This window comes from Streptomyces sp. NPDC088725, from assembly GCF_044751305.1.
In the GTDB taxonomy this organism is placed as follows: domain Bacteria; phylum Actinomycetota; class Actinomycetes; order Streptomycetales; family Streptomycetaceae; genus Streptomyces.
In genome coordinates this window covers 115,343-230,685 of sequence record NZ_JBIVLO010000001.1, presented here as the reverse complement: position 1 = coordinate 230,685, position 115,343 = coordinate 115,343, and the positions used below count along the sequence as shown (strand labels likewise).

93 protein-coding genes, 4 pseudogenes and 1 riboswitch (2 of these 98 running past the window's edge) are annotated in these 115,343 nt (G+C 69.2%); of the genes and pseudogenes, 35 read left to right on the top strand and 62 right to left on the bottom strand.

All coding sequences use genetic code 11. The features are described from left to right. Together ACIP6N_RS00935 and ACIP6N_RS00930 are read left to right on the top strand one after the other, a co-directional pair. Positions 1 to 15, top strand: partial view of a DnaB-like helicase N-terminal domain-containing protein gene (locus ACIP6N_RS00935; RefSeq protein WP_401811787.1) — the end only. It extends 1,098 nt beyond the left edge of the window; 15 of the gene's 1,113 nt are visible here — the last part of the coding sequence; its start codon lies off the left edge, out of view; the stop codon is at positions 13 to 15. 61 nt (positions 16 to 76) lie between these two features. Then, a complete protein-coding gene (locus ACIP6N_RS00930; protein ID WP_401811785.1) occupies positions 77 to 1,450 on the top strand; it encodes a DUF317 domain-containing protein in 1,374 nt (457 codons plus the stop codon). A gap of 172 nt (positions 1,451 to 1,622) precedes the next feature. On the opposite strand, the gene ACIP6N_RS00925 is transcribed toward ACIP6N_RS00930, so the two are convergent. After that, positions 1,623 to 2,513, bottom strand: coding sequence for a DUF5655 domain-containing protein (locus ACIP6N_RS00925; protein WP_401811783.1), 891 nt, complete (start codon positions 2,511 to 2,513; stop codon positions 1,623 to 1,625). Between the two features lie 604 nt (positions 2,514 to 3,117). Here ACIP6N_RS00925 and ACIP6N_RS00920 point away from each other — a divergent pair. Next, on the top strand, positions 3,118 to 4,116 hold the full coding sequence (locus ACIP6N_RS00920; RefSeq protein ID WP_401811782.1) for a DUF4365 domain-containing protein: 999 nt from the start codon (positions 3,118 to 3,120) through the stop codon (positions 4,114 to 4,116). Positions 4,117 to 4,180: 64 nt separating this feature from the next. On the opposite strand, the pseudogene ACIP6N_RS00915 reads toward ACIP6N_RS00920, so the two are convergent. Together ACIP6N_RS00915 and ACIP6N_RS00910 are read right to left on the bottom strand one after the other, a co-directional pair. Beyond that, a pseudogene (locus tag ACIP6N_RS00915) lies at positions 4,181 to 5,130 on the bottom strand (transposase); the annotation flags it as partial. A 145-nt stretch (positions 5,131 to 5,275) separates the two neighbouring features. Continuing rightward, entirely contained in the window at positions 5,276 to 7,369 is a 2,094-nt protein-coding gene (locus ACIP6N_RS00910; protein WP_401811780.1) for a PaeR7I family type II restriction endonuclease, read from the bottom strand. Between the two features lie 312 nt (positions 7,370 to 7,681). Between ACIP6N_RS00910 and ACIP6N_RS00905 the strand changes: the two are divergent. Together ACIP6N_RS00905 and ACIP6N_RS00900 are read left to right on the top strand one after the other, a co-directional pair. Continuing rightward, positions 7,682 to 8,559, top strand: a pseudogene (locus ACIP6N_RS00905) (IS5 family transposase). Between the two features lie 94 nt (positions 8,560 to 8,653). After that, positions 8,654 to 9,577 (top strand): transposase family protein, encoded by a 924-nt coding sequence (locus ACIP6N_RS00900; protein WP_401811778.1) that lies wholly within the window; start codon positions 8,654 to 8,656, stop codon positions 9,575 to 9,577. 54 nt (positions 9,578 to 9,631) lie between these two features. On the opposite strand, the pseudogene ACIP6N_RS00895 reads toward ACIP6N_RS00900, so the two are convergent. Beyond that, a pseudogene (locus ACIP6N_RS00895) lies at positions 9,632 to 10,098 on the bottom strand (transposase); the annotation flags it as partial. A 144-nt stretch (positions 10,099 to 10,242) separates the two neighbouring features. Continuing rightward, positions 10,243 to 10,428, bottom strand: a complete 186-nt coding sequence (locus ACIP6N_RS00890) for a transposase (protein WP_401812590.1) — start codon at positions 10,426 to 10,428, stop codon at positions 10,243 to 10,245. 478 nt (positions 10,429 to 10,906) lie between these two features. On the opposite strand from ACIP6N_RS00890, the gene ACIP6N_RS00885 reads away from it, so the two are divergent. The 7 genes from ACIP6N_RS00885 to ACIP6N_RS00855 all read left to right on the top strand — a co-directional run bounded on the left by ACIP6N_RS00885 (position 10,907) and on the right by ACIP6N_RS00855 (position 33,363). Beyond that, positions 10,907 to 12,130, top strand: a complete 1,224-nt coding sequence (locus tag ACIP6N_RS00885) for a hypothetical protein (protein ID WP_401811777.1) — start codon at positions 10,907 to 10,909, stop codon at positions 12,128 to 12,130. A gap of 988 nt (positions 12,131 to 13,118) precedes the next feature. Beyond that, positions 13,119 to 13,841: an IS630 family transposase gene (locus ACIP6N_RS00880; RefSeq protein ID WP_401812589.1), complete on the top strand. Its 723-nt coding sequence runs from the start codon at positions 13,119 to 13,121 to the stop codon at positions 13,839 to 13,841. 158 nt (positions 13,842 to 13,999) lie between these two features. Next, positions 14,000 to 15,187, top strand: a complete 1,188-nt coding sequence (locus ACIP6N_RS00875) for a serine/threonine-protein kinase (protein ID WP_401811776.1) — start codon at positions 14,000 to 14,002, stop codon at positions 15,185 to 15,187. A gap of 143 nt (positions 15,188 to 15,330) precedes the next feature. Then, on the top strand, positions 15,331 to 18,495 hold the full coding sequence (locus ACIP6N_RS00870; RefSeq protein WP_401811775.1) for an SNF2-related protein: 3,165 nt from the start codon (positions 15,331 to 15,333) through the stop codon (positions 18,493 to 18,495). Then, positions 18,495 to 24,188 (top strand): hypothetical protein, encoded by a 5,694-nt coding sequence (locus ACIP6N_RS00865; protein WP_401811774.1) that lies wholly within the window; start codon positions 18,495 to 18,497, stop codon positions 24,186 to 24,188. Before ACIP6N_RS00870 ends, ACIP6N_RS00865 begins: the two co-directional genes overlap by 1 nt. Beyond that, a complete protein-coding gene (locus ACIP6N_RS00860) occupies positions 24,185 to 31,033 on the top strand; it encodes a DEAD/DEAH box helicase (RefSeq protein WP_401811772.1) in 6,849 nt (2,282 codons plus the stop codon). The genes ACIP6N_RS00865 and ACIP6N_RS00860 overlap by 4 nt, the downstream gene beginning before the upstream one ends. Then, positions 31,033 to 33,363 (top strand): UvrD-helicase domain-containing protein, encoded by a 2,331-nt coding sequence (locus ACIP6N_RS00855; protein WP_401811770.1) that lies wholly within the window; start codon positions 31,033 to 31,035, stop codon positions 33,361 to 33,363. Before ACIP6N_RS00860 ends, ACIP6N_RS00855 begins: the two co-directional genes overlap by 1 nt. Positions 33,364 to 33,848: 485 nt before the next feature. Here ACIP6N_RS00855 and ACIP6N_RS00850 read toward each other — a convergent pair whose 3' ends face one another. From ACIP6N_RS00850 to ACIP6N_RS00820, 7 genes are all read right to left on the bottom strand, one after another. Further along, on the bottom strand, positions 33,849 to 34,955 hold the full coding sequence (locus ACIP6N_RS00850) for a hypothetical protein (RefSeq protein WP_401811769.1): 1,107 nt from the start codon (positions 34,953 to 34,955) through the stop codon (positions 33,849 to 33,851). A 314-nt stretch (positions 34,956 to 35,269) separates the two neighbouring features. Beyond that, a complete protein-coding gene (locus ACIP6N_RS00845; protein WP_401811767.1) occupies positions 35,270 to 36,664 on the bottom strand; it encodes a glutamine synthetase family protein in 1,395 nt (464 codons plus the stop codon). Then, complete coding sequence (locus ACIP6N_RS00840) at positions 36,664 to 38,181, bottom strand: amino acid permease (protein WP_401811765.1); 1,518 nt, start codon at positions 38,179 to 38,181, stop codon at positions 36,664 to 36,666. The genes ACIP6N_RS00845 and ACIP6N_RS00840 overlap by 1 nt, the downstream gene beginning before the upstream one ends. 170 nt (positions 38,182 to 38,351) lie before the next feature. Then, entirely contained in the window at positions 38,352 to 39,353 is a 1,002-nt protein-coding gene (locus tag ACIP6N_RS00835) for a hypothetical protein (protein ID WP_401811764.1), read from the bottom strand. A 472-nt stretch (positions 39,354 to 39,825) separates the two neighbouring features. Further along, positions 39,826 to 40,236, bottom strand: coding sequence for a RidA family protein (locus tag ACIP6N_RS00830; RefSeq protein ID WP_401812588.1), 411 nt, complete (start codon positions 40,234 to 40,236; stop codon positions 39,826 to 39,828). A gap of 41 nt (positions 40,237 to 40,277) precedes the next feature. Beyond that, a complete protein-coding gene (locus ACIP6N_RS00825) occupies positions 40,278 to 41,405 on the bottom strand; it encodes a mandelate racemase/muconate lactonizing enzyme family protein (protein WP_401811763.1) in 1,128 nt (375 codons plus the stop codon). Beyond that, complete coding sequence (locus ACIP6N_RS00820; RefSeq protein ID WP_401811762.1) at positions 41,392 to 42,228, bottom strand: creatininase family protein; 837 nt, start codon at positions 42,226 to 42,228, stop codon at positions 41,392 to 41,394. The genes ACIP6N_RS00825 and ACIP6N_RS00820 overlap by 14 nt, the downstream gene beginning before the upstream one ends. Before the next feature lie 41 nt (positions 42,229 to 42,269). On the opposite strand from ACIP6N_RS00820, the gene ACIP6N_RS00815 reads away from it, so the two are divergent. Beyond that, positions 42,270 to 43,232 (top strand): ROK family protein, encoded by a 963-nt coding sequence (locus tag ACIP6N_RS00815; protein WP_401811761.1) that lies wholly within the window; start codon positions 42,270 to 42,272, stop codon positions 43,230 to 43,232. 26 nt (positions 43,233 to 43,258) lie between these two features. Here ACIP6N_RS00815 and ACIP6N_RS00810 read toward each other — a convergent pair whose 3' ends face one another. From ACIP6N_RS00810 to ACIP6N_RS00790, 5 genes are read right to left on the bottom strand one after another with little or no spacing between them, the layout of a single operon-like run. Next, positions 43,259 to 44,077, bottom strand: a complete 819-nt coding sequence (locus ACIP6N_RS00810) for an ATP-binding cassette domain-containing protein (RefSeq protein WP_401811760.1) — start codon at positions 44,075 to 44,077, stop codon at positions 43,259 to 43,261. Next, positions 44,074 to 44,892: an ATP-binding cassette domain-containing protein gene (locus tag ACIP6N_RS00805; protein ID WP_401811758.1), complete on the bottom strand. Its 819-nt coding sequence runs from the start codon at positions 44,890 to 44,892 to the stop codon at positions 44,074 to 44,076. Before ACIP6N_RS00805 ends, ACIP6N_RS00810 begins: the two co-directional genes overlap by 4 nt. Next, on the bottom strand, positions 44,889 to 45,803 hold the full coding sequence (locus ACIP6N_RS00800; protein WP_401811757.1) for an ABC transporter permease: 915 nt from the start codon (positions 45,801 to 45,803) through the stop codon (positions 44,889 to 44,891). The genes ACIP6N_RS00805 and ACIP6N_RS00800 overlap by 4 nt, the downstream gene beginning before the upstream one ends. After that, positions 45,800 to 46,744, bottom strand: a complete 945-nt coding sequence (locus ACIP6N_RS00795; RefSeq protein ID WP_401811756.1) for an ABC transporter permease — start codon at positions 46,742 to 46,744, stop codon at positions 45,800 to 45,802. The genes ACIP6N_RS00800 and ACIP6N_RS00795 overlap by 4 nt, the downstream gene beginning before the upstream one ends. After that, the gene (locus ACIP6N_RS00790) at positions 46,741 to 48,315 is read right to left on the bottom strand and encodes an ABC transporter substrate-binding protein (protein WP_401811754.1); all 1,575 of its coding nucleotides are present in this window, start codon (positions 48,313 to 48,315) and stop codon (positions 46,741 to 46,743) included. The genes ACIP6N_RS00795 and ACIP6N_RS00790 overlap by 4 nt, the downstream gene beginning before the upstream one ends. Before the next feature lie 54 nt (positions 48,316 to 48,369). Here ACIP6N_RS00790 and ACIP6N_RS00785 point away from each other — a divergent pair, with 54 nt between their 5' ends. Continuing rightward, positions 48,370 to 49,203: an IclR family transcriptional regulator gene (locus tag ACIP6N_RS00785; protein ID WP_401811753.1), complete on the top strand. Its 834-nt coding sequence runs from the start codon at positions 48,370 to 48,372 to the stop codon at positions 49,201 to 49,203. After that, complete coding sequence (locus ACIP6N_RS00780; RefSeq protein ID WP_401811752.1) at positions 49,200 to 50,249, top strand: serine hydrolase domain-containing protein; 1,050 nt, start codon at positions 49,200 to 49,202, stop codon at positions 50,247 to 50,249. Before ACIP6N_RS00785 ends, ACIP6N_RS00780 begins: the two co-directional genes overlap by 4 nt. A gap of 22 nt (positions 50,250 to 50,271) precedes the next feature. On the opposite strand, the gene ACIP6N_RS00775 is transcribed toward ACIP6N_RS00780, so the two are convergent. Further along, positions 50,272 to 50,790: a MarR family winged helix-turn-helix transcriptional regulator gene (locus tag ACIP6N_RS00775; protein WP_401811751.1), complete on the bottom strand. Its 519-nt coding sequence runs from the start codon at positions 50,788 to 50,790 to the stop codon at positions 50,272 to 50,274. Positions 50,791 to 50,942: 152 nt separating this feature from the next. On the opposite strand from ACIP6N_RS00775, the gene ACIP6N_RS00770 reads away from it, so the two are divergent. From ACIP6N_RS00770 to ACIP6N_RS00755, 4 genes are all read left to right on the top strand, one after another. Beyond that, on the top strand, positions 50,943 to 51,137 hold the full coding sequence (locus ACIP6N_RS00770; RefSeq protein ID WP_401811749.1) for a ferredoxin: 195 nt from the start codon (positions 50,943 to 50,945) through the stop codon (positions 51,135 to 51,137). Between the two features lie 81 nt (positions 51,138 to 51,218). Then, positions 51,219 to 52,451, top strand: a complete 1,233-nt coding sequence (locus tag ACIP6N_RS00765) for a cytochrome P450 (protein ID WP_401811748.1) — start codon at positions 51,219 to 51,221, stop codon at positions 52,449 to 52,451. 76 nt (positions 52,452 to 52,527) lie between these two features. Next, entirely contained in the window at positions 52,528 to 53,730 is a 1,203-nt protein-coding gene (locus tag ACIP6N_RS00760) for an NAD(P)/FAD-dependent oxidoreductase (RefSeq protein WP_401811746.1), read from the top strand. 389 nt (positions 53,731 to 54,119) lie between these two features. After that, a complete protein-coding gene (locus tag ACIP6N_RS00755) occupies positions 54,120 to 54,578 on the top strand; it encodes an ATP-binding protein (RefSeq protein WP_401811745.1) in 459 nt (152 codons plus the stop codon). Here ACIP6N_RS00755 and argF read toward each other — a convergent pair whose 3' ends face one another. The 13 genes from argF to ACIP6N_RS00690 all read right to left on the bottom strand — a co-directional run bounded on the left by argF (position 54,579) and on the right by ACIP6N_RS00690 (position 69,640). Next, a complete protein-coding gene (argF, locus tag ACIP6N_RS00750) occupies positions 54,579 to 55,595 on the bottom strand; it encodes an ornithine carbamoyltransferase (RefSeq protein ID WP_401811744.1) in 1,017 nt (338 codons plus the stop codon). A gap of 172 nt (positions 55,596 to 55,767) precedes the next feature. Continuing rightward, positions 55,768 to 57,000, bottom strand: coding sequence for an arginine deiminase (locus tag ACIP6N_RS00745; RefSeq protein WP_401811742.1), 1,233 nt, complete (start codon positions 56,998 to 57,000; stop codon positions 55,768 to 55,770). A gap of 66 nt (positions 57,001 to 57,066) precedes the next feature. Then, the gene (locus ACIP6N_RS00740; RefSeq protein WP_401811740.1) at positions 57,067 to 59,703 is read right to left on the bottom strand and encodes a polynucleotide kinase-phosphatase; all 2,637 of its coding nucleotides are present in this window, start codon (positions 59,701 to 59,703) and stop codon (positions 57,067 to 57,069) included. Then, positions 59,700 to 61,268: a 3' terminal RNA ribose 2'-O-methyltransferase Hen1 gene (locus ACIP6N_RS00735; protein WP_401811739.1), complete on the bottom strand. Its 1,569-nt coding sequence runs from the start codon at positions 61,266 to 61,268 to the stop codon at positions 59,700 to 59,702. Before ACIP6N_RS00735 ends, ACIP6N_RS00740 begins: the two co-directional genes overlap by 4 nt. Before the next feature lie 46 nt (positions 61,269 to 61,314). Continuing rightward, the gene (gene mmuM, locus ACIP6N_RS00730; RefSeq protein WP_401811737.1) at positions 61,315 to 62,208 is read right to left on the bottom strand and encodes a homocysteine S-methyltransferase; all 894 of its coding nucleotides are present in this window, start codon (positions 62,206 to 62,208) and stop codon (positions 61,315 to 61,317) included. 451 nt (positions 62,209 to 62,659) lie between these two features. Beyond that, a complete protein-coding gene (locus ACIP6N_RS00725; protein ID WP_401811736.1) occupies positions 62,660 to 63,583 on the bottom strand; it encodes an LLM class F420-dependent oxidoreductase in 924 nt (307 codons plus the stop codon). 68 nt (positions 63,584 to 63,651) lie between these two features. Then, complete coding sequence (locus tag ACIP6N_RS00720) at positions 63,652 to 64,122, bottom strand: DUF6099 family protein (RefSeq protein ID WP_401811735.1); 471 nt, start codon at positions 64,120 to 64,122, stop codon at positions 63,652 to 63,654. Between the two features lie 159 nt (positions 64,123 to 64,281). Continuing rightward, positions 64,282 to 64,767 carry a nucleotide pyrophosphohydrolase gene (locus ACIP6N_RS00715; RefSeq protein WP_401811733.1) on the bottom strand — a complete coding sequence of 162 codons (486 nt, stop codon included), beginning with the start codon at positions 64,765 to 64,767 and terminating at the stop codon, positions 64,282 to 64,284. Then, complete coding sequence (locus ACIP6N_RS00710) at positions 64,751 to 65,899, bottom strand: AAA family ATPase (protein ID WP_401811731.1); 1,149 nt, start codon at positions 65,897 to 65,899, stop codon at positions 64,751 to 64,753. Before ACIP6N_RS00710 ends, ACIP6N_RS00715 begins: the two co-directional genes overlap by 17 nt. A 55-nt stretch (positions 65,900 to 65,954) precedes the next feature. Further along, a complete protein-coding gene (locus tag ACIP6N_RS00705; RefSeq protein ID WP_401811730.1) occupies positions 65,955 to 66,353 on the bottom strand; it encodes a cell division protein SepF in 399 nt (132 codons plus the stop codon). Between the two features lie 236 nt (positions 66,354 to 66,589). Continuing rightward, positions 66,590 to 67,201: a TetR/AcrR family transcriptional regulator gene (locus tag ACIP6N_RS00700; RefSeq protein WP_401811728.1), complete on the bottom strand. Its 612-nt coding sequence runs from the start codon at positions 67,199 to 67,201 to the stop codon at positions 66,590 to 66,592. Positions 67,202 to 67,238: 37 nt separating this feature from the next. Further along, entirely contained in the window at positions 67,239 to 68,501 is a 1,263-nt protein-coding gene (locus ACIP6N_RS00695; protein ID WP_401811727.1) for an MFS transporter, read from the bottom strand. A gap of 458 nt (positions 68,502 to 68,959) precedes the next feature. Next, positions 68,960 to 69,640 carry a ribonuclease H gene (locus ACIP6N_RS00690; protein WP_401812587.1) on the bottom strand — a complete coding sequence of 227 codons (681 nt, stop codon included), beginning with the start codon at positions 69,638 to 69,640 and terminating at the stop codon, positions 68,960 to 68,962. Between the two features lie 297 nt (positions 69,641 to 69,937). Between ACIP6N_RS00690 and ACIP6N_RS00685 the strand changes: the two genes are divergently transcribed. Further along, a complete protein-coding gene (locus ACIP6N_RS00685) occupies positions 69,938 to 70,414 on the top strand; it encodes a MarR family winged helix-turn-helix transcriptional regulator (protein ID WP_401811726.1) in 477 nt (158 codons plus the stop codon). 181 nt (positions 70,415 to 70,595) lie between these two features. On the opposite strand, the gene ACIP6N_RS00680 is transcribed toward ACIP6N_RS00685, so the two are convergent. Then, the gene (locus ACIP6N_RS00680; RefSeq protein WP_401812585.1) at positions 70,596 to 71,060 is read right to left on the bottom strand and encodes a DUF6194 family protein; all 465 of its coding nucleotides are present in this window, start codon (positions 71,058 to 71,060) and stop codon (positions 70,596 to 70,598) included. 64 nt (positions 71,061 to 71,124) lie between these two features. On the opposite strand from ACIP6N_RS00680, the gene ACIP6N_RS00675 reads away from it, so the two are divergent. Next, entirely contained in the window at positions 71,125 to 71,847 is a 723-nt protein-coding gene (locus ACIP6N_RS00675) for a MerR family transcriptional regulator (protein WP_401811724.1), read from the top strand. Positions 71,848 to 71,945: 98 nt separating this feature from the next. On the opposite strand, the gene ACIP6N_RS00670 is transcribed toward ACIP6N_RS00675, so the two are convergent. After that, positions 71,946 to 72,554 carry a hypothetical protein gene (locus ACIP6N_RS00670; protein WP_401811722.1) on the bottom strand — a complete coding sequence of 203 codons (609 nt, stop codon included), beginning with the start codon at positions 72,552 to 72,554 and terminating at the stop codon, positions 71,946 to 71,948. A gap of 42 nt (positions 72,555 to 72,596) precedes the next feature. Here ACIP6N_RS00670 and ACIP6N_RS00665 point away from each other — a divergent pair, with 42 nt between their 5' ends. Beyond that, positions 72,597 to 73,016, top strand: a complete 420-nt coding sequence (locus tag ACIP6N_RS00665) for a contact-dependent growth inhibition system immunity protein (RefSeq protein WP_401811720.1) — start codon at positions 72,597 to 72,599, stop codon at positions 73,014 to 73,016. 563 nt (positions 73,017 to 73,579) lie between these two features. Then, entirely contained in the window at positions 73,580 to 73,885 is a 306-nt protein-coding gene (locus tag ACIP6N_RS00660) for a YrhB domain-containing protein (protein WP_401811719.1), read from the top strand. Positions 73,886 to 73,966: 81 nt separating this feature from the next. Here ACIP6N_RS00660 and ACIP6N_RS00655 read toward each other — a convergent pair. Beyond that, positions 73,967 to 75,159 (bottom strand): annotated as a pseudogene (locus tag ACIP6N_RS00655) (IS3 family transposase). A 136-nt stretch (positions 75,160 to 75,295) separates the two neighbouring features. Here ACIP6N_RS00655 and ACIP6N_RS00650 point away from each other — a divergent pair. Continuing rightward, a complete protein-coding gene (locus ACIP6N_RS00650) occupies positions 75,296 to 75,595 on the top strand; it encodes a transposase (protein WP_401811718.1) in 300 nt (99 codons plus the stop codon). Further along, positions 75,592 to 76,476 (top strand): IS3 family transposase, encoded by an 885-nt coding sequence (locus ACIP6N_RS00645; RefSeq protein ID WP_401811717.1) that lies wholly within the window; start codon positions 75,592 to 75,594, stop codon positions 76,474 to 76,476. Before ACIP6N_RS00650 ends, ACIP6N_RS00645 begins: the two co-directional genes overlap by 4 nt. A 310-nt stretch (positions 76,477 to 76,786) precedes the next feature. Here ACIP6N_RS00645 and ACIP6N_RS00640 read toward each other — a convergent pair whose 3' ends face one another. The 4 genes from ACIP6N_RS00640 to ACIP6N_RS00625 form a co-directional block, all read right to left on the bottom strand. After that, positions 76,787 to 77,179 carry a type II toxin-antitoxin system death-on-curing family toxin gene (locus ACIP6N_RS00640; RefSeq protein ID WP_401811716.1) on the bottom strand — a complete coding sequence of 131 codons (393 nt, stop codon included), beginning with the start codon at positions 77,177 to 77,179 and terminating at the stop codon, positions 76,787 to 76,789. Beyond that, complete coding sequence (locus ACIP6N_RS00635; protein ID WP_401811715.1) at positions 77,176 to 77,370, bottom strand: ribbon-helix-helix protein, CopG family; 195 nt, start codon at positions 77,368 to 77,370, stop codon at positions 77,176 to 77,178. Before ACIP6N_RS00635 ends, ACIP6N_RS00640 begins: the two co-directional genes overlap by 4 nt. Positions 77,371 to 77,794: 424 nt before the next feature. Continuing rightward, positions 77,795 to 79,147: a class I SAM-dependent RNA methyltransferase gene (locus ACIP6N_RS00630; protein ID WP_401811714.1), complete on the bottom strand. Its 1,353-nt coding sequence runs from the start codon at positions 79,145 to 79,147 to the stop codon at positions 77,795 to 77,797. 155 nt (positions 79,148 to 79,302) lie between these two features. After that, the gene (locus ACIP6N_RS00625) at positions 79,303 to 81,351 is read right to left on the bottom strand and encodes an APC family permease (RefSeq protein ID WP_401811712.1); all 2,049 of its coding nucleotides are present in this window, start codon (positions 81,349 to 81,351) and stop codon (positions 79,303 to 79,305) included. A 226-nt stretch (positions 81,352 to 81,577) separates the two neighbouring features. Here ACIP6N_RS00625 and ACIP6N_RS00620 point away from each other — a divergent pair, with 226 nt between their 5' ends. Together ACIP6N_RS00620 and ACIP6N_RS00615 are read left to right on the top strand one after the other, a co-directional pair. Continuing rightward, a complete protein-coding gene (locus tag ACIP6N_RS00620) occupies positions 81,578 to 82,246 on the top strand; it encodes a potassium channel family protein (protein ID WP_401811711.1) in 669 nt (222 codons plus the stop codon). Continuing rightward, a complete protein-coding gene (locus tag ACIP6N_RS00615) occupies positions 82,246 to 82,917 on the top strand; it encodes a potassium channel family protein (RefSeq protein ID WP_401811709.1) in 672 nt (223 codons plus the stop codon). Before ACIP6N_RS00620 ends, ACIP6N_RS00615 begins: the two co-directional genes overlap by 1 nt. A gap of 144 nt (positions 82,918 to 83,061) precedes the next feature. Here ACIP6N_RS00615 and ACIP6N_RS00610 read toward each other — a convergent pair whose 3' ends face one another. From ACIP6N_RS00610 to ACIP6N_RS00580, 7 genes are all read right to left on the bottom strand, one after another. Further along, entirely contained in the window at positions 83,062 to 83,847 is a 786-nt protein-coding gene (locus tag ACIP6N_RS00610; protein ID WP_401811708.1) for a DUF3159 domain-containing protein, read from the bottom strand. A 3-nt stretch (positions 83,848 to 83,850) separates the two neighbouring features. Further along, a complete protein-coding gene (locus ACIP6N_RS00605; RefSeq protein ID WP_401812583.1) occupies positions 83,851 to 84,201 on the bottom strand; it encodes an OB-fold nucleic acid binding domain-containing protein in 351 nt (116 codons plus the stop codon). 126 nt (positions 84,202 to 84,327) lie between these two features. Continuing rightward, positions 84,328 to 85,017, bottom strand: coding sequence for a response regulator (locus ACIP6N_RS00600; RefSeq protein ID WP_401811706.1), 690 nt, complete (start codon positions 85,015 to 85,017; stop codon positions 84,328 to 84,330). A 58-nt stretch (positions 85,018 to 85,075) separates the two neighbouring features. Beyond that, entirely contained in the window at positions 85,076 to 87,622 is a 2,547-nt protein-coding gene (locus ACIP6N_RS00595) for an ATP-binding protein (RefSeq protein WP_401811705.1), read from the bottom strand. 132 nt (positions 87,623 to 87,754) lie between these two features. After that, the gene (locus tag ACIP6N_RS00590; RefSeq protein WP_401811703.1) at positions 87,755 to 88,531 is read right to left on the bottom strand and encodes a DUF3710 domain-containing protein; all 777 of its coding nucleotides are present in this window, start codon (positions 88,529 to 88,531) and stop codon (positions 87,755 to 87,757) included. 1 nt (position 88,532) lies between these two features. Continuing rightward, entirely contained in the window at positions 88,533 to 89,057 is a 525-nt protein-coding gene (dut, locus tag ACIP6N_RS00585; RefSeq protein ID WP_401811701.1) for a dUTP diphosphatase, read from the bottom strand. Then, positions 89,054 to 89,674: a PaaI family thioesterase gene (locus ACIP6N_RS00580; RefSeq protein ID WP_401811700.1), complete on the bottom strand. Its 621-nt coding sequence runs from the start codon at positions 89,672 to 89,674 to the stop codon at positions 89,054 to 89,056. The genes dut and ACIP6N_RS00580 overlap by 4 nt, the downstream gene beginning before the upstream one ends. A 58-nt stretch (positions 89,675 to 89,732) precedes the next feature. On the opposite strand from ACIP6N_RS00580, the gene ACIP6N_RS00575 reads away from it, so the two are divergent. Beyond that, positions 89,733 to 90,191: a DUF3093 domain-containing protein gene (locus tag ACIP6N_RS00575; RefSeq protein WP_401811698.1), complete on the top strand. Its 459-nt coding sequence runs from the start codon at positions 89,733 to 89,735 to the stop codon at positions 90,189 to 90,191. Positions 90,192 to 90,220: 29 nt separating this feature from the next. Here the strand turns inward: ACIP6N_RS00575 and ACIP6N_RS00570 are convergent, their stop codons facing one another. The 4 genes from ACIP6N_RS00570 to ACIP6N_RS00555 form a co-directional block, all read right to left on the bottom strand. Next, entirely contained in the window at positions 90,221 to 91,165 is a 945-nt protein-coding gene (locus tag ACIP6N_RS00570; RefSeq protein WP_401811696.1) for a hypothetical protein, read from the bottom strand. 12 nt (positions 91,166 to 91,177) lie between these two features. After that, entirely contained in the window at positions 91,178 to 91,474 is a 297-nt protein-coding gene (locus tag ACIP6N_RS00565; protein ID WP_030350183.1) for a DUF4193 domain-containing protein, read from the bottom strand. A gap of 405 nt (positions 91,475 to 91,879) precedes the next feature. After that, a complete protein-coding gene (locus ACIP6N_RS00560; protein ID WP_401811694.1) occupies positions 91,880 to 93,112 on the bottom strand; it encodes a sensor histidine kinase in 1,233 nt (410 codons plus the stop codon). 5 nt (positions 93,113 to 93,117) lie between these two features. Further along, on the bottom strand, positions 93,118 to 93,771 hold the full coding sequence (locus tag ACIP6N_RS00555; protein ID WP_401811692.1) for a response regulator transcription factor: 654 nt from the start codon (positions 93,769 to 93,771) through the stop codon (positions 93,118 to 93,120). Positions 93,772 to 94,139: 368 nt separating this feature from the next. Here ACIP6N_RS00555 and ACIP6N_RS00550 point away from each other — a divergent pair, with 368 nt between their 5' ends. Then, positions 94,140 to 94,313, top strand: coding sequence for a hypothetical protein (locus tag ACIP6N_RS00550; RefSeq protein WP_401811690.1), 174 nt, complete (start codon positions 94,140 to 94,142; stop codon positions 94,311 to 94,313). A gap of 138 nt (positions 94,314 to 94,451) precedes the next feature. Here ACIP6N_RS00550 and ACIP6N_RS00545 read toward each other — a convergent pair whose 3' ends face one another. Both ACIP6N_RS00545 and ACIP6N_RS00540 read right to left on the bottom strand, forming a co-directional pair. After that, positions 94,452 to 95,273 (bottom strand): inositol monophosphatase family protein, encoded by an 822-nt coding sequence (locus ACIP6N_RS00545; protein WP_401812582.1) that lies wholly within the window; start codon positions 95,271 to 95,273, stop codon positions 94,452 to 94,454. A gap of 45 nt (positions 95,274 to 95,318) precedes the next feature. Next, on the bottom strand, positions 95,319 to 96,446 hold the full coding sequence (locus ACIP6N_RS00540) for a ferrochelatase (RefSeq protein WP_401811689.1): 1,128 nt from the start codon (positions 96,444 to 96,446) through the stop codon (positions 95,319 to 95,321). A gap of 109 nt (positions 96,447 to 96,555) precedes the next feature. On the opposite strand from ACIP6N_RS00540, the gene ACIP6N_RS00535 reads away from it, so the two are divergent. Then, on the top strand, positions 96,556 to 97,809 hold the full coding sequence (locus ACIP6N_RS00535) for an MFS transporter (protein ID WP_401811687.1): 1,254 nt from the start codon (positions 96,556 to 96,558) through the stop codon (positions 97,807 to 97,809). Next, on the top strand, positions 97,763 to 99,088 hold the full coding sequence (locus tag ACIP6N_RS00530) for a D-arabinono-1,4-lactone oxidase (protein ID WP_401811685.1): 1,326 nt from the start codon (positions 97,763 to 97,765) through the stop codon (positions 99,086 to 99,088). Before ACIP6N_RS00535 ends, ACIP6N_RS00530 begins: the two co-directional genes overlap by 47 nt. Before the next feature lie 85 nt (positions 99,089 to 99,173). Here the strand turns inward: ACIP6N_RS00530 and ACIP6N_RS00525 are convergent, their stop codons facing one another. Next, complete coding sequence (locus ACIP6N_RS00525) at positions 99,174 to 100,109, bottom strand: hypothetical protein (RefSeq protein ID WP_401811683.1); 936 nt, start codon at positions 100,107 to 100,109, stop codon at positions 99,174 to 99,176. Between the two features lie 454 nt (positions 100,110 to 100,563). Here ACIP6N_RS00525 and sepH point away from each other — a divergent pair, with 454 nt between their 5' ends. After that, entirely contained in the window at positions 100,564 to 101,619 is a 1,056-nt protein-coding gene (gene sepH / locus ACIP6N_RS00520) for a septation protein SepH (protein ID WP_401811681.1), read from the top strand. A 97-nt stretch (positions 101,620 to 101,716) separates the two neighbouring features. On the opposite strand, the gene ACIP6N_RS00515 is transcribed toward sepH, so the two are convergent. Next, positions 101,717 to 102,541, bottom strand: coding sequence for a sulfurtransferase (locus ACIP6N_RS00515; protein ID WP_401811679.1), 825 nt, complete (start codon positions 102,539 to 102,541; stop codon positions 101,717 to 101,719). Between the two features lie 218 nt (positions 102,542 to 102,759). Here ACIP6N_RS00515 and ACIP6N_RS00510 point away from each other — a divergent pair, with 218 nt between their 5' ends. Then, positions 102,760 to 103,536, top strand: coding sequence for a VOC family protein (locus tag ACIP6N_RS00510; RefSeq protein ID WP_401811678.1), 777 nt, complete (start codon positions 102,760 to 102,762; stop codon positions 103,534 to 103,536). 117 nt (positions 103,537 to 103,653) lie between these two features. On the opposite strand, the gene ACIP6N_RS00505 is transcribed toward ACIP6N_RS00510, so the two are convergent. Then, positions 103,654 to 104,052, bottom strand: a complete 399-nt coding sequence (locus ACIP6N_RS00505; RefSeq protein ID WP_401811676.1) for a winged helix-turn-helix transcriptional regulator — start codon at positions 104,050 to 104,052, stop codon at positions 103,654 to 103,656. A 141-nt stretch (positions 104,053 to 104,193) separates the two neighbouring features. Between ACIP6N_RS00505 and ACIP6N_RS00500 the strand changes: the two genes are divergently transcribed. Then, a complete protein-coding gene (locus ACIP6N_RS00500) occupies positions 104,194 to 105,066 on the top strand; it encodes an SDR family oxidoreductase (protein ID WP_401811674.1) in 873 nt (290 codons plus the stop codon). Between the two features lie 34 nt (positions 105,067 to 105,100). On the opposite strand, the gene ACIP6N_RS00495 is transcribed toward ACIP6N_RS00500, so the two are convergent. From ACIP6N_RS00495 to ACIP6N_RS00480, 4 genes are all read right to left on the bottom strand, one after another. After that, positions 105,101 to 105,751 (bottom strand): thymidine kinase, encoded by a 651-nt coding sequence (locus ACIP6N_RS00495; RefSeq protein WP_401811673.1) that lies wholly within the window; start codon positions 105,749 to 105,751, stop codon positions 105,101 to 105,103. Positions 105,752 to 105,787: 36 nt separating this feature from the next. Further along, the gene (locus ACIP6N_RS00490) at positions 105,788 to 106,999 is read right to left on the bottom strand and encodes an alkaline phosphatase family protein (RefSeq protein WP_401811672.1); all 1,212 of its coding nucleotides are present in this window, start codon (positions 106,997 to 106,999) and stop codon (positions 105,788 to 105,790) included. Further along, positions 106,999 to 107,595 carry a DUF5998 family protein gene (locus ACIP6N_RS00485; RefSeq protein ID WP_401811671.1) on the bottom strand — a complete coding sequence of 199 codons (597 nt, stop codon included), beginning with the start codon at positions 107,593 to 107,595 and terminating at the stop codon, positions 106,999 to 107,001. The genes ACIP6N_RS00490 and ACIP6N_RS00485 overlap by 1 nt, the downstream gene beginning before the upstream one ends. 69 nt (positions 107,596 to 107,664) lie before the next feature. Further along, complete coding sequence (locus ACIP6N_RS00480) at positions 107,665 to 110,493, bottom strand: GNAT family N-acetyltransferase (protein ID WP_401811670.1); 2,829 nt, start codon at positions 110,491 to 110,493, stop codon at positions 107,665 to 107,667. A gap of 124 nt (positions 110,494 to 110,617) precedes the next feature. Here ACIP6N_RS00480 and ACIP6N_RS00475 point away from each other — a divergent pair, with 124 nt between their 5' ends. Further along, positions 110,618 to 110,899: an HPr family phosphocarrier protein gene (locus ACIP6N_RS00475; protein WP_401811669.1), complete on the top strand. Its 282-nt coding sequence runs from the start codon at positions 110,618 to 110,620 to the stop codon at positions 110,897 to 110,899. Positions 110,900 to 111,048: 149 nt separating this feature from the next. Here ACIP6N_RS00475 and ACIP6N_RS00470 read toward each other — a convergent pair whose 3' ends face one another. The 4 genes from ACIP6N_RS00470 to ACIP6N_RS00455 form a co-directional block, all read right to left on the bottom strand. Next, complete coding sequence (locus ACIP6N_RS00470; RefSeq protein ID WP_401811668.1) at positions 111,049 to 111,738, bottom strand: GntR family transcriptional regulator; 690 nt, start codon at positions 111,736 to 111,738, stop codon at positions 111,049 to 111,051. 155 nt (positions 111,739 to 111,893) lie between these two features. Continuing rightward, on the bottom strand, positions 111,894 to 112,688 hold the full coding sequence (locus tag ACIP6N_RS00465) for a M23 family metallopeptidase (RefSeq protein WP_401811667.1): 795 nt from the start codon (positions 112,686 to 112,688) through the stop codon (positions 111,894 to 111,896). A gap of 10 nt (positions 112,689 to 112,698) precedes the next feature. After that, positions 112,699 to 112,870, bottom strand: a riboswitch (cyclic di-AMP (ydaO/yuaA leader). Between the two features lie 169 nt (positions 112,871 to 113,039). Beyond that, on the bottom strand, positions 113,040 to 114,422 hold the full coding sequence (locus ACIP6N_RS00460) for a M16 family metallopeptidase (RefSeq protein ID WP_401812580.1): 1,383 nt from the start codon (positions 114,420 to 114,422) through the stop codon (positions 113,040 to 113,042). 17 nt (positions 114,423 to 114,439) lie between these two features. Further along, positions 114,440 to 115,343, bottom strand: partial view of a M16 family metallopeptidase gene (locus ACIP6N_RS00455; RefSeq protein WP_401812578.1) — the 3' portion only. 467 nt of this gene lie beyond the right edge of the window; 904 of the gene's 1,371 nt are visible here — the last part of the coding sequence; the start codon falls outside the window, past its right edge; the stop codon is at positions 114,440 to 114,442.

The following is a 115,343-nucleotide window of genomic DNA, read 5'->3' as shown; positions in this document are numbered from 1 at the left end:
CGCAGTTCCCGCTGATCCCACCCGTCGGCGGCCGGACCTCTGCGGTCCGGCCGCCGGCAGAAGAGAGCCACCCTTCGTGACGACACCCTCCATCGACGCGCACGTCCGCCTCGACAACCACCCCACCCACTCCAGTGCAGTGACCGCCGTCCTGACCGGCCCCCAGGCCCACATCGCGCACAGGGCTCTGAAGGCTGACGGCTGGGTCGCGGTCGCCGAGAACACCCTCGTGCTGGTCCGCATCGACAGTGAGGAGCCCTACTGGGCGGAGAAGGCCGTCCAGGCCCTGAACGCCGAAGGCATTACAACCGAGTTCACCCCCGAGCTGCGCGAGGCGATCGACGAGGACTGGACCTGGGTCGACTACCCGATGCCCTGGTGCACCCGCAGCGAGATCCGCGAGGTCTCCGACGAGGCCCAGAAAATCTATGACGACATCCGCCACGGCAATCTCCTCATCCACGCCCACGCGCGGGACAGCCACACCACCGTCGCGGTCGGCACCTACCTCAGCGGCGGAAAGAGCGTCTACCTCCACGGAGAGAATCACCTGCGCCAGATCGCCAGGACATACGACTCACCCGCCCAGGCCCTGGTCGCTTTCGAGGAGTACCACGGCGTCACCATGCGCCCCGGACCGGCTCCTATGACGGACACTGAGCGTGCCGCCGCCCAGGCTCGAACCTCACTCGCCGTACCCGCCGTCGAGCCTCAGCCTCCGCGCCCAGAGCTGGAGACCGTTCCCGCGTACGCCGCCGAGGCCGGCGACCACGACGCGCTCCTGGACACGTTCCTCGACGCACACGGAGACTGGGAGAAGTGGAGGACCTGGTCCGACGAGACCACCCACGCCATCCATGAGTCCCAGACCCTGCGCATCGAGCGCACCCATGAAGCGGTCCCTGGTCAGACCGGCTGGGCGGTGGCCGCCTACGAGACGCCCGTCTCCGAGCGTATGTGGTTTCTCAACGCGAGCGGCGCGACTCCCGCCCCCGTGCTGCAGGGACTGCTGGATCACCTCGCCGACAGCGACGGCTGGGACACCACCCTCGGCACCCCGGTGAACGAAAAGACCGTCACCGCCGCCACGCAGCCCCTTGCCGACGCCGGGTGGGAACACACCGTCGACGGGCGCTGGATCCGCTGGACGTCTCCCGCCGGGGACGCGGGAGTCCAGTTCGATGCCTTCGCCGCCCGGCACCACCCGAACCAGAGCCTTGCCACCTGGACCGTCTGGGCCGGCCCGAGCCTCGACCACCCCACGTGGACCCTCACCGCGTCCCCGCACACCCCCAGCTCACTGCTGGCCGACCTCTCTGAGAACCTCGCCCACGGAACCGGCACCCGCCAAGTGCGGGCCGCAGGCCGCGAACGCGGGACGAGCCTCGGCGCCACACCCTCGGCCATCCCCGTGGCCAAGTTCGGCTCTGCGCCCAGCCGTGCACGCTGATCACCGGTATGTCAGAGCGGCGCAACATAGCGGGGGATCGCCGGTTAGCCAAACCGGCGATCCCCCGCATCATTGATAGTCCACCGCCACGACCTGCCCGTACGTCGAAAGGCACCGCCCAGACGACTACAGCCCCATCGCGGAACGCTCATGGCCAAGGGCCGTCAAGCGATCACGCCGCTGCGTAACTCGCCCGGAACAGATCCTGGGCACGCTCGATGTCCTTCGGCGTGCGGAGCTGCACCTCCAGATCGCCCGTCCCGTGGTGGCCGAGCCCGGTCACGTCCCGGGTGAAGCCGGGAACGAGGTCGACATCCTTCGGGGCGACCTTCAGGTAGACGAGGAGCTTGCTCCGCTGCGGCGGACAGACGCAGGCGAAGTTCCGCAACCGCTGATATGCCCGGTACTGCTTGCGCTGAACTCGGTTCACACCGTCCCCGAGCCCAAGCAACGCCTCGTCGACCGCGTTCGCCAGCTCGACCAGCTCAGTGCTCTGAACACCGGCTGCCGCCCGAGCGACCGCCTGCCGACGCGCCCGCCGCGCTACCGGTGTCGCCCCGCTGACGGACGCCACGGTCTCCAGTCCGAACAGGTCGCTGCCGAAGAGCCGGTAGCGGACCAGGTCGATGCTGCGCCGGTGCTCGCGTACGGCGTGTACGTCGTAGCGCGTGAAGTCGCCCGCGATACAGATCAGGCGCGGTCCGCTCCACAGCACCTGGGCCGCGGCCGTCGCCCCGAGCCGGTCGCGGACCAGGTGCTCGAACTCCGCCCGGTGGTCCATCAGCCACGAGAGGTAAAACAAGCCCTGGTTGATGACGCCGGCGTCGACGCCCCGCTTGTACTCGACGATGACCGGCGACCCGTTCTCATCGATTCCGAGCGAATCGATCCGCCCCGCGTGGACCGGCCCGGTGCCGTACTCGCTCGCCAGGAAACGCACGCCCAGCAGCGCCTCCATGTGCCCTTCGACAAGGCACTGGACATCCGCCTCGACTTCAGCAAGATGCGGCGCGACCTCAGTCACGCCGCTATTCATCGTGTGGAACAGCTTCAGGCCCGACACCTTCCCCTCCTCGGTTCGAAAGGCACCAACGCCGAGCCGGGTCAGGGTATTTCCGCGAGGGGCGTCGAGTGTGTGAGGCAGCGAGCCTACGTCCTCGCGGACGTTGGCCGTCCTCAGCCTCCCCTTGTTGGCCTGCTCCCGGCATTCGAGCTCCGTCAGGGCGGTGTGTTCTGCGTCGCGCTTCGTCGTGATGAACTCGCGCAGCGCCTGTAGTTGTCGAAGCCAAAATCGCCGAGCAACTTCTTCACAGAGGCTCGTCCGCTCTGTGTCTTCTCATGGGCCGTCAGCCGCGACAAATCCTCTTGCGTGACCATACCGCCAGCCGTGCAACCGTCGTCTTCGGGCTTGCTGGTGTCGCCCTCGGGAGAAACTGAGGATCGGCCAGATCGGCCGCCCGTCACGACAGCGCCTGACCGGTTCGAGCGGGTTGGGGAGCGAGGGGCACGTCATGCGTGGACTATCCACAGGTCTCCAGCGCCCCGCGCCTCCGATCAGTGGCGCGAGCGCGGGCTTCTGTCCAGTTCAGACCTGGGGTACCACGCCGAGGCCAGATCACTGTCAGCGCCATCCCGTATCCTGACGGTCGTCGATCGAAGGGGGACCAGTGTCAACTGTCCGCTCTAGCCGCCGCATTGAGAGGGCAGGCGTCAATGCTCTTCGCGCACTCCTTGAAGAAAACGATCACATCGTTCAGGAGATTGACGGAGGTAACGATCACGGCGAGGACATGATCGTGAATTTCACGCGCGGCGGGAAGCGCACAGGCTGCTGGATCGCCATCCAAGTAAAGAGCGGCAAGACATACAAACGCAAAAATGGGTACGCGATTCCCATCGAAGACCACTTCGACGATTGGCGCCAGAGTCGAATCCCAATCATCGGAGTCGTCTATGACATGAAGAAAAGGGAGCTCTTCTGGGTAAACCTGACAGAAAAACTTAAGACTGACGATCAACACCCCGGCTGGGTACAAATATCGAATACGTCACGACTTTCGGAAGAGACAGTTCTTCAGTTCTACACGGATATCGCATTCTACGTCGGGGACACCAGGATGCAGATTCGCGCGGCGACTCAAGAAGATGCGCTAACCGAAGCCGTCCGCGCCAGGCAGGGGCTGGACCCTCTGACAGCACCCAACCCCTTATTCGAAGGATTGGCCGACTTCGCACTACGTCACGAAGAGCGGCTTGAGATCATCGCGAAAGACCTGCGACGCTCTCTCCCACTGGTGGCCTTGGTCACGATTATGACGTGGGAGTGGCCTCGCCAAATACACTTCGCCGAGGGATCTGCGGCTCTAAGTCCGACCCTATGGGTACTCAACCTCTACATCTTTATGTTCTTTATGGCACTGACTATATATTTTGAATTCCGAGCCGGGCGATTCCCCAAAGAAACCTGGAGATGGCTTTCGCTCATCGCGAGCAACTTCCTTTGGATTCCATTCATAGATCCCGATGGAGACCGCGGCTGGTGGGGAACTTCCTGGATCACAGCCGGGATCATCACACCTTTCATCGGAATGATATTGATGTTTGCCGGTTTCGTTCGTTTCGCTCTCGACCGAAAGAAAAACCGACACGCTCAAGACGCTCGATAAGCCGCCAAGTCCCCTCGTTTTTCTTCCACATCCGACGATGGGGACACAAAGCTAAGCTTGTTGTTTAACCAGTTCGCCGGGGTTTGGTGCCGACCTTGTGGTGGGCCGGTCGCTGGCATGTCTCGCTGCCGGTGAGGACTCGTCCCACCTCGTGCCGGGGCGCGGGTCGCCGGTTCTTCGAGCCCGGCAGGCGTCCGGGGCCGGTTGTGATGGGTTTCCGTGCACCGGTCGTCGTGCGGAGGTTCCTGAACCGCGGCAGACGCGGGCCGGGGTTGAGTTTGTGCGGCGGCGTCGGCTTCTCCCACGGTCGGCGGAGGTCGGTGGAGAGTGGTCGGGCGAGGCGGAGCTGGGTGTGGGCGGCGATGATCAACCAGGTCCAGCGGTCGGCGGCGGCCGATAGTCTGCTTGAGCATGCGGAAGGTGTGCTCGATTTCGAACCTTCGCAGGAACGCCTGCCGGCAGCGGTCGACCTCGGCCGGGGTGGCGCCGGTCCGTGACCACCACAGCCAGACCGGCTTGTTCACCGCGCCGGACGGCAGGTACTCGACGGAGCAAGGTCGATGACAGTGCCCTCGATGATGGGCAGCGGGCCGTCGTGGTCGAGCCAGGAGCCCGCTGGGCAACCTGGGACGCAGCCGGTTCCACGCCTGTGCCGTGGCTTTGCCGTAGGGGCGGGTGCCGTTGACCGTGACGGCCTGCTCCTCGCCCCCCGGTTGAAGGGTCGCCGAAAACGAACTCCCCGCCGTGCTTGGGTGGCCGTCCGCCCTTCGGGTTGGCCAGGAGCAACTCTTCCCGCGAGGGCGCCGCGCGGCGCAACACCCGGCCCGACAGAGTCCGGCCCAGAATCTCGACCGGCCGGCCGGACAGCAGATGGGCGATGCGCGGGGCGTCGTATCCGGCGTCCAGCACGATCAGGATCTCCGGGTCGCCTTCGGTCCACTGACCTGCGGTGACGAGCCTATCGCCTACCTCGCGGACCTGGCGGGCAGTGACAGCGGCCAGGTAGGCGCCGGGGGCTTAGTTCTTCGTTAAAGCAGCCTGCGCGGTGACCGTGCGTGAACTGTAGCTCCATCGGCTCAATGTTCCACCGGTCTCCTTGAGCAGGGGATCATCCCTTTGGGCGGATGCGATACCCGGGCGGGCTCGTTCGCGCACTTTGCTAAAGTGGTCTCCCACCAACGGTCCGGACAGCCTGCCGTATGCCCAGGTCGACAGCTTGCTCGTCGGCTAGTTCCGCGAAGTGACGTGCTGAGTCCGGATGGTCTCGCAACGCGGATGCCACGATGCTGGCGGCGTCTCCGTCCAGCCAGCGCAACCAGGGGCGGATCGTGTACTGCGGGTCCCACTGGTTCCAGGACCCATCCCACTTGCACATGGTACGAACGGCCTCGTCTAGCAGGTCCCATTCACTCCGTTCAGCCGCGTAGGCGGATACAGCGTGGAGCCAGGAGATGGCACGCCCTGCCTCACCGAACTGCACTCGCCTCGTGCCGACCCCACCTACATGTGCCGAGAATGCGCGCATGAGTGCATTGGCCTGTTGGGGGTTGCGGGAGAGGGGCGGTGCTGCCAGATCGGGAGGGAGCTGAGTCAGAACGTCCAGATGCAGGTCATAGTCATCTGGATAGTCCGAGATGAGTACGAGCAGTGCGTCGATGGAGGCGGAGTCACCTGCGCAGGCGGCGGCGAGTAGTGGTGCAGCCTGCTCAGCAGGTGGGCCTTGGGGCACACTGAATTCCCGTGCGATCAGAGTGAGCAGTTCTTCGACACTCTGGGGCCTCAGTGTGGGGTCCGGCTGCGTAGCGGCCCTAACAATGCTGCGCCATGGGCCGGCGGGTGGGAGCAAGACCACGTTCGCCTGGGGCGCCTTGCCGGTGAGCGCCCAAGCGATTACTCGTCCAAGGCTGTAGATGTCGCTGGCGTGAGTGGTGGCCTCATGAGGGTCCACGGACAGTTCGGGGGCGGAGAACCCTTCGGTACCGATGTAGTGACCTGTCCGACCGGGCATAGTTGTTTGCCCCCGAGGGCGACGCCCGATTCCCCAGTCAGCGAGGACCCAACGCCCTTGTAGACGGAGGATATTAGAGGGCTTGATATCGCGGTGCACCCAATCCCGCTTGTGTGCTTCTCCCAACACGGATGCCATCGCATAAACCAGGTCGCGCAGCCGCTCAGGGTCTCGGAGTTGTTCGTGATAATCTTCTGCGGTCGCATCAGCCAAAGGCATTACGAACCAAGCACCATCTGGCTCGGCATCAAGCACAGGCATGGCGTGTGGATGGGTGCTCAGTAGGCGGGATATCTCGATCTCGCGCCGCATTCGAGCGGCAGCGAGATTTCGCATGGAGCGGCGGCGCTTGAAGGCTACCTCCGTCTGTGAAGACTTGTGAACGGCGCGAAATACTTGCGCCTGGGCGCCCTCTCCTATCGGCAGTCTGTCGAGCGCATAAGCGCCACGATCTCCGTGCGCATTACGGATTACCTCCTTATAGCGGTAGAGGTCTTTCGAGGTGACTTCAGATAGGGCATATGGTGCGTGTATTGATGTCGCGGTCGAAGTTTTCGCAGACAGTGCCGCGACATACGAGAGTACTCGCGTGACGAGGGCGTCGATGAACCCGTTGACTGGCATGTCTGGACGGGGTTCTTCAAGCGATGGGTTTTCGTCTGTACTTGCAGATACGTAGGCGATCCCATCGTAGAGTCCGTCGCTGCGGAACTGGGCAAATGTTTCGCCCAGTTGCTCCTTATAGGAGGGACCCCAGACGGTTTCCGTGGTGGAACCCCGGGATCTCCGGGTGGGCCTATTCGCTCCTTCACCCTCCTGGATTATGAAGAATAGGCCAAGGTAGGGGCGGAATTTCTCGATGCTCTGACCGTCATGCTGCCTGACAGCAAAGGCATTTCCTGTGAGCTCCTGGATCCGGTTATTGAAATTATTTCCGTAGCCTGGTCCGCTGAGGGATCTAAAGGTGACGGCGGCAAGTGGGATGTCGTCCCTGAATATAGATATGTCCCATGCGGAACGGCCGAGACCATAGGAACCCGGCAATTCTGCAGCCCGGCCGATCCGGATCCACGCTGAGTCAATGCCGCGCGTGGTAAGAGAGTCGACTACGGCTGCCACCAGCGCGCCGTACGGGTTACTCACTCTTACTTGTTGGGTGTCGCGTCTCTCACGCATCACCCAGATAGTTCGGGCTGCTTCCTTAACCAGCTCGGTCATCGCTCCCCGCTCAGCATTGATCGTCACTACTGCCAAGGAGGCTACAGATCAGGTCCGACACGGAGCTGAGCAGTCCGCGTTCGCTGGGTATGGTGACCACGGCAAGCGCACGAGACACGCGTGGCAGAGTCGGGCGAATCGTCTGCACGAGGCCGCTCAACACGGAAGGCGCGGAGGCCCGAACCCGATGGCCCGGGCCTCTCGATTCTCCGCCAGCGCTGACCAGCGTGGCCGCCCGAAACCCTCGGCTCCGGCCCTCAGAACTCCGGCCGGCGCCCCGCTCTTCCGGCCCGTCGCTAGGGTCTGTGAGTAGATCTTGTTCGGTGATGATCACCTGTTGTGGGACGTGGGGATCTGACGAACGGCCAGTGGGCCCGGCTTGAGCCGTTGCTGCCTTCAGGCATCAAGCCGGGCCGCCCGCCGGTGTGGACGCGGCGGCAGTTGATAGACGGCATACGGTGGCGGACGCGTACTGGTGCCCCGTGGCGGGACGTACCGGAACGCTACGGGCCGTGGGACCGGACCTATGACCTGTTCCGGCGCTGACAACGGGACGGCACCTGGGCCCCCGGATCGGGGGCCCAACTCCAGGCCGAGGCGGACGCGGAGGGCCTGATCACCTGGGACATCAACGTCGACTCAGTGGTTTGCCGGGCCCACCAACACGCCGCCGGGGCGGCGAAAAGGGGGATCTCCAGAAGGAGCCGCCCGGCGGAGTCTTCGACGAGCCGGCCGACCACGGACTCGGACGGTCCCGCGGCGGACTGATCAGCAAGTTCCACCTGGCGGTCGAGCAGGGGCAGAAGCCGCTGTCGGTGGTGATCACGGCCGTTCAGCGAGGTGATTCCCCGCAGTTCGAGCCGGTCTTGGAAGCGATCAGGGTGCCGCGGCTGGGCCTCGGGCGGCCGCGTAAGCGACCGGACCGAGTACGGACCGACAGGGCCTACGACTCCCGCAAGAACCGCACCAACCTGCGAAAAAGCGGCATCAAAGCGACGATCCCGGTTCCTGCGGACCGAGTCCGCAACTGGCAGAAACTCGGCTCCCGAGGCGGCCGATCGCCGAAGTTCGACAAGGCCGACTACAAACAGCGGCACGCGGTCGAGTGCGGCATCAATCGGCTCAAGCGCCATCGCTCGGTCGCCACGACATACGACAAACTCGCCGTCCGCTACGAGGCGACTGTGCTGGACGCAGTCCTCAACGAATGGCTGTGACCAGCACTTTCACAACACGCCCTAACGAGCTCGTGCACGGTTAGCGGTGAGACGTCGGTCTCGGATCGTCGATCATGGTTGTGTGGTGGGGAACGTGACGCGCACAGCGATCATCAGCGACCAAAAGATCACGTGCCTGTCGGCAGCTGTGATCGCTGAACTCGTGGCCGAGGTGGGACCGTTGTGGCATGAGCGGCACCAGGCCAGGCTTGCGTCCCGGCCGCGGAAGCGTGCCGTGGGCGCCGGCGCGAAGCACCGCATGGTCTTCATCGACCGGCTCCTGGCCACGCTAGTGCACCTTCGCCACGGGGTCACTCATGACGTGCTGGCATGCTGGTTCGGCGTGGACCGCTCGACTGTCACCCGGGCCATCGGCGAGGTGCGGCCCCTGCTCGCGGAGCGAGGATGCACCATCAGCCCCGGCGTGCGGCTGCGAACCCTGGCCGAGGTTGTTGACCATCTGGGCCAGGCCGGGAAGACCGGCATCATCGACGGCACCGAGATCCGTGTCCGCCGCCCGGCTGTCGGCCGCAAGGACCGGGAAAAGTTCATCTCCGGCAAGAACAAGCAGAACGCCGTGAAGGCCATGGTGTTCACCGACGGGGACGGGCGACTGCTGTTCTGCAGCCCGACCAGACCCGGAAGCTGCGCGGACATCACCCACGCCCGCGAGTTAGGGCTGGTCAAACTCCTGGCCGACGGTCCAGCAGTCGAGATCCTTGCCGATGCCGGCTACCAAGGACTCGGAGCACAGACCGGCGGACGCGTCGTGACACCGCCGCACCGCAAGTTCAAGAAGAATGCCCCGGACTGGTACGAGGAAATGCACGAGCGCCAGCGCAAGGCCCACTCCTCACGCCGCATCCGGGTCGAGCACGGCATCGCCCACCTGAAGAACTGGCGGGCGCTGGCCCGTCACCTCGGCCGTCGCGAGCACATGGACGACACCGTCCAAGCCATCGCCGGCCTGCTGTCCCAGCAGCAAACCGCAGACCGGATCCACGCTTGGCAGACGTGAGCGCCGATGCTCAACCGACGCCTTCGACGTCTCACCGCTAACCGTGCACGAGCTCGTTAGGCGGACCGCGTCCAGAACGCGGACCAGGAGGTGTGCCCCCTCTCCAAGGCGACAACGACCGAGTAGGGCCAGCCCGGCATCATCTGGTGTTTGGCGTTGCCACGACCGTAGGTGTGTCAGAACGAGCGGTCCGGCACGATTCCGGCGTCCGGTCGCAGCCACGGCGAGACGTCCGCCGCCAACCCCAGCCGATCGTCCGCGGCACGGGGCAGCGGGCACCCCGGCTACGGCTCACCGGAGCCGGGCGCGGCCGCGGTTGAGACCGGCGTACAGGGAACCGTGGCCCGGTTAGTTCTTGGGTGCCAGCGCGAGATCCACGAGCAACCGCACCGGCCCGTCGGTGCACAGCACCGCGTCCGTCAGCTCGAACAGGGCGCCCGCGCGGGCGGGGAGGCACCGTAGAAGTCGGTCCGGAACCGCGACAACACAGTCAGGGACTCGACGCGGACAGCGTCATGCAGCGGACTCCCCCTCACGGCCTTAGCGTGATCAAAGCGTCTCGACGACGCACGTGATCGCACTAAGGCCGCACCGGCGTCGCATCACCCGTCAGCGGCCAACGGGCCGCCAACTAGCACTTTAGGGAAGGATGTTAGGCATCAGGCTTACTTCCAGGTGCGTCCGGCGGGGGTCTGACGGGCGACGTATTCACGGGTGAGGGCGTCGCTGGACATGCGGACGAGAGCGATGCGGTAGAGGGCTGAGTTCGCTCCGCGGTCGCCGCCCCGGAAGAGGCGGTGGCGGTTGGTCCTGCCGCTGGAGGCGGGGACGGGTGCGACGCCGCGAAGGATACCTCCGTGCGCAGGCGATCACCGTCCCGTGGGCGTTCAGGGACGCGATCGCCGCAGCGTATCCGGCGGCCGTCGTGGAGAACTCGGCGTCGGCGACATGGTCGCCTCGTTCGGTGATGACACCGACGTAGATCGTGTCCGCGTGGGATTCCACTCCGCCGAACACGCGTCCAGTTTGGTGGCGGGCGTGATCGTCACTGTCATCATGTCAGCTGCTTTCCCGGGTCTGCGGCGACGCCGGCCGGGTGGGTCAGACAGGACATTGGGGGCCTCTGGCCAAGCTCCTATCAGTTCATGTTCCACCTGGCCGGGGCCATGGAGAACGGGTCTCGGCAACCGGACACAACGGTCGCAGGACAGCCCAGCAGGACGTCGGTCAGACCCTGAGTCACGACCACCGGAATCCGCTATGAGTACCAATGTCAGACCCTACCCGTAGCGTTGCGACTCCTACTCGTGGCGGCTGCCGGGAGCACCGATGGACGACGACCTTCAGATTGACATCGACGAAGACCTCTTCCGCAACCCCGTCTATTACGAACGGGCTGGCCGCAACCTCGACCTGGACCGCCCCGACCTTGGCGTCCCGCAAGGCCAAGACCTCCTGAACGTACTCCTGCGCATGAGAAGACGTGTCCCCGTCGAAAAGCGCGGGCTCATCTGCCCCGACTGCCGGGACCTCCGCGGCCGACGCGTCCCCATGTACCTCGTCCAGCGTGACGGCGTATGGCTTGCCTCCCACTACCGGAAACCCGGGGAGAAGCCCATCAGCCACGAGTCCGACGAGCACCTCGCCCGCAAGGAACGCGTCGCGAAGGACTCCGAAGATCACGGCTTTCGGGCCGACATCGAGTCGCAGACCGCCGACGGGCACGCGCGCCTCGATGTACGCATCAGCGGCGCCAATGGCATCGTCCTGGGCTACGAGCCTCAGATGAGCACCCAGACGGCCCGCGGAATGCGTGCACGGGAGGGCTTCCGGCACCGTGGTGGTATTCGGTCGGTCTGGGACTTCGCCGACCCCGATCACGCAGGCATCGGAACCGTCCCTTACGTCCGCACGCCCAACCTGCCGGCCTCCGTCATCCGCGTACAGAAGAACCCCATCGCGGTCCAGGACGGCAACTTCGTCCTGGAGGAGGGCCAGTGCAGCCAAAGCGGCGCGCTCACCCGGTGTCCGGATAAGCTCTACGACCCGGAGAACCCCACCGACGCCGGATACTGCGGGGGCTGGCACCGCGTCCTCATGCCCGCCCATCAGTCGAGCACCTTCACAGGAGAAGGCGGCCTGACCCTCACCCGGTTCATCGTGGAAGCTGCTGCCGGTGAGCGGATCCCGTTCCAGCGGGGCGGCCACCACGGTTGGCTACCCGCACAGCAGTGGCAGCAGTACCTCGAGGCGAACGGGCCTACCCTGCACGACAAGGAGCGCCAGCCATCCGTACGACAGGGGGACCGGCGCGACAGGTGCACCGAGGATCGTCCGGCCTCGGAGGTGCGGGCTGAACCGAAGCAGAGACGTGGCAGCCGCGCGATCGTCCTTGAGTCCCGCCCCCGGGAAACCGAGGCCGCCAGGGTTCCGGTCGACGCGTCGGGTCAAGCGATCCCGCTCTGCCGCTTCGGTTGCGGCCAGCCCGCAAGCCTTCCAGGACCCGAAGGGTTGCCCGAGCACTTCTCGTGCCGCAGGAAGCATGAGGCGTGATCTATCGGCCACCGCTGACCGCCCCTCGCTGCGCCACCTGGCGCCAGAGCCCCCTGCCCGGTTTCGGTGGGGGCGTCGGGTTTTCGCACAGACCATCCGAGCAGGTCAGCGATCAAGTGTCCCTCGTCGTGGCAGTCACCGAGCTCGCTGGTCTCCCTCGTCGATCATCAGGAGCCCACGATCCGCATAGCAGCGGCCAAGTGCCAGTGACTCGACATCCGCGTTCCAACGGCATCGTCGACAACGAGGCATTCGCGGAACCCGCGCTAACGCTCGTCAGGGCGAACCATCGATGTACAGGATCCAGGCCACAACACGCTGCCTCAACCCTCGCTGAAGCCGAAAGGGCGTCCGCCAGCGGTGGGAGCCCTCTGGGACTTTCCTGGGACTTCCGGCCCCATCAGCCTGCACGAGCGTGAAATAGCCGAAAGGACATTCGCACAGGTCAACGACCATCGGCCGCCCATCGTGCCAGGTCACCGCGCTCGATGGTCTCTTCCGCGACATCTGACCGGCGGGGTGTGTGCCCCTTGAGCCTTAGGGGCACAACACCGCAGCATCCCATCTGACCTGCGAATACTTACCTTCCCTTCACTGATCACTGTTGCTTTTCAGTACCTTGTGCAACGCACGTGCAAGATGATCTTGAATGCCTGGCTAGTGTCTCGTTAGTGCTGGCATGGAGTTTTCCGTGGAACAGGCTGCCGAGTTGCGGGAGTTGGTGAGCAGTCGGGATGTGCATGTGGATGTGGCCACGCGGGCCCGGATCGTGCTGTGGTCGGGCGAGGGGCGGCGACGCAAAGAGGGGCGCGGGTGATTGCTCTGACGCGTACGGCGCCGCTGGCCCGCACCGGGCAAGCCGCACCGCAGCGGCACGTTCAAGATTTTCAAGGACCCCGCGTTCGCGGAGAAGGTCGCCGACGTGATCGGCCTCTACCTCGCCCCGCCCGGTGGCGCGGTTGTGCTCTCGATCGACGAGAAGACGTAGATCCAGGCGCTGGACCGAACCCAGCCGGTACTGCCAGTCACCTTCGCGGCCACCGGGAAGCGCACCCACGACTACGTGCGGCACGGCACCACGAACCTGTTCGCCGCACTCAACGTCGGCACCGGCGAAGTGATAGGCGAGTGCAAGCCGAGCCGGAACGGAAAGGGCTTCCTGGCCTTTCCGAAGCAGGCGGTGAAGCCGCATGCAGGGAAGGAGATCCACGTCGTTCTGGACAACCTCTCCACCCACACCACGCCGGAAGTGAAGGCATGGCTGGCCAAGAACTCCCACGTCCACTTTCACTTCACCCCCGTCGGGTCTTCCTGGATCAATCAGATCGAGACCTGGTTCGGAATCCTGACCCGGCAGTCGATGCGCCGAGGCACCTTCGCCAGCGTCAACGTCCTGATCACGCAGATCCGCAACTACATCGACTCCTGGAACTCCGAAGCCAGGCCATTCACTTGGACCGCAACCGCCGACGAGATCCTGACGAAGGTCCACCTCGTCCAGACCAACATCAAGAAGCTCGTCGCAAACAACTCAAAGTGGTGCAAACGGGATCACGAGACACTAGTTCTGTCAGACGCGTACCGCCTTCACTGGGATGCCGAGCAGCGCCTGGCCTTCAACGGCCGCAGCGGCCTCACCGAGCCCCATAGCGACACCCTCACCGCGGCGGGACCTGCGCGAGCGGACGGCGTTCGCCGACCTGCTTCGTAAGTACGTTGGCTGACCCCCGTCGGCCAACTCGTCGGTCCTTGACGTCTGCGCACGTCAAGGGAGAGAAACCCGCCCCGTTCCCGTGACCGCAGGGATAGGGTGACCTTCGGTGATGCTGCAACACGGTGACGCGGTCGCGAGAGGGTGATTCAGAGAACATGGCAGAGGTGCCCACGCAGATCGGCCGCTACGTGGTCGAGCGCGAGCTGGGCTCGGGGGGCATGGGAGAGGTCTACCTGGCCTATTCCCCCGGCGGGGACCCGGTCGCGGTGAAGGTGATTCGACGGGATCGCCTCGACCAGGCCACGCGCGCCCGATTCGAGAAGGAAGCGCTCATCGCGCGCACGGTCGTGGGTACGAACCGAGTGGCACGCTTCCTCGATGCCGATCCGTACGCCGAGCAGCCCTGGATGGCCGTCGAGTACGTCCCAGGACATACGGTTCACGAGCAAGTACAGGGCCGGGGCACGCTCCCTACCCCGCTCGTCGCCAGTCTCGGAGCATTGCTGGCCGAAGGGCTCGAAGCAGTTCATAAGGTGCGCCTGCTCCACCGCGACCTCAAACCGCAGAACGTCATGCTCAGCGAGTACGGTCCGATATTGATCGATTTCGGCCTCGGGGCCTTCGTTGACGCCGACAAGGACAACCTGACGCAGGCCGGGATGATCATTGGCACCATTCGGTGCATACCTCCCGAGCAAGCGCTCGCCCGCACCAAGCCGAAAGAACCTGCCGATGTGTACGGACTCGGCACAGTGCTGCTCTATGCGGCGACCGGTCATTACCCTTACGAGGGCGCGGACTGGCTCGGAATCGCCGCCCAGGTGGCGGACGAGGACCAGTCCCCAAATCTGGCCGGGCTGCCTGATGCCCTCCTCCCGCTGATCACAGCGATGCTGGCGTACGCGCCGGACGACCGTCCCGTGCTGGCCGAGGTGACCCGGCAGTGCGTGGCCCTCGTTGAGGGTGCGGGGCTCTCGGCGGCACAAGCCCGCCATGCACTGGTAAGTGCGACGACCTCCGCCGAGGACAGTGCCCGCGCGACGCGGGACAACGGCCCCTCCTCCTCGGTATGGGAACGCATCGAACAGTTCACGGCCCCGCTCGGCGATACCGGCACTGCGGACGAGGATGACCAGGACAGCCCGCTCGACCGTCCTCTCCCGGTCTCAGAAGGTGCCGGCGCTGAGGCGCCCCCCGATCTCACGCAAGACATCGTGCGGGAAGCCGAGAAAACTCCCGATCCGGAGCCGCCGACCCAGAAGCCGAGGCGAGGTCGGAAGCCGGCCTCCCTGACGGTTTCCGAGGACCTGCGGAAGCGGTACGCGATGCAGTCCGCGCTGTAGGTCGGCTACCAGGCGCATCGTCCGCCGGCGGCAGTGTCAGTGCGCTGCGGTAGAACGGCGGCAGACGATCGAGTCGCCGTACCTCACCTCCGGGTTTCTCCGGAGCGCATGTGAAACAGCAGGATGAACGAATGGAGCGGTACGTGACCAGCGTGACGGAGACCGGCGACGGTCAGGGCGCGTTCGACACGGAGGAAACAGCGGATGAAGCCGTGGAATCCGCCGCTCCCGGCCCCACAGGTACCGCCTCTCTGACCCGCCTGGCCAAGTACGCGCCGGGCGCGCAGGTCCGGGTCCGCGACGAGCAGTGGCTGGTCAAAACCGTTACGCCGGTGGGTGACGAGGACTGGATGGTCGAGGCCACCGGAGTCTCCTCCTTCGTCCGCGGGACCGACGCCGTCTTCTACGACAAGCTCGACCACATCGAGGCCCTCGACCCGAAGAAGACCCTTCTGGTACCGGACGACTCACCGAACCACCGCAAGGCCCGCCTCTACCTGGAGGCGGTCATCCGCAAGACCGCGCTCCCGCAGACCGAGCACGGTCTCGCGCTGGCCGACAACTTCCTCATGGACCAGCAGACCCACCAGCTGCGCCCCGCCGAGCTGGCCTTGTCCAAGGAGAATCCGCAGCCGCGGGTCCTGATCGCCGACGTGGTGGGGCTGGGAAAGACCCTGGAGATCGGCATCCTGCTCGCCGAGCTCATCCGCCGCGGACGCGGCGAGCGCATCCTGGTGGTCACTCCGGCGCACGTCCTGGAACAGTTCCAGCGCGAGTTGTGGACCCGTTTCTCGATCCCGCTGGTCCGCCTGGACTCCACCGGTATCCAGCGCATCCAGCGGGACATCCCGGCCGGTCGCAACCCGTTCGCGTACTTCAAGCGCGCGATCATCTCCGTGGACACCTTGAAGAGCGACGTCTACGCCCATCACCTGGAGAACTCCCACTGGGACGCGGTGGTCATCGACGAGTCGCACAACCTGGTCAACCGCGGCACCAAGAACAACGACCTCGCCCGCGCCCTGGCCGAGCACACCGACGCGCTGATCCTCGCCTCCGCGACTCCACACAACGGTGCGACGGAGTCCTTTGCCGAGCTGATCCGGATGCTGGACAAGACGGCGATCGCGAACACGTCGGAGTACGAAGTGAAGGACCTCGGCCACCTGTACATCCGGCGGACCAAGACCGATCGCGAGGTCCGCGATTCCCTCAAGGGCAAGTGGGCCGACCGCGGCCCGTCCCGGCCGGTGGTCTGCGAGGCCGGGCCGAAGGAGCGGGCGGTCCTGGAAGAGCTCGCCGCGCGATGGACACCGCGCGATCCGGCCGCTTCCTCGGTGTGCGCGGACACGATGGTGGCCTACAACCTGCTGAAGTCGTTCCTGTCCTCGCACCGGGCCTTCCAGGACTCGGTCGTGGCGCGGCGGAAGGTCCTGGAGGCTCCCCTCAAGGTCAGGAGGGGGCAGGACCCGGCGGCCCGCGAGGCCGAACGCCGTATCGAGCGCGAGGCCATCGTGGATCTTGAGCGCCTTGCCGCCGGCATCGGCAACGACGACTCCGCGAAGCTCGAGGCACTGGTCCGCGAGCTGAAGGAGATCGGTGTGGGTCCCGGGTCCGACATGCGGGTCGTGGTCTTCTCGGAGCGCATCCCCACCCTGAAGTGGCTCGCCGAAGCGGTCCCGTCCAGGCTCGGTTTCCGGGCCGGGACCACGCTGGAGGAGTCCGTGGCTGAGTCGAAGCCTTGGCTGGCCTACGGCGGCGCGGTCCAGGTCATGCACGGCGAGGCCAGCAACGAGGACGAGCAGAAGGACATCGTCTCCAAGTTCGGGCTGAAGACCGACCCGGTCCGCGTCCTGTTCACCGGCGATGTCGCCTCCGAAGGCGTCAACCTGCACCAGCAGTGCCACCAGCTGATTCATTACGACCTTCCGTGGTCGCTGATCCGCATCGAGCAGCGCAACGGACGTATCGACCGTTACGGGCAGAGCAAGGCCCCTCAATTCCGGGCCCTGGTCCTCACCGGCGATGTGGAGTGGCGCACGGGTGAGAAGGACGAGCCGCTGTATCTGGACGACCGCCTGGTGGGCTCCAAGCTTCTGGCCCGTGAGGAGGAGGCACACCGGATCGAGGGCTCGGCTGAGGCCGTCACCGGTATCTACCGGGCGAAGGAGGAAGAGGACCGTCTGACGCGAGACTTGATCTCCGGGCGGACGGTCGAGGAATCCATCCAGAAGTCCAGCGGCGGCGCGAAGGCGATGCTCGGCCGGCTGATGAGCAACGTCGGCACCAAGAAGCCGACCGACGACGTGCCCGTTGCCACGGTGCCGAGCCTGTTCGGCGCCGCCGGTTCCACGGCCGCCTACTTCGACGAGGCGTTGCGCCAGACGTACTTCCCCGACAAGCCGGAGAACGTGCTCAAGCTGCGCCGTGAGGACGACGGCACGATCGCCTTCGAACCGCCGCCGGACCTGGTGTACCGGCTGAAGTCGCTGCCCAAGTCGTACCTGACCGACCAGGGCATCCTGCCGACCGCGAAGAAGGAGGGCCGACTGCGGCTCACCTTCGACAAGAGGCTCGCGGCCAGGCGTCTCGAGGTTGCCCGGGAGACCACCGAGAGCCAGTGGCCCAATGTCAGTTACGTGTCGGACGTCCATCCCGTCCTGGACTGGGTGACCGACAAGGCCTTGGCCGCCCTCCGCCACGACCAGGCGTTCGTCCTCGCCTTCGCCCCCGATCTCGAAGCGGCCGGAAAGCTGGACACGCGGCTGCCGGCCGACCTGGCCGGTCCGGTGTATCTGGTCCAGGGCATCCACTCCAATGCCGTGGGCCGCCCCACCGTCGTGGAGTGGATGGCCGTCGTCGGCCTGCCCACCGCACCGCGCGTTCTACGCATCGACGACGCCTTCCTCGCCGCGTGCAATGTCGGCCCGAAGATGCCCGGACGCGCCGCCCCCGCCGACCGCGAGGGGCTCCAGACACTGGTGCCGGCGGCCGTCGACGCGGCGACCGGATTCCTCACCGACCGGGCGGCGGAGTACAAGGAGGCGATCGACGCGGTGCTCGCCCCGTACGAGAAGCGGGTCGCCCGGTGGCAGCAGGACGCCCTGTTCGCCGCCTCGGCCCGCTCGCAGAAGGCCAAGCAGGACGTGAACCTCACGGCGAGCCGTCGCAAGTCCATGATCCGGTCGCTGCGGACCTCCGGAGCGCCGATGCTGCGCCTGCTCGGTGTCCTTGAACCGCTGTCCGCGACGCCTGCTGGCGTCACCGATGTATCCGCCGCGCCTGTTGCCGGAGAGACGATCGCCTGATGAGCACCGACTTCGACTCCTTCTCCAACCGCGGCGAGTACCTGTCCGCGTTCTACTTCGCCGAGCAGCTCGGCGACGGCCTCAAGAAGGGCATCTTCGCCGCCTGGGCTGATCGAGAGAGCGACGAGCACGACACGCGCCCCACGCCGCGCGAGTCGGTGCGGGCACTGCGCTCGACGTACCTGGACGAGAAGTACCGCGGCTTCTTCGCCGAGCAGGCCAAGGCCGACGAGCAGGACGACGAGTACCCGGACGCCGCGGCCTTCGAGGCCCGCCTCAACACCTACGGGGACGAGGAGTGGTGCGAGCGCGTTCAGGACTGGCACCGGCAGGTCCTCGCCGCGCTCGGCTTCCCCTCCGTCTCGGCGGAACCCACCGCACGGACCGTGACCGTACACCGCGCCGGGCGCGAGCACGAGGTGACCGTGGCCTGGCACGGCGACGGCATCGTGGCCCTGGACTGCGGCTGGTCGGCGAGCAACGACACGGCGCTCGACGCCGGCGGGTACGGCCGACTTCTCCACCCGCTGCGGGCGGGCAGCGGTGAGAGTTACGAGACCGGACAGGCGCTCGCCACCTGGTTGTTCCAGAGCGAGCTGGGTGAGGAGGGCGGCGCGGCCCCACGGTTCGTCCTGCTGCTGTGCGGCGGCGTCATCCTCCTTGCCGACCGCCACGCCTGGGGCGAGGGCCGCTACCTCTCCGCCAACCTCGACGCCGCCCTGGAGCGCAACGACCGCCGCCAGCACGGCGAACTCGCCACGATCGCGGGCCTGTTCAGCCACGATGTGCTCACGTCGTCCGAGGACGGCAAACCGCCGGCCATCGACGCGCTGGTCAAGTCCTCCCGCGACAACGCGGTCGGCGTCTCCGGAGAGCTGCGCGAAGGACTCCAGAAGTCCGTCGAGATCATCGCCAACGCGGTCCTTGAGCGCCTGGAGGAGTCCGGGCTCGACCCGCGCGACATCGAGCGCCCGGACTTGTCGTTCGCCCGGCAGCTCACCCGGGAGTCGCTGCGCTACCTCTACCGCATCTTGTTCTTGCTGTACGCCGAGGCCCGTCCCGAACTGGGTATCCTGCCCGCCGACGACGGCTCCTACGAGGCCGGCTACTCGATGGCGCGCCTGCGTGAGCTGGTCGAGCGCGACGAACTGTTGACCGAGGAGACGGCTCGTAACGGCTTCCACCTGCACGCCTCGCTGGACGTCCTCTTCAAGAAGGTCAACAACGGCTACCGGCCCTACGGGACCGAGCCGAACGACGAGCTGCCCGGCGACGACGAGGACACCCGTCGTCGAAAGGCGAAGTACCGGAGCGAGGACCGCGGACTACGCTTCGAGCCGCTGCGCAGCGAGCTGTTCGAGCGTGACTCCGTCCGCCTCATCGGCAACGAGACCCGCGACCCGCGCAGCGACGAGGACAGCGAGCCGGTCTGGCTGGACCTGCGACCGCGAAACGGCGCCCTGCACGAGGTGCTGCGTCTGCTGACCCTGAAGAAGGCCGAACGGGCCGGAGGTCGAACGGGCTTTATCTCCTACCGAAATCTCGGCATCAACCAGCTCGGGGCCGTGTACGAGGGGCTGATGTCGTACACCGGCATCATCGCCGAGGAAGAGCTGTGCGAGGTCGCCAAGGGCGGCGACCCGGCGAAGGGCTCCTGGCTGGTGCCCTCGCAGCGGCTCAAGGAGTACCCCGAGAACACCTGGGTGACGTACGACGACCGGGACGCGGTGAAGGGGCTGCGCGGTCCGAAGAAGTACCCGCCGGGCCGTTTCGTGTACCGCCTGGCGGGCCGTGACCGGGAGACATCCGCCTCGTACTACACGCCCGAGTCACTGACGAAGGTCACCGTCGAGCTGGCGCTCAAGCACCGGCTCGACCAGGAGCGCGACGCCGACGGAAACGTCGTGAAGACGCGTGCCTCGGAGCTGCTCAAGTACCGGATCTGTGAGCCCGCGCTGGGCTCGGGGGCATTCCTCAACGAGGCGATCAACCAGGTCGCCGAGGAGTACCTGCGGCGCCGGCAGGACGAACTGGGTGTCTCCGTACCGACGGGCGACGCGCTGACGGAGAAGCAGAAGGTCAAGGCCTACATCGCCCTGCACAACGCTTACGGAGTCGACCTCAACGCGACCGGCGTCGAACTGGCCGAGGTCTCGATGTGGCTGAACACCATGCATCCCGGGATGCGGGCCCCATGGTTCGGGCTGCATCTGCGGCGCGGCAACTCGCTGATCGGTGGACGGCGGGCCGTGTACGCGGCGGGGGACGTGGCCCCACTGAAGGGCAAGGCCCCCTGGCTCAACGCCAGGCCGCTCGCGCCGGAACCGCTGCCGTTCCTGACGGATGGAGCCAAGCAGCCGCTGCCGGACGGGGCGGTGCACCAGTTCCTGCTGCCGACACCGGGATGGGCGGCGGTCACGGGCGCGAGCGGCGACGCGAAGAAGCTGCTCGTGCAGCTGGCCGACGGCGGGGTGAAGGATCTCGCGGAGTGGAAGAAGGGGATCCTCAAGACGCCTGCACGGCGGCTGAACAAGAAGACCGGCGAGCCGATCCTCGACCGGAAGTCCGGCGCCGAGGCGGCCTCGCAGTACACGCGGCTGCGGGATGCGGCGCAGCGGGCGGAGTACCTGTGGTCTCTGGTCGTCAAGCGGATGGAGTTGTCGGAGCGCGAGATCGCCCGCAGCATCGACGTCTGGGGCGCGGACACGAAGGACGAGGAGTTCGCCTTCCTGCGGCGGGGCGAGGATGAACGGGACGGTGGTCCTGGCGGCATCCGGATGTCGAAGGAGAAGGTGTATGCGGACCTGTTCCGCGCGGCGGGAACTCCGTACTGGCGGCTCAAGCGCGTCATGGACGCGTGGTGCGCGCTGTGGTTCTGGCCGGTCGGGAAGGCGGGGCTGCTTGACGGGTCGGACGACGTGTATGCGGGTGCGCCGGTGGTGGGGAGTGAGGGCGCCGGCAGTATCGGCGACCTGATCGAGGCGATGTCCACGACGGTGGCGCCGCTGGGTGATGCGGTGCCACCCGTCGAGGCCGCGTCGGCGACTGGGGCTGCGGTGACCGCGCCTCTGTCCCCGCCCATGCCCACAAGCGTGCCGCGCTTCGTGGAGAACACCATGCTCTTCGCCATGGAGGGCGACCAGATCTCGATGTCCGACATCGAGGAGTCCTCCGACGGCGTGGTCCACGTGGAGGTCAAGGAGGTCGGCCCGTCGAAGACGACGGTGAAGACCAGGAAGCAGCCCGCCCCCGACCTCTCCCGCCCTGCTCGCCGCTCGCTCATCGCGCTGAAGGACCTCAACGACTGGCTGGACTTCCTGGAGGCCATGCTCGGCCGTGGACCGGTGCCGGACGCCGGCTCGCTCATCGGGTCCCTCAACACGCTGGAGGAGCTCAGCAAGTACGAGCAGCTCATCCAGAATGAGACAGAGATGGACATGGACCAGCGGGAACCGGAGGCACGCTTCCCCTGGATGGGTGCGGTCCGTGATATCGCCGAGGACCAGGGGTTCTTGCACTGGGAGTTGGATTTCGCGCTGGCCTTTGCCGAGGGTGGCGGGTTTGACCTTCAGGTGGGGAATCCACCGTGGGTGCGGCCGGAGTGGAAGGAGAACTCCGTCATCGCGGAGTTCGAGCCGTGGTTCATGCTGACGGAGAAGCCAGCGACGGCTGAGAGGAACCGGCGGCGGAAGGCGGAGCTGGCGAAGCCCAAGGTGACGGCGTACGCGCTGGGCGAGGCGACTTCGACGGTTACGACTGCGGATTACCTGGCCGCGCCCCAGGTGTACCCGTTGATCTCGGGGAGTCGGCCTGACCTGTACCGAGCGTTCATGTGTCAGGTATGGGCGCACGCAGCAGCAGTTGGAAGTGCGGGGCTAGTCCATCCGGATACCCACTTCAACGGGGACAAGGAGGCCACACTGCGAGAGGCGGCGTACCGACGACTGCGAGTGCACGGCGACTTCGTCAACTCGGGAAACCGCTTCTTCCCGCCGCCTGTTGGCAGATCCAGCCACTTCGGTGTGCACATCTACGGCGAGCACGGCGAGATCGACTTCCAGCATCTGTCCTGGCTCTTCTCCGTTGACACGCTTCGAGATTCCGGCACGCACGATGGCAGCGGTGACGCGCCGGGCGTCAAGTACGCAGGTGACTGGGATGAGCGGGCGCACAGCACCCGAGTCGTTCGCGTGACCCCGCACACCTTGGGCAGGTGGCAGCGGCTCGCCGGAGAGCAGGACGTTGATGTCGAGAAAGCGCGCCTGCTGACGCCAGTAAGCACAGCGGAAGACCCCGCGATCGACGCACTCGCGGACTATCCACTACGATTCGGGAGCTTCGACCCCCAGATTTTCGAGGGCTTCAACGAGACAAATGCCAAGAAGTCCATCAACGGCCCTGGCAAAGACACCCAGCTCATTGAGCACAACACGGACCACGATGACCGTGAGGACTATAAGGCCGAGTCCTGGGATGACGTCATCCTCAAGGGCCCCCAGCTCGGGGTCGCCAATCCGTTCTTCAAGCAGCCCAGCCAGGGGGGCGGCGAGGTACTCGGACTCAACCACGTCGAGCTGGCGTCGGACGCAGTACCGGAGTCGGAGTACCGCCGCGTGGCAAACAGCAACACGTATCTCGGCGCGCAGGAACAGTGGCTGGACCATATCGAGTTGGCGCGGCTACAGAGTTCCGATAGGGAAGTCAGGGAAGCGCGGGCCCGACTCGCACAAGAGTTGGAGTGCTCGCCTGCGCAAGTAACCACCGAGGCGTTGAACGAGGAGCTCCTCACCCAGGCGACGAAGCCGTACACGTCTTGTTACCGCCTCGCTTGGCGCAATCAAATCGCGCCGGATACCGAGCGCGCCTTGTACGTCGCGCTGCTGCCTCCGCGAGTAGCCCATCTAGGGGGCCTCAGGAGTGCCGTGGCAACTACGCCTATGGACACGGTCTTGGTGAGCGGTATGTGGTCTTCACTCCCGCTGGACTATTTCCTTCGGACGATCAACGTCTCTCACCTGCATGTGACACGGTCTAAGTCACTGCCGGCCCCCCACTCCGACCACCCTCTAGCCTCGGCCCTCCTCCTCCGCACTCTCCGCCTCAACTCCCTCACCACCGCCTACGCCGACCTCTGGCAGGAGCTCCACGACCCCGCCTGGTCCGCCTACGAGCCCTGGGCCCGCCCCTGGCCGCGCATGGCGACCGAACTCCACGCTGTCACCCCCACCTGGCAACGCGACACCCCCCTCCGTACCGAGTACGCCCGCCGCTCCGCCCTCGTGGAGATCGATGCGCTCGTCGCTGTCTGGCTCGGCATCGACGCGGACACGCTCGTCACCATGTACCGGGCCCGCTTCCCGATCATGCAGGACTTCGACTCGGTCACCTGGTTCGACTCCGCCGAGCGCAAGATCGCCGGGAATCGGTACACCTTCGGCCACGGTCAGACCAGCGACCACTGGAAGGCCTTCGAGAAGTACCAAGCCGACCCCGCCTTCAAGGCCTACCAGGCCGACCCCGCCAACAACCCCGCCCCCGAAACCCCCGTCCCCGACGGCTACACCGCCCCCTTCTACAAGGCCGAACGCGAGACCGAAATGCGCGAGGCCCACGCCTACTTCCAGAAGCGTCTCGATGCCGCCGTCGAGGCCGGCAAGTGGGACCCGGCAACGCAGGAGGTGCCCAAGCCGTGAGGCCGACGCTCGAGGCGCGGGGGCTCAAGGAGAGCCTGCTGCAGTACCTGTCCACCACCTACGCGCTGACCGACGAGGGCGCGCGCCAGGCGTTGCACCGGTTCCTGGGGGACGAGAACTCCGGGATGTTCCGGGGGCCGTTCCTCCGCTTGCGCACGCCGTTCGTCGCGGCCGACGCGTCCTGGACCAGGTATCTGGACTGGCGGCGGACCGACGGCTGGACACCGTACGCGCATCAGGCGAAGGCCTTCGGGCGGCTGTCCTCGGCGGGTGGTCGTACGCCGAAGCCCACCCTCGTGACGACCGGAACCGGTTCCGGCAAGACGGAGTCGTTCCTCTATCCCGTACTGGACCACTGCGCCCGCGAGCGGGCGGCCGGCCGGGCCGGGGTCAAGGCCGTCATCCTCTACCCGATGAACGCGCTCGCCACCGACCAGGCCCAGCGCATCAACGAGCTCCTGTGCGAACACGAGGCGCTGAAAAAGGTGCGGGCCGGGCTCTACATCGGCGACAAGGCGGCGACGCACTACGACCGGGTGTACACGCGCCGCTCGGACATGCAGATCTCGCCGCCCGACATCCTGATCACGAACTACAAGATGCTGGACCTGCTGCTCCAGCGGGCACAGGACGCCCCGCTGTGGGCGGACGCGGATATCCGGTACGTGGTCGTGGACGAGTTCCACACCTACGACGGCGCGCAGGGCACGGACGTCGCGATGCTCCTGCGCCGCCTCGCCTCGGCGGTCGGGGTGTCGGAGAAGGGCCGTCCACTGGGGCGGATCTGCCCGGTGGCGACCTCGGCGACGCTCGCCTCCGACAGCACGGACCAGGACGGGGTCCGCCAGCTGCTCGACGTCGCGACGCAGGTGTTCGGTACGGAGTTCGACGTGTCCTCGATCGTCGGGGAGCACCGGCAGACGGTGGACGAGTTCGTGCCGCCGAGCGGCTTCGATCCGATGCTGCCGATCCCGGTTCCGGACGAGTTGGCCACCCTCCCTGACCCCTCACTCGGCCAGGAGGAGTTCCTCGCGGTCGTCGAGGCCGTCACCGGCACCCGCGAGACCGACCCGCTCGTGCTCGGCGGCCTGTTGAAGAAGCACATGCTGACCTCGGCGGTGATGCATGCCCTGGACGGACAGGTGCGGACCGTGCCCGAGGTGCTGGACCTGATGTGGCGGCGGGGCGCGTTTTCCTGGGGCCAGACGATCACCCGGCAGCCGGAGGTGGCGGCGTCCGCCCTCGCCCGGCTCCTGGCGCTGCTCTCGGTGGCTCGTGATCCGGCCTCCACGACCGAGCGGCCGCGGCCCTTCGTGCAGGTCGAGGTGCATCAGTGGGCGCGGTCGGTGTCGCGGGTCGTACGCGGTGTGCTGCCGTGGCCCAAGGCCGAGTTCCAGTGGGACTCGGCCGGTTCCGCCCACCATTCGGGCGAGCAGCCGGCCCGTACCGCCCCGGTGACGACGGCGACCACGGGCGCGGCCGCGAACCTGTTTCTGCCGGCCGTCTACTGTCGTGACTGCGGCCGTTCGGGCTGGGCGGTGTTCTCCCCGGAGACCGACGACGCGGACGTACAGGTCGACACGCACAAGATCCGGCGAGCCTCGGTCAGCCAGGACAAAATGCGGGTCCGGAACCTGATCGCGGCCACCGAGAAGGAGGCCCAGGAGGGCTCCGGTGCCGCCCCGATGGAAGAGGCCGGACGCGGTGCGGGCCGCGGCGATACCGCCCTCGCGGCCACCAGCGCCGGGCAGTTGCGTGTACTGGACGGGCCGAAGCGTCGCCTGCGGCTGCCCGATCCGGTCGAGGACTACGACCAGGAGACCGGCGCGCCCCGGTTGGCGGGCTCCGACTCGGCCTTCGTCCTCGTCTACCTCGGGGACACCGCGACCACCGCCGCAGAGGACGACTGGTGCCCGGCCTGCGGCTCGCACAACGCGATCCGCTTCCTCGGTACCGGTGCCGCCGCCCTCGCCGCGGCCTCGGTCACCCAGCTGTTCACCGGCGGCGAGATGGACCGGGCGCAGGGTGAGGACAAGACCCTGATGTTCAACGACTCGGTGCAGGATGCCGCACACCGGGCCGGATTCGTGGCCAGCCGCTCGTACACCTTCTCCCTGCGCGCACTGTTCAAGAAGCACCTGTCGGAGGAGACCCCGACCGCGCTGCACGACCTGATCGCCGACGTGGTCGCGGCGACCACCGACCGCGAGACCCTTGCCGCCGTCGTCCCCACCGACCTGCACGACTTCAAGGGCGTCAAGCGGCTCCTGTCCGGTCAGGGGCGAGGCGGGGACAGGAAGACCTGGGAACTGATCGGCGAGCGCTTCGCGTTCGAGGCGCTGATGGAGTTCGGCTTCCGCTCCCGCAACGGCCGCACCCTGGAACTCACTCGCACCGCCGCCGCCCACGTGCGCATCGAGGACCCTGCCGCCGCGATCGCCCTGGTCAAAGCCGCGCACACCGAGCCGTACGGGCGCGGCGGCGGGCTGCCGGTCATCGAACAGGACGACGCCCGCTACCTCGGGTTCCTGCGGATCTTCCTGGAGCGGCTGCGGACCCGGGGCGCGATCGGTCACAAGTGGCTGGAGGGGTACCTCTCGGAGGCCGGTACCAGCCGGTACTTCATCTGGGGCAAGCGGCCTCCCGGTATGCGCGCCTTCCCCAAGGGCATCGCGGCCCCGGTGTTCCTGCTCAGCGCCCCCAGGACGAGGAGCGAGTTCGACTTCGCGACCGGACGTCTCTCCTGGTACGAGCGGTGGGCGCAGCGCACGCTCGGGCTGCCGCGAGAGCAGGCCGCGGAGTTCTGGTCGCGGCTGCTGCCCGCGCTGGTCGAGGCGGGCCTGCTCTCGGTGCGCACTCCAACCGACGGCAGCCTGCGCGTCTACGGTCTGAAGCCGGGCGCGATCGACGTACAGCTGTTGAGGGACGCCGAGGTGAACGAGGCGTTCGTCCGCTGCCCGGACTGCTTCTGGGAGCAGACCGTCCACCCCGGCCTACTCGCGCAGTGGGACGGGCAGCGCTGCCCGTCCTACCGCTGCCGCACCGGCCTGCTCGTCGCGGGCGACCGGCCCGAGGGGCTCGGCAAGCACCAGCGGGACCGTAACTACCGCGAGGACTACTACCGCAGGCTGTACCGGAAGGCGGGCACGTACCAGGTCATCACGGCTGAGCACACGGGCATGCTGACCCGGCCGGAGCGGGAGCGGGTCGAGGCGGCGTTCAAGGACGGCAGCGGGTTCAAGGATCCCAATGTGCTGTCCTGTACGCCGACGCTCGAAATGGGCATCGACATCGGCGACCTGTCGGCCGTCGTGCTCGCCGCGCTGCCCAGGCGCGCTGCCAACTACGCCCAGCAGGTGGGCCGGGCCGGGCGCCGCACCGGAAACGCGTTCCTGCTGACCATCCCCGACCGCAGCCGCCGAGACCTGTACTACCTGGAGCAGCCGCGCGAGATGATCGCCGGGCAGATCGTGCCGCCGGGCAGTCACCTGTCGGCCATCGAGATCCTGCGCCGCCAGTACCTCGCACATCTCCTCGACCTCGCCGCGCGGGGCCGGCTGTCGCGCGCTGACGGCCGTCCGCTGCCCGCGGTCGTACGGGACGCCCCGGCCCTCTTCGGCCCCTCCGGATACCTCGCCGATCTCGTCGAAGCGGCGCTCGCAGACGCTTCGAACCTGGTCGAGGGGTTCCTGGACCTGTTCCCCGTCGGCGTCAACGAACAGGCCGCCGACGACCTGCGGGCCTTCGCCGGGCGAGGGCTGCGCAGCGCGGTGGAGCGGGCCGAGCGACAGTGGCTCCACGCCGAGGAGGTGCTGCGGCGGCGACTGCGGTACATCGCGGAGGCCCGCGACGAACTCCACGACACCGAGGACGAGCAGCGCGACCGCAAGGCTGAACTCGACGCAGAACACCGGGCGCTCGGCAAGCGCCTGAGCAAGCTCGGGCTCATCACCGCCCAGCAGGCCCTGTGTGATCTCGGGCTGCTGCCGAACTACGCGCTCATCGACTCCGTCACCACCCTCAACGCGACGCTGTACTGGGTCGACGGTATGGATCCGCACACCGGCCGGGACCGCTTCGACTCCAAGATCCGCTCATACGACCGGCCCCGGCGCTATGCCCTGTCCGAACTCGCTCCCGGCAACACGTTCTACGTCAATGGCTACAAGCACCAGATCACCGGCATCGACATCGGCAGCCCCTCTCAGCCGGACTGGAAGGCCTGGCGCTTCTGCCCGGAGTGTGGCTACGTCCGCACCGAGGACGCCCAGGACGACCGCTCGCCATGCCCGCGCTGCGGCAGCACCGGGATCGCGGACGACGGCTCCTGCCTGCACCAGGTCATCGAGCCCAGGACCGTCACCTCCCGCGACAAGCGCGAGGACGCCCGTATCGGCGACGACAAGGACGACCGGGAACAGCGCTATTACACCGTCATCGACGCGGTGGACATCCCGCGGGAGGAGATCAAGCACGGCGCGTCCTGGCGGCACGCCCACCACACCTTCGGCGTCGACTACTGCCGCAAGGCGGTGATTCGCCGCATCAACGTCGGCCCGATGCGGTTCGACAGTCAGAGCGAGGACGAACTCGCCGGGCAGGACGTCCGCATGGCCCCGTTCTACGTGTGCACCGCGTGCGGGGCGGCGACCGCCGACGGCAAACCGGTCTTCGATCACGCCACCGACGCCTTGGACTCCTCGGCCGCCCGCAACCCGAAGGTCAAGCACCATCAGCCGTGGTGCCCGCTGCGGCGTGGGAAGAAGCCCGCTACCGTGCCCCAGCAGTCGGTGCTCCTCGCCCACCAGCTGAACACCGAGGCGCTGCGGGTGCTCCTTCCGGCGGCCACCGTGCTCGTCGAGGAGAAGATCTACTCCTTCAAGGCCGCACTGCGGCTCGGCGTCGACCGGCAGTTCGGCGGCGACCCCGCGCACCTGGACACCACGCTGGCCCGTATGCCCGACCAGGCCACCGGCGAGAAGCGCCACTTCCTGGTGCTCTTCGACCGGCTGCCCGGCGGCACAGGATATCTGGACCGGCTGACCAACCCCGGCGACTTCAAGGAGACGCTCCTCAAAGCCCGTGCCACGCTCCTCGCATGCCCCTGCAAGGACGAGGGTCTGCGGGCCTGCCACCGCTGTCTGCACCGCTACACCGAGGAACGCCACCAGGACGTCGTCTCACGCCACGAAGCCCTGGAGATCCTCGGTGACCTCCTCGGCCCGGTCGACGAGAACGGCGAGGCACTGCGCGACGCCGACGGCAACCCCGTCGACGGCTGGGCTGTTACCAAGGTGGCGTCCACCGAACTGATCGGCCTGGACAAGCAGGTCGAGTCCGACCTGGAGGCCCGCTTCCTGGCCGCCCTGCGCAAGTGGAGCGAGAACCAGGACGACGCCGCACTCGACGAGAGTGGAACGAACAGCGGTTACCTTCGCTTCACCGGTTCCAACGTCAGTGCTGGAGAGGCCGCCGATACCGGGTCCGTACGCTCGACCGGCTGGCGGCTCACCGCCCAGCGCAACATGGAGCACACCCGCACCGACTTCACCTTCGAATCCACCGACGGCCCCCGCCGGCTCGTCACCGTCTACCTCGACGGCCACCGATACCACGCCAGCCGCAAGCACAACCAGATCGCGCCCGACTGCACCAAGCGCAACCACCTGCGGGCCGACGGGCACATCGTCTTCCAGATCACCTGGGACGACCTGGAGCTCTTCGAAAAAGGCGACGCCGCCAAGGCGCAGCCGGTGTGGCCGCCCTACCGGCGCATCGGCCAGGACACCGCCAAGGAGTGGTACGAGGAGCTGGGCGGCGACCGTGCCCACTTCTCGGCCGCTGTGTTCGCCAATCCCATCGACACTCTCCTCGCATACCTGCGCCGGCCCTCCCGTTCCGTATGGGGGCGGCGGGCCAAGGCGCTGGTCGGCGGGCTGATGAGCGCGCCGGAGCCGCTCGTGCAACAGGCCGACCGGGACCAGGCACGCGAAGCCGTACGGGCCGCCCTCACCGCTCTCGGCCGCAATCAGATGCCGGGGCCGGAAGCCGGGGAAGGCGACGGAGCGATCCTCGTCCTGCACGCCGTGGACGAAAACGGGCTGCCGCTGATCTACACCGTGGATGCCTCAGGCCAGGAACCGGGTTGGAGCGCCATCGCCGTACTCGACGACCGCACGGCGAGCCTGGGCACCGCCGAACACAAGCTGATGTGGCGGTCCTGGCTGTACTGGTCGAACCTGCTGCAGTTCCTGGCCTTCGCCGGCGGCGACGGCATCCAGCTCTCGAGCAGCCAGGCCGCCGACTACCCGGTGGAGGTCCTCACCATCGGCGGCGGCGTCGGCGAACTCGAATCGCTGATCGCCCAGCGGAACCCGGCTGCCAACGAGGTGAGTTCGGTGGTGGACAGCCGCACCGCCGTACTCGCCGGTGCGGCCGACGCCGAATCGACGGAGGAGTCCTCCCTGGAGAAGGTGGTCGCCGGCGTCCTGCGGGACCGGGCCTGGGACGAGGACATCATCGAGCTCCTTGAGGAGGACGAACCGGAATCCGACCTCACCCGGCTGGCCAAGAAAGTCGCAGCCAAGGGCAAGAAGGCCCCTGTCTTCGGCTACGAACTCGGCGAACGGGGCTGGCAGACGGACTTCGCCTGGACCGATTCCCAGATCAAGATCGCCGTCGTCGTGGCCCCGGACACACACGGATCCCAAGCCGAGGAAGAGCGCCGCAAACGCGACGATGCATATGCCGCCGACGGCTGGACCGTACGTACCGCCACCGACTGGCTCGACCACCTCGACACCCTCTTGACGCTCCTCCCCGACACGGAAGGATCCAACTCCTGATGACCGCCCGGCTCAGCCTGTATGAGAAGGCCGAACACGAGCTGTACAAGCTCGACCGCTCGGTCAAGGGGAAGTTCTACGACTTCTGCCACCGATTCCGGCAGAACCCCGACCACCCCGGCCTCGACCTCAAGCCCCTCAGGGGCGACGGACGGGTCTTCCGCGCGAAGATCGACCAGTCCTATCGGGCTCTCCTGGCCAGGGCCGGCGTGGACGAGCGCGGCAAGGAGCGGTGGCTCGTCGTCGCGGTACGCCACCGCAAGCACGTTTACGAAGAACTCTCCGTCGCCATCAACCGTGTCACCGGTGAGATCGAGTTCGTCGACCTGTCCGTCGTCGGGAAGAGTGTGCTGCAGCGCGCCGGCGTCACCCTCACCCCGGTCGACCCGACGCCCGAGGCCGAGCTCCAGCAGCTGGCGCCGGCCCCGGAGGTTCACGAGTCGGTCGTCGTAGAACCCGCCGCACGGCTCCTCTCCGGTATCACCGGCGAGGACCTGCGGTCGCTCGGTGTCGCCGCACAGCTCATCAACCTCGCACTCGCCGTCACCGAGAGCGGCGAGCTCGACCAGCTGGTCTCCGGCGCCCCGCTCCTGACCAAGGACATCCTCTACGGCCTCGCCGCCGGAATGTCCATCGGCGAGGTCCGGCGCGAGATCACGGCCCCCGTCGAGGTCGAACTCGCCGACACCGAACATGACGACCTCGGCGCGGCGCTGGCCCGCACCACCGTCACCACCATCGACGACGACCTCCGCGTCGTACTGGAAGAAGGCGACTTCCGGGCCTGGAAGGTCTTCCTGCACCCTGCCCAGGCCAAGCTCGTCGACCGCCGTTACAACGGTCCCGCCCGGGTCTCCGGCGGCCCCGGAACCGGCAAGACGATTGTCGCCCTCCACCGGGTCAAGTACCTTGCCCAGCAGCTCCCTCCCGGCCACAACAAGCCCATCCTGCTCACCACCTTCACCACCAATCTCACCGTCGACCTCCGCGCCCGCCTCTCCTCCCTCCTCGAGCCCCACCTGGTCGCCCGCGTCGAAATCACCAACATCGACAAGCTCGCGGCCCGTGTCCTCAACGAGAACTCACTCAGCGGCAGCGGCAAGCAGCGCATCTACGACAGCGTCGCGATCGGAATCCTCCAACGCCTCCTGTTCGAACTCGACGAGAAGCGCTGGGAGCCCGAGTTCCTCTACGAGGAATGGGAACAGGTGATCCTCGGCCAGTCACTCGGCAACCGCAAGGCGTACTTCGACGCCCGCCGCGCAGGCCGCGGCCGGTCCGTCAGCCGCCCCGAACGCGCCCAGATCTGGAAGATCCTCGAGCAGTTCACCGCCCGCCTCGACAAGGAGAACCGCGAAACCTGGGGCCAGGCCGCCGAACGCGCAGCCCGCTTCGAAATGGAACGCGCTGCCAAGATCCAGGCCAGGCAGGACCGTAAGGACGAGGTCGGCGGCAAGGACCTCATCCACCGCGACGACAGCTCCGGCATGCGCTACATCGCCCACCGCTACCAGCATGTCGTCGTCGACGAGGCCCAGGACCTGCGCCCCGCCCATTGGAAGATGCTTCGCGCCATGGTCGCCGCCGGCCCCGACGACATGTTCATCGCGGGCGACACCTACCAGCGCATCTACGACCAGCAGGTCACTCTCGGCACCGTCGGCGTCAACATCCGAGGCCGCTCCTCCCGCCTCACCCTCAGCTACCGCACCACCAAGGAGATCCTCGCCCGCGCGATGCAGGTCGTCGACGCCAAGGGCGAAGCCCCCGCCTACGACGACCTCGACGACGGCACCGACACCCTTGCCGGCTACCGCTCCGTCCTTCGCGGCCCCGTCCCCGAACTCGCCCCCTGCGACACCTGGGACGACGAACTCACCCAACTCGGTGCCACCCTCCACGCCTGGCGCGAAGAACTCACTTCCGGCGACGGCGGCAACAACCCGCGCCGCGACCCCCGCGGCAACATCGCCGTCTGCGTCGCCGACCGCGACTCCGTCAACCAGGTCATGTACTACCTCGCCACCGCGGCCGGCATCACCGTGGCCGAACTCACCAAGGACGGCGTCAAGGGCGACGGCGAAGTCCACGTCGGCACCATGCACCGCTTCAAGGGCCTCGAATACCAGAAGCTCGCCATCGTCGGCGCCCGCGACGGTGTCATCCCCCGCACCGCAGTCATCGACCGCTACCGCGAATCCGACCCTCAGCGCTACGCCCGCGAGGAACGCAAGGCGCGCTCCCTCCTGTTCGTCGCCGCTACCCGCGCCCGCGACACCCTCCGCATCAGCTGGCACGGGGCACCGAGCCCCTATATCTCACGATGGTGAAAGACGAGGGCCTGCCCGGCGAGGGACGCGCAGGCTGTGCTTGATGACCGTCCTACAAGGCTCTGCATCGTGTGATGCTGAACCGGAGGTCGTTGTCTGGACGAGTCAGCTGGAGTCTTCGAGCCGATTTCCCAGCCGTCCCTCTGCGTCGCGCTCGATGTGAGCCGACATGGCGTTCGGCTGGTAGTCAGTCAGCGGGTGAGGTCGAGTTCGGTGCTTGTCCGGGGCGACTGGGATGCTTGGCGGCTTTGTCGGAGACCAGGCAGACGATCGCGATGCGGGTCGCACCATACGTCTCACGGCGGCCTGTGAACCGCAGGAGCGGAGCCCACTGCCGAGGTCATCCGCCGACACCACGGGGAACGGCCACTGGCTTTGTTCACGAGAACCGACAGCGATGTTCACCACTTCGGAAGGCACTACTACCTGGTGCTGTTCGATTGCGTAGTTCCGGAGTGTGGGCACCGACGTTGTCTGGCAGTCGGCTAGAAGAGACCGGCTTGTATGTGGTGCGTGAGGTTGTCGAGGATCTCGCGCAGCCACGGGCTGCGGACCGCCGGCAATCGGACCAGGGTGTGCTGGAAGGTTCCTGGGTCGGCTCGGAACAGGTGATGGGGGCGTGGCGGGGGCGGGTCGTCGCGCAGTACCCCGTCGGGCATGGTTCCCGAGGTGGGGAGGTAGAGGTGTGGTTCAGGGAAGGCCATCCACTTCCATATCCCGAACGGCAGCGGCACCGGGCGTGCAGCTCCGTCCGGGCTGGCCGGGCTCCAGAGTTTCCCCGTCTGCGGGTGGGTTGGCACGAGAACCATGTCGGCGTCCGGGCCAGGGGCGGACAGCCCCGGACCGGCCAGGACGGCGCGTCGCGCTGGCCGGTCCGGAGGCAGCAGGGCGTCGAGGACGCGTTGGAACACTTCCGTGATCAGGCCGGGCGGGACCGTCACAGGTCGCCCGTCGGAGGCTGTCAGGAGGTAGGCCAGGGCCCGACCAGCTGCCGCTTCCCACTGTGGACTCCATGACCACCAGTGGTCCAGCCCGAGAAGCGATCCCCATCTGCTGACCGGCTCCATCGGGGGCGTGGCTATCTCCTTCTCCAGCAGTTCCTTCCAGGAGAGGATGGCGGTGTCGGTGTCGTCGACGGGGAGGCGGTGCACGGCGTCCGGCGCGAGCCAGACCGCCTGCCAGAGTGAGCAGTCGTCGATCCGGCTCGCCACCGGCAGGCCGCACGCCTCGCAGGCCATGTTGGGGCCGTCACCCCAGTCGAGGCCGCAGCAGTAGCCGTCGGCTTCGTTCGGGATGAGCACGGTGCCGCGGGCATCCCCGGGGGCGATGACAACGGTGCCGGGTGCGCTGTCGGACAAGGAGTAGAGCGGGGCGTAGATGCCGCGGGCCTCCGCCTCGTCCGGGTCGATATCCTCCCACCTCCGCCACGGTGGCCCGCAGGGCTCCGGTTCCACGGCGAATGTGCCCGGCTCCATGAGTACCGGGAGCTGGATCCCGTTCCCGTATTTCTGATGGGCGTGGACCGGCAGCGCGACCGGGGACAGCGGGATGGTCAGCTCGGCGCCGCATCCCGCACACACGAAAACGAACAAATGTCCTCCGCGAAGAAAGCAGGGGCATCGTTGCAGCTCCGTGGCGGACCTTCCACGTGTTTTCTCATCTGCGGCGCGGGACTGTGCACTGCCACGGTGTGTAACGCACTGTTCGAATCCCCGGCGTGCCGGGTGCCTCCCGAAGTGGTGAACATCTGCTGTCGGTTCTCGTGAACAAAGCCAGGCGAGATTGCGACGCAAAGGGATTGACCACCCGGGCCGGGTTCGGCTCGGGTGGCCGGCCGGCCTGAGCGGTCGGCCCGTCCGCGCCCCCGAGGACACACCGAGCGGCCCGTGTGTCCCCGGGCGAGGTTTCAGGCGCGGGAGAACCAGCGTTCGTGTTCGGCGGCCGTGACCTCGGTGTCCGGGGCCGATCCGCCGGGCAGAGCGTCGAGTTCGAGCTGTGCGACCTTGGCGTAGTGGGTGGCCACACCGGGCGTGAGGAGCGCGCCGGTCAGCGGGCTGTCACGGAAAGCGCCGAGCGCCGCGCCGAGGGTCTGGTGGACCGGGGGTGCGGTGTGGTCGGCGTACGCGTTCCCGGCGCACGGTGGCGGCGGCTTCAGCGCGTTCTCGATGCCGTACTCGATGGCGGCCAGTGCGGCGGTCAGGGCCAGGTACGGGTTCGCGTCCGCGCCGGGCAGCCGTATTTCGAGGTGGGGGTTCTCCCGTCCCACGACGCGTACGGCGCACGTCCTGTTGTCGTGTCCCCAGGTGAAGCTGGTGGGGGCGCCGGTCTCCGGGGCGTAGCGGCGGTAGGAGTTGGCGTTCGGCGCCCACAGGGGTGTGAGGTCGGGCAGGGCGGTGAGCAGCCCGGCGACGGCGTGCTCGCCCAATGGTGAGAGGCCGCCCGCGGTGTCGGTGAAGGCGGGCGCGCCGTCCCGCCACAGGGACAGGTGCAGATGCAGGCCGCTGGCCGACCCGTTCTGCGGTGTCGCCATGAAGGTCGGGGCGAGCCTCGTGCGATGGCCGGTGTGCCGGGCGACGCGTTTGAACAGGGTGTGTCCGTCGCATGCCGCCATCGGGTCGCCGTAAGGGAAGGTGATCTCCACCTGGCCGGGCGCGGCCTCGGATTTGGCGGCCTCGATGGGCAGTCCCGCCTGTTCCAACGCGTCCTGGAGCAGGCGCAGATAGCGGCTCGTCGCCGGGTCGAGGTCCAGGGCGAAGTCGCGGTTCCGCGCCGAAACGGGCCGCAGCCGCTGGTGGTTGGTCTCTTCGAGGTGCAGGTGGCTGCCCCGGTAGAGGGTGAACTCGGTCTCGATGCCGGTCCTGACGTGCAGACCGCGCGCGGCCAGCCGGTCGAGCGCACGGCTGAGCACGCGCCGGGGGGACACCTCTACGGGCCGGCCGTCGAGGAAGGCGTCCGCGTGGACGAGCACGGTTCCATGGTCCCAGGGCACCGTGCGGATCGTCGTCAGGTCGGGTCGCACCTGGAAGTCTCCGATGCCGGAGTCCCAGGAGACGAGTTCGAAGTCGGTCGGCGGCAGCATGTCGGCGTCCGTGGCCAGGACGTAGGCGCACATGTCCGAGCCGTCCGGCACCACGTGGTCCAGGAAGTGCCTGACGTGGTGACGCTTGCCCTGCTGGCGGCCCTGGATGTCGGTGAGCGCGAGTTCCACGGTGGTGACGCGGCCGTGGCCGGCCTCCTCCCTCAACTGGTCGAGGGTGAGCCGGCCACCGCGCGCGTGCCACTCCTGGTGCGGGGCGGACATCAGATGAACTCCTCGACGCTCTCCCGGTCGTGGCTGGCCCGGGTCGGGGTGGGCGGGTTGTACGCCTTGCGCGCGAAGGGCCACCGCAGTTCGGCGAGCAGCAGGACGGCGATGAGCGCCACCGGCGCGTAGTTGAACGACTCCACCGTGACGGGGCTGCGCTGGGGCAGGCAGAACAGGACGGTCACGAACACGACCCAGACCACGGCCACCCAGCCGACCGGCTTGCTCCAACGGCCGAGGTGCCAGGGGCCCTTGGTGAACCTCTTGCCGTGGTAGAGCCGCAGGACGATCGGGATGGCGTACGCGGGTGTCATGCCGACGATGTTGATGGCGGAGACAGCGACGAACGCGGTGGGCGAGTACAGGCTCGGCAGGGTGATCAGGCAGGCGGCGCCGACGACCAGCCACACGGCCAGGTGCGGGGTCTGATTGCGGCTCAGCCGCCGCCAGAGGCCGGATCCCGGCAGCGCGCCGTCCCGGGAGAACGCGAACACCATCCGGCTGCCCGCCGAGACCTCCGCGTTGCCGCCGCACAGCAGCACGACGATGACCACGAGCATCAGGGCTGTCGCGCCGTCGGTTCCGACCGCGTCCGCGAAGATCTGCGCCGGGGGCACGGCCGCGGAGGCGGTGGTGGAGTAATCCTTGATGGCGGACGCCATGGTGGCCAGGAGGACGAAACCCACCACCCAGGAGACCCAGATGGACCGGACGATCCCACGCGGTGCGGACACGGCGGCCTGGCTCGTCTCCTCCGACATGTGCGCGGAGGCGTCGTAGCCGACCAGTGTGCCCTGCGCGATCGCGAGGCCGATGCCGGTGACGTACAACGAGCTTGTCCAGCCTGTGGTGTTGCTGAATTCACCGAAGACGAACGACGCCGGCTGGTGGCTGTCGGGGGCGATCCACAGCACACCGAGGATGACGGCCACACCGGCCAGATGCCACCACACACTGATGGAGTTCAGCACACTGACCAGCCGCACACCGGCCAGGTTCAGGAGGGCGTGGAGCAGCAGAATCGCCACGAAGATGAGCATCGTCTGCCCGGAACTCACGACGATCGACCACTGGAGGTCGAGGACTCCGCCGATGAACAGGGCGCAGCCGTAGTCGATCACGGCGATGCCGCCGAGCAGGCCCAGCAGGTTCAGCCATCCGGTGTAGAAACCCCAGCGGCGCCCGCCGAGTTGGTCGGCCATGTAGAACATGGCGCCCGAGGTGGGGTAGGCGCTGGTCACTTCGGCGAGTGCCATACCGACGAAGAGCACGAAGAAGCCGACCGCGGCCCAGCCCCACAGCATGACCGCCGGGCCGCCGGCGATCAGCCCGGGGCCGTACAGCGCCATGCAGCCGCCCAGCACGGAGATGACGCTGAAGCTCACCGCGAAGTTGCCGAAGCCGCCCATCCGCCGCGCCAGGACCGGTTCGTAGCCGAGGTCCGCCAACTGCTTGTTGTCGTCGTCCCCCTGCCCGGAGCCGGGTACGGGGTGTGGTCGTTTCGCGCGAAACACAGGAACCTCCAGAACGGATGGGATCAGTTGGGCGGCATCAGTCGGTACAGGCGTTCAGCGGTGGGCAGTTACCGGCGGGCGGTCACGGACGGCCCGGCCCCGGGCGGCGATGCCCCGGCCGCGCGGGGCCCGGACGCCCAGGCCCGGGCCGTACGGGCTCGCGGCGGCGCTCATGGATGGCCGCGGAACGGCGGCGGTCCCGCACGGCGTTCCGCCCCGTGGGCCCGGGCTCCTTCGTGGGCGTCGAGGAACAGCCGCTCCCACCGGTCGCCGGGGCCGGTCAGGTACAGCCAAGGTCTCGGCGAGGCGTACATGCCGACCGCACGGAACACCTCGGTCGCGGGCTCGTACAGCTGGGCCGCCCACAGGGCGTGGGCCGTGTAGTTCATGTCCACGGTCAGCCTGCGCGAGGCCGTGTGGACGAACCAGCCCTCGTACGCGTGCCGCGCCCGCTCCAGAGCCCGGTCGGTCACCCAGTACAGAGTGGCGTCCAGCGACTCGTGTCCCTCGTACATCGCGCGCCACCGCTCGACGGCCACATATAGGGGCAGGACGAGCAGGGCCGATCCTCTCGGCGCCCACTCCGCGATCCAGCGTGTGAAGAAGTCCTGATGGGCGACCGTTCCCCCCTTCCGGGTCAGGAGGAAGCGGGTGATCCGGTGGTATGCCTCGCGGTTGCCGGGGTCGCGCCGCTCGACCTCGTCGAGCAGGCCCCAGGGTCCGGGGAAGAGTTGCGGGTCGGGCGGCGGTCTGCGGTGTTCCTCTTCCGCCTGCGCGGGGTCCAGCTCCGCCAGGGCCAGCCGGCAGATGTACGGCACCGGGTCGTCCGGAGCGGCGTTCGCGGCGCTGTCACACGCGGACTTCGCCGTCCGCCACAGGGCTTCGAGATGCTGCCCGTCCCCGACGCGGTTCGCCCGCAGCGCCCGCTCCACCGCCACCCGGGCCAGCATCACGGTCGCGGGTACGCTCTCCGGGACCTCGTCGTGCCAGGTCCGCACCACTGTCGTACCGGCTGACGCGGCCCCCAACACCTGCGTGCGGTAGGTCCATTGCGCCCAGTCCGCGCGCTGGGTCCGTACCAGCAGGTCCTGCATCGACATCCAGTAGCCCGACGCGACGTCCTGGAGCACCGCCCGCAGTTCGTGATCGTCCCCGGCCGGCCCCGAGGCCACCCGGACTCCCCGCCCGGACCTCTCGCCACCTCCGACAGCGTTCACCGGCACCGGCCCGATACGGGACGGAGAGCGCGCCGGGCCGTCGGCAGCGCAAGAGACATGGCCGAATCCTTATCGCACGTCGTGGGAGGTCAGTCCACTCCGGCCGCCGCCCATCACCCAGGGTCTTCCCCCGGTGGCGCTGCGTCCCGGAGCTTCAGCATGGCAGTTGACCTTTCCGATGGAAAGGTCAACTGCAAACTTCATGGCCACAACTGACCGCTCTGACCTGCGATTTGACCGACTAAGCAGGAGTTAGACGCGGGATAGCACTCACAATGCGCATCGACCACTATCCGGCCCGGTCGATACCGAAACCGGGGGCCCGGTTCCCCTCGGCGCCCCGTACACCCGGACGACGGCAACGAGACGTTGCCGTCGTCCCTGGCCGCGCGCTCGGCGCGGGGCCCGTGACCGGTGGATCAGCGGATCAGTCGTGAACCACCGCGACCACGTCGATCTCCACGAGGATGTTCATCAGCTCCGAACCCACCGTGGTACGCACCGGGCAGGGGTCGGTGAAGAACTCCCGGTAGGCCGCGTTGAACGCCTCGAAGTCGCGGTGCAGATCGGCCAGATGCACCGTCGCCTTGACCACGTCGTCCAGGGTCAGCCCGCGCGCGGCCAGTACCGCGCTGATATTGCGCAGGACCTGCGCGGTCTGCGCCGCCGCGCCTTCCGGCACTTTCCCTGTCTCCGGGTCCTGCGGGCCGAATCCGGCCGTGTAGAGGAATCCTCCCGCCACGACGCCCTGGCTGTAGGCCCCGGCCGGCCGCGGCGCGCTGTCGGTGTGTACCGCTCGTTTGCTCATCGTGTGCGCACGTGTCCCCTCGTCACCCATGACCTGCTCGCCCGTCGTCCGCTCGCCCGTCGTCCGCTCGCTCATCCGGTCAAGTCGCCTTCCCGCGCGTTGACCTCGGCGAAGTACCGCAGCTTCTCCTCGTCCACACTCACGCCCAGCCCCGGCCCGGTCGGCACCCGCAGCCGGCCGCCCTCCAGGTGCAGCGGCTCGATGATGTCGTCCGCGTGCAGGTAGTACATGCTGTCGATCGCGCGCGAGAGGACTGGTGTGCTGGAGACGACGGCCAGATGGGCCGCGGTCGCGATGCCCAGTTCGCCGCCGCTGTGCAGGTTCATGCCGAGGCCGAAGGTCTCGCAGTGTGCGGCGAGCGCCTTCGTGGCGGCGATGCCGCCCCATTTGTAGACGTCGCCGTGGATCACGTCGACCGCGTTCAGCCGCATCGCGGGCGCGAAGTCCTCGAAGCGGACCACGCACATGTTGGTGCACAGCGGTATCCGGACCTTCGCCTTCACCTGGCTCATGCCCTCGATGCCGACGCACGGGTCTTCCAGGTACTCCAGATCCAGCTCCTCCAGCGCGATGCCGGCGCGCACCGAATCCGGCACCGACCAGGCCGCGTTGGGGTCGACCCGCAGATTCACCTCGGGCAGCGCCTCACGCAGCGCCCGCAGGATGCCGACATCGCCCGCGACATCCTTGGTGCCCTTGAGCTTGACGGCTTCGAAGCCGCCTTCCGCCACCACGCGTACGGTGTGTTCCGCCAGCGCCTCCGGCAGCGCGGACCCGCTCGCGCCCGGCGCGTCGGCGCGGGTCACCAGGGCCGTGATCGGGACCTCGTCGCGTACGGATCCGCCCAGCAGATCGGTGAGCGACTGGTCGGTGGCCTTGCCCATCGCGTCCCAGCAGGCCACGTCGATGGCCGCGATCGCCGCGTATCCGAGGTACCCGTAGAAGAACGGCACCATGTGCTGCTTGCGGTGGAAGCTCTCCAGGGCGAACGGGCTGGTGCCGATCAGGTCCCCGGCCATCGCCTCGACGACGGCGGCCACCGGCCTGCCCCACATCGTCTCGCCCCAGCCCTCGACGCCGGAATCGGTGCGGATGCGCACCACCGTGCGGGTCTCTCCCGTCTTGGTCTCGAACGAGCTGGTGAACGGGTTGACCAGGGGGAGGTTGACGACCCATACGTCGACGTCAGTGATCTTCATTCTGCTCCTCAACTCGGTGGTTGCCGGTGGGGTGGGCGGCCGTGGCCGCGTCGAACGCGCGGATCGCCCGGGCCAGGCCCAGCGCCCTGTCGTCCAGCAGCCGGCGGCCGCGTCCGGCGTCGGCGCCCGAGGCGTCGTCGGTCGATCCGCCGACCCGCGCCCACTCGCCGTGGCGCTCCACGGTCAGGCCCGGGTACGGCGGGTGGTCGAACAGCGGTGGCGGCTCGACGGGCGCCCTGGCGGGCACAGGGGTACGGACCAGCTCCGGGTGCGCCGCGAGCATCAGTGACGTCTCGAACCAGCCGGCGTGGCCCGGGGTCACCTCGGGACGGCCGCCGTCGCCCGATTCGTCCGTCCCGTCAGTCCCGTCTGCCGCTGTGACGGTCCAGTACGAGCAGGCCGCCACGGTCACCTCGGCGCGCAGCGCGAACCGCTTGACCGCGAGCCGCATGATCTCGTCGTTGCCACCGTGTCCGTTGACGACCATGATCCGCCGGTATCCGCTGGTCATGAGGGAATCCAGGATGTCGTCCAGGACCGCGCCCAGCGTCCGCGCCGAGAGCGAGACGGCCGCCGCGAACAGGTGATGGGGGCTGTGTCCGAAGGGCAGGGCGGGCAGCCGCACCAGTCCTGATCCCGGTCCGCCGGCCGACAGCAGGGCCATGGCCCGGTCGACCACCGCCTCGACCAGGAGCGTGTCGGTGCCCATCGGCAGATGCCCGGCGTGCTGTTCCTGCGACCCGATGGGCAGCAGCGCGACGGAGTCCTCGCCCGCCTCGCGCACCTCTCGCCAGGTCAATTCGGTCAGTTTGAGTTGGCTCACAGCGCTACCTCCCTGAAACTCCGCCGTGGCAGAGTCTGCGCATGGTCCCTGAACGTTCTCCGCTGCGGCTGGTGCCCGATCCCGTACCAGAGCCGACCGCCGCGCCCCGTGCCCCGCGGACGCTCGGAGCGGTCGAGCTGGTGCCGGGACGGGTACGGGCCGCCGTACTGACCATGTCCGGCACCGTGCTCGACCGCGCGGAGGCGGCGTACGACGCGGCGGGCGCGACGCCCGCGGACATCGACACGGCGCTCGCGCGGGCCGCCGCCGTCTTCGCCGGTCACGCACCGGTGGGAATCGGGGTGGCGGCCGCGGGCCTCGTCGATCCGGCCGCCGGCCTGATCACCGAGGTCAACGATGTGCCCGCGCTGCACGGCTACCCGGTGACCGAGCGGCTGTACGCGCTGACCGGCGTGCCGGTACGCGTGGAGCACCGGGCCCGTCTTCAGGTGCTCGGTGACCGCTGGTTCGGCGCCGGACGCGGCCGCCGTACGTTCGCCTCGGTGTCGACCGGCGAGGTGCTCGGGGTGGGGATCCTCTACGACGGCGACGTCCTGGCCCCGCCGGGCGGCCGCAGCGGCGCCCATATGACGGTGTCGGCCAGCGGCGATCCCTGCACGTGCGGCGGCCGCGGCTGCTGGAAGACGGTGGCCACGACCCGGTGGCTGCGCGCGCGGGCACGGGCGGCGGGCCTCGGTCCTGACGTGTCGCTGGGCGCACTGGTGGAGCGCGACGACGCGCCCGCGAGGCGGACCGTGGCGGAGTACGCGGAGAATCTGGCCCTCGGACTGGTCAATGTGCAGCAGCTTTTCGCGCCCGGCCTCTTCGTCCTGCACGGTGAGGCGCGCGAGGGCGGCGAACGCTTCCGTTCGCTCATCGAGGAGCGGCTGCGTGCCGACGTCGCGTCGGCGGGCGCCGAGCGGCCCCGGGTGCTGGTGAGTTCCGCGACCGAGGACGACGGGGCGCTGCTCGGCGGCGCCGGGCTGGTTCTCTCCCACCTCTAGGGCGGGTTGCGAAAGTCCCTCTCCGCTCACAGGACGTCCCTCCCGGCGGCCGCGCGGCGGCCCTTGCGCGGATCGGGGACCGGTACGGCGTCCAGCAGTTGACGGGTGTAGGGATGCCGCGGGTCGCGGAACACCTGCGTGGCCTCGCCCACTTCCACCAGCCGTCCCTGCCGCATCACGGCGACCCGGTCGGCCACCTGCCGTACGACGGCGAGGTTGTGCGAGACGAAGACGTACGTCAGGCCGAGCCGCTCCTGGAGTTCCGCGAGCAGATCGAGGACGCGGGCCTGTACGGAGACGTCCAGCGCGCTGGTCGGCTCGTCGAGGACCACCAGGCGGGGTTCGAGCGCCAGGGCCCGCGCGATGGAGACACGCTGGCGCTGGCCGCCGGAGAACTCGTGCGGATAGCGGTCCTGAATTCCGGCGTCCAGACCGACGGAGTGCAGCAGTTCGCCGACCCGCTCCCTCGTACGGGCCCTTCCCCGGCGTCCGCGCGCCGCCGGATCGTGCGTGATCAGAGGCTCGGCGACGATGTCGGTGATGCGCATGCGCGGGTTCATGCTGGAGTACGGGTCCTGGAGCACGACCTGCATCCGGCGCCGTACGCCGCGCAGTTGGGCCGGGGAGAGTGCGCCGAGGTCCTGGCCGTCGAAACACACACGGCCCGAGGTGGGTTCGAGCAGCCGCAGCAGCAGACGCGTCAGTGTGGTCTTGCCGCAGCCCGATTCGCCGACGAGGGCGAGCGTCTCGCCCTCCTCCACGGTCAGGGAGACACCGTCCACCGCCACGCTCGCGGTCCTGCCGCCGAATTCCTTGCGGAGATCGGTCAGTTCGAGCAGCGTCATGCCCACTCCAATCGGGGGGTGGCGTCGAGCAGCCGTCGGGTGTAGGGGGCGGCCGGGTGGTCGAAGACGTCCAGGACATCGCCGCTCTCCACGACCTTGCCCGCGTTCATGACCATGACCCGGTCGGCGGTCTCCGCCACCACACCGAGGTCATGGGTGATCAGCAGGACGGCCATCACGTGCCGGCGCTTGAGAGTCACGAGGAGATCGAGGATCTGCCGCTGCACGGTGACGTCGAGGGCGGTGGTCGGCTCGTCGGCGATGAGTACGCGCGGCCGGCCCACCAGCGCCGTCGCGATCATCACGCGCTGGCGCAGACCGCCGGAGAGTTCGTGCGGGTACTGCCGGTAGCGCAGTTCGGGGTCGGGAATGCCGACCTCGTCCAGCGCGGCGAGCGCCTCCTCCTTCGCCCGGGCCCGGGAGAGTCCCTGGTGGTGGCGGAGCACTTCCGCGACCTGCGCGCCGACGCGCTGGAGCGGGTCGAGGCTGGTCATCGGGTCCTGGAAGACCATGGCGATGTCATGGCCCCTGATCCGGCCGAGTTCCTTTTCCGGGAGGGTGAGCAGGTCTCGTCCGTCGAAGAGGACGCGACCGCCGGTGTAGACACAGGGCGGTTCGGGGTTGAGGCGCAGCACGGACAGCGCGGTGGCGGTCTTGCCACTCCCCGACTCCCCCACGACGGCGAGGGTCTCGCCCGCCCGGACCTGGAGACTGACGCCCTGGACGGCGTGCACGGTGGAGGTGTCGAGTATGAAGTCGACGCTGAGGTCGTTGATTTCGAGGAGGGGTTCGCCGGTCGGGCGGTCGGTTGTCATCGGCGGTACGCCTTCGGGTCCGCGACGTCGCGCAGGGCGTCGCCGGTGATGTTGACGGCGAGGGAGGTGAGCATCAGGGCGACGCCGGGAAAGACGGCGACCCACCAGGAAGTGCCCAGGTAGAGCTGTCCGTCGGCGAGCATCGAGCCCCAGGTGACGGTCTCCTTGGGCACACCGAGTCCGAGGTAGCTCAGGGACGCCTCGGCGACGATCGCGGCGGCGACGTGCAGGGTGCCGATGGTGGCGAGGGGTGCCACCACATTGGGCAGCAGGTGGCGGCGCATGATGGCGCCGTCGGTGACGCCGATCGCGCGGGCCTCGGTGACGAAGTCCCTTGAGCGCAGCGACATCACCTCGGATCGCACGACACGGGCGTATGAGACCCATCCCGTGAAGCCGAGCACGAGGATCACGTACCAGAGCCCCGAGCCGAGGTAACCGACGATGGCCAAGGCCAACAGGATCGCGGGGAAGGCCAGTTGGACGTCGGCCACTCGCATGAGTACCCGGTCGGCCCAGCCGCCGAAGTAGCCGGACGCGAGGCCGGCGGCCGTACCGGTCACTCCGGCGAGCAGCGCGGCCCCGGCGCCGGCGAGCAGCGAGACCCGGGTGCCGTAGATGACGCGCGAGAGCATGTCGCGGCCGAGCTGGTCGGTGCCGAGCGGGTGGGAACCCGCGCCGCCGCTCTGCCAGGCCGGTGGTTTCAGGCGGAGCAGCAGGTTCTGCGTCTGGGGGTCGTACGGGGCGATCAGCGGGGCGAAGACCGCGGTGATCAGCAGCAGCGCCAGTACGGCGAGCGCGACGACGGCAAGTTTGTTGCGCAGCAGGGTGCGCAATGCGGCCTGCCGGGGACCGGGCCCGGCCGCGGGGGCGGCGGCCGGGGCGGACGCGGCCGGTGATGTGACGGTCATCGGGACGTCCTCACCCTCGGGTCGAGGAAGCTGTAGGAGAGGTCGACGAGCAGGTTCACCACGACGAAGGTGGCCGCGAAGAACAGCACAGTGGCCTGTACCAGGGGGAAGTCGCGGTTGGAGATGGCCTCGATCGTCAGCTGTCCGACACCGGGCCAGGAGAAGACCCGTTCGGTGAGGATGGCGCCGCCCAGCAGGCTGCCGACCTCCAGGCCGATCACGGTCACCACCGGCAGCGAGGCGTTGCGCAGGCCGTGGGTGAGCACCACCTTGACCGGGCCGAAGCCCTTCGCGCGGGCGGTGCGGATGTGGTCGGAGGAGAGCACGTCGATCAGCGAGGAGCGCAGCAGCCGCGCGACGACGGCGACCGAGTAGACGGCGAGGGTGACGGCGGGCAGGACGAGGTTGGCGAACGTGCCGTATCCGGAGGCGGGCAGCGCGTGCAGGCCCACGGCGAAGACGAGGATCAGCAGGATGCCGACCCAGAACGGCGGAGTGGACTGCCCGAGCAGCACACCGGTCATCACGGCGCGGTCCGAGCCGCGACCCCGGCGCATCGCCGCGAAGATCCCCGCGGGAATCGCGATGATCAGGGTCACCACCAGTGCGGCGCAGGCCAGTTCGAGGGTGGCGGGCAGCCGCTCCGCCAGGATGTGGCGGACGGGCTGGTCGTAGACGAGGGAGTTGCCGAAGTCGAGGCGGGGCAGACCGCCGAGGAAGTCGAGGTACTGGGTGAACAGCGGCCGGTCGAGGCCGAGGCTCGCCCGCAGCACGCCTTCCTGGTGGGCGGTGGCGTCGGGTGGCAGCAGTTGTTTGACGGGGTCTCCGGAGAGGCGGACCAGGAAGAACGAGACGGTCGCCGTGCACAGCAGGACGAGCAGGGCGGTGCCGAGCCGCAGGAGGACGGTACGCGCCAGCCGTGTCCGGGGCGGGGTGCTCATCGGGAGACCTCCGCGCTTCGCATGTCCAGGACGCCCGCCGATCCCGGTTTCCAGCGGGGCCTTTCGTTGCGGGCGAGGATGTTGTCGATCTGGTAGAGGAAGACGAAGGGTGCCTCCCGCCGCATCAGCCGTTGCAGGTCGGAGAAGGCCTTCGCACGCTCCTCGGGGTCCTCGGACAGTTCTTCGAGGTCGATGAGCCGGTCGGCCTCCGCGGAGTGCCAGCGGCTCTGGCGGCGGTCGCTGCGTACGTTCGACTGCACGATGCTCTCGCCGTCCAGCGTCCAGACGGTGCTGGCCGCCAGGTACATCGGGCCGAGCGCGCCGTGGTTGTCGGAGGTGAGGCGGGAGGCGTACGTACCGGGGTCGATGAGGTCGACACGGGCCCGCACACCGGCTTTGGCCAGCAGTCCTGAGAGGGCTTCGGCGACATTGGAGTCGACGTTGGAGGCGGTCAGCACGGTGTCGAAGCCGTGGGGGTATCCGGCCTCCGCGAGAAGGGCGCGTGCGGTGGCGACGGACCGGGTGAAGGGCTTGACCGACGGGTCGAAGCCGAAGGCGCCGCGGGGGATGAGCGCGGCCGTCTCGGTGGCCTTGCCGCCGAGCACCGCTTTGATCAACAGGGGTACGTCCACCGCGTGGTTGAGCGCCTGGCGGACCCGCCGGTCCCGCAACGGCCCCTTGTCCAGGGTGTTCAGGGAGAGGTAGGAGGTACGCACCCCGGTGCAGCCGTCCAGAGTGACCCCGGGATAGCCCTCCAACTGCTGGGCCGCGTCCGGGGTCAGTCCCGTGACGAGGTCCACTCCGCCGCTCTGCAGGGCCGCGAGCGAGGACGAGGGGTTGGGCGCCGGGCTGAAGACGAGTTCGTCCACATGGGGGCGGCCCTGCCAGTGGTGGGGGTAGGCCCGCATGCGCAGTTCGTGGTCGCGCTGCCAGCGGAGGTAGGTGAACGGGCCTGTGCCGACAGGGTGGCTGGCGAAGCCCTCGTCCCCGACCTCGGCCAGATAGCGCGGTGGGACAACAACTCCGCCGAAGAGCGAGAGCTTGTCGGGCAGGATCGGGTCGTGCAGCGTGGTGTGCACGTCGACGGTGAGCGGGTCGACGACGGTCATGTCCTTCACGTAACGCAACTCGACGATGGGCGACTTGGTCGCGGGGTCGAGCAGTCGCTCCAGGCTGAACTTGACGGCCGCGGCGTCGAAGGCCTCCCCGTTGTGGAAGGTCACACCGGGGCGCAGGGTGAACCGCCACGTGTGCTGGTCCCGTGCGGTCCAGGAGAGGGCGAGCCGGGGCCGCAGTGTGTTGTCGCTTCCCCGGGTGGTGAGCGTGTCGAACATGTTGATCAGGACGTTCATCGACGTCATGTCGCCCTGCTTCTGCGGGTCCATGGTCTTGGGGTCGCCCGGCTGGGACACCCTCAGGACGTTGCCCACGCCGCTCGCGGGGTCGGTCCCACACCCCGTCAGGAGCGCCGGGACGGCGAGGGCCGGGACTGCCAGACCGCCGAGCCGCAGCAGATCACGACGGGGCAGGTGACGGCGGTCCACGGTCCGACCCTGACGTATCCGTTCCATTGAACAACACATCCGTTCCGGCAGATGGAATGCGGTTGGGTTAAGCTAAGCGCCATGGCGAAAGCGGTCAACACCCGATCGGTTGAGCAAGAGCCCACGAAGGGGCCCGTCGACAAGGCGATGGAGGTGCTCGAAGCACTCGTACAGGCCGGTGGGCCACACCGGTTGGGCGAGATCGCGCGACGTACGGGACTCACCAAGCCCACGGTCCACCGTCATCTGCGCACGATGGCGGAGCACGGCTTCGCGGAGCCCACGGAGGGCGGCAGCTACCGGGCCGGCCCGCGGCTGCTCGGCCTCGCGGCGGCGGCGCTGCACGACAGCCGGGCCCTCCAACTGACCGGCCCCGCTCTCGCCGACCTGCGCCGTCGTACCGGTCACGTCGCGCACTACGCGGTACGGCACGCGCACGACGCCGTGTATCTGGAGCAGTCGGAGCCCGCGCGCGAATACCGGTTGAGCGCGCTCCCCGGCGGCCGGACACCGCTGCACTGCGGCGCAGTGGGTCTGGCGATGCTCTGCGCGCTGCCCGCCGACGAGCGGGACGCGATTCTCGACGGCGCGCCGCTCACCGCGCAAACACCCAGGACCCTCACCGAACCCGCCTCGCTGCGCGCCCTGTTGGCGGATTCCGCCCGGCGCGGTTACGTGGTTGAGGACGAGTTCGCGGAGCCGGACGTACGGTCGGTGGCGGCGCCCGTTCTCGACGGCGAGGGCCGCGTCGTGGGCGCGATCGGCATCTCGGGGCTGACGTTCACACTCGACCCGGAGAGCGTGGGGATCTACGGACCGATGGTGCGCGCGGCCGCCCGTACGGTCTCCGCCGGACTCGGCGCCGGAACGCCGAAGGCCGCGCCTGCTCTGGGCGTCGCGGGGGAGCGGGCATGAGCGCTCTCGCCGAACTGCTCGCCGCCGCTCGCGACCGCCGGGCGTTCTCCGGAGCGGCGTGGTCCGTCGGGACCGCGGAAGGGCCGCTGGACCGGGGCTGGACGGGCACCGGAAGCCGGGGAGGTCCGGCGCTGGACGGCGACGAACTGTGGGACCTCGCCTCGGTGACGAAGCCGGTCGTCGGGCTCACGGTGATGGCGCTCGTGGAGCAGGGCGCACTGGCTCTCGATCACACCGTCGGCGACCACCTGCCGGAGTATCGGAGCAGCGACAAGTCCGGCGTGACGATGCATCAGCTCCTGACCCACACTTCGGGCATCCCCGGGCAGACGCCGCTCTACCGCGACCATCCCACCCGTCCGTCCCTGCTGGACGCGGTGCGCCGGCTGCCGCTGACCGCCGAGCCCGGCACACGCGTCCAGTACTCCTCGGCCGGCTTCATCCTGCTCGGGCTGATCGCCGAGGCAGCGAGCGGCGAACCCCTGGACGTGCTGGTGGAACGGCTGGTCTGCGGGCCACTCGGGATGGAGCACACCGTCTTCCGTCCGGACGCCGGGGGCCGGGCGCGGGCGGTGGCCACGGAGGACTGTCCGTGGCGCGGCCGGGTGGTGACCGGCGAGGTGCACGACGAGAACGCGGCGGTGCTGGGCGGAATCGGCGGCCACGCGGGCCTGTTCGCGCCGCTCGCCGACATGGAGCGGCTCGGCTCGGCGCTGGCCGCCGGGGGCCGCGGCCTGCTGCGCCCCGATACGTTCGCCCTGATGACGGCGGGCCACACGGACGAGCTCGACCTGCGGCGCGCGCTCGCCTGGCAGGGCCAGGACCCGGTCGACTCCCCCGTCGGCGGATCCTTCTCCCCAACGGCGTTCGGGCACACCGGATTCACCGGCACCAGTGTCTGGGTCGACCCGGCGACCGGGCGCTACGCCGTGCTGCTGACGAACCGGGTGCATCCGACCAGGGACGGCGACGGCATCACGGCCGTGCGCCACGCCTTCCACGACGAGGCCGCGACGCTGCCGGCGGCGCCAAGGTCCGTCAGCTGACGGCCCGTTCGCTCCCGCGGGCTCACGAGTCCCGCTCCTCGCCCGCCCCGTGCCCGGGCCCGTCCGACGGTTCCGCGCCGCCCCATTCGCGGTGGGTGGCGATACGCCGGAGGATGTCGGCGGCGGCGCGGATCTCCTCGGTGGAGACATCCGGCAGGCTCTCCCCGAGCCAGCGCTGCATGGCGCTGTCCAGGCGCAGGAGAGTGTCCCTGCCCTGCCTGGTGGGCACCACCCGCTGCACTCTGCGGTCCCGCGCCTCCAGCACCCGTTCGACGAGCCCCTGCCGCTCCAACTCCTTGACCTGCCGCGTCACATGCGGATGGCGGACGTCAAGGCGATCGGCCAGCTCACCGACGCGCAGCGGCACTCCCTCCTTCACCAGAACCCGCAGCAGAGCGAGCCCCGGCCGGTCGATGGGCACGCCGGCCATCGCGACCAGCCGGTCGTGGGCGCGCGTTCGCGTCAGCCTGTAGGCCAGGGCGCTCAGCACCGAGCGCAGCTCCGCGATGCTCCCCTGCCGGGAGTCAGAGGTTCTTTCCACCCGGGCATCATGCCGAACCTGCGCACGATTCCGGCCAACCGCTCACGGGGCCGAAGTGAACTGGTTGCGCGTTACACACACTCGCGATATCAAGTACTTAGATTACGTAATGTCTTGGGCGTCGCTACGAAGAGCCCGCCGAGGGAGAACTCATGCGCATCGACATCGACGAGAACAAGTGCTGCGCTGCTGGTCAGTGCGTACTGGCGGCCGATGATCTGTTCGACCAGAGGGACGAGGACGGGGTCGTCGTACTGCTCGACGCGACGCCCCCGGAGGACGCCCTGGAGCGTGCCCGCGAAGCCGCCGCGCTGTGTCCGGCCGCTGCCATCGAGATCCACGTCTGACCGTGCGCACCGGGCCCCGCTGCCCGGCGCGCTTCCGCAGATCCGAACGGACCACCCCCACCTCTGTCTGGAGTACGCGTCATGACCGAGACGGCCATTCCCGAGACGAGCGTCCCCGATTTCCCGTTCCGCCGCGCCACCGGCTGCCCGTTCGACCCGCCGCCGCGCTACGCCGAACTGCGCACCGAAGCCCCGGTCAGCCCCGTACGGATCTGGAGCGGACAGACCGCCTGGCTGATCACTCGCTACGCGGATCAGCGGGCCGTCCTCGCCGACCCGCGCTTCAGCTCCGACACCAACAAGCCCGGGCACCCCGCACAGAGCCCGGGCGTCAAGGCCCGGCGCTCCACGGCGGAACAGCCCTTCATCGTGAAGGACGACCCCGAACACAACCACATCCGGCGGATGTTCACGGCACACTTCACGGTCAAGCGCGTGGCATCGATGGCGCCCAGGCTCCAGCAGATCATCGACGGTCTGCTGGACGACATGGAGGCGGCGGGCCCGCCCGCCGACCTGGTCGAGGACTTCGCCCTGCCGATGCCGTCCCTGGTGATCAGCGAGCTGCTCGGCGTACCGGCCGAGGACCGCGGCATCTTCCAGCGCGCGGCCCGCAAGCTGGTCGGCCTTCACACCAGCGCCGAGGAGGTACTGGAGGCGAACGCCGAACTCGGCGCATACCTGGCAGGCCTGATCGACATCAAGGACAAGGCACCGGGCGACGACCTGCTCAGCTCGCTGGTCGTGGAACGGATGCGCACCGGCGAGCTGAACCGCGACCAGTTGGTGGAGAACGCCATCCTTCTGCTGATCGCGGGGCACGAGACCACGGCGAACATGACGGCGCTCGGCACCCTGGCGCTGCTGCACAACCCCGAACAGCTCGCGGTGGTCCGCGACAGCGACGATCCGGCCCGTATCGCCTCCGCCGTCGAGGAGTTGCTGCGCTATCTGACCATCGTGCACACCGGACGCCGCCGGGTCGCGACCGAGGACGTCGAGGTGGCCGGCACCCTCGTCCGCGCGGGCGAGGGTGTCATTCTCGTGAACGACTCCGGGAACCGCGACCCCGAGGTGTTCCCCGACGGCGACCGCCTCGACATCGACCGGCCGGGAGTACGGCGGCACATGGCCTTCGGCCACGGCACTCACCAGTGCCTGGGCCAGAACCTGGCCCGCACGGAGCTTCAACTCGCTTACCCCGCACTGCTGCGCCGCTTCCCGAACCTGCGCACGGCGGTCCCGGACGAGGAGCTCCGGTTCAAGGACGACATGCTGGTCTACGGTGTTCACGGACTGCCCGTGACCTGGTGAAGGCACGGGGGCGCCGCCGGATCCCGGCGGCGCCCCCATCTGCCTTCACGCCTTTCCCACCGTCGAATTGGACGTCATGAGCCACGCACAACATCCTGAGCGCATCGTCGTCGTCGGAGCCTCCGCGGCCGGACTCTCCACAGCCGAGGCACTGCGCCGCGGCGGTTTCGCGGGGACCCTTACCCTGGTCGGCGACGAGGTGCACCCGCCCTACGACCGGCCGCCGCTGTCCAAGCAACTGCTCTCGGGCGCCTGGGAGTCGGAGCGTCTGCATCTGCGCAGCACCGACCAACTGACCGGCCTCGACCTCGAACTGCGGCTCGGCGTAACGGCCGTGGGCCTGGACCAGGACCGCCGCGAGGTGAGCCTGTCCGACGGCTCCGTCCTCGGCTACGACGCCCTCGTCATCGCCACCGGCGTACGCGCCCGCCGGCTGCCCGGCACCGACGGGCTGCCCGGAGTGCACGCCCTGCGGACGATGGACGACGCGCTCGCGCTGCGCGGTTCGATGCGCCCCGGCGCTCGACTGGCCATCGTCGGCGCGGGCTTCATCGGCGCGGAAGCCGCGGCGGTGGCGAGCGGGACGGGCTGCCAGGTGACACTGATCAGCGATCTCCCACAGCCGCTCTCCGACATCCTCGGCCCCGAACTGGGCGCGATGCTCACACGCACCCACACCGACCACGGCGTACGCGTCGAGACCGGCGTCCTCGCGACGGGCATCCCCACCCGCGACGGACGTGCGTGCGGCGTCGAACTCTCCGACGGCAGGACGGTGGACGCGGACCTCGTCCTCGTGGGCATCGGGACCGTGCCCAACACCGAGTGGCTGCGCGACAGCGGGCTGCCGCTGGGCAACGGCGTCGAGTGCGACGCGTATCTGCGGGCAGGCGAGGGCATCTGGGCGGCGGGCGACGTGGCGTCCTGGCCCGACGCGGTCGCCGGCCTCCGGCGCCGTATCGAGCACCGGACCAACGCGGCGGAGCAGGGACTCGCCGTCGCGCGCAACATCCTCGCCGGCGAGGCGGCCACGCCGTTCACCAGCGTTCCCTACGTCTGGTCGGATCAGTACGACCTCAAGATCCAGATGTACGGGCTGCCGCGCGGCGCCGAACACGTCCGCATCGTCGAGGGCAGTGTCGAGGACCGCGCGCTCATCGCGCTGTACGGCAGCGAGAGCGTCGTACAGGGCGTAGTGGCGATCAACATGGCACGCGCCGCCCGGGGCTACCGGCGCCACGTGGCCGAGGGATCGTCCTGGCCGCTCACGCCGGCCTGAGTTCGAGAACGGAGGGGCCGGGCGCCGTCGGTGCCCGGCCCCTCGCGCGTCTGGGCACCGGGGGGTCCGTTGTCCAGGGCTCCGCGGTCGGCACGAGACCGCGATGACCCACGGGCCGGCGAGGGCCCTTCTCCGGCCCGGCCACGACGGCATGCCCGTCCCCGCGGTCGGCGCGATTCGCGGCATGAGGCATCGGGCTCCTTGACGCCATAACGTTATTATGGGAGCTATGCCCTGAATGGCCCCATCGGCGCCTTCGCGTACGAAACCAACCACGCCCCGGTCCTACGCCGAAAGTCCCGCTCAACATGTGGCACAAGTCCCATTTCCGGCAGGCCACCGCCCCTTGTGTCCGGCTTTACCCTCCGTAAGGTTGAAGTCAATACCGCATGCTCCTTGATCGGAACCCCGTCGTGCCCGACCTCCCCGACTCTCCCTGGCGCATCTCACTGCCGCACAGTCCCGCGGCCGTGCCGATCGCCCGCGCCCTGATCCGGTCGGCGCTCGCGGAACTGGCAGGCAGGGCCGACAGCGACACCGCGGAACTGCTCACCGCGGAACTGGTCGCCAACGCCGTGGAGCACACGTACGGGAACGGTCCGATCCATCTGGTGGTCGAGGTGCTGGCGGGCGCCTGCCAGGTCGAGGTGCACGACGGTGACCCCGCCCCGCCCGGCGATCTCTCCCGGCCGGGCCCCGGTTCCGTGCCCGATCCCTGGCAGGAGTACGGGCGCGGGCTGCTGCTGATCCGCATGCTCAGCGAGGACTGCGGTCACCGGCCCACGGACAGCGGCAAGGCCGTCTGGTTCACGCTTCCCGCGCCCCAGGAGGCCCTGCCGGGCGTATGACTATTCGGGGACGCCGTCCGGTGAGAGCGTGGCGACCAGCACGGCCTTGATCGTGTGCAGCCGGTTCTCGGCTTCGTCGAAGACCACCGAGTGCTCCGATTCGAAGACCTCGTCGGTGACTTCCAGCTCGGTCAGACCGTACCGCTCATGGATCTCCTGCCCCAGCGTCGTGCCCAGGTCGTGGAAGGCCGGCAGGCAGTGCAGGAACTTGACCCCGGGGTTGCCGGTCGCGCGCAGCACGTCCATGGTCACGGTGTACGGGCGCAGCGCCGCGATGCGCTCGGCCCACACCTCCGCGGGCTCCCCCATCGACACCCAGACGTCGGTGACCACGAAGTCCGCCCCGGCGACGCCCTCCTCGATGTTCTCGGTGAGCGCCAGCCGCGCCCCGCTGACCTCGGCGGCCTCGCGGGCGAGGGCCAGGGTCTCCTCACTCGGCCAGTAGGCGCGCGGCGCGACGATCCGTACGTCCATGCCGAGCAGGGCGCCGGTGACGAGGTAGGAATTGCCCATGTTGAAGCGGGCGTCGCCCAGGTAGGAGAAGGCGATCTCCTCCAGCGGCTTGTCGGTCCGCTCCGTCATCGTGAGCATGTCGGCCAGCATCTGGGTGGGGTGCCAGTCGGCCGTCAGGCCGTTGAAGACGGGGACGCCGGCGTACGCGGCCAGTTCCTCGACCGTCTCCTGCGCGTCGCCGCGGAACTCGATGCCGTCGAACATCCGGCCGAGGACACGCGCGGTGTCCTTCGCCGACTCCTTCTTCCCGATGTGCGAGCCCGCCGGGTCGATGTACGTCGTGGAGGCGCCCTGGTCGGCGGCCGCCACCTCGAACGCGCAACGCGTCCTGGTCGAGGCCTTCTCGAAGATCAGCGCGATGTTCTTGCCGCGCAGCCGCTGGACCTCCGTACCGGCCTTCTTCGCCGCCTTGAGCCGGCCGGCCAGATCGATCAGGCCGCGGAACTCCTCGGCCGTGAAGTCCAGCTCCTTGAGGAAGTGGCGGCCTGCGAGATCTATGGCCATGGTGGCTGCTCCTGGGGGCACGAATACGAGGCCCGGCACATACCGGAGCTGGAACTCTATACGACATTCCGCATCGATATACAGTGCGGCCGGTGTTCGATACGTCTCGATCGGAGCTTCCGCGCGCAGCGTCTGAGCCTGCCTGAGAGCATCCGAGCCCGCCCGAGCGCGTCTAAACAGCGTCGCGTTCGACCGGGCAGCTCATACAGCGCGGGCCGCCCCGCCCCCGGCCGAGCTCACTGCCGCGGATCTCGATCACCTGGACGCCCTGCTGACGCAGATACGTGTTGGTCGTGACGTTGCGCTCGTAGGCGACCACCACACCGGGCTCGACGGCCAGTACGTTGCAGCCGTCGTCCCACTGCTCGCGCGCCGCCGAGTGCACGTCCTGGGTGGCGGTCAGCACTCTGATCCCCGGCAGCCCGAGCGCCTCCGCGATCGCCCGGTGCATGTGCTCGGGCGGATGGTCGGTCACCTTCAGCTCACGGCCCTGGCCGCCCGGTTCGATCGTGTACGAGCGGAGCATGCCCAGGCCCTCGTACTGGATGAAGGTGTCGCGGTCGACCATGGTCATGACCGTGTCCAGGTGCATGAACGCCCGGCGCTTCGGCATGTCGAGCGCCACGATCGTGGTGGCGGAGCCGGTCGCGAAGAGTCCGCGGGCCAGCATCTCGACGGCCTGCGGGGTGGTGCGCTCGCTCATCCCGATCAGAACGGCGCCGTTGCCGATGACCAGCACATCACCGCCCTCGATGGTGGAGGGGTAGTCGTCCTGGCCCTCCGACCAGTGGTGGAAGGTGCCCGCTTCTTCCCCGGTGAAGAGCGGATGATGCTTGTAGATCGCCTCGAAGTGCACCGTTTCGCGCTGCCTGGCCGGCCAGCGCATGGCGTTGATCGACACGCCGTCGTAGATCCAGGCGGAGGTGTCACGGGTGAAGATGTGGTTGGGCAGCGGATGGAGCAGGAAATCGTCCAGCTCCAGTACGTGGAACCGCACCGACGTCGGCTCCGCGTGCCCTTCCAGGAACTCCCGTTTGGTCATCCCGCCGATCAGCGCCTCGACGAGCCCGGCCGTCGGCAGCCCGTCGAAGGCCGCCCTGAGATGGCCGGTCGCGAGCGGCCCGTACTCCTTCTCGTCGAAGACCCGGTCCAGGACGAGCTTGCGGGCGACCGGCAGCTCCAGGGACTCGCGCAGCAGCTCGTCGAAGAGGAGTACGTGCACGCCGCGGGCGCGCAGCACCTCGGCGAACCCGTCGTGCTCCTCCCTGGCGCGGCGCACCCACAGCACGTCGTCGAAGAGCAACGCGTCCTTGTTGGCGGGGGTGAGCCGCTTCAGCTCCAGATCGGGCCGGTGCAGTATGACGCGGCGAAGCCGCCCGGTCTCGGAATCGACATGGAATCCCATGCCCTCATCCTCACCGCACGGCCCCGCGTTCACTCGGCGAACGGATCACGGATGATGACTGAAAGGTCACAACCGCGGGTCCACCGGCTCCGACTCCAGCGCCAGGACCGCGAAGACCGCCTCGTGGATCCGCCACAGCGGTTCGCCGCCGGCCAGCCGGTCCAGGGCCTCCAGACCGAGCGCGTACTCCCGCGCCGCGAGCGACCGCTTGTGGCCGAGGACGCGGCCGCGCAGCCGGTCGAGATTCTCCGGACGCGTGTACTCCGGACCGTAGATGATCCGCAGATATTCCCGGCCCCGGACCTTCACCCCGGGCTGTACGAGCCGGTCCTTGCCGTCCCGTACGAGCGCCTGGAGCGGCTTGACGACCATGCCCTCGCCGCCCCTGCCCGTCATCTCCAGCCACCAGTCGACACCGCTCGCGACCGACCGCTCGTCGCCCGTGTCCACGACCAGCCGCCGGGTGACCTGGAGCAGTCCGGTCGGGTCGTGCTCGACCAGCCGGTCGATCCAGCCGAGCTGCTGGTCGTGCGGGACGTCCGCGAGACTGCGCCCGGCGACGGCCAGCAGCTGGAACGGCGCGAGCCGTACACCCTCCAGGCCGTCCGTGGCCCAGCAGTAGCGGCGGTACGCCCCGGTGAACGCGCGCGCGTCCTCCGCACGCTCCCGCTGGGACGCCAACAGCTCTCCGACGTCCACACCGCGGGCGACAGCGGCCTCCAAGGCCTGTGTCGCGGCGGGGAAGACAGCGCCGGCCGCGGCGCCCACGGCGGCGTACTGCGTGCGCAGCAGCCCTGACGCCTTGAGCGACCACGGCATCAGCTCGGCGTCGAGGAGCAGCCAGTCCGTGTCGAGTTCGTCCCACAGCCCGGCCGCGGTAACGGCCGCGCGCAGCCGCTCCAGGATCTCCTCCGTGACGGCTGAGTCGTCGAAAAACGGCCTGCCCGTACGGGTGTGCAGCGCGCCGGTCGGTCCCGCCACGCCGAAGTGCGCCTCGGCCGCCGCCGCGTCGCGGCAGATCAGCGCGACCGCGCGCGAGCCCATGTGCTTCTCCTCGCACACGACCCGCGCCACGCCGTCGGAGGCGTACTGCGCGAACGCCTCAACCGGGTGCTCCAGGTACCCCTCGGCCTTCGAGGTGGGGGTGGGTGCCATGGTGGGCGGGAGGTACATGAGCAGCCGCGGGTCGATCGCGAAGCGGCTCATGACCTCCAGCGCCGCCGCCGCGTTCTCCTCGCGCACCGCGAGATGTCCCATGTGACGGGTCTCCACGGTCCGCTTGCCCTGGACGTCGGCGAGGTCGAGCGGCCGGCCTTCGCGCCCGCCGGGGGCCTCGGTGGAGAGCGGCTTGGCCGGCTCGTACCAGACGCGTTCAGCCGGTACGTCGACCAGCTCGCGCTCGGGCCAGCGCAGCGCCGTCATCTTGCCGCCGAAGACCGCGCCGGTGTCCAGGCAGATGGTGTTGTTGATCCAGGAGGTGTTCGGCACGGGGGTGTGGCCGTAGACCACGGCGGCGCGGCCGCGGTAGTCCTCGGCCCACGGGTAGCGCACGGGCAGGCCGAACTCGTCGGTCTCGCCCGTGGTGTCCCCGTACAGCGCGTGCGAGCGGACGCGCCCCGAGGTGCGGCCGTGGTACTTCTCGGGCAGGCCGGCGTGACAGACGACCAGCTTGCCGCCGTCCAGGACGTAGTGGCTGACCAGGCCCTCGATGAACCGCCCGACCTCCTCGCGGAAGGCGTCGTCCTCCTTCCCGAGCTGCTCCACGGTCTCGGCGAGGCCGTGGGTGAGCGTGACCTTTCTGCCCTTGAGCCAGCGCCCGAGCTTGTTCTCGTGGTTCCCGGGGACGCACAGGGCGGTGCCCGCGGCGACCATGCCCATGACGCGGCGCAGCACGCCGGGACTGTCGGGGCCGCGGTCCACGAGGTCACCGACGAAAACGGCCGTACGGCCCTCGGGGTGCGAGCCGTCGGCGTAACCGAGCTTGGTGAGCAGCGTCTCCAGCTCGGAGCGGCAGCCGTGGATGTCGCCGATGATGTCGAAGGGGCCTGTGAGGTGGGTGAGGTCGTTGTAGCGGCGTTCGAGGACGATGTCGGCGCTCTCGACCTCCTGTTCGCTCCGCAGGATGTGCACCTTGCGGAAGCCCTCACGCTCCAGGCCTCTGAGGGAACGGCGCAGTTCGGAGCGGTGGCGCCTGATCACATGCCGGGGCATCCCGGCCCGGTCGGGGCGGGTGGCGTTGCGTGCGGCACACACTTCTTCCGGCAGGTCGAGGACGATCGCGACGGGCAGTACGTCGTGCTCGCGCGCGAGCCGCACGAGCTGCTTGCGGCTCTCCGCCTGCACGCTGGTGGCGTCCACGACCGTCAGCCGGCCGGCCGCGAGCCGCTTGCCCACGATGTAGTGCAGCAGCTCGAAGGCGTCACGGCTGGCGCTCTGGTCGTTCTCGTCGTCGGCGACGAGGCCGCGGCAGAAGTCCGAGGAGATGACCTCGGTGGGCTTGAACCGGCTTCTGGCGAAGGTGGACTTGCCGGAACCGGTGGCGCCGACCAGGACCACGAGGGAGAGGTCGGGCACGGCGAGGGCCCGCCGGGTGGTCGTTCTGATGTGGTCGTTGTCGCCGGTGTGGTGGGGGTCACCGGTGTGGTTGGTACGGCGTGTGTGCCCGTTGTGGTCGGTGTGCTCGGTGTGCTCGGTGCTGTTCATGCGGCCTTCGCCTCCTTCGTGGTGTCGGTGTCGGTGTCGGTGTCGGTATCGGCGCCGGTGCTTGTGCTGGTGTCGCGGTTGGTCTCTTCGATACTGAACACGGCCATCTGGGTGGGCGGCCCCACTTCGGGGTCGTCGGGGCCGACGGGTACGTACGCCACGCCGTAGCCGTGCCGCCCCGCCACCTCGTCCGCCCACGCGCGGAACTGCGCGCGCGACCACTCGAAGCGGTGGTCGCCGTGACGTACATGCCCGGCCGGCAGCGTCTCCCAGCGCACGTTGTACTCGACGTTGGGCGTGGTCACGATCACGGTCCGGGGCCGCGCCGAGCCGAACACCGCGTGCTCAAGGGCGGGCAGCCTGGGCAGGTCCAGGTGCTCGACGACCTCACTGAGCACCGCGGCGTCATATCCCTTGAGCCGCTTGTCGGTGTACGTCAGCGAGCCCTGCGTCAGCACGACGCGGGCCGCCTGCCGCTCGCCCAACCGGTCCAGCTTGAGGCGCCGGGCTGCGATGGTCAGCGCGCGTACCGACACGTCGACCCCGACGATCCGGGTGAGTCGCATGTCCTTCAACAGCGCCTGCACCAACTGTCCCTGTCCGCAGCCCAGGTCGAGCACGGTGCTCGCGCCCGCTTCACGCAGGGCCGTCAGTACGGCCTCACGCCGCTGGTGGGCGAGCGACGGCACCCTTTCCTCCGGGGTCTCCTCGGCCGTGTTGTCGGAATCGCCGTCAGAGTCGTCGTCGGCCACGTTCTCCACGGCGTTGTCGATCGCCTCGACCGCCAGATCGTCGGTCTCGGCGAGGCGGACCAACTCCAGCCGTTCCATGGCCTGCTGGGTCAGACTCCAGCGCCGGGCCAGATAACGGCTGGTGATCAGCTTCTGCTCGGGGTGCTCGGCCAGCCAGCCCTCACCGGCGCGCAGCAGCTTGTCCACCTCGTCGGGCGCGACCCAGTAGTGCTTGGCGTCGTCGAGCACCGGCAGCAGGATGTACAACTGGCGCAGGGCGTCGGAGAGTCGCAGCTCGCCCTCCAGGACGAGCTGTACGTAACGCGACTCTCCCCACTCCGGGAACCTCTCGTCCAGCTCCACAGGACGCGCCTCGACCGACGTCCAGCCCAGCGGCCCGAACAGCTTCTCCACCAGCACCGGACCACCCCGCGCCGGCACTGCCGGTACCTCGATACGCAGCGGCAGCGGGCTCTCCGCCCGCCCGGGCAGCGCCTTGCAGACGCCCCGCAACGCGCTCTTGAAGACCGTGCTCAACGCCACCGCGAGCAGCGAAGACGCCGCGTAGGGACGGTCGTTGACGTACTGCGCGAGCGCGGCGTCGGGAGCACCGCCACGGCCTTTGCCCCTGCCCCGCCTGCGCAGGGCAGCGGGATCGACCTCAAGCAGCAGCGCGGCGGTGCACCGCTCGGCCGACGCCTCGGGATAGAGCACATGCGCGGTGCCGTGGGCGGTCGAGAACGCCTGCGCCCGGTCCGGGTGCTTGTGCAGCAGAAATCCCAGGTCGGTCGCGGGGCGGTCGGGGGTGCCTGTCGTACTGATCGCAAGGAACACCCGGTTGAGTATTGTCCGCCCGGCCCTCTTGGACGAGGGGTTTTTGTCAGGAGTCGCTGATCGCGGCTATCCCTTCGGGGCCGACCCGGCAGCAGCCGCCGACCAGCCGCGCGCCGGCCGCCCGCCAGCCGCGCACTCCCCCGGGGTCGAACGTGGCTTCTCCACGCCATTCCCGCGCCGCTTCGTCCCACCGCTCGCCGCTGTTCGGATAGACGACAACCGGTTTCCCGGTCACCGCCACGGCTATGCGCACCGCCCGGTCAGCGTCCTGTGGCTCACAGCAGTTGATCCCCACGGCGACCACCTCGTCGTGGTCCGCCGCCGACGCGAACGCCTCCGCGAGCGGCTGTCCCGCGCGGGTGTGCTCCCCATCTATCGTGTACGAGAGCCATACGGGCACCCCACACCCCTCGGCGGCCGCGAGCAGCGCCCGCCCCTCCTCGGCGTCCGGCACGGTCTCCAGCGCGAGCACATCGGGCCCGGCCGCCGCAAGCGCCTCGATCCTCGGCCGGTGGAACTGCTCCAGCTCACGCACCGAGAGCCCGTACCTGCCGCGGTACTCGCTGCCGTCCGCGAGCATCGCGCCGTAGGGACCGACGGACGCCGCCACCCATATCTCGTCGTCCGTCGTCTCCCCTGCCCGGCGCGCCAGCTCCACACTCCGCGCCAGCAGACCGGCCGCCTCCTCACGCTCCACACCGCGCCGCGCGAAGCCCTCGTAGGTGGCCTGGTAGCTGGCGGTGATCAACACCCGCGCGCCTGCCCGGACATACGCCTGGTGGGCGGCCTCTATCTGCTCCGGCTCATCGATCAGAAGCCGCGCCGACCAGAGCGAGTCCGACAGATCGCAGCCCTGCGCCGCAAGCTGGTTGGAGAGTCCCCCGTCGAGGACGAGCACATCCGCGGCGAGGGCGGCGGCGAGCGTGCGGGTGGGTTTCACGGTTGTCCTCCTTCTCGAATGACGCACTCGACGGCTGGGGACTCAGTGTCCCGAGTCCGGTATCCGCAGTCCGATGTCACCGGTCCGGTTTCACAGGACCGAAATCCCGGGCTCAGCTGCTCAGGCTCATCTGTCCGGGCCCGGCCGCTCGGGCTTGCCCGCCCGGCCTGAACTGCACGAGCTCGGTTGCTCGCGCCAGACGGTCGGCGCCAGGCTGCCCCGGTTCGGCAACACAGGGCAGGACTGCCCGGGCTCGGCTGCCCGCACTCGGCGGTCCGGGCTCGGTCGCCGCTCAGTTCCGTGCGGCTCGGTCCCGCCCAGCTGGTCGCCGCCGCCCTGCCCGCCGCCGCCCGCGCGGCGGCGGAAGGCGGCCGATTCAGCCCGGTTCAGCTCAGCCCAGCCCGGTTCAGCTCAGCCCAGCCCGGTTCAGCTCAATCCGGCCCGGTTCAGCTCAATCCAGCTGGGACTGGACCTCGGAGGCGATCAGTTCCAGATGGTCCAGGTCCTCCAGGTCCATGACCTGGAGATAGAACCGCGAGGCGCCGACGGCCGCGTACCGCCCGATCTTGTCGACCACCTCGGCAGGCGAGCCCGTGAGCCCGTTCGCCTTCAGCTCCTCCACTTCCCGCCCGAGATAAGCCGCCCGACGGGCCACCTCCGCGTCGTCCTTGCCCACGCAGACGACCAGTGCGTTGGAGTACACCAGATCGCCCGCCTTGCGCCCGGCCTTCTCCGCCGCCGCACGCACCCGGCCGAACTGCGCCTCCGTGTCCTCGATCGAGGCGAAGGGAATATTGAACTCGTCGGCATACTGAGCGGCGAGCCTCGGCGTGCGCGTCGCACCATGGCCTCCGATGAGCAGCGGCACCTTGGACTGCGCCGGCTTGGGCAGCGCAGGCGAGTCCGTGAGCTGGTAGTACGCGCCGTCGAAGGAGAAGGTCTCACCGGCCTCCGTGTCCCACAGCCCGGTCACGATGGCCAGCTGCTCCTCGAGACGGGCGAACTTCTCCTTCGGGAACGGGATTCCGTACGCCGTGTGCTCCTCCTCGAACCAGCCCGCACCCAGGCCCAGTTCGACCCGCCCGCCGGACATCTGGTCCACCTGCGCGACCTGGATGGCCAGCACGCCCGGCAGTCGGAACGTACCGGCAGTCATCAACGTGCCGAGCCGGATCCGCTTGGTCTCCCGCGCCAGACCGGCCAGGGTGATCCACGCGTCCGTCGGTCCCGGGAGACCGTCGGCGGAGCCCATCTTGAGGTAATGATCAGAGCGGAAGAAAGCGTCGAATCCAAGATCCTCGGTGGCCTTGGCGACGGTCAGCAGCGTCTCGTAGCTCGCACCCTGCTGAGGTTCGGTGAAAATTCGCAGATCCATACGTTCCATCCTGCACCTTCGAAGTTCCGTCACCCTCGCCGGACAGGCCGTCGAGAGCGAGAAGACCGTCACGACGACCCGTCCCGCTCTCGCCCCCACCCCCGCGACGTGAGTTTGCTCAACGTTCCGGCCACCTGGCGGCTCGACTCATCAGCCGCGTCGATCGCCTCCATGCACTGCCAGTACAGCGCCTCCTCATCCGTCTCACACGCCACCTCCACCAGCATGATCCCGACCTCACGCAGCAACACCGTGAGTGCTGTCAGCGCTCCCGCCGCGTCCGACACCGTGGAGAGCCGCCCGGCCCTGACCCCCATCACACGCACCACCGGATGCTCCGCGGAGCCGCAGCCGCGCCCACCCGTCTCGCCCAGCTCGCGTGCCTCCGCCGTCAGCTCCGGCGGCCCTCTCAGGGCCAGTTGATCTCCGATCGCCCGGACGAGAGCCTGCGCCTGCCAGGCCTCCGCCAGCACACCCAGCGCGTCGGCGCTGGTGGCCAGCGCCCGCAGGCTCATGCCGACAAGCCGCTCGGCATCCACTCACCCGCCCCCGTTCCTCATCCGTTCCTCCCCGTCCTCCGCAACGCCTCCGTTCCGCTACCCAGAGTGATGGAGCGATGCCGGAAAAACCAGAGCCGTCCTGAAATCTGTGGACAGGGCAGCAGTTGTGAATAACTTCACCACTCCGCAGAGTGATGATCACGGAACGGACGACCCCGGATCGGGCGAACACGGACTGAGCGATGACGGATTTGAGGGCCGCTCCGCGGACGTTTTCCTCGGGAAACGGACCTCATTCCTTTCGATCTTGGCCGCCAGCGCCGCCAAGACGTCGACCCCCAGCCCGTCGCAGAACTGGAGCAGATACGCCAGCACATCCGCGACCTCGTCGTTCACCCGATGCGCCGACTCCGGGTCCTCCATCACCCGCGCAGACTGCTCCGGAGTCAACCACTGGAAGATCTCCAGCAGTTCGGACGCCTCCACACTCAGCGCCGCCGCCAGGTTCTTGGGCGTGTGGAACGGCCCCCAGTCCCGCGCCGCGGCGAACTCGACCAGCCTGCGCTGAAGCCCTGCCACCGTCAGTTCCGGAAGCTCCGGCCGCCCGGGACCTGCCGATCCTCCTGGCGGTCCCGGCTGTCCCCGCTGTCCCGACCGCTCAGGCCCCTCACTCTGTTCTGTCACGATCAAGGTCTACCACCGTGACCCCGGCCGCCCCGCGCGCGTACGCGGCGTCGCCCACCGCCCCCACCAGCCTGAGATGCCCGTCACCGCAGATCTCGGCGGCGAGGGAAAGCAGCTCCCTGCTCTGCCTGCGGTCCATGTACCGGTCGAATCCGTCGGCCAGAACAGTCAGCGACTGAAGCGCGGGCGGCACCTCGGCTGCCTGATCCATCGCCAGCACACCAGGGCCCGTGAGCAGGACGAGCGCGAGCGCCAGATACCGCAGTTCGCCCTCGCCGAGCCGCCCCAAGGGGGTACCGGACGCCCCGGCGCCCGTGCCGTCCCGGGCGAGCAGCGCACGTACCGTGCCGTCGGTCAACTCCTCGACAGCCAGCTCCGCCACCGGTCCGACGCATCCCGCCCGCGCCGCCGTGGCCAGCCGGGCATGCCGCCTGGCGCACTGGTGCCGCGTACGGTGCAGCACCGCCGCCAGGTTCTCGCAGCCGCGGCGCAGCCGGCCTTCGCCCACAGCGACCGGCCGCCGCATCTCGCGCGGCTGCGGATCGCAGGCGAAGACGGACCGCAGCGCCACCACGGTCTGCTCCGCGGCCGCCAGCACACGCAACTGCCCCTCCGTCTTGCCCGCCACACGTAGCGGGAGCAGCGCCGTGCCGAGCAGGTCGTCGGGGAGCGGGGCGCGTGTCACGGGCGCGGATCCGGCCGTGTACCAGGCCGCCTGGACCGATGAACGCCCGGGATCCCGCAGCGCCGTGGTCAGCAGCGTCTGGCCACCGCTGGTCAACCGCTCGCCGACGATGCGCAGTTCGGGCTCGGCCTGCACGGCCAGATCAAGTCGTACGGGACCGACGGGACCTTCGACGGTGCATCCGATCCGGAATCCGCGCCTTCCCTGCGCGTCGGCGGCGGCCCGTTCCGGCACGCACGCGACGGGATCCGGGAACACCTCCTCCAGTCTGGCGCCGGCGCCGAGCCGGGCCAGCGACTCGTACACCTGAAGCGCGGTCGACTTCCCGCTGCCGCTCGCTCCGGCGAAGAGCGTCAGCGGCCCCAGCGGGAAAGAGGCGCCGCGGTGCGATTTGAAGGACGAGAGGCGCAGTTCGGTGACAGTGGGGCGCGTACAGGTAGCTTCCATGGCCGGACCGTATGCGCCGCTTTCGGTGACGAACCGTTCCGTCTTGACGACCTTCCTACGATCGGGGGACGGCGTCAGCCGCGATCCCCTCTACTTCCGTGCCCGCCGGCGCCAGCAGGAAGACGTTCTTGTCGACTCGGTGCATGGCGCTGCCGAGGCCGAAGACGACACCGCTGCTGAAGTCCAGGATGCGTTTGGCCACGTCGGTCTCCGCGCCGGTGAGGTCGAGCAGGACGGGGATCCGTGCGATCAGATGATCCGCGACCTCGCGCGCGTCACCGAACACCTGGACGCGCATCACGATGAACCGGCGGTGCTGCTCGGGCTCCGGCTCACGCGGAACGGTCCGCTGGTCGACACGGGAGGGCCACTCATCGCGTCCGCGCAGCGGAACGACCTGGGCCAGGCCCTCCCACTGCTCGTCGGTGACGTCGTACCCGTCGTACCCGCTCACCGGATCACCCCGTCCGCGCGCTGTGTCTGCATACGTCCATCCTCCCGCGTCTCACCCGTTCGGCCTATCAGCGACACGGGTCAGTCATCGGCCGGTCTCGGGCCCGATGCGAACGACTCACAGCGAACGGCGCGCAGCGAACGACGAACAGCGGGCATCGGGCATCGGGCATCGTCTGGCATGGGGCGGCGGACACCGGGCAGAGCACTGCGGTCGCGCCGCACCCCCCACATCGGTCAGACCCTGCCCGCGCCTCCGGCCCTGATCGCACCGTCGACCAGCGCCGCCGCCGCCGCACGGGCCGCTACCGACGAGGAGGGGTCGCGGTCCATCCTGGCGGAGAGCCCCGCCCCGTCGTAGAGCAGGTGCAGCTGCCTGGCCAGGGCCTTCGGGTCGGCCGCGCCCGCCTTCTCGGCCAGCTCGGCGAACAGGGCCCTGACCCAGGCGCGGTAGCCGTCGGCGGCCTCTTCCACGAGACTGCCGGGGCGGGTCTCCGCGCTGGCGTTGGCGAAGGCGCAACCGTGGAAGCCGGGCTCGGTGAACAGCTCTCCCTGCGCGTCGAACACGCCGAGCAGCCGCTCCCTCGGGGTGTGGTGACGCTCGACCGCACGGGTGATCCGGCCGGTGATCGTCGCGCGGCGGCTCTCCAGGTAGGCCCGGATCAGCTGCTCCTTGCCACCGAAGGTGTTGTACAGCGATGCCTTCGCCACCCCCGCGTGCTCGATGATGCGGTCGATGCCGACGGTCCGCACGCCCTCCGCGTAGAACAGTTCGTTCGCGGCTGCGAGCAGACGCTCACGCGCCGAGGGCTTTACCGCGCCTCTGACCGCGTCCTGTGCAGCAGTCATGCCCCTCATCCTCCCGGCACCATTCAGACAGATCTGTCTATCGTACGGGCGCCACCTGGCGGCGAACAGGTGCGCGCAGCAGACCGATCAGGGCGAGCGCCGCGAGCACGATCACCGCGACGCCGTACTCCCTGGCCGTGGCCGCGAGCCCTCCGGCGTGGACCACGAGGAATCCCGCGACCACGGCGGGCGCACCCATCCCCAGGTACGAGACGACAAAGAGCACCGAGAGCACCCCGGCGCTCTCATGCGGCGCGGCCAGGGGCATCACCGTACGGATACCGCCCTGGAATCCGCTCCCGAAACCGATCCCCGCGATCGCCGTACCGATGAAGAAGGCGACCTCGGGCACAGGGCCCGAGCCGTAACTGATCGACACCAGTGTGACAGTCACACCGACAATGAGCGCGACGATGCCGGTGAGCATCACCGTCCGGGCCGCCGCCTTCCGCAGGACCAGGACGGAGAGCGCCGCGACTCCGGCGAGGACGAACAGGCTCAGCCCTCCGTACACGACAGAATCGGAGTCCACCAGATCACGGACGAGCGCCGGCCCCAGCGATCCGTAGAGACCGGCCAACGCCCACACCGCGAACAGCACCGGTACGGCCACCAGCACAGGACGCCGAACCGCACGCGGCAGTCTGATCTCCGGCACCAGCGTGGCGAGCGCCCCGGGCTCACGGGTCACCGTTTCCGCCATGAACGTGACACCGGCCGCCTGAAGAACGAACAGCGCGAGCAGGAGCAGATAGATCAGATGCGTGGGCGCGGGCAGGAACTGCACGACGAGTCCGGAGACCAGCGCGCCGCTCGCCGTCCCGACACCCGGCGCGATCGCGTTGGCGATCGTGCCGCGGGATCGGTTGATGTCCATCATTCCGGCGCCTATCGCGCCGAGGGCGGCGCCTGTCGACAGTCCCTGCGCGACCCGGGCGATCAGCAACTCGGGAACGCCTCCGGCGGTGGCGAACACGACCATCGAGACCGCCTGCACCGCCAGCGCGCTCAGCAGCACGGGGCGCCTGCCGACGTGGTCGGACAGCTTCCCGAGAGTCAGGAGCCCGGCGAGCACCGCGAGGGCGTACACCCCGAAGACGATCGTGGTGGTGATCGGCGTGAAGCCCCATTCGCCCTGGTAGACGGCGTACAGCGGCGTCGGGGCGCTGGAAGCGGCGAGGAACGAGACGGTGATGGAGGCCAGCAGGAAGAACGCCGCGTTCGGCGGGAGCCGCCAGGTCCGCGCCGCGACTCGCCGCGACGCGGGTCCGGGTATCTCGGTGACCGAAGAGTTGCCCATGACGTTTCCCCACCCGCTATTGAGTAGACCTGTCTGTCTGTTCGCGAGGCACGCTAGAGAAGGCTGTCTACGAGTGTCAAGCGAGGGCACCCGGCCTTTCGCGCGTACGCGCACCCGCGTGCGCCTGCGTACGCGTCCGCCGCGAGCGGTGCGCGGACCGTGCAGCCGGCCCGGGGCACGTCCGCACACACATGGCGCGCGGACGCCCAGGTACTTCCCGAACGCTGAGCGCGGGCCGGAACACCGCCCTCGACGTCCGGCGAATCCGCGAGCACCCGCAGATCCTCGACCGCTCAGGTCGTACGGCTCTACTGCTGCGATGACGCGGCGACGCATTTCGGCGCGACCGGCGACTCAAATCCACTACTGGGCCTGCCACTTACCACCCGACGAAGGAGCCCCGCACCGAGGCGCGGGCGCGACAAGACGCGGGCGCGGCAAGACCTGCCGGGGCGCCGTCAGACGGTCGCGCGGCAGGCCGGGTGTCCCCAGCCGTCGGGGTTCTTGGCGATGGACTCACCCGCGGCGTACGAGCGTCCGCAGCGACACTGACCGGGGAATTTGGCGTTGAGCGTCCGCCCCGAGCCCGATGAAGCACGCTTCGACGAACCCGTCTTCCTGGGCGCCGACGCCCCGGAGGAGGGCGGCGGCTGCGGTGAGCCGTGCTCGCTCCCCGCGGGCTGCTGGACGATGGCCGCCTGGCTCGCGGCACGGTCGGCGAAGTCGTTGAGCCGGTCGCCGCCCACCTGGTGCGCGGGCACGTACCGGAACTCCACGGAGCGGCCTTCGAGCAGTGTGTCGATGCGGACGACCAGCTCCTGGTTGGCGACCGGCTTGCCGGTGGAGGTCTTCCAGCCCTTGCGCTTCCAGCCGGGCAGCCAGGTCGTGACGGCCTTCATCGCGTACTGGGAGTCCATCCGGATCTCCATCGGCACGCCCGGGTCCGTCGCCGCCAACAGGCGCTCCAGGGCGGTGAGTTCAGCGACGTTGTTCGTCGCCTTACCCAGCGGGCCCGCTTCCCAGCGGGTGGGCGCCTCCGCACCGTCGGCGATGACCCAGGCCCAGCCGGCCGGCCCGGGATTTCCCTTCGAAGCCCCGTCACACGCGGCGATCACACGTTCAACCATGCTCCCGATCATGCCAGCTCGGAGACGCGCCGAGCGCCACGGCAGGGGATGCTCAGCCACCCCCTCCGCCTGCGCACGCGGAGAAGAGAAGGACCGGGGCGGCAACGAGAACGAGCGCCCGACCGTCCGGCGGACCACGGCGAAAGCAGGTGCGCCACACCTACCCTCCAGGAGATTCCTCAATGAAGGCACCTTATTCAATTATGGTTCGTTTGTGGTTTCAGTACCCTCGACAGAGCAGGAGCTCCAGCGAGGGCGGAGGTGCCGACGGCGACTCCCCCGCGAAACGGAAGTCAGGTGACGAGTCAGATGGGACAGGCCGTTGAAGAACGACTCGAGGGCGAGACCGACGGTGGTCTCGGCTTCCACCTGAGGCGCGCCGAACAGGCGATCATGGCCCGCAAGGCAGGGGCCATCCGTCACCTCGATCTGACCGTGCCGCAGTGCAAGGTGCTGGGTTTCCTGAGGGACGGAGCGGCCAAGTCGTCCACGCAGCTGTCCCGGGAGGCCCTGGTGACCTCGCAGACGATGAACGGGATCGTGAAGAACCTGGAGCTGAAGGGCCTGGTGGAGCGGCGGACGTCACCGGACCACGCCCGTGTGGTGCTCGTCTCACTGACCGTCGCGGGCATCGAGCGGGCCAGGCGCGCGACCGAGTTCTCGGACACGATCGACCGGGGACTACGCGAGGCCATGCCGGAGACGGACTACGCGCTGCTGCTGAAGCTGCTGGACACGGTGACCGAGATCGCGCCGACGACGGCCGGGGAGATGGCCCCGGCATAGCGACAGCGCGGGGCCGAATGCCTGGCGCCCTACGGTCGCCCGGCGGATCGCGGGCGTGCGGGGCCGCCCGTATCGCCGGGTCACGGTTCGCCGCGGACAGCGGGTCGGACGCCGAGCGCGGGTCGATGCCCGAGGGGAAGGACCGGCTCCCTGCCGTGCCTGCCCACTCACCACGGCGTGCTCACCCGGTACGCCGCTCGTGGCGCGCACGTGCGAGGCGATGGGCGTCGCGGAGCAGTTCGCGGGTTGCCTCGTCCGTCCGCCGGCCGGGGTTCACCACCGCGAGCCAGCCTGCGGAGCCGTAGACGGGGTGTGCCATAACAGCATCGGCGAGGCTCGGGTCAAGGTCACCCACGGCTGGTTCGCTCGGTGCGTGGCCGGTCCAGCTGATGAAGGCTTCCCTCCCGGCGGCGATATTGACGCGGAACGTGTCAGGGCGGTCCAGGCGTGATCCTTCGTCGCCCGGGTAGTTCTTCGTCACGATCGTCGCAAACGGTTGGGTCGTCTTCGGTACGACACCGTCCGGGGCACAGAAGAAGAATGCATCCCCACAGCTGATCTCCGGCGAACCGTCGTCGGGTCCCGGCCTGAGGGCCAGGACTCCATCGAGGCCCTTCACGAAGTCGATGATCTCGTCGATGGTCATGTGTTCAAGCGTTTCATTAAGGTGCTTGTGGAGACTTTGATCCGAAAAACACTGGAGCGGTGGGGTGCCAACTCTCAAGTCGCCGGTCATGCGTACGGTCGATGTCGCCCGGCGCGCCGGATACTCCGTTCAGCAGGTGCGTGATCTTGAACATGACGGTGTGCTGCCGCCGGCGGCGCGCACAGCGGCGGGCTACCGGATCTACGGAGAGATTCACCTGCGTTCCGCACTCGCTTACCGGGCACTCGCCCTCGGTACAGGTCCTGTTGAGGCCAAACGGATCGTTCGTGCCGCACATCGGTGCCCGGTCTCGGAGGTACTGGCCCTGCTCGACGCCGCACACGCCCGGCTCGACCGAGAGCGCATCGATCTCAGGCTCGCCAAGGAGGCCGTCGAGGCGATCTCCACCGAGCCGCTCGAAGACGTACGCCCGTCTGACTCGATGAGCGTCTCCGAACTCGCCGCCGCGCTCGGAGTGCGTGCCTCGGCATTGCGGCACTGGGACACCGAGGGGCTCGTCGTCCCTGATCGCGTCTCCCCGCGCGGAACGCGGCGCTACTCACCGGCCCAAGCCCGCGACGCCCGGATCGTCCACCAACTACGCGGCGCCGGGTACGGCGTTGACCCGCTCCGGGCCCTGATGCCGGGCCTGCGACACGGTCACGGATCGGAAGACGTCCGAGCCGCATTGGCGGCCCGGGAAACAAGCATCACGGCCCGCTCCCACGCCCTTCTCGAAGCAGCCGCCGCACTCAGCGCCGTGCTCACCACCTTGCCCCGGGCGTGAGGCCCCGCAAGCCAACGTCCGCCCGCTCCTCGGATCCCGCCGTTCGGACAGGCGCCCCCTGGCCCCCGCCTTGCAGTACGAGGGCGGACCGGAGGGACTCAATCCCCGCGCGGGCCAAAGAAATTCACCGACGTGACGAGGACGTAGTCGAAGTAGATCGGCTCCCCCTCCCCGTCCATCGGGTACGCGAAGCTGCTCTCGTTCGAAAGGATCATCTTGAGGTCCGGAAGAGTATCCACGCCGTCGTCGTTCTGCTCGACCGTGTGGCCCCGGTTCTCGAGGTTCTCCAGCAGCTCTTCCTCAGGGGTACGGAAAATGTCGAGACCGTCGAGGACAACGGTGACATCCGCGTCCTCGACTTGGAACCGGTACACATGGATGTCGGTCAACGCGCCCTTGCTGAAACCGAGATTGAACTCCGTCCGGGACTGTTCGTGCCCACAGAGCACCTGCCCTGGCGCATCACCGATGTCCGGGTCGGACGGGGTGAAGCCCACCTCACGCGCGGCCGCGACCGCCTCGCCGGCCGACATGCCCAGCCTGAGAGTGGCGACTCCGGCCCCCGGCAGCAGCTCCAGAATCATCGCCGTCGTTTCCAGTCGTCCGATACGCGGCACCTCCGCATCGTCCTTGACCGTATCTCGGGGGCGGTAGGCATCGCGGTGGAGTTCGGGCCAATCGCAACCATTGATGAACGCCGGAGACAATGCCTCCGCGCAGCTGCGGCCAAAGCACGAGAGGATCCGACGATGCCTGAAAACTTCAGTCGCGGCAACTCCCTTGAGCAGTTGGAGGGCCTGCGCTGGCCGCCCCCTCCGGCGGACACGACCTCCATGGTCCGGAACGTGTACGAGCTGCGGCGCCGACCCGTCGGGACCCTGGAGCCGCACGAGCTGGCCCGGTTGATCGGGCAGGACGTGGGGCTGACCTGGCTGCTGCCGCTGGCCGTGAATATTCTGCGGGACTCCACACCGAGGCAGGCTGAGGGCGGCTGGCTCGACGACGACCTGCTGTACGCGGTCGTCACCAGAAAGCCGGAGGTCTGGGCCACTGCCCCGGAACTCGCCCACGAACTCAGGGAAAGTGTCGCCGTCCTGACCGACATCTCGCGTGACCTCCGTCAGGACATCGACACGTTCCTCTCGGCGCTTCCCGGGGACGACGCCTGACAGCGCGGATTGTCCATGAATCGCCGGAGGCCCCAGGCGTACTGCCCGGGCGTACAGCCGCGCGCATGCGGCCGCCCGGCCCCTGGCCGTTCACTCCACTCGCCGCGCGAGGCCGAGAAAAGCTCGTTGAGCGCATCGTCGGGTGTCGTCGCGCAGGCGAGTGCGCGGCCTCGGCATCAGCCTTCGCCTGCCAGGCAGGCCAACTGCGCTGCCGCCGCGTACAGTTCCCCAGGCCGATGCTCGGCTGGATACCTCAACTCCGCCGGTTTGGACCGCTCCCAGAGATGTCGCCCGGAAGCGTCGCCTCCGGGCGTCAGATGGCTCGCACTCCAACAGATTGACACGCCCTGGTTCTGGCCGGAGCAGCTCGCCTGAAAGACCGGACCAAGAGCCAGCACTTTGCGGGTAGTTATGTGGAAGGCTTGAGAAGCGCTGTCCACACCAACCACCCCGGCGGCGCGGCCCGCCCACACGCATAACGCCGGAACACTCCGCGCGGCGTCACGTTCCGGGGAATGGTCTTACCCGTCGGGCACATCCCATAGCGCAATGGAGCTTCATAGGTGGTAACCAACGACGAAGCGGTCACGACGGCCGCCGTTTCCCTGAAGAAGATCGCCTACCCGGACAGGGTGGACTCCGTGGTAGTGCTTCGGAAGACGACCATCGATTTCGCCTACGGATGGACCGTCCGCTGCGACTTCAAGGAACACATCGAAACGGGGGATTTCACTCAAGCCCCGTTCACCTCCGTCATCGTCGTCCCGCACGACGGAACCGCCGCCCACTTCGCCCTCACGTTCCCGCCGACCGAGGAATACATGGCCCTCCAGGCAGCGGGCAACTGGCCCCCTCCGCAGGAACGTTGACATGTTCGCCCCAGAGAAGCAGGCGGCGGCCTGGCTCGACCAAACCATGGTGGGGCCTTGACCCCGAATCCTGGACACGGGTTACGCGGCTTGTGCCAGCGTAGTTGGTGCGAGTTGGAGGGCGTCCTCGAAGGCGATCGGTGATCGTTGCCCGAGGCGGGAGTGTCGGCGGCGGGTGTTGTAGCGGTGGAGCCATCGGAAGGCGTCGAGTCGGGCCTCGCGCTCGTTGGGCCAGCTCTTCCGTCCTTGCAGGGTCTCGCGTTTGAAGGTCGCGTTGAAGGACTCGGCGAGTGCGTTGTCGGCCGAGCTGCCGATCGCGCTCATGCTTCGCCGAACCCCTGCTGACCTGCAGGCTTGGGCGAATGCCCTGCTCGTGTACTGGGCTCCGTGGTCGGTGTGCATGATCGATCCGGCGAGGCTGCCACGGGTGCGGATCGCCGCGGCCAGGGCGTCGGTGACGAGGTCCGCGCGCATGTGGTCGGCGATCGCCCAGCCGGCCAGACGGCGTGAGGCGAGGTCGATGACGGTGGCGAGGTAGCAGAACTTCCCGCCGTCGAGGGGAAGGTAGGTGATGTCGCCGACGTACTTCGTGTTCGGTTCTGCTGCGGTGAAGTCGCGGCCGATCAGGTCGGGGGCCTTGGCCGCGGCCGGGTCGGGGACGGTGGTGCGGTGCCGGCGGCGCAACCGGACTCCCTCGAGCCCGGACGCCCGCATGATCCGGGCGACACGCTTGTGGTTGACCGCCTCATCGCCGGTCTCCCGGAGCTCAGCGGTGATCCTCGGGACTCCGTAAGTACCGTCCGACTCGAGGTGGACCGCCCGTATCCGGACGGCCAGACGGGCGTCGGCCGCCTGCCGGGCGGCCCGGTCCGCGGCCGTCCGGCGCCAGTAGTAGTAGCTGGAGCGGGCGATTCCGAGGATGGTGCACAGCCGCTTCACGCCGTGGCGGCGCTGGTGGTCGGCGACGAACTGGAAGCGGTTCACCAGCGCGTCTCCCCGGCGAAATACTTCGCCGCCTTCCGCAGGATCTCGCGTTCCTCCTCCAGCTCGCGGACCTTCTTGCGCAAAGCGGCGTTCTCGGCCTACAGCGGTGTCGGCGTCTCTGCCCGCCGGCCCCGGGGCCGGCTCACACCGGCCGCCCGGACCCAGTTCCGCAGGGTCTCCGGGTTGATCCCCAGATCGGCGGCGACCTGCCTGATCGTCGCCTCGGGCCGCGACTCGTACAACGCGACCGCGTCCGCCTTGAACTGCGGCGGATAGTTCTTCATGACCACGAGATGTCCGTTCTCAGATCCTCAGGATCCAGTGTCTCGTGTGTCCAACATCAAGGGTCAAGGCCCCCCTGAAGCTTCCCCTTGATCGTGGACACCTGGAGACTGGGACCTGAGGTTCCAGAGGAAGTAGAACCAGGTGGGAAGCAAGTACACAAAGCGGTACACCGAGGAGTTCAAGCGGGACGCGATCGCGCTCGTCGACTCCTCTGGCAAGACGGTCACCGCGGTCGCCCGGGAACCCGGCATCAGCTCGGAGTCCTTGCGCGGCTGGTACCGCCGGGCCAAGGCCGACCGGGGCGAGGGGCAGCCCGGTGAGCCGACCAGCGCCGAGCGCGAGGAACTGCGCCGGCTGCGCAAGGAGGTCCGCGAACAGCAGCAGACGATCGAGATCCTGAAAAAAGCGACGGCCTTCTTCGTGAAGGAGAGCGACCGGTGAGCGAGTTGTACCGGTTGATCCATGCGGAGAAGGCGAACTACCCGATCCTCCTGCTGTGCCGGGTGCTGCACGTGGCCCGCTCCTCCTCCTACGCCTGGCGCGAGGGCGAGGCCGCCCGTTGCAGGCGCCAGACGGCCGACGACGCGCTCGCCCACGAGATCACCGTGCTGCACGTCGCCTCCCGGAAGACCTACGGCGTCCCGCGTATCCATGCCGAACTCCGGCGCCTGGGGCGCCGGGTGAACCGCAAGCACCTAGCCCGCGTGATGCGCGAGCGCGACATCCGCGGAGTCACCCGGCGCAAGCACCGCTCGCTGACCCGGCCGGACAAGAAGGCGAAGCCGGCCCCGGACCTGATCGGCCGCGACTTCCACGCCGAACACCCCGGCACCCAACTGGTCGGCGACATCACCTACCTGCCCACCACCGAGGGCCGGCTCTACCTCGCCTACTGGCTGGACCTGGCCACCCGCGAGGTCGTCGGCTACGCCATGGCCGACCACCACCGCGCCGAACTCGTCCTCGACGCTCTCGACATGGCCCACGGTCGGACCCGGCTGGAGCCCGGATGTGTCATACACAATGACCGCGGAAGCGAGACGTCCACCCAATTCCGCAATCGGATAAATGAGTTGGGACTGCGGCAGAGCTGTGGACGCACCGGATCGTGTTTCGACAATGCCGCCGCGGAGAGCTTCTGGGCCCTGCTCAAGGAGAAGATCGGAACCCGGACCTGGCCCGACCGGGCCACGGCCCGCGCCGAGGTCTTCAACTTCATCGAGACCTTCTACAACCGCCGCCGCCTGCGCAAGCACAAAACCTTCGGCTACCTCACCCCAGCCGAAAACCGCCAACGCCATCAACACGCCCTCGCAGCATAACGAACGAGTGTCCAATATCACGGGGAAACTTCATTCGCCGTCGGACCCCGCACCTCGGGCAGGGAAAGGGAACATCCCGGGTCCTGGCCAAGACCCGGATCGCCTCGCCGTCGTCCGCTACATCCTCGATGACCAGAGAGCGCTGAAAAAACGTTGCCACAAGGGAGTTGACATCTCGCATACAACGTCGACGACGCCCGTCACCTGCCGTCACCACCGACTACGAAACAGAGCCGCCGCTGTACACCCGCCTGACGCGTGATGCGTGAGGGTCGGGCAGGCGAGTGCCCGACCCTCACCTCGTCGTGCGTCAGGAAACGGGGAACCAGGCCGACAGGCGCTTGGCGATGACCGGTGCATCGATATTGTCCTGCGCGACTTCCTCCACGAACGGGCCGGCAAGAGAGACGGGCGGCGGGGCGACAGTGGCGCTGACGCCGTTGAGCCGCAGGAAGACGCGCATGGCGAGCCAGGCGGTGCGCTTGTTGCCGTCGATCAGCGCGTGATTTCGGGCAACGGAGTGCAGCAGTGCCGCCGCCTTCTCGTGCAGAGTGGGATACAGCTCGGCCCCGAACACGTTGGTTCGGGGCCGTTCGATCGCTGATACCAAAAGTCCCATGTCGCGCACGCTGTGCTCGGTACCGTTGACCTTGCGAGCGATGGCCAGGATCTCGTCGATCTGGATGTAGCGCACTTCGGTCACTTCAGGTAGTCCAGGATCTCCGCATCGCTGTCCATCAGCTCGGCCAGGACGTCATCGACCTTCAGCTCGGCTCGATTCTGGGCATCACGGATGGCCTCAATGGCAAGTTCCTGTTTGCTGCGGCGCTCGCGACGAGCACGCTCGGTGAGCCTCGCGTCAAGGTCGTCGGGGAGTCGGAGTGTCATCGCCATACAGCGATGATACCGGACTGGTATCTGGGTAGCGAAGTGATACCAGCCACTTGAGACCCTCGGACCACGGCGCCCTCTGCGGCCCGGACCGGCCGCGCTCTCGGTTCCCAGGAGCGTGCGGCCGGAGTAGCAGCCCGCACCGCCGCCGGGGAGGTGCAGCGGGACGCCCGTCCCGGAGTTCTTGCCCCCGTTCGGCTGTCCGGTCCGCACGACCCCAGCCGGAGAGGATCCGTGAGGTTGAGACATCCGATTCGAGCGTCATCCGAGCGTCAGAATTTTGCATTCCGCATCACCACGTTGCCCGCGAAACCCGCACCGGCCCTTGAAGCCGCAGCTCAGACCGTTCTGCGCAAGCGAACCCCATTCGACGTATTCCGCGAGCGAAAACACGTCGAATGAACCACCTGAAATACAAAACCGCAGGTCACGCGTCCTTCTTGACCGGCTCCAGGATCGCCACGCACTCCACATGGTGCGTCATCGGGAACAGGTCGAAAGCCCGCAGCGTGCGCGGCTTGTAGCCGCCCTCTCGGAAGTACGCCAGGTCGCGGGCCAGGGCCGCCGGGTCGCAGGCCACGTAGGCGATGCGGCGGGCGCCCAGCGAGGTGAGGTGTTTGACGACGCCCTTGCCGGCTCCCGCGCGCGGGGGGTCCAGGACGATCAGGTCCGTCGACGTGATGTGGGTGCGGGGCAGGACCTGGTCGACCTTGCCCTGTTCGATGCGGACCCGGGGCATGTCCTGGAGGTTGTGCCTGGCGTCCTCCACCGCGCGCTTGCCCGACTCGATGCCGAGCACCGCGCCCGCGTCGCCGACGCGTTCGGCGATCGCTCCGGCGAACAAACCCACCCCGCAGTAGAGGTCGAGAGCGGTGTCGCCCTTGCGCGGCATCAGGCCCTGCATCACAGCCTGGACAAGGACCTGCGGGGCCTGCGGGTGCACCTGCCAGAAGCCGCCCATGCCCACGCGGTACGTGCGGCCGTCGGCGCGCTCGCGGACAAAGGCGCGGCCGTGGACGCGGTGCACTCCCCCGTCGTGCTCCTCCACCCTCAGGACGGACACCGGCTTGTCCAGCTCGACCAGCGGCAGCCGGCCGCCCGGCTTCGGGGCGAGGATCACCTGGCGGTCGTTCGAGCCCGACGAGGCGATCGCCTCGACCGTCGCGATCTGCGGCCATTCACGCTGCTCGACGCCCAGCTCGCTGACGCCTTCCGCGGCGATCATGCAGTGGTCGACCGGCTCTACTTCGTGCGAGCGGTGCTTGCGCAGTCCCGCGCGGCCGTTCTCGTCGACGGCGTACTGCACGCGTGAGCGCCACGCCGGCACCTCGCCCGCGGGCAGCTTGTCGCCGGGGGCGGGGATGACCGTGCCGTCCCAGCCCGCTTCCTCGGGCGTGAGGCCGGCGAGCCGGCGCAGCTGCTCGGTGATGACGTCGCCCTTGAGTCGCCGCTGCGCGCCGGGCTTGGCGTGTTGCCAGTCGCAGCCGCCGCAGCGCCCGGGGCCCGCGTACGGGCAGGGGGCCTCGACTCGTTCCTTCGACGCTTCGATGATCTTCACGGCGTCCGCGCGGAGGTAGCGGGAGTCCTCCTCGCCCTCCGTCACCCGGGCGATGATCTTCTCGCCGGGCAGTGCGTGGCGTACGAAGAGCACCCGGCCGGCCTCGGTACGGGCGATGCAGTGACCGCCGTGCGCGACAGGACCGACCTCGACCTCGTACTCCTCCCCGACCAGCGATGCCTGCGCGGAAGGCTGCGCAGAAGGCTGCGGTTCTGTATGCATGAGGGGGTGGCTCCAAAAGATCAGCGGTTCTGTGTGCGTGAAGGAAACGCCGGCCGGACAACCGGAATGGGTGGCGACGGCCGGACGCCAGCCCATCAGTCTACGTGGGTGTCAACCGCCCGGTCGCCACTGCCACCGCCGCCGCCCACCGCCGCTCAGCGCTTGCCGGTCGGGTTCTTCGGCTTCGAGTCGACGGGGCCCCGCCTGACCGCGCCGGGAGCGGCCCACTCGGACTGCCGCTTCAGCCGCTTCCTCGCCAGCTCGGACGATTCCAGCTGGTACGGCACCGACGTCACCATGACTCCCGGAGTGAAGAGCAGCCGGCCCTTCAGCCGCAGCGCGCTCTGGTTGTGCAGCAGGTGCTCGTACCAGCGCCCGACGACGTATTCCGGGATGTAGATGCTGACCGCGTCACGCGGGTTCTCCGAGCGCAGGCCTCTGACGTACTCGATGACGGGCCTGGTGATCTCGCGGTAGGGGGAGTCGAGGATCTTCAGCGGCACGCTGATGGCACGCCGCTCCCACTCGTCCCTCAGTATCTTCGTCTCGGCCGGGTCGACGCTGATGCTCAGCGCCTCCAGGGTGTCGGAACGCATCAGCTTGGCGTACGCGAGCGCGCGGATCGTGGGCTTGTGGAGCTTGGAGACCAGCACGATGGAGTGGACCCGGGAGGGCCGGTCGCTGTCGTCCGACTGGTCCTCGGAGACGGCGATCTCCGCGGCGACCCGGTCGTAGTGGCCGCGGATCGCGGTCATCGTCGCGTAGAAGATCACCATGCCGAGCACGGCGACCCAGGCACCGTGAGTGAACTTGGTCGCCAGCACGATGACCAGGACGAGCCCGGTGAAGAAGGCCCCGAAGGCGTTGATCGCGCGCGAGCGCATCATGTGGCGGCGCTTCGCGACGTTCCGCTCGGTCAGCAGATGGCGGTTCCAGTGCCTGACCATGCCGGTCTGGCTGAGCGTGAAGGAGACGAAGACGCCGACGATGTAGAGCTGGATCAGCCGGGTGGAGTCCGCGCCGTAGATGACGATCAGCAGCGCCGCCGCGCCCGCGAGCAGCACGATGCCGTTGGAGAAGGCGAGCCGGTCGCCCCGGGTGTGCAGCTGGCGCGGCAGGTAGCGGTCCTGCGCGAGGATCGAGCCGAGCAGCGGGAAGCCGTTGTACGCCGTGTTCGCGGCCAGGAAGAGGACGAGCGCGGTGGCCGCGGAGAGGACCACGAACAGGAACGTGCCCTGGCCGAAGACCGCGGCCGCGACCTGCGAGATCACCGGGTCCTGGACGAAACCGTCGCCGACGGGGACGCCGTTCCTGAGCAGGTTGGCCGAGGGCGATTCCGTCATCCGCACCTTGGTGGCCAGGGCCAGCGCGATGATGCCGACGAACATCGTGACCGCGAGGCCGCCCATCAGGGCCAGCGTCGTGGCGGCGTTCTTGCTCTTCGGCTTGCGGAAGGCGGGGACGCCGTTGCTGATGGCCTCGACGCCGGTCAGCGCGGCGCAGCCCGAGGAGAAGGCGCGCAGCAGCAGGAAGACCAGCGCGAAGCCGGCCAGGCCGCTGTTCTCCGCCTTGATGTGGAGGGCGGCGGTGGGTGCCCGCATGGTGTCGCCGAGCGCCAGTCCGCGGATGGCGCCCCAGACGAGCATCAGGAAGACGCCGCCGACGAAGACGTACGTCGGGATCGCGAAGAGCTTGCCGGACTCGCGCATGCCCCGGAGGTTCATGACCGTCAGCAGGCCGATGATGACCACGGCGAAGATGACCTTGTGCTCGACCACGAGGGGAACGGCGGAGCCCAGGTTCTCCACGCCGGAGGCGATCGAGACGGCCACGGTCAGTACGTAGTCGACGAGCAGGGCGCTCGCGACGGTGAGACCGGCCCTCGGACCGAGATTGGTGGTGGCCACCTCGTAGTCGCCGCCGCCGCTCGGGTACGCGCGGACGTTCTGCCGGTACGACGCGACGACGGTGAACATCAGGACCACGACGGCCAGCACGATCCAGGGGCTGAAGTGGTACGCCGTGACGCCCGCGATGGAGAGCACCAGGAGGACTTCTCCCGGCGCGTACGCCACCGAGGACAGCGGGTCGGAGGCGAAAACGGGCAGGGCGATGCGTTTGGGGAGAAGCGTCTCTCCCAGCTTGTCGCTCCGCAGAGCCTGCCCGATCAGGATCCGTTTGGGCACGTCGGTCAGTTTGGACACGCAGAGGATCGTATGCGCACGGACGCCCCGCCGTGCAGCCCTTGTCCGTGCCCGCATGCTCCCCGGCCGGCGACGCGGATGAACGCGACGTCGGTGTCGCCGCATAAGCTCGACCCCGGGAAGGGCCGAGACGGGTTGTCCCGTTGTTGCCCGGTACGTCGAGAAGGAAGAGTGAACAGGGTGTTTGCGCAGGTCAGCGACGCGACCAGGACTGCGGGGTAAGACCGTGCACATCGTCATCATGGGCTGCGGACGAGTGGGAGCCGCACTCGCCCAGACCCTGGAGCAGCAGGGCCATACCGTCGCCGTCATCGACCAGGACGCCACGGCGTTCCGCCGCCTCGGCGCCGGCTTCGGCGGCCGTCGCGTGAACGGGGTCGGGTTCGACCAGGACACCCTGCGCGAGGCGGGGATCGAGGAGGCCGGCGCGTTCGCGGCCGTGAGCAGTGGCGACAACTCGAACATCATCGCCGCCCGGGTGGCCCGCGAGATGTTCGGCATCGACAACGTCGCGGCCAGGATCTACGACCCGCGCCGTGCCGAGGTCTACCAGCGTCTGGGCATTCCGACCGTGGCCACGGTCAGCTGGACCGCCGACCAGATGCTGCGCCGGCTGCTGCCGTCCGGGGCCGAGCCGCTGTGGCGCGATCCGAGCGGTGGCGTACAGCTCGCCGAGGTACACACCTCCCCCGACTGGGTCGGTCACAAGATCAGTACGCTGCAGGAGGAGACGGGCGTCCGCGTCGCCTTCCTCACCAGGCTGGGCGAGGCGATGCTGCCGACGTCCCAGACGGTGCTGCAGGAGGGCGACCTCGTCCACGTGATGATGCGTACCGACGAAATCGAGAAGGTCGAGGCGGTATTCGCCGAGGGCCCGGACGGAAGCGGGAACTGATGCGCGTCACGATTGCCGGAGCGGGCGCGGTGGGCCGGTCCATCGCCGGTGAGCTGCTGGAGAACGGCCACGAGGTCCTGCTGGTCGACAAGGCGCCGACCGCCATCTCGGTGGAGCGGGTCCCCATGGCGGAGTGGCTGCTGGCCGACGCCTGTGAGATCACCTCGCTGGACGAGGCAGCACTGCAGCGGTGCAACGTGGTGATCGCCGCGACCGGTGACGACAAGGTCAATCTGGTCGTCTCGCTGCTGGCGAAGACCGAGTACGGCGTGCCGCGTGTGGTGGCCCGGGTCAACAACCCGAAGAACGAATGGCTGTTCAACGAGTCCTGGGGCGTCGATGTGGCGGTCTCCACACCGCGCCTGATGTCGGCGCTGGTCGAGGAGGCGGTCAGCGTCGGTGATCTCGTACGGCTGCTGCGTTTCAGCCATGGCGACGCGAACCTGGTCGAGCTGACGCTGCCGCCCGAGTCGGCCGTGTCCGGCACCCAGGTCGGCGATGTGACCTGGCCCGAGGACACCTCGCTGGTGACGATCATCCGCGGGACGCGCGTGCTGACGCCGAGCCCGGAGGAGACGCTGGAGGCGGGCGACGAGCTGCTGTTCGTGGCCGCCCAGGCCCGCGAGGAACAGCTGGAGGACCTGCTGTCGGTACGCCGCGAGAACGGCTGACGCGACGGGCACACGGCACGCGACGGGCACACGGCACGCGAGAGGCCCCGCACCGGAGGGACACGATGTCCGGAAGGTGCGGGGCCTCTCGCACGCCCTCGTCGTATGTGAAGGTGCTACGCCTCGCGGCGGTTGTACAGCGTGCTACGCCTCGCGGCGGTGACGGGCCGGCTGCTGCTCGCCGGTGGACTGCGCGGCCGCCGCGGCCTTGCGCTCCTTCTCGGCCTGCTCCTCCGCCTCCATCTCGGCGAAGACGTCGATGGGTGCGGGCGCCTTCGCCAGGAAGACCCAGGTCAGGTAGACGGCCAGCAGGAACGGCGGGATCTTGAGCGAGATCAGGATCCAGCCGAGCGAGGTGGTGTCGGCCCACCAGTAGAGCGGGAAGAGGATCGCGCACTTGGCGAGCAGGATCAGTCCCCACGCCCAACTGGCCTTCGCGTAGGCCTTCTTGCGGCCGGGGTTGCGCGTGCGCCAGGAAAGGTTCTCCTTGAAGACCGGGCCCAGGATCAGCCCCATCAGCGGCATGCCCGCGAGGGTCGAGATCAGGTAAGCGAGCGCGAGTCCCAGCGTGTAGATCATGCCGGGGAGGTAGAAGTCCTTGGCGTTGCCCGTCATCATCGCGAAGAGAACACCGAAGGCGACGCCGAAGACCCCGCTGAAGGCGTGCTTGACGGTGTCACGGCGGGCCAGCCGGACCACGAGCAGCACCAGCGAGACGGCCACGGCCGCGATCGCCGAGGTGTGCAGGTTCTTGTTGATGGTGAAGATCGTGACGAAGAGCAGGCCGGGGAGGACTGTCTCCACCATGCCGCGCAGGCCCCCGAAGGCCTCGAAAAGCGCTGCCTCTGTGACGGCTTTCGCCTCGGCGTCCTGCGATTCTGATGCGGCGGTCGAAGCGGTTGAGGCGGCGGGCTTGTCGAGTGACGTCACCGGCTACTCCTGTCCGAGCGGTCGGAGTTCGTATTTGGGATTGAACAGCACCCGGCGACCGTGACTCAGGGAGATCCGGCCGGAGGCGATCAGTTTGCGGCCCGGCTCGATGCCCACGATGGAGCGCCGCCCGAGCCACACGACGTCCAGCGGCGCGGTGCCGTCGAACAGCTCCGCCTCCAGTGCCGGTACGCCCGCGCGCGGACGCAGGGTGACCGTCCGCAACGTACCAGTCACCCGGACCACTTGGCGGTCGTCGCAGTCGGAGATCCGGGTACACCCCGACGCCTGCGTGGCTTCCCGCAGCTCCTCGGATTCCAGATCCTCCTGGGAGCTGGCCAGCCGGTCGAGCATCCGGCGGAAGCGGCCGGTCGGCTTCTCAGCACTCATACGTGAAGCGTACCGGGGCGCGCGGGCGCCGCTTCCACGCCCCGGTGCGCGCCCGGCCTCCGGCGCCGCTCCTGCCCGTCGATATTCGAATCAACGCTCGAAGCGGTATCCCATGCCCGGCTCGGTGACGAAGTGTCTGGGGTGCGAGGGGTCGGCCTCCAGCTTGCGCCGCAGCTGCGCCATGTAGACCCGCAGGTAGTTGGTCTCCGTGCCGTAGGACGGTCCCCAGACCTCCTGGAGGAGCTGCTTCTGGCCGACCAGCCGTCCCGTATTGCGCACGAGCACTTCGAGCAGATGCCACTCGGTCGGAGTGAGCCGTACGTCCTTGCCGTCCCGGTGGACCTTCTTGGCGGCCAGATCGACCGTGAACCCGCCGGTCTCGACCACCGCGACGGAGTCGTCGCCCTCCCCGCCGAGCGGTTCGGTCCGCCGGACCGCCGCACGCAGCCGGGCCAGCAGCTCGTCCATGCCGAAGGGCTTGGTGACGTAGTCGTCGGCGCCCGCGTCCAGCGCCTCGACCTTCTCGTCCGAGGTGTGGCGCGCGGAGAGCACCAGGATCGGCACCCTGGTCCAGCCGCGCAGGCTCCTGATCACCTCGACGCCGTCCATGTCGGGAAGGCCGAGATCCAGGACGACGACGTCGGGATGGCGCGCGGCCGCCAGCTCCAGCGCCGAGGCGCCGTCGGCGGCAGCATCCACGTCGTACTTGCGTGCCTTCAGGTTGATCTCCAGGGCACGGACGATCTGTGGCTCGTCGTCGACCACGAGCACCCGGGTCATGGGGCCTGCCTTTCCACTGCCAACGGTATTCCTGCCGCCGCGGTCCCTGCCGTGCCGGTCATGAGGCGGCCTCTGCGGAGAGCTCGGGACGGCCCCGGCCGAGTCCGGCCGCCGCCGTGAGGGTGAGCACCATGGTCAGGCCGCCGCCCGGGGTGTCCTCGGCGGCGAGCGTGCCGCCCATCGCCTCGGCGAACCCGCGCGCGACCGCGAGCCCGAGCCCGATGCCGGCGCCGCGCGGGGCGTCGCCGTGGCGCTGGAAGGGCTCGAAGATATGTTCCTTGGCGTCGTCGGGCACGCCGGGGCCGCCGTCCACCACCCGTACCTCCACCCGCGCGCCGAGCGCGCTGGCGGCGACCGTGACCCGTTGTCCTGCCGGGCTGTACTTGACCGCGTTCTCCACGATGTTGGCGACCGCGCGCTCCAGCAGACCGGGGTCGACGGCCACCATGGGAAGCGATTCCGGGATGTCGAGATCCACGCTGTGCTCAGGTACGCCGCCGAGCGCCATCGGGACCACCTCGTCGAGGTCGATCTCCCGGATCAGCGGGGTGACGGTGCCGGTCTGGAGCCGCGACATGTCGAGGAGATTGCCGACGAGGTGATCGAGGCGGTCGGCGCCCTGTTCGATGCCCGCGAGCAATTCGGCCCGGTCCTCCTCGGACCACTCGACGTCGTCGGAGCGCAGCGAGGATACCGCCGCCTTGATGCCGGCCAGCGGGGTGCGCAGATCGTGGCTGACGGCCGCGAGGAGCGCCGTGCGGATCCTGTTCCCCTCGGCCAGCTCTCGGGCCTGCGAGGCCTCCCCCACCAGCCGCTCCCTGTCGAGGACGACGGCGGCCTGCGCGGCGAAGGCGGCGAGCACCCGGCGGTCCTCGGCGGGCAGCACCCGGCCGGAGAGCGCGAGCGCCATGTGGTCGCCGACCGGCATGTCCACGTCGGCGTCCTCGGGACGGTGGACGGGCTGGGGCCCCACGCTGCCCGCGCGGGTCCACGGCGCGACCTCGCCCTCGCGCTCCAGCAGCGCCACGGACTCCATGGCGAACGTCTCGCGGACCCGCTCGAGCAGTGCGTCGAGGGTGGTCTCACCGCGCAGCACGCTGCCCGCGAGGAAGGAAAGGATCTCGGATTCGGCCCGCAGCCTGGCGGCCTGCTGGGTACGGCGGGCGGCCAGGTCCACCACCGAGGCCACCGCGACCACGACCGCCACGAAGACGAGGAGTGCGACGAAGTTCTTCGGCTCCGCGATGTCCAGGGTGTGGAGCGGAGGCGTGAGGTAGTAGTTCAGCAGCAGTGAGCTGACCGCCGCGGAGGCGAGAGCCGGGCGCAGCCCGCCGAACAGCGCGGCGAGCACGGTCAGGAACAGGAAGATCAGGACGTCGTTGGCGAGCCCGAGGGGATCGTCCAGCGTCGTGGTCAGCAGGAACGCGAGCAGGACGGGGGCAAGGACCCCGGTCAGCCAGCCCCCGATGATCCTGGACCGGCCGAGGCGGGCCCCCCGGGCCACCGGCAGTCCGCGGCCCTTGGCGACCTCGTCGTGCGTGACGATGTGGACGTCCAGATCGGGTCCCGACTCGCGCGCCACGGTGGCCCCGACGCCGGGACCGAAGATGTACTGCCAGGACTTGCGCCTGCTGGAGCCGAGCACGACCTGCGTGGCGTTGACGCCCCGGGCGAACGCGAGGAGCGCCGAGGGGATGTCGTCGCCTATGACGTGGTGGAAGGTGCCGCCCAGGTCCTCGACCAGCCTCCGCTGGACGGCCAGTTCCTTGGGCGAGGCGGAGGTGAGCCCGTCGCTGCGCGCTATGTACACGGCGAGGATCTCGCTGCCCGAGCCCTTGGCGGCCATGCGGGCCGCGCGGCGGATGAGCGTACGTCCTTCGGGGCCGCCGGTGAGGCCCACGGTGATGCGTTCGCGGGCCTGCCAGGTGGAGCGGATGTTGTGTTCGCCGCGGTACTGCTGGAGGTATTCGTCCACCCGGTCGGCGACCCAGAGCAGCGCCAGCTCGCGCAGGGCGGTCAGGTTCCCGGGGCGGAAGTAGTTGGACAGCGCCGCGTCCAGCTTGTCGGGCTTGTAGATGTTGCCGTGGGCCATCCGGCGCCGCAGTGCCTGTGGCGACATGTCGACCAGCTCGATCTGGTCCGCCCGCCGTACGACCTCGTCGGGGACCGCGTCGCGCTGCCGCACGCCGGTGATCGACTCGACCACGTCACCCAGCGACTCCAGGTGCTGGATGTTGACGGTGGAGACGACGTCGATGCCGGCCCGCAGCAGTTCCTCGACGTCCTGCCAGCGCTTGGCGTTGCGCGAGCCCGGAACGTTGGTGTGGGCGAGTTCGTCGACGAGGGCCACGGCGGGACGCCGTTCGAGGACGGCCGCCACGTCCATCTCGGCGAAGACGCCGCCGTCGTGCACGATCGAGCGGCGGCTCACCTCTTCGAGGCCGTGCAGCAGCGCCTCCGTACGCGGTCTGCCGTAGTGCTCGACGAAGGCGACCACGCAGTCGGTGCCCCGCTCCACGCGGCGGTGTGCCTCGGCGAGCATCGCGTACGTCTTGCCGACGCCCGGTGCCGCGCCCAGGTAGATCCGAAGCTTGCCGCGTCCCATGGGCCCCTTGTCTTCCTGAAGGTCGCGAGGTCCGCGCGCTGCGCGGATCACGGTGCCGCAAACGCCGGTGGGCCGCACTCCCCGCGGGGAGTGCGGCCCACCGGCGGTGCTGCGGCTGACGGCCCGGGGCGGTCAGCGCACCTCGGTGATCTCGGGCCCGCGCTGGAGCGATCCCATGCCGCCGGAGAAGCGCGAGCCCTCCTGCTCCTCCTGCTGCACGCCCTCGGGCACCATCTGCGCGTCGTTGGGGAGCTTGAGGACGATGGGGTCACGGGGAGCCATCGGCCCGTCTCCGCGCACGACCACGGTGTCCCGGAAGACCTGCTCCAGCAGCCCCGCGGCCGCGGGCTGCACCGCGCCCTGCCCGGAGATCACACCGCGCAGGAACCAGCGCGGTCCGTCGACCCCGATGAAGCGCACCAGCTGTACGCCTCCGGTGCCGTCCGGCAGCTGGACGGGAACCTGGGCGCGCAGCTCCCAGCCCAGCGGACCCTCGACCTCGTCGATGACGCCGCCCTGCTGGGTGATGCCGGAGGCGATCTCCTCGCGTACCTCGCCCCAGATGCCTTCCTTCTTGGGCGCCGCGAAGGCCTGGAGCTGTACGGCGCTGTCGTTCACGACGACCGTGGCGGCCACGATCGCGTCACCCGCGACCTCGACGCGCAGCTCCATGCCGTCGACTCCGGGGACGAAGATGCCCCCGAGGTCCACCCTGCCGTCGTCCGGCCTGGACACCTCGGAGATGTCCCAGGGGCCGTCGGGACGGGGCGCCGGAGGCAGATTCACCCGGCCGGATCCGTTCCCCGCCACGTTGTCGTCGGCGTCGACGCCGTCGACGACCTGCTCGGCCTCGCCCGCTGCGTCCGCAGCGTCCCCTGCGGAACTACTGTTCTTGCGACGTCCGAACACGTCACTGTCCTTCCCGGTCGGATACGACCGAAGCGTATCGATTCCCACCCTGTGAGCCGTCCACGGAGGCATGACCGCCGGTGGACCCGAAGCCCCCTTCGGCCCGCGCAGAACCTGGAAGCTCCGCCACCTCGTGGAAGCGCACCTTCTCGATCTGCTGGACGACCAGTTGGGCGATCCGGTCGAACCGTTCGAACCGCACGCTCTCGCGCGGGTCCAGATTGACCACGATCACCTTGATCTCTCCACGGTACCCGGCATCCACCGTCCCCGGGGCATTCACGAGAGCCACGCCGCAGCGGGCCGCGAGCCCGGAGCGCGGGTGCACGAACGCGGCATAGCCGTCGGGCAGCGCGATGGACACGCCCGTGGGCAGGACGGCCCGCTCGCCGGGGGCGAGTTCCGCGGCCTCGGTGGTCACCAGATCGGCGCCGGCGTCGCCGGGATGCGCGTACGAGGGCAGCGGTACGTCCGGGTCGGTCCGGCGGATCAGTACGTCAATGGGGGCGGCGGGGACAGGGCTCATGGGTTCACCTCAAAGGCGCGGGCGCGCCTGACCTGGTCGGGATCGGCCATCGCGTCCACGATCTCCTTCGTGCGGCCGTTGTCGACGAAGTGGTCGAGCTTGACCTCGATGAAGAGGGCTTCGGCCCGGACCGCGACGGGCCCTTCGGGACCGCCGGTCCTGCCGGTGGCGGCGCAGTAGATCTTCCGGCCGTGTACGGCGGTGACCTCGGCCTGCAGATACAGCACCGAACCCACGGGGACCGGCCTGACGAAGTCGGTCGACAGCTTGCCGGTCACCGCGATCACCCGCAGCAGCCAGTTCAGCGAGCCGAGCGTCTCGTCGAGCGCGGTGGCCAGGATGCCGCCGTGGGCGAGCCCCGGGGCGCCCTGGTGGGCGGGGCTGACCGTGAACTCGGCGGTGATGCTGACGCCCTCGCCCGCGCGGGCCTGAAGACGCAGTCCGTGCGGCTGTGCCTCGCCGCAGCCGAAACAGTGCTCGTAGTGCGGACCGAGCAGTTCACCGGGGGCCGGCGCGTCAGGATGGCGTACGGGCGCCACGGCATCGGCCGGAGGTGTCACGGCCGAAGAACCGGCCGGGGATCCGGGGGACTCTCCCCGCGATGGCACGTTACTCACGGATCCAGACCTTACCCGCGCGGCCGGGCCCGGGCGGCACCATGCCAAGCTTGCCTCCATGGAGCCCACCGCCACACGCTACGACGAACGTCTCACCGCCCCCCGTTCCTGGTGGGGCATAGCCGCTCTCATCGCCGTGGCCGGCGGCATCATCCTGCTGCCGCTGGGGCCGCTGCCGCTGCTCGGCGGGCTGATCGGCGCGGGAGCGATCGCGGCGGCGGGAGTCTCGTCGTACGGCTCCGCGCGGGTCCGGGTGGTGGCTGATTCACTGGTGGCGGGTGACGCCAGAATCCCGGTGTCGGCGCTCGGCGCCGCCGAGGTGCTCGACGCCGAGGAGGCGCGGGCCTGGCGGCTGCACAAGGCCGACCCACGCGCCTTCATGCTGCTGCGCAGCTACGTCCCGACGGCACTGCGGGTGGAGATCACCGACCCCGACGACCCGACGCCGTACGTCTATGTGTCGACCCGCGACCCGCGGGCGCTCGCGGCCGCGCTCGACGCCGTACGGGCCGCCTGACCGGCTGCCGTACGGGCCGTCCGACGGCCTTACTCCAGCTCCTTGGGGAGACCGGGCGGAAGCTCCCTGGGCTGCTCCAGTGAGGGCAGCTCGGGCAGCTCCGACCAGGGGATCTGCCGCGTCCGCAGGTCCGCGCGTACGCGGTCGGCGACCTTCTTGGTGTCGCGGCGGTTCATCATGGCGCCGACGGCGGCGCCGATCATGAACGGGACCAGGTTCGGAAGGCTGCGGACCGTGCGCTTCATGATCTGCTGGCGCAGCTCGCGCTTCATCTGCCCGCCGAGCGCGACGTTGAGGGTCGTCGGTTTGGTGATGTCGACCCCTCGCTCCTCGGTCCACGAGACGAGATACGCGACGCTGCGCTCCCTCAGGGTGCCGGGCGCCCGGAGGCCGTAGACCTCGTGCAGTTCCGCGATGAGCTTCAGCTCGATCGCGGCGACCGCGGTGATCTCGGCGGCCAGCTCGGCCGGCATCGCGGGCGGTACGGGCAGCATCGCGGCCGCGCCGATACCGGCGCCCACCGTGGAGCTGCTGTTCGCCGCGCCCGCGACCAGTTTGTCCGCCAGCTCCTCGGGTCCGAGGAGAGGGAACTGTGTGCGCAGGGTCGCCAGATCGCGCACCGGGATCCGAGGAGCGTTCTCGATGATCCGGTCGGCGATGTGGCCGAGCCCCGCCTTGGCGCTGGCGCCTCCTTTGCGTACCCCCCGTTTGACGGCGTCCAGGCGACGGCCCTTGGTCGGAGGGTCGTCGTGGGCGCCGCGGTCGTCCTGCTCGTTCACCTCATGGCCGCTCTCGACTGCTGCGAGCGAGGCCGTGAGGCCCCGCTCGTCGTCGTGCGCGCCGGGACGGTGCGCGAGGGCGGAGTGCTCGGCAGGGGGCTGAGTGCCTTCTGCCGGGCCTGTGCCGCCCTCGTACGCCTCCGGTGAACCCTTCCGCCGGAAGCGCCGTTTCCGGGACGGTGTGTCGCCTGCCACGGCGGACCCGGCCTAGTCGCAGTCGCGGCAGATCGGCTGACCGTTCTTCTCCCTGGCCAGCTGGGAGCGGTGGTGCACGAGGAAGCAGCTCATGCAGGTGAACTCATCGGCCTGCCTGGGCAGGACCCGTACGGACAACTCCTCGTTGGAGAGGTCCGCGCCGGGCAGTTCGAGCCCTTCTGCCTGCTCGAACTCGTCGACGTCGACCGCTGAAGTCGACTTGTCGTTCCGACGGGCCTTCAGTTCCTCAAGGCTGTCCTGATCGACGTCGTCATCGGTCTTGCGTGGGGTGTCGTAATCCGTTGCCATGTCGCTCTCCCCCTCTGGGTTGCTGTGGTGTCTCCAGCGCACGTAACGCGTGAGAGGCCGGACTTGTGCCCGACCTGAGGCGGAGATTTTGCCTCACATCAAGGTCTGTTACTCAATCGACACCCAACCGCACTCGTGCCGAGCACTCGGCGTCAGGTGGCGAATGGACCGTACACGGTCCCGATATCGCACTTCACGGGCGTCACCCCGTGTACTTCCCGTGATCCCGACCGCGGGAAACCCGGACGTTTACCGGCTTTCCGGCCGCGGCTTGATCACGGTGGGTACATAGGCGGGAATTCGACCCTGTGATCGATCACACATGTTCCAGCCGGATACTGGGCTCGAAAATTCCGCGCAAAGCGAACAAAGCATTGCGTGCCGGAACATGCGGCGAGCAGCATGTCAGACCGGGAGGGTGACACGCATCACGAGTCCACCCCCCTCGCGAGGTTCGGCGATAATACGGCCGCCGTGCGCGCGGGCGACGGAACGGACGATCGACAGACCAAGGCCCACACCCTTGTCACTGCCGGTCCGCTCGGTGCGCAGCCGCCGAAACGGCTCGAACAAATTATCGATCTCGTACGCGGGAACAATGGGACCTGTGTTCGAAACCACCAGGACCGCCTGACCCGGCTGAAGCTCCGTGGTGACCTCCACCCAGCCGCCCTCGCGGATGTTGTAGCGAACCGCGTTCTGCACCAGGTTCAGGGCGATCCGCTCCAGCAGGACACCGTTGCCCTGGACGACCGCGGGGACGCAGTCCGCGCGGATCTCCACGCCGCCGCTCTGTGCCTCAGCCAGTTCCTGGTCCACCGCACGGGTGGCGACCTCGGCGAGGTCGACCGGCTTGCGCTCCACGATCTGGTTGTCGCTGCGGGCGAGCAGCAGCAGGCCCTCCACCAGCTGCTCGCTGCGCTCGTTGGTGGCCAGCAGCGTCTTGCCGAGCTGCTGGAGCTCGGTGGGCGCCCCCGGGTCGGAGAGATGGACCTCCAGCAGGGTGCGGTTGATCGCCAGCGGTGTACGCAGCTCGTGCGAGGCGTTGGCGACGAAGCGCTGCTGGGCCGTGAAGGCACGCTCCAGGCGCTCCAGCATCTCGTCGAAGGTGTCCGCCAGCTCCTTCAGCTCGTCGTCGGGGCCGTCCAGCTCGATCCGGCGCGCCAGGTCGGAGCCGACCACGCGGCGCGCGGTACGGGTGATCCGGCCCAGCGGCGACAGGACCCGGCCCGCCATCGCGTACCCGAAGGCGAACGCGATGATGCTGAGGCCGACCAGCGCGAAGAGCGACCGGCTGAGCAGATCGTCCAGCGCCTGGGCGCGCTGGTGGTTGACGCAGCTGTTCATGGCTTCGTTGAACTGGTCGGGCTCCGCGTTGACCGGGAAGTTGCAGACGCTGCTCTTGACCTGACCGCTCACGATCTTGAACGGCAGCTCGCTGCCCACGTGCAGGGCCTGCGCGGCCAGCAGATAGATGATCGAGAGCAGCAGGATGCCGGCGATCAGGAACATCCCGCCGTACAGCAGCGTCAGACGTATCCGGATCGTCGGGCGTACCCAGGGAAGCGTCTGGTCGGGGCGCCTGGGGTCCCAGGTCGGCTTCGGAGGCGCCGCGGGGGGCGCGGGGGAGGCTGCCACCCGGATCAGATCCGGTAGCCGGAGCCGGGCACCGTGACGATCACGGGTGGCTCACTGAGCTTCCTGCGCAGTGTCATCACCGTCACCCGTACGACGTTGGTGAACGGGTCGGTGTTCTCGTCCCAGGCCTTCTCCAGCAGCTGCTCGGCCGAGACCACCGCGCCTTCGCTGCGCATCAGCACCTCCAGCACCGCGAACTCCTTGGGGGCCAGCTGGATCTCCCTGCCCTCGCGGAAGACCTCACGGCGGTTGGGGTCGAGCTTGATGCCCGAGCGCTCCAGGACGGGGGGCAGCGGCACGGTGGTACGGCGGCCGAGGGCACGCACGCGGGCGGTCAGCTCGCTGAAGGCGAAGGGCTTCGGGAGGTAGTCGTCCGCGCCGAGCTCCAGACCCTCAACGCGATCGCTCACGTCTCCGGAGGCGGTGAGCATGAGGACCCGGGTGGGCATCCCCAGTTCGACGATCCTGCGGCACACGTCGTCGCCGTGGACCACGGGGAGGTCGCGGTCGAGCACCACCACGTCGTAGTCGTTGACCCCGATCCGCTCCAGGGCGGCTCCGCCGTCGTACACGACGTCCACGGCCATGGCCTCCCGGCGCAGTCCGGTGGCCACCGCATCGGCGAGCAGTTGCTCGTCCTCGACGACGAGTACGCGCACGTCGCTGTTCCTTCCGCTGGGCCCCGGTCCGCCCGTGATCATGGGATCCGGTCGTCAGGGCAGGTAGTAGCACTGCATGTGCGCCCCCATCCTGCCCGTTACGCCCATAAACCGGCGGTAAGACAATGCCGGGCCACCGGCACCCCCGGGAATGAACTTGATTCTTTGATGAGTTGAGGTTTCTCGAACACCGACCGGGGGGATGACGACTTCACACCAGAGATCACGCCCCTTACGTGGCATGTCGTAGTCCGTACCGTTTTTCCAGAAGCGGTGGGTGCGTGATCAACCGCCGTCGGCACACCCCCGTGCCACAGACCGCGACGTCGGCACAGCCCCGTGCCACCGACTCACGCCGAGGGGGCGCAATGGACGCATTCACCGCAGGACTCATGCAGCGCATACAGGCCACGGAAACAGACCTCACACGGGCCCGTGAGACGGGCGACGACTTCCTCGCGGACGTCGAGCAGGAAGAGCTGGAGGATCTCCGCCGGCTCGCCGCGGAGCATGGCGTGGAGGTCGGCGCCGCGAGCGTCTGACCAGCACACCTGATACACGACGGAGCCGCGCGACCACTTGATCCACACGTAGCGGACCCCGGTGCCGAGGGGAAGGCACCGGGGTCCTCTGTGCTCCGGGCGTATCCCGGCGCTCCCCGTGGAGAGGCCGGCCGGGGGTCAGTCGTGCCAGGCGCCGTACTCCTCCAGCAGAGCCCGCAGCGGCTCGAAGACGCCCGGCGAGGCCGCCACCGCGAGTTCGCCGCTCGGCCGGTCTCCCGGACGGCCGCCGGTCAGCGCGCCCGCCTCGCGGGCGATCAGGTCACCTGCGGCGAGGTCCCAGGGGAACAGGCCGCGTTCGAAGTAGCCGTCGAGCCGGCCGGCGGCGACATCGCACAGGTCGACGGCGGCGGAGCCGCCGCGCCTGATGTCCCGCAGCTGCGGGATCAGCCGCTGGGCCACCGCCGCCTGGTGGGCGCGGACCGTGGTGACGTAGTTGAAGCCGGTCGACACCAGGGCCTGGTCCAGCGGAGGAGAGGGACGGCAGCCGACCGGACGGTCGTTCAGGAACGCGCCTCCGCCCAGCACGGCGCGGAAGGTCTCCCCCCGCATCGGGATCTCGACCACCCCGGCCAGTGTCTCGCCGTCGCGCTCCGCGGCGATCGAGACGGACCACGTCGGCAGCCCGTAGAGATAATTGACCGTGCCGTCCAGCGGGTCGATGACCCAGCGCACCCCGCTGCTGCCCTTCGCGCTCGCGCCCTCCTCGCCCAGGAAGCCGTCGTCGGGGCGCTGTTCACTCAGATAGGTGGTGATCAGCTTCTCGGCGGCGATGTCCATCTCGGTGACGACATCGATGGGACTCGATTTCGTGGCCGCGACCGCCAGGTCGTCGGGGCGGCCGTCGCGCAGCAGCGCCCCGGCCCTGCGAGCGGCTTCCAGGGCGAGGGAGAGCAGTTCGGACTTCAGTGTCTCGTCGTTCTGCGAACCGCCGGACGGCAGGTCGGACGAGGCGTCGGTGGGTACGTCGGACACGGCAGGGCTCCTTCAGGCGTACGGGCTGTCGGCGCCCGCGGCGGCGGGCCTGGGGGCGCGGGCCGGGCAGCAGCCGACCGGGCAGACGTCATGGCTCGCGCCGAGCGCGCCCAGCGCGCAGCGTTCCGCCGAACGCCCCTGCTCGGTGGCGGCGCGTTCGAGCACGAGGTCGCGCACGGCGGCGGCGAAGCGCGGGTCCGCGCCGACCGTCGCCGAACGGCGTACGGGCAGGCCGAGTTCCGCCGCCTTGGCGGTCGCCTCGGTGTCGAGGTCGTACAGGACTTCCATATGGTCGGAGACGAACCCGATGGGGGCCATCACCACCGCGGGAACGCCCTCACCGTGCAGCGTCTCCAGGTGGTCGCAGATGTCCGGCTCCAGCCACGGGATGTGCGGGGCGCCGCTGCGCGACTGGTAGACGAGGCTCCAGGGGTGAGCGACGCCGGTCTCCTCCCGTACGGCTTCCGCGATCAGCCGGGCGGCCTCGAGGTGCTGCGCCACGTAGGCGCCGCCCTCTCCGTGTTCCTCCGCGGGCCCCGACGTGTCGGCCGCCGTCTCCGGGATGGAGTGCGTGGTGAAGGCGATCCGCGCCCCGGCGCGCACGTCCTCGGGCAGATCCATGAGCGAGGCGAGGACACCCTCGGTCATGGGACGCAGGAAACCGGGGTGGTTGAAGTAGTGCCGCAGCTTGTCGACCCGCGGCAGCTCAAGGCCTTCGGCCTCCAGGGTGGCGAGAGCGTCGGCGAGGTTCTCGCGGTACTGGCGGCAGCCCGAGTACGAGGCGTACGCGCTGGTGGCGAGGACCGCGATACGGCGCCGGCCGTCCGCGACCATCTCGCGCAGGGTGTCGGTGAGATACGGCGCCCAGTTGCGGTTGCCCCAGTAGACCGGCAGGTCCACGCCGTGTGACGCGAAGTCCTCGCGCAGCGCCGCCAGCAGGGCGCGGTTCTGTTCGTTGATCGGGCTGATCCCGTCGAACAGGAAGTAATGCTTCCCCACTTCCTTGAGCCGCTCCTTGGGGATTCCGCGCCCCCTGGTCACGTTCTCCAGGAACGGAACCACGTCGTCCGGGCCCTCGGGCCCGCCGAAGGACAGCAGGAGCAAGGCGTCATAGGGGGAAGTCGCAGGCTGTTCGCGCATGTTTCCGATCCTGCCATCCGCCTCACTCGTTCGGTGAACCAGGCAGCGGCCGGGAAGCGCGGCCGTAAGCTGTCGCCACTTCATTCATTCCTTACCGGAGTGGCCGATGATGCCCAGTCCCTATCGCGCGATCTTTGCCGCGCCCGGCACAAAAGGTTTCAGCGCGGCCGGTCTTGTCGGCAGGATGCCGCTGTCCATGGCCGGCATCGGCATCGTGACAATGATCGCCCAGCTCACCGGCAGTTACAGCCTCGCCGGCGCCCTCTCCGCCACGCTGGCGATGTCGGCCGCCGTGCTGGGCCCGCAGATCTCCCGGCTCGTCGACCTGCACGGCCAGCGGCGGGTACTGCGCCCCGCCGCGCTCGTCGCGGTGACGGCGGTGCTGGGGCTGCTGATCTGCGCCCATCAGCGGGCCCCGCAGTGGACGTACTTCGTCTTCGCCGCGGGTGCGGGCTGCGTACCGAGCGTGGGCTCGATGGTGCGGGCCCGCTGGGCCGAGATCTACCGGGGCTCACCGCGCCAGCTGCACGCCGCGTATTCGTGGGAGTCGATCGTCGAGGAGGTGTGCTTCATCTTCGGCCCGATCATTTCCGTCGGGCTCTCCACCTCCTGGTTCCCGGAGTCGGGCCCACTGCTCGCGGCGGCCTTCCTGGTCGTCGGTGTCCTCTGGCTGACGGCCCAGCGCGCCACCGAACCCGTACCGCAGCCGCGCGAGCAGCACGTGCCCGGCTCCGCGCTCCGCTCCCCCGCGCTGCGGGTGCTCGTGATCACGTTCGTGGCGACGGGCGCCATATTCGGCGCGGTCGACGTGGTGACGGTCGCCTTCGCCCAGGAGCGGGGAGAGACGGCCGCGGCGAGCCTGGTGCTGGCGATATACGCCTTCGGGTCCTGCCTGGCCGGGGCGGTGTTCGGGCTGCTCCAGCTCAAGGGCGCGGCCTCACGACGGTGGCTGGTGGGCGTCTGTGCGATGGCCGTGAGTATGATCCCCCTCCAACTGGCCGGGAGCCTCATGTTCTTGGCCGTGGCGCTCTTTGTCTCCGGCCTGGCCGTCGCACCCACGATGGTGACGACCATGGCCCTGGTCGAGGCGCACGTACCGCGCACCAATCTGACCGAGGGCATGACCTGGACCAGTACCGGGCTCGCGGTCGGCGTGGCGCTCGGCTCCTCGGCCGCCGGCCAGGTGGTCGACGTGGCCGGTGCGGCTGCGGGGTACGCGGTCCCTGCGGCGGCGGGAGCCGTCGCGGCCGTGGTGGCGTTCCTGGGGTATCGCCGGCTGCTGGAGCCGGCCGCTGTTCAGGGAGGGCACGGGGCGTATGGCCAGAACCCACACGGAGACACCAGCCAGGAACACATGGCGTAACTGGGCGGGGAACGTCTCGGCGCGCCCCGCCCGCGTGGTGTCCCCCGCGACCGTCGCGGAGCTTGTCCACACCGTGCGCAGGGCGGCCAACGACGGGCTCAGGGTCAAAGCCGTCGGCACGGGCCACTCCTTCACCGCAGCCGCGGCCACCGACGGGGTGCTCGTACGGCCCGAACTGCTCACCGGCATCCGGGAGATCGACCGCGAAGCCTGGACCGTGACCGTGGAGGCGGGCACTCCACTCAAAAGGCTGAACGCGGCGCTGGCCAGGGTGGGGCTCTCGCTCACGAACATGGGCGACATCATGGATCAGACCGTCGCCGGAGCCACCTCCACCGGCACCCACGGCACCGGTCGCGACTCGGCCTCCATCGCCGCTCAGATCCGTGCGATGGAACTCGTCACGGCGGACGGTTCCGTGCTCCGGTGCTCCTCCGGCGAGAACCCGGAGATATTCGCCGCCGCCAGGATCGGGCTCGGCGCGCTCGGGGTGATCAGCGCGATCACCTTCGCCGTGGAGCCGGTGTTCCTGCTGACGGCCCACGAGGGACCGATGACCTTCGATCAGGTCACGTCCGAGTTCGAGGCCCTCGTCGCGGAGAACGAGCACTTCGAATTTTACTGGTTTCCGCACACCGACAACTGCAACATCAAGCGCAACAACCGCACCGTGGGGCCCGCGGCTCCGCCGGGCCGGGTCAGCGGCTGGATAGAGGACGAATTCCTCTCCAACGGCCTTCTCCAGGTGGCCAGTTCGGTGGGTCTGGCCGTGCCGATGGCTGTGCCGGCCCTCGCCAAGCTCTCCAGTCGGGCGCTCTCCGCCCGCACATACACCGACATCCCGTACAAGGTCTTCACGTCTCCGCGCCGGGTGCGCTTCGTGGAGATGGAGTACGCCGTCCCGCGCGAGACCGCAGTCGCCGCACTCCGCGAGGTCAAGGCGATGGTTGAGCGCTCACCGCTCCGGGTGAGTTTCCCGGTGGAGGTACGGACGGCTCCGGCCGACGACATCCCGCTCTCGACGGCGTCCGGCCGCGCGACCGCGTACATCGCCGTACATCTCTACCGGGGCACGCCGTACCGCGCCTACTTCACAGCGGTGGAGCAGATCATGACCGCGCACGGCGGCAGGCCGCACTGGGGCAAGATCCACACCCGGGACGCGGCCCAGCTGGCCGGCGCCTACCCGCGCTTCGCGGAGTTCGCGGCGATACGGGACCGGCTGGACCCGGACCGGCGGTTCGGCAACGACTACCTGCGGCGCGTGCTCGGCGACTGAGACGTCCGAGGCGACCGACCGGGACGCGGTCCGCTCCCCGCCGGACTCCGCCCAGCCCGACTCGCGTCTCGCCGGCCTCGGCGTCTCACTCTCCGGCCGGCTGTTGCTCCGCCGTGCCGGATCCGGCGCCCGGGGTGTTCGCGCCTCCGCCGCTGTCACCGCCCGTACCGCCGCCGCTCGCGCCACCGTTCGCACCGCCGCCCGCCGGGTCGCCCGGCGTGCTCGGGTCGCTCGGGGCGGAGGGGGCCGGCGCGGGAGCCGACGGCGAGGGCGCGGTGCCGCCCGGGGAGTGCGAGGGCCGGGGTGTCAGCGGTGCCTGCGGTTCGCCGCCGTTCTGCCCCGTCCCCGCGGAGTGCCCGCCGTCCGGCGTACGGCTCGGTTCCGTACCACCACCGTGGCCCGGGGTCCCGTCCTGGTCCCGGTCCGTGTCCGGTGTGGAGCCGTGGTCCTGGGAAGGCGCGGATCCCCCGCCGCCCCCGCCGACGACGGAACCGACGGTCGTGCCCCTGCCGCCGCCGACCTCCTGGCCAGAGGCCAGTTCGAAGGCCGTGATGCCGATCATCGCCACCAGGAAGACGACAACGGCCGCCAGAGCGGGCCGCTTCCAGCCGCGCACCCGGGTGCCGTGCGTTGTCGCCTCGCTGAACTCGCCGTCCCCGAATTCTCCGTTCGGGGACGTCACCGGCGGAAGCGGCCCGGTCAGCACGGACGTCTCGCCGCCGGTGTTCCGTACGGGTATCCGGCGGCCGCCCGGTTTCGCCTGGACCGTGACCACACGGATCTGTTCACCGGTGCGCCGGAACAGATGCTGGAAGACCGAGCCTCCACAGGTGGCGACCACGCTGACCACACCCGCGCCGATGATCGTGCCGTACACACCCAGCCGGGACGCGAGCACCGCCGCCGCGACGGCCGCGAGCGCGCTGCCCGCCACCTGCGGCAGGCTCAGGTCGAATCTCCGACTCGGGGCCTTTGCCCCGACTTCAGCGTGTTCCGTACCGCTGTCCGGCTTCTGTCGCATCTCCCGCCCCTGCTTACCCATCTGTCACAGCGTGCACCAAGAGTGCACGGATGGGCGAAGCGAAGAGTTCCGTTTCGGTGGATTGTGTGAAGCGCAACACCGGCTTCCGGCCCTCCGCAAGGGTCAACTCCCGTAGCCGGCGTGAACTTCGGCGGCGCGCCGCTCCACCCGGATGGTCCAAATGGAGTACTGTGGCGAGCCCTGGGGCCGGACTCTCTCGCGGGTGTCCGGGACCTACGGAAGGGGGCCGGAAATGGCACTCGACCGGCGGGGCCATGGCACCGTACAGGCACCTGCTGCACAGAGTGACCAGGTCCGTCACTCCGCGTCGCAAACAGGTACCGTGTCATAACGGCGATCCAGGAGCCCTGCCCGACACGCCGGGCAATACGGCAAGGTTGTGGCAGGCTGAACCCGGGCAGGCCACACTCGACTAGCGGAAGCAGCGACGCACGTGACGTCGGCAGGCACCACCCGGGAGGTCCCCATGCCCGAACTGCGTGTCGTGGCCGTCTCCAACGACGGCACACGACTGGTGCTCAAGGCTGCGGACAGCACGGAGTACACGCTGCCGATCGATGAGCGGCTGCGCGCTGCTGTGCGCAATGACCGCGCCCGTCTCGGCCAGATCGAGATCGAGGTGGAGAGCCATCTCCGGCCTCGTGACATCCAGGCGCGGATAAGAGCCGGTGCCTCCGCCGAGGAGGTCGCGCAGCAGGCCGGGATCCCGGTGGACCGGGTGCGGCGCTTCGAGGGACCGGTGCTCGCCGAGCGTGCCTTCATGGCCGAGCGCGCCAGGAAGACGGCTGTCCGGCGGCCCGGCGAGAACGCGGGCCCCCAGCTCGGTGAGGCCGTACAGGAGCGTCTGACCCTGCGTGGCGCCGCCAGGGAGACCGTCCAGTGGGACTCCTGGCGCCGTGACGACGGGACGTGGGAAGTCCTGCTCGTCTACCTCGTCGCGGGCGAGCCGCACTCCGCCAGCTGGACGTACGACCCGCCCCGGCGGCTCGTCCAGGCCGTCGACGACGAGGCGCGCGCGCTGATCGGCGACACCGACGACCTGGTCGCGAAAGAGCCGAGCTTCCCGTTCGTTCCGCGGATCGCACGGCTGCCGCGCGACCGGGCGCTGGACCGCTCTGCCGACCGGCCCTCCGCGTCGGACCCGGACGAGCTGGGCGAGCGCGATTCCCTGACGAGCCTGCTGGAGGCCGTGCCGAGCTTCCGCGGTGACCTGGTGGTGCCCGAGCGGCCGTCGCCGTCCGATCCGCAGGACATGGACCCGGCGGAGGAGCCGGAGGACGAGGAACCCATCGCGCCCGCGGCCTCGGCAGGTGCGGGAGCGGCATACGCGGACGTCCTGATGCCGCGCTCCGTGGCCGGCCACCGCGACCGGCTCACGGGCACGACGGACCGTCAGGCGGAGGCGGACGGGGTACGCCCGGGCCGTCGCGCGGCGGTGCCGAGCTGGGACGAGATCGTCTTCGGCACGCGCCGCAAGAAACAGGAGTAATTCGTTCGTGTAGTACGCGGAGAGGCCCGGTAGTACACGGAGGGGTCCGGCACCCGCCGTACGGGCCCCTCCGCGTACCTTCTGGAGGCGCGCGCATTTACTGCGGGTCGGGGCCCTTCGCCACCGGGCGGGACTCGTCCGAGGACCACTCCGACCAGGACCCCGCGTACAGAGCGGCCGGAATACCGGCGATCGCCAGGGCCAGCACCTCGTGTGCGCCCGAGACGCCGGAGCCGCAGTAGACGCCGACCTCGGTGCCGGTGGCGCCCAGAGCCTCGAAGCGTGCCGCGAGTTCCTTGGGGCTGAGGAAGCTGCCGTTTCCAGCCACATTCTCCGTCGTGGGCGCCGAGACCGCGCCGGGGATGTGACCGCCGACCCGGTCGATCGGTTCGACGTCCCCGCGGTAGCGCTCGGCGGCCCGCGCGTCCAGCAGCAGTCCTTCGCGGGCCAGCGCGGCCGCTCCGTCCGCGTCGAGCAACGGGAGCGCGCCGGGAACCGGGGTGAACGTCCCCTCGGCGGGGGCGGGTTCCTCGGTGGACAGCGGGCCCGTCCAGTGCGCGAGACCGCCGTCCAGGACGCGGACGTCCTCGTGGCCCGACCAGCGCAGCAGCCACCAGGCGCGGGCCGCCGCCCAGCTCTGGCCACCGTCGTAGATCACCACAGGACGGTCCGAGGAGACCCCCGCGCGCCGCATGACCGCGCCGAAGGCGGCCGTGTCGGGCAGCGGGTGGCGGCCGCCCCTGCCCGCCTGACCCGCCAGTTCCGTGTCGAGGTCGACGTAGACGGCGCCGGGCAGGTGCCCGGCCTCGTACGCGGGCCTGCCGTGCGGCCCGCCCAGCTGCCAGCGGATGTCGAGCAGTACGGGCGGACGCGGTCCCGCCAACTCGCTCGCGAGTTCGGATGCGGTGATGATGGCTGTCATAGGGGTCATCCTCGCGCACGGACAGCACCGGGAAGGACAGGACCTGTCGCCTGTCAAACGGGTGGTAAACACCCGAGCCGGATCCCGCCAAAAGCGGCGCGGCCGCGACGCGCCCGCCGACACCGAGTGGAAGCATCTGCCCGGGGCGGGGCACCAGCGCGTTCCAGGCCCGTCCCCGGCCCCGCACGGCCGCCACGATGGTCCGAGGAGAGAAGACGATGACCCAGGCAGCGATCCGGCGCAGACCAGGTACCCCTTGCTGGGTGAGTCTGATGGTGCACGGACTCGCCGAGACGGAGGATTTCTACAGCGCGCTGTTCGGCTGGTCGTTCGTGCCCGGCCCCGAGCAGCTCGGGCCGTACGTCCGGGCGAAGCTCGACGGCGCGGACGTGGCCGGAATCGGTGAGCTGCCGGCGGGACGGCGGCTGCCCATCGTCTGGATGACGTATCTGGCGACGGACGACGCGGACAAGACGGCCGAGACCATCAGGAGCTGCGGTGGCACGGTCGGAGTCGGACCGCTCGACGCGCAGGACGCGGGACGGATGGCCATAGCGTCCGACCCCTCGGGCGCGGTCTTCGGGATCTGGCAGGCGTGGGCGCACACCGGCACGGCGATCGCCGGGGCCCACGGCACCCCCGTCTGGAACGAACTGGTCACGCCCGACACGTCGACGGTCGCCCGGTTCTACCAGGCGGTCTTCGGCTACGACCTGGCGGCCGCGGCCGACCCCGGCGCCGATTTCGTGGCACTGCGGCTGGACGACGCACCGGTGGCTTCCCTGCGCGGCGCGGGCAACTCCCTTTCCGGCGAGCTGGGTTCACACTGGATGACCTCGTTCGAGGTCGACGACACCGACGCGGCCGCGCGACTGGTCACCGAGCTGGGCGGCCGGGTGATCCGGCCGCCCGGGGACACGGAGGACGGACGGACGGCAACGGTCGCGGACCCGGAGGGCGCGGTCTTCACACTCGTACGCTCGGCCGCCCGCTGACGCGGACGGCCCACCGGCTCATGCAGCCGGACCACCCCCGGCGCCCGGCAGGAGACGGCCGTTCATCCCCGGCCGCTGCTCCGCCCCGGGCGCCGGGGCTGCGGGGAACTCCGGGGATCACCGGCTGACCCGCGTGCCCGCTCCCGCCTCGTAGGACGCGCGGGCGGCGACGATCTCGTCCATGTGCTCGACCGACCAGCGCTTGAGCATGTCGAGCGGCTCGCCCAAGGTCTCGCCCAGCGGGGTCAGTTCGTACACGACCCTCGGCGGGACCTCGGGATGCACCGTGCGGAGCACCAGGCCGTCCCGTTCAAGAGAGCGGAGCGTCTGGGTGAGCATCTTCTCGCTCACTCCGTCGACCCGCTTCCGCAGAGCGGTGAACCGCTGCGGCCCCGCCGCGGCCAGCTCGCCGAGCACCAGCACCGTCCACTTGTCGCCGATCCGGTCGAGCACGTCCCGGCTCGGGCATCCTCGTTCGTAGGGATCCCATGAAATGTCCGCTGCGTCCTCGGTCATACTGTCCACTATGCCATCACTCTCCAATCGGTGGCTACCTTACTTAAAAGTGGCCACTTCCTTTTAGAGAGTAATGGCGGTCTACTGGTCGGCGGGACGGTCGCACGGAACGCCCCCCGCTACCTGTGAAGGAGATCTGCCATGTCCACAGTCGTCACCGGTGCCACCGGCCAGCTCGGCCGCCTTGCCGTCGAAGCGCTGCTGCGCCGGGGAGTACAGCCCTCCGAGATCGTGGCCACCGGCCGCGACATCGCGAAGATCAAGGACCTGGCCGACCGGGGCGTCACCGTGCGCCGGGCCGATTTCAGCGATCCCGACAGCCTGACCTCGGCGTTCGAGGGCGCGACCAAGCTCCTGCTCGTCTCCACCGACGCGGTCGGCGAGCGGGCCGCGAACCACCGCCGCGCCATCGACGCCGCCAAGGCGGCAGGCGTGTCCACGCTGGTCTACACGAGCATCTCGAACATCGACTCCGCCACCATGAAGCTCGCCGACGAGCACCGGGAGACGGAGCAGTACCTGAGCACCGCGGGAGTCCCGTTCGTCCTCCTGCGCAACGGCTGGTACCTGGAGAACTACACCGACCAGCTCGCCACGTACCTCCAGTACGGCGCCGTCACGGGCAGCGCGGGCGAGGGCCGGGTCAGCGCCGCGACCCGGGCCGACTTCGCGGACGCCGCCGCGGCCGTTCTGACCACGGAGGGCCACACGGGCGCCGTGTACGAACTCGGCGGCGACCAGGCGTTCACGCTGTCCGAGCTGGCCGCGGAGGTCTCCAGGGCCTCGGGCCGGGAGATCGTCTACAACGACCTTCCCGTCGCGGACTTCACGCAGCTGCTGATCGGCGCCGGCCTTCCCGCGCCGTTCGCCGAGGTACTGGCGGACGCCGACCTCGGACTCGGCCGCGGTGAACTGCTCGTCGAGAGCGGCGATCTCAGCCGCCTCACCGGCCGCCCCACCACGACCCTCACGGAAGCGCTCACCGCGGCACTGGCCCGCATCGACGCCTCCTGAGGACGGCCCGCGGGCGCGTGCGGTCCCCCGGCCCTCAGCCCGCGGTGACCGGCAGCACGTCCGGCGAGAGCGCCCCGGCCCGGGCGCTCTTGCTGGTCATCCTGCGCTGGTGATGCCGTCGGCACAGGACCTCGTACCCGACCTCGGCCGACGGCTGGTGGACGTCCCCGACCACCACCTGGGCGCCCTCGACCACCATCACCCCGCCCACGGTGCGCGCGTTGTGCGTGGCGCGGGCGCCGCACCAGCACAGCGCCTCGACCTGAAGCGCCTCTATGCGGTCGGCCAGTTCCATCAGGCGCTGGGAACCGGGGAAGAGCTTCGTACGGAAGTCGGTGGTGATGCCGAAGGCGAAGACGTCCAGGTCGAGGTCGTCGACGATACGGGCGAGCTGGTCGATCTGGCCGGGGGCGAGGAACTGCGCCTCGTCCACGATCACATAGTCCGCCCGGCCGCCGCGGCTGATCTGGTCGACCAGGTAGGCGTAGAGGTCCATGCTCTCGTCGGCCTCGACCGCGTCGGTGACCAGGCCGAGACGAGAGGACAACTTGCCCTCGCCCGCCCGGTCGTCCCGGGTGAAGATCACGCCTTGGAGACCACGAGCCGAACGGTTATGTCCGATTTGCAGTGCCAAAGTACTCTTCCCGCAATCCATCGTTCCGGAGAAAAATACCAATTCGGACATCAGTGGGGGGTGGCCTTTCGGAGTGGTTCCAGGGGGCTACGAGCGTACTTCGAGAAGAGGTACGAGCTGTTCGACGGGGGTCATCGAACCGTGCACCCCCACCATCTCCGATTCGCGCGGCTCCAGACGGGACGCGGTGACCATCACATCGTCGTGGGCCGCCGCGACGACATCGCCGATCCGCGGGCGCACCCGGTCGTCCACCGATCCGGGTGGCCCGAACCAGCCCGCCTCGATCGCCTCGTCGCGCCCAGCCACCCAGAACTGTTCGCCCAGCACCTCGCGCCAGACGGTGAGGACATCGGCCTCCGCACCCGGTACGGCGTAGACATGGCGGGCCCGGCCCTCGCCGCCCAGCAGGGCGACCCCGGCCTTCAGCTCCCAGTCCTCGTCGAAGTCGATGCGCGACTGCTCGTCGAAGGGGATGTCGATCATGCCGTGGTCCGCGGTGATGTACAGCGCGGTCCTGGGCGGCAGTTGCTCGGCCAGCCGCTGGGCGAGCCGGTCCGCGTACATGAGTTGACCGCGCCAGGCGTCCGAGTCGACGCCGAAGCGGTGGCCGTTGCTGTCGACCTCGCTGTAGTACGTGTAGACCAGCGACCTGTCCCCGCCGGCGAGTTGCGCCGCCGCCAGGTCCATCCGCTCGTCGCCGGAGAGCCGGCCGTGGAAGGTGCCGCCGCTCAGGGCGATCTTGGTGAGCGGGGTGTGCTGGAAGATCGGCGACGACACCTGCGCGGTGTGGACACCGGCCGCGTCGGCGAGCTGGAAGACGGTGGGGTACGGCTGCCAGACGTGCGGCTCGGTCCACGGCTTCCAGCGGAGCTGGTTCATCAGCGCGCCGGTTCCGGGGTCACGGACGGTGTATCCGGCCAGGCCGTGCGCGCCGGGCGGCAGTCCCGTGCCGACGGAGCCGAGGGACGAGGCGGTGGTGGCCGGGAAGCCGGCGGTGATCGGACGGCCCGTGCCACCGCGCGAGGTGCCGAGGAGCGAGGCGAGGAAAGGTGCCTCGTCCGCGTGGTTCTTGATCTGCTCCCAGCCGAGTCCGTCGATCAGGAAGACGCAGTTCCGGTCCGCGGGGGTCAGTTCGGCGATGGCCGCGGTCATCCCGGGCACTCCCTGGCCCGCGGCGAGCGTCGGCAGCAGGTCGGCGAGCGAGCCGCTGCCGTACTCGGGCAGTGGCGCGGTGGAGAGGCCGAGCGGGACGGGGTCCTGCCAGGCCGCGGTCTGCGCCCAGGGTTGCGCGGCCATCAGCGGCCGGTCGACGCGGTGGCCGCGGTGGCCTCGGAGAGGGACTGCGCGAACGCCAGCGTCTGCCGTACCGCGTCCGGGCCGTCACCCGCCTCGCTGACCCGCAGGCTCAGGTCGTCGGCGGTGGAACTGCCCGTATAGCCGTGGTCCGCCTCGCAGTTGGGGTCACCGCAGGCGGCGGGTTCGAGATCGATACGGGACACGGCGCCCCAGCCGATGGTGAGGACGACCTCACGCGGCAGGGTGCCGGGGGTGTACGACTCGGGGTTGGCGACCACACGGCTGACCACGACGGACGAGATCCGGTCGAGCTTGACCGACTCGGTGGAGGTCGTGGCGTACGGCGTCGGGGAGCTGGTGTCCGCGGCCTGTTCGTCGGTGTGGCTCACGATGAAGCGATGAGCCGTCAGGACCAGGACCGTGACGTGCCTGCGCACCTCGTTGGAGTCGAAAGTGGTCTCCTGATGCACCAGGTACGACGCGATCGGCTCGCCACCGACAGCGGCTTCCACCGCTTCGGCCACGAGAGCCGGGTAGTAGCCGCTGCGCTCGATCGCCGTGCGCAGCCCCTGGGTCGTCGTACCGGTCTTCGCCATGGGCTCCATCCTACGGTGACCGGATGGCTCCGCAGACCCCCTGCGCGGAGCCCGCGCGCAACGCCCGGTTCAGTAACTCGGGAGGCGCCTCGGGCCGAGGTCGCCGAGGGCCGGCGGCGGGGCGAGCCGGACGCTCGCGCCGAGGACCGAGAGGCCCCGGGTCGCGACCACGACGGGTTCCAGGGCGACGGAGACGACCTCGGGGTGGTCGTCGACGAGCCGGGACACCCGCAGCAGCAGTTCCTCCAGGGCCGGGGTGTCCACCGGCGCGGAGCCGCGCCAGCCGAAGAGGAGCGGGGCGGTCCGCAGGGAGGTGAGCAGTTCGGAGACGTCGCGGTCGGTGGCCGGGACGAGCCGGTGGGCGAGGTCGCCGAGCAGTTCGGAGGCCGCGCCCGCGAGCCCGAAGGAGAGCACGGCTCCGGCGGCGGGGTCGATGGCGGCGCGCACGACGGTGTCGACGCCCCGGGGCGCCATGGCCTGGACGACGGGCTGGAGTTCCGCGGGCTTGCCGAGCGCTTCGGTCAGCTCGCGGAACGCCAGCCGCAGCTGGGCCTCGTCGCCGAGGTCGAGCCGTACGCCGCCGAGGTCGGCACGGTGGCGCAGATGCGGGGCGGTCGTCTTCAGCGCGACGGGGAAACCGAGCCGCAGGGCCGCCTCGACGGCCTGGTCGGGCCCGGGGGCCGGCAGCGTCGGCCGCACGTGGATTCCGTACCGGCCGAGCAGTTCGCGCACGTCGCCGGGGGCCGGCGTGACGCCGTGCGGATCGACGCTCTCGCCGAGGCAGCGCTCGATGAGGGCGGCGGCGCCCGCCTCGTCGATGTCGTCGTACTCGGGCACCTTCCCGGGCTCCGCCGCCTCCCGCCGCCACTGCGCGTACTTCACGGCTTCCCCGAGCGCGCGCACGGCGCGCTCGGCGGCGGGGTAGGCGGGGATCCGGCCGGGGCCGGGGCTGCCTGCGGGGGCCGGAGGCGCCTCGCCGGTGTCCGGGACCGGTGCGACGTCCGGTGTGCCCGCCGGGACCGGTGCGGGCGGTGCGCTGCCGCCGACCGGCGCCGTCAGCGCTTCCGCGATGCCGCCGATCTCCACGTGCACCACCGTCACCGGCTTCGCCGGGCCCGTCGCCGCGGCCGCGCGCAGCGCGGTGGCCAGCGGGCCGCCCGCGGACGGGTCTTCCGTTCCGTTCTCTCCCACCCGGGGGATCGCGGTGACCACGACCGCGTCGCAGGCGGGATCCGCCAGCGCCGCCGTGAGCGCGACGCGGAAGTGCTCCGGGGTCGCGGAGGTGGTGAGGTCGCTGGGCGGAAGCGGGCGCAGGCCCTCCGCGAGGCAGGCGTCGTACGTCAGCAGGCCCAGCGACTCCGAGTTGCCCAGGATCGCGACGCGCGGTCCCGCCGGGAGCGGCTGGGCCGCGAGCAGGAGACCCGCGTCGACCAGTTCCGTGACCGTGTCGACGCGGATCACCCCGGCCTGGCGCATCAGCGCGGAGACCGTCGCGTCCGGGATACGGGTGACCGGGACCGCGTGCCCGGGAGGCGTACTGCCGCTGTGGCGCGCGCCCTTGACCACCACGACCGGTTTCACCGCGGCCATGCGCCGCGCGAGGCGGGTGAACTTGCGGGGGTTGCCGATCGATTCGAGGTACATCAGGACGACATCGGTGTCCGGGTCCTCGTACCAGTACTGGAGGAAGTCGTTGCCGGAGACGTCCGCGCGGTTGCCCGCCGAGACGAACGAGGAGAGGCCGGCGCCGCGCCGGTGGAGCCCGGCGAGCAGGGCGATACCGATGGCGCCCGACTGTGTGAAGAGGCCGATACGGCCCCGCTGGGGCGGGTCGGGCGCGAGGGAGGCGTTCAGCCGTCCCTGCGGCGAGGTGTTGATGATCCCGAAGGCGTTCGGGCCGATCAGGCGCATCCCGTAGGAGCGGGCCTGGCGCACCAGTTCGCGCTGGCGCGCCCGTCCCTCGTCGCCGCTCTCGGCGTATCCGGCGGAGAGGACCACCAGGCCCTGGACGCCGTGTTCTCCGCAGTCCGCGACCGCGTCCGGCACCCGTTCCGCCGGTACGGCCAGGATCGCGAGGTCGACGGGGGCACCGATCTCCGCGACGGAGCGGACGGCGGGGGCGCCGTCGATCTCGCGCAGATCCGCGTCGAAGGCGTGGTTCACGGCGTACGTACGGCCGGTGAAGCCGGCGGCCAGGAGGTTGCGCAGGACGGTGCGGCCCACGCCGCCCGGTATGCGTCCCGTTCCGACGACAGCGACGGATCCGGGGCCGAGGAGCCGCTGCACCGAGCGCGCTTCGGCGCGCTGCTCGCGGCCGCGCTGCACGGCCAGTGACTCCGCGGTGGGTTCGAGGTCGAGGGTGAGCCGTACGGAACCGTCCTCGAAGCTGCGCCGCTGGGTGTAGCCGGCGTCCCGGAACACCTTGATCATCTTGTTGTTGGCGGGCAGTACCTCGGCCGCGAAGCGCCGGATGCCCCGCTCGCGCGCGACGGCGCCGATGTGTTCGAGGAGGGCGGAGGCGACCCCGCGCCCCTGGTGGGCGTCCTGGACGAGGAAGGCGACCTCGGCCTCGTCGGCGGGCGCGGTGGCCGCCATGCCGCGGTCGTCGATGCGGTCGTAGCGGACGGTGGCGATGAACTCGCCGCCCACGGTCACCGCGAGGCCCACCCGGTCCACGTAGTCGTGATGGGTGAAGCGGTGCACGTCCTTGTCGGAGAGGCGCGGGTAAGGGGCGAAGAAACGGTAGTACTTGGATTCGTCGGAGACCTGTTCGTAGAAGCTGACCAGGCGTTTCGCGTCTCCGGTCGTGATGGGCCTGATACGCGCTGTACCGCCGTCACGCAGCACGATGTCTGCTTCCCAGTGGCTCGGGTACGCGTATTCCGACGGCGTCTCCATGGTCCAAGCCTACGGCGGAGCGCGGTCGGAGGCCGCGCGTGAACACGTGCCTCCAGGTACTTCGCCGCACGTGAGACACTGGTCTAGACAACCTCTTGAAACGTGAGACTTGAAGGGCAACACCATGGCTGAGCGCCGCGTCAATGTCGGCTGGGCCGAGGGCCTGCACGCCCGCCCCGCTTCCATCTTCGTCCGTGCGACCACGGCCACCGGTGTCCCTGTGACCATCGCGAAGGCCGACGGAAACCCGGTCAACGCCGCGTCGATGCTCGCGGTGCTCGGACTGGGCGCGCAGGGCGGCGAGGAGATCGTGCTCGCTTCGGACGCGGAAGGCGCGGACGCCGCGCTCGACCGGCTGGCGAAGCTGGTCGCCGAGGGACTCGACGAACTCCCCGAGACGGTCTGAGACGTCCGGCACATCTTTTCCGCGGGCCGAGCCGCGGTGCGTGAATTCCGCGCACCGCGGCTCGGTTTGTTTTCGGCCCGTTTTCTTTCAAAAAGGGCAGCAGGAAATAGAGCCCACTTGTTTCCCGCTCTTTGTATACGACGTCATTGTTAAGTACGGACGCTCGTGATGTTTACGGCATGTTGCGAAGCGCTCACTTTTTCCATGACCGGGGCGGGCCGCCGCAGCCGGTGCGCGACGGCGGAGCGTTCGGCGTGCAGCGTGGTGAGCGTCCGCGCGCGCTCGGCGTCGCCGCGCGCCACCGCGTCGACGATCGCGCCGTGCTCCGCCCAGGACTCCACCGGATGCCCGGGCTGCTCGACGGTGTACATCCAGGCGATCTTGTGCCTCAGCTGCGTGAGCAGCGCGATGAGCCCCGGGCTGCCGGACGCCTGGGCGAGCGTCTCGTGGAACCAGGAGCCGAGCGAGCGCAGATCCTCGCCCTGGCTCCGGCGCGCCCGCTCCTGACCCAGCCGCACCATGCCGCGCAACACCTTGAGATGGGCGTCCGTACGCCGCTGCGCGGCGCGGGCCGCACCCAGCGGCTCCAGCAGCAGCCGCACTTCCAGGAGGTCCGCCGCCTCCTGCTCGGTGGGTTCGGCCACGCACGCGCCGACATGGCGCCGGGTCGTGACGAACCCCTCGGACTCCAGGGTGCGCAGCGCCTCGCGCACCGGGACGCGGGAGACGCCGTAGCGCCGCGCCAGATGTTCTTCGGTGAGTCTGCCGCCCCGCTCGAACAGACCGGAGACAATGTCGTCGCGGATCGCCGTGCATACCGAGTGCGCTGGAATGCGCATGTCCGAACCTCCGCCTTAATCCGCGCGAAACGCAGCCGATTGACGCCTGTTCCGTGACTCTATTGCAATCAACGCGAATTTCCGATGGCTGCCCGAAATCCATGGATATCTTTTGGCCAGTGCGACGGAGGTTCTGCGGAGGCCGGACGAATCGGTCAGACGTTCAGGCCGTGGCTGCGCAGATATGCGACGGGGTCGATGTCGGAGCCGTACTCCGCGCTCGTACGGGCCTCGAAGTGCAGGTGCGGTCCCGTGGTGTTGCCGGTCGCGCCCGAGAGGCCGATCCGCTGCCCCGCGCTGACGCTCTGGCCGACGGAGACGGCGGTCGACGAGAGGTGGCCGTACTGCGTGTAGGTGCCGTCGTCCATCCTCAGCACGACGTTGTCGCCGTAGGCGCCGGCCCAGCCGGCCTCGACCACGGTGCCCGCGCCGACGGCCACGACCGGGGTACCGGAGGCCGCGTGGAAGTCGATGCCGGTGTGACTGCCGGAGGACCAGAGCGCGCCGCCGCTGCGGTAGGCCGTGCTGACGTACGAACCGGCCACCGGCAGCCGGAAGGCGTTGAGGCGCTCGCGCTCGGCCGCACGGGCCGCGCGCTCCTCGGCCGCGCGGGCCTCCTTGGCGCGGGCCTCGGCCTTGCGCTCGGCCTCGGCCCGAGCCGTCGCGCGGGCCGCCTCGTCGGCGGCCTGGCGCTGGGCGGCGGCCTGGGCCCCGATCTCGTCGGCGAGGGAGTCACTGACGTCGAGAACCTGCGTCAGTCCGGTCCGCCGCGCGGCCGGCGCGTCGGAATCCGCGGCCAGCGCCTGGGACGAGAGCCCGGTGACGACACTGCCGACGGCGACGGTCACGACGCCTGCGGCTCTCGCGCTCCTGCGCGCCGTACGGCGCGCGTCGGGACTCGAAGCACGGCGCGGGGCACGGTGCTTCCCGGCGGGACGGCTGAATGCCAAGACTGCTGGTCCTTTCCTTCCCTCTCGCCTACCGGGTTAGCTGACGGGTTCGGAGCAGGAAGGTCTCCTACGGGCCCCTCCGCACGGGATACGTGCGAAGGCACCCGATTCACCCCGGGGACTGAGTGTGGGTCCCCGGCTCCCCAGGCTCGCGCCTGACGGGGACTCGGCGATGGCTGTCCGATGCCGCGGTCGCGGCGCGTTACTGGCGAACAGCCGGATCGACGCTAAGCGGACTGTCTTTCAATCACCAAACAGACAGGCCCGTTTGTAGCGCACACCACAGACAAGAAGGACATACGGGAGAACCCCGGCGACTGGTCGTCACCGGGGTTCCACTTACGGCGGAATTCAGCCCGTGACAACCGTCACTTCGCCAATTCCGAGCGCCGTGACGGGATCCTTGATCCGGGCGGCGTCCCCGACGAGCACCGTGACAAGACGGTCCACCGGGAAGGCGTTGACCGCCGCCGCGGTCGCCTCGACCGTGCCGGTCTCGGCCAGGCGCGCGTACAACTGCGCCTGGAAGTCGTCCGGGAGGTGCTGCTCGACCTGATCGGCCAGGGTGTCCGCCACCGAGGCCGCCGTCTCGTACTTCAGCGGCGCGACCCCCACCAGGTTCTGGACGGCCACATCGCGCTCGGCGTCCGTGAGGCCTTCGGCCGCGAGGGTGCGCAGCACGGTCCAGAGGTCCTCCAGCGCCGGGCCGGTGGACTCCGTGTCCACGGAACCGCTGATGGCGAGCATCGCGGCGCCCGTCGCGCCGCCGGGAGTGGCCGGGTCGGAGGAGCGCAGCACCTGGCCGAAGGCCCGGACACCGTAGGTGTAGCCCTTCTCCTCGCGCAGCACCCGGTCGAGACGGGACGTCAGGGTGCCGCCGAGGCAGTACGTGCCGAGCACCTGGGCCGGCCAGACGCGGTCGTGCCGGTCGGCGCCGATGCGGCCGATCAGCAGCTGGGTCTGTACGGCGCCGGGACGGTCCACGATCACCACGCGGCCCGTGTCGTCGGCGGTGATGGGCGGCACGGGCCTGGCGGGGGCGGTGTTGCCCGTCCAGGCGCCCAGCGTCTCGGCGAGCAGCGCGTCCAGGTCGACGTCCGTGAGGTCACCGACGACGACGGCCGTGGCCGTGGCGGGGCGTACGTGCGCGTCGTAGAAGGCGCGCACCGCCTTGGCGTCGATGCGTTCCACCGTCTCCGCGGTGCCCTGGCGGGGGCGCGACATGCGCAGGGACGCCGGGAACAGCTCCCTGGAGAGCTGCTTGGCGGCCCGGCGGCCCGGGTTGGCCGCCTCGTGCGGGATCTCGTCGAGGCGGTTGTTCACCAGCCGCTCGACCTCGGTGTCCAGGAACGCCGGCGCGCGCAGCGCGTCGGCGAGCAGGCCGAGCCCCTTGGCGAGCCGGGAGACCGGGACCTCCAGGGAGACCCGTACGCCCGGGTGGTCCGCGGCCGCGTCGAGCGTGGCGCCGCAGCGCTCCAGCTCGGCGGCGAACTCCTCGGCGCTGTGCTTGTCGGTGCCTTCGGAGAAGGCACGCACCATGATCGTGGCGACGCCGTCGAGCCCTTCCGGCTCGGCGTCGAGCGGGGCGTCGAGGGAGATCTCGACGGCGACCACCTGCTGCCCGGGGCGGTGGCAGCGCAGCACCGTCACGCCGTTGTCGAGCGCGCCGCGCTCGGGAGCGGGGAAGGCCCAGGGGGTGGCTTCGCCGGCCTGCGGCTGCGGATGGAGGTCCATGGTCACGGCAGCGTCGGTCACTTGTCCGCCCCCTCGTGCTCGTCGGTCTCTTCGGCGGCGGTCTCGTCCGCGGACGCCTCTTCGGGGGCCAGCGGTTCGTACACCAGCACCGCCCTGTTGTCGGGGCGCAGTCGCGCGGCGGCGACGGCACGCACCTCCTCGGCCGTGATGTCCAGCACACGCGTCACGGCGGTGAGCGCCAGCTGCGGGTCCCCGAACAGCACGGCGTACCGGCACAGTTCGTCCGCGCGGCCGGCGACCGTGCCGAGCCTGTCCAGCCATTCGCGCTCCAGCTGGGCCTGCGCGCGCTCCATCTCCTCCGGGGTCGGCCCCTCGGCGGCGAGCCGGGACAGCTCGTCGTCGACGGCGGACTCGATCTGCGGGATCTCGACGCCGCCGGACGCCTTGACGTCCAGCCAGCCGAGCGACGGGGCGCCGGCCAGCCGCAGCAGTCCGAAGCCCGCGGCGACGGCGGTCCTGTCCCTGCGCACCAGGCGGTTGTGCAGCCGGGAGGACTCGCCGCCGCCGAGGACGGTGAGCGCCAGGTCGGCGGCGTCGCACTCGCGGGTGCCGTCGTGCGGCAGACGGTAGGCGGCCATCAGCGCGCGCGCCGGGACCTCTTCGTGGATCTCTTCGCGCAGCTGCCCGCCGAGGGTGTCGGGGAGCGTGCCGTCGCGCGGCGGCTGCTTGCCGTCGTGCGAGGGGATCGAGCCGAAGTACTTCTCGACCCAGGCGAGCGTCTGCTCGGGGTCGATGTCGCCGACGACCGACAGCACCGCGTTGTTCGGCGCGTAGTTCGTACGGAAGAACGCGCGGGCGTCCTCCAGCGTCGCGGCGTCCAGGTCGGCCATCGAGCCGATCGGCGTGTGGTGGTACGGGTGGCCCTCGGGGTACGAGAGCGCCGTCAGCCTCTCAAAGGCC

Bases quoted from the DNA above. Each gene is read 5' to 3' on its own strand.
- ACIP6N_RS00855 (WP_401811770.1), top strand. From the start codon at position 31,033: ATGACCGCCCGGCTCAGCCTGTATGAGAAGGCCGAACACGAGCTGTAC.
- ACIP6N_RS00690 (WP_401812587.1), bottom strand. From the start codon at position 69,640: ATGATCGGGAGCATGGTTGAACGTGTGATCGCCGCGTGTGACGGGGCT.
- ACIP6N_RS00825 (WP_401811763.1), bottom strand. From the start codon at position 41,405: ATGAAGATCACTGACGTCGACGTATGGGTCGTCAACCTCCCCCTGGTC.
- ACIP6N_RS00845 (WP_401811767.1), bottom strand. From the start codon at position 36,664: ATGTCCGCCCCGCACCAGGAGTGGCACGCGCGCGGTGGCCGGCTCACC.
- ACIP6N_RS00565 (WP_030350183.1), bottom strand. From the start codon at position 91,474: ATGGCAACGGATTACGACACCCCACGCAAGACCGATGACGACGTCGAT.
- ACIP6N_RS00480 (WP_401811670.1), bottom strand. From the start codon at position 110,493: ATGGAGACGCCGTCGGAATACGCGTACCCGAGCCACTGGGAAGCAGAC.
- ACIP6N_RS00790 (WP_401811754.1), bottom strand. From the start codon at position 48,315: ATGGAACGGATACGTCAGGGTCGGACCGTGGACCGCCGTCACCTGCCC.
- ACIP6N_RS00770 (WP_401811749.1), top strand. From the start codon at position 50,943: ATGCGCATCGACATCGACGAGAACAAGTGCTGCGCTGCTGGTCAGTGC.
- ACIP6N_RS00635 (WP_401811715.1), bottom strand. From the start codon at position 77,370: ATGGCGATGACACTCCGACTCCCCGACGACCTTGACGCGAGGCTCACC.
- ACIP6N_RS00780 (WP_401811752.1), top strand. From the start codon at position 49,200: ATGAGCGCTCTCGCCGAACTGCTCGCCGCCGCTCGCGACCGCCGGGCG.
- ACIP6N_RS00475 (WP_401811669.1), top strand. From the start codon at position 110,618: ATGGCTGAGCGCCGCGTCAATGTCGGCTGGGCCGAGGGCCTGCACGCC.
- ACIP6N_RS00600 (WP_401811706.1), bottom strand. From the start codon at position 85,017: ATGACCCGGGTGCTCGTGGTCGACGACGAGCCACAGATCGTCCGTGCC.
- ACIP6N_RS00710 (WP_401811731.1), bottom strand. From the start codon at position 65,899: ATGGAAGCTACCTGTACGCGCCCCACTGTCACCGAACTGCGCCTCTCG.
- ACIP6N_RS00460 (WP_401812580.1), bottom strand. From the start codon at position 114,422: ATGGACCTCCATCCGCAGCCGCAGGCCGGCGAAGCCACCCCCTGGGCC.
- ACIP6N_RS00665 (WP_401811720.1), top strand. From the start codon at position 72,597: ATGCCTGAAAACTTCAGTCGCGGCAACTCCCTTGAGCAGTTGGAGGGC.
- ACIP6N_RS00605 (WP_401812583.1), bottom strand. From the start codon at position 84,201: ATGCTCGACCGGCTGGCCAGCTCCCAGGAGGATCTGGAATCCGAGGAG.
- ACIP6N_RS00700 (WP_401811728.1), bottom strand. From the start codon at position 67,201: ATGACTGCTGCACAGGACGCGGTCAGAGGCGCGGTAAAGCCCTCGGCG.
- ACIP6N_RS00685 (WP_401811726.1), top strand. From the start codon at position 69,938: ATGGGACAGGCCGTTGAAGAACGACTCGAGGGCGAGACCGACGGTGGT.
- ACIP6N_RS00500 (WP_401811674.1), top strand. From the start codon at position 104,194: ATGTCCACAGTCGTCACCGGTGCCACCGGCCAGCTCGGCCGCCTTGCC.
- ACIP6N_RS00815 (WP_401811761.1), top strand. From the start codon at position 42,270: ATGGTCCCTGAACGTTCTCCGCTGCGGCTGGTGCCCGATCCCGTACCA.
- dut (WP_401811701.1), bottom strand. From the start codon at position 89,057: ATGAGCCCTGTCCCCGCCGCCCCCATTGACGTACTGATCCGCCGGACC.
- ACIP6N_RS00760 (WP_401811746.1), top strand. From the start codon at position 52,528: ATGAGCCACGCACAACATCCTGAGCGCATCGTCGTCGTCGGAGCCTCC.
- ACIP6N_RS00515 (WP_401811679.1), bottom strand. From the start codon at position 102,541: ATGACAGCCATCATCACCGCATCCGAACTCGCGAGCGAGTTGGCGGGA.
- ACIP6N_RS00510 (WP_401811678.1), top strand. From the start codon at position 102,760: ATGACCCAGGCAGCGATCCGGCGCAGACCAGGTACCCCTTGCTGGGTG.
- ACIP6N_RS00535 (WP_401811687.1), top strand. From the start codon at position 96,556: ATGCCCAGTCCCTATCGCGCGATCTTTGCCGCGCCCGGCACAAAAGGT.
- ACIP6N_RS00615 (WP_401811709.1), top strand. From the start codon at position 82,246: ATGCGCGTCACGATTGCCGGAGCGGGCGCGGTGGGCCGGTCCATCGCC.
- ACIP6N_RS00740 (WP_401811740.1), bottom strand. From the start codon at position 59,703: ATGAACAGCACCGAGCACACCGAGCACACCGACCACAACGGGCACACA.
- ACIP6N_RS00695 (WP_401811727.1), bottom strand. From the start codon at position 68,501: ATGGGCAACTCTTCGGTCACCGAGATACCCGGACCCGCGTCGCGGCGA.
- ACIP6N_RS00800 (WP_401811757.1), bottom strand. From the start codon at position 45,803: ATGACCGTCACATCACCGGCCGCGTCCGCCCCGGCCGCCGCCCCCGCG.
- ACIP6N_RS00485 (WP_401811671.1), bottom strand. From the start codon at position 107,595: ATGGCGAAGACCGGTACGACGACCCAGGGGCTGCGCACGGCGATCGAG.
- ACIP6N_RS00745 (WP_401811742.1), bottom strand. From the start codon at position 57,000: ATGGGATTCCATGTCGATTCCGAGACCGGGCGGCTTCGCCGCGTCATA.
- ACIP6N_RS00630 (WP_401811714.1), bottom strand. From the start codon at position 79,147: ATGCATACAGAACCGCAGCCTTCTGCGCAGCCTTCCGCGCAGGCATCG.
- argF (WP_401811744.1), bottom strand. From the start codon at position 55,595: ATGGCCATAGATCTCGCAGGCCGCCACTTCCTCAAGGAGCTGGACTTC.
- ACIP6N_RS00595 (WP_401811705.1), bottom strand. From the start codon at position 87,622: ATGGGACGCGGCAAGCTTCGGATCTACCTGGGCGCGGCACCGGGCGTC.
- ACIP6N_RS00830 (WP_401812588.1), bottom strand. From the start codon at position 40,236: ATGGGTGACGAGGGGACACGTGCGCACACGATGAGCAAACGAGCGGTA.
- ACIP6N_RS00875 (WP_401811776.1), top strand. From the start codon at position 14,000: ATGGCAGAGGTGCCCACGCAGATCGGCCGCTACGTGGTCGAGCGCGAG.
- ACIP6N_RS00530 (WP_401811685.1), top strand. From the start codon at position 97,763: ATGGCCAGAACCCACACGGAGACACCAGCCAGGAACACATGGCGTAAC.
- ACIP6N_RS00765 (WP_401811748.1), top strand. From the start codon at position 51,219: ATGACCGAGACGGCCATTCCCGAGACGAGCGTCCCCGATTTCCCGTTC.
- ACIP6N_RS00470 (WP_401811668.1), bottom strand. From the start codon at position 111,738: ATGCGCATTCCAGCGCACTCGGTATGCACGGCGATCCGCGACGACATT.
- ACIP6N_RS00550 (WP_401811690.1), top strand. From the start codon at position 94,140: ATGGACGCATTCACCGCAGGACTCATGCAGCGCATACAGGCCACGGAA.
- ACIP6N_RS00755 (WP_401811745.1), top strand. From the start codon at position 54,120: ATGCTCCTTGATCGGAACCCCGTCGTGCCCGACCTCCCCGACTCTCCC.
- ACIP6N_RS00540 (WP_401811689.1), bottom strand. From the start codon at position 96,446: ATGCGCGAACAGCCTGCGACTTCCCCCTATGACGCCTTGCTCCTGCTG.
- ACIP6N_RS00525 (WP_401811683.1), bottom strand. From the start codon at position 100,109: ATGCGACAGAAGCCGGACAGCGGTACGGAACACGCTGAAGTCGGGGCA.
- ACIP6N_RS00795 (WP_401811756.1), bottom strand. From the start codon at position 46,744: ATGAGCACCCCGCCCCGGACACGGCTGGCGCGTACCGTCCTCCTGCGG.
- ACIP6N_RS00810 (WP_401811760.1), bottom strand. From the start codon at position 44,077: ATGACGCTGCTCGAACTGACCGATCTCCGCAAGGAATTCGGCGGCAGG.
- ACIP6N_RS00490 (WP_401811672.1), bottom strand. From the start codon at position 106,999: ATGGCCGCGCAACCCTGGGCGCAGACCGCGGCCTGGCAGGACCCCGTC.
- ACIP6N_RS00505 (WP_401811676.1), bottom strand. From the start codon at position 104,052: ATGACCGAGGACGCAGCGGACATTTCATGGGATCCCTACGAACGAGGA.
- ACIP6N_RS00495 (WP_401811673.1), bottom strand. From the start codon at position 105,751: ATGTCCGAATTGGTATTTTTCTCCGGAACGATGGATTGCGGGAAGAGT.
- ACIP6N_RS00680 (WP_401812585.1), bottom strand. From the start codon at position 71,060: ATGACCATCGACGAGATCATCGACTTCGTGAAGGGCCTCGATGGAGTC.
- ACIP6N_RS00575 (WP_401811698.1), top strand. From the start codon at position 89,733: ATGGAGCCCACCGCCACACGCTACGACGAACGTCTCACCGCCCCCCGT.
- ACIP6N_RS00865 (WP_401811774.1), top strand. From the start codon at position 18,495: ATGAGCACCGACTTCGACTCCTTCTCCAACCGCGGCGAGTACCTGTCC.
- ACIP6N_RS00885 (WP_401811777.1), top strand. From the start codon at position 10,907: ATGGACGACGACCTTCAGATTGACATCGACGAAGACCTCTTCCGCAAC.
- ACIP6N_RS00785 (WP_401811753.1), top strand. From the start codon at position 48,370: ATGGCGAAAGCGGTCAACACCCGATCGGTTGAGCAAGAGCCCACGAAG.
- ACIP6N_RS00725 (WP_401811736.1), bottom strand. From the start codon at position 63,583: ATGGATCTGCGAATTTTCACCGAACCTCAGCAGGGTGCGAGCTACGAG.
- ACIP6N_RS00805 (WP_401811758.1), bottom strand. From the start codon at position 44,892: ATGACAACCGACCGCCCGACCGGCGAACCCCTCCTCGAAATCAACGAC.